General features: G+C 68.9%; 114 protein-coding genes and 1 tRNA gene (1 of these 115 running past the window's edge). 36 read left to right on the top strand and 79 right to left on the bottom strand.

Annotated elements, in window-relative coordinates; genetic code table 11:
• The 4 genes in view from AC3EF3_RS00575 to AC3EF3_RS00560 are tightly spaced (at most 21 nt apart) and all read right to left on the bottom strand, a layout consistent with a single transcriptional unit that may run on beyond the window.
• On the bottom strand, nt 1-182 hold the beginning of the coding sequence (locus AC3EF3_RS00575; RefSeq protein WP_488530219.1) for a Bug family tripartite tricarboxylate transporter substrate binding protein. 787 nt of this gene lie to the left of the window's left edge; only the first 182 of its 969 coding nucleotides appear in the window; the start codon lies at nt 180-182; the stop codon falls past the left edge of the window.
• Between the two features lie 21 nt (nt 183-203).
• Nucleotides 204-995, bottom strand: a complete 792-nt coding sequence (locus tag AC3EF3_RS00570) for an amidohydrolase family protein (protein ID WP_488530218.1) — start codon at nt 993-995, stop codon at nt 204-206.
• A complete protein-coding gene (locus tag AC3EF3_RS00565) occupies nt 976-1,962 on the bottom strand; it encodes a tripartite tricarboxylate transporter substrate binding protein (protein WP_488530217.1) in 987 nt (328 codons plus the stop codon). The genes AC3EF3_RS00570 and AC3EF3_RS00565 overlap by 20 nt, the downstream gene beginning before the upstream one ends.
• Before the next feature lie 8 nt (nt 1,963-1,970).
• Nucleotides 1,971-2,711, bottom strand: a complete 741-nt coding sequence (locus tag AC3EF3_RS00560; protein WP_488530216.1) for a GntR family transcriptional regulator — start codon at nt 2,709-2,711, stop codon at nt 1,971-1,973.
• A 119-nt stretch (nt 2,712-2,830) separates the two neighbouring features.
• On the opposite strand from AC3EF3_RS00560, the gene AC3EF3_RS00555 reads away from it, so the two are divergent.
• The 7 genes from AC3EF3_RS00555 (at nt 2,831) to AC3EF3_RS00525 (ending at nt 10,293) form a co-directional block, all read left to right on the top strand.
• Nucleotides 2,831-3,853, top strand: a complete 1,023-nt coding sequence (locus tag AC3EF3_RS00555) for an NAD-dependent epimerase/dehydratase family protein (protein ID WP_488530215.1) — start codon at nt 2,831-2,833, stop codon at nt 3,851-3,853.
• On the top strand, nt 3,840-4,907 hold the full coding sequence (locus AC3EF3_RS00550) for a dihydrodipicolinate synthase family protein (protein ID WP_488530214.1): 1,068 nt from the start codon (nt 3,840-3,842) through the stop codon (nt 4,905-4,907). The genes AC3EF3_RS00555 and AC3EF3_RS00550 overlap by 14 nt, the downstream gene beginning before the upstream one ends.
• An 84-nt stretch (nt 4,908-4,991) precedes the next feature.
• Nucleotides 4,992-5,999 (top strand): Bug family tripartite tricarboxylate transporter substrate binding protein, encoded by a 1,008-nt coding sequence (locus AC3EF3_RS00545; RefSeq protein ID WP_488530213.1) that lies wholly within the window; start codon nt 4,992-4,994, stop codon nt 5,997-5,999.
• Entirely contained in the window at nt 5,999-6,535 is a 537-nt protein-coding gene (locus AC3EF3_RS00540; RefSeq protein ID WP_488530212.1) for a tripartite tricarboxylate transporter TctB family protein, read from the top strand. Before AC3EF3_RS00545 ends, AC3EF3_RS00540 begins: the two co-directional genes overlap by 1 nt.
• Before the next feature lie 19 nt (nt 6,536-6,554).
• Complete coding sequence (locus AC3EF3_RS00535; RefSeq protein ID WP_488530211.1) at nt 6,555-8,090, top strand: tripartite tricarboxylate transporter permease; 1,536 nt, start codon at nt 6,555-6,557, stop codon at nt 8,088-8,090.
• The gene (locus tag AC3EF3_RS00530; RefSeq protein WP_488530210.1) at nt 8,087-8,929 is read left to right on the top strand and encodes a sugar phosphate isomerase/epimerase family protein; all 843 of its coding nucleotides are present in this window, start codon (nt 8,087-8,089) and stop codon (nt 8,927-8,929) included. Before AC3EF3_RS00535 ends, AC3EF3_RS00530 begins: the two co-directional genes overlap by 4 nt.
• Nucleotides 8,926-10,293, top strand: a complete 1,368-nt coding sequence (locus AC3EF3_RS00525; protein WP_488530209.1) for an enolase C-terminal domain-like protein — start codon at nt 8,926-8,928, stop codon at nt 10,291-10,293. The genes AC3EF3_RS00530 and AC3EF3_RS00525 overlap by 4 nt, the downstream gene beginning before the upstream one ends.
• Nucleotides 10,294-10,302: 9 nt before the next feature.
• Here AC3EF3_RS00525 and AC3EF3_RS00520 read toward each other — a convergent pair whose 3' ends face one another.
• On the bottom strand, nt 10,303-10,986 hold the full coding sequence (locus tag AC3EF3_RS00520; RefSeq protein WP_488530208.1) for a dienelactone hydrolase family protein: 684 nt from the start codon (nt 10,984-10,986) through the stop codon (nt 10,303-10,305).
• Between the two features lie 68 nt (nt 10,987-11,054).
• Between AC3EF3_RS00520 and AC3EF3_RS00515 the strand changes: the two genes are divergently transcribed.
• Genes AC3EF3_RS00515 through AC3EF3_RS00505 form a run of 3 tightly spaced genes read left to right on the top strand, consistent with a single transcriptional unit; the run spans nt 11,055 to nt 12,937 of the window.
• A complete protein-coding gene (locus tag AC3EF3_RS00515) occupies nt 11,055-11,801 on the top strand; it encodes an SDR family oxidoreductase (RefSeq protein ID WP_488530207.1) in 747 nt (248 codons plus the stop codon).
• 1 nt (nt 11,802) lies between these two features.
• On the top strand, nt 11,803-12,297 hold the full coding sequence (locus AC3EF3_RS00510; RefSeq protein WP_488530206.1) for a MaoC family dehydratase: 495 nt from the start codon (nt 11,803-11,805) through the stop codon (nt 12,295-12,297).
• Nucleotides 12,298-12,301: 4 nt separating this feature from the next.
• Nucleotides 12,302-12,937 (top strand): MarC family protein, encoded by a 636-nt coding sequence (locus AC3EF3_RS00505; RefSeq protein ID WP_488530205.1) that lies wholly within the window; start codon nt 12,302-12,304, stop codon nt 12,935-12,937.
• Here the strand turns inward: AC3EF3_RS00505 and AC3EF3_RS00500 are convergent.
• From AC3EF3_RS00500 to AC3EF3_RS00480, 5 genes are read right to left on the bottom strand one after another with little or no spacing between them, the layout of a single operon-like run.
• Nucleotides 12,909-13,490 (bottom strand): Crp/Fnr family transcriptional regulator, encoded by a 582-nt coding sequence (locus tag AC3EF3_RS00500; RefSeq protein WP_488530204.1) that lies wholly within the window; start codon nt 13,488-13,490, stop codon nt 12,909-12,911. The two genes, AC3EF3_RS00505 and AC3EF3_RS00500, sit on opposite strands and share 29 nt — an antisense overlap.
• A gap of 6 nt (nt 13,491-13,496) precedes the next feature.
• Nucleotides 13,497-14,132 (bottom strand): ABC-type transport auxiliary lipoprotein family protein, encoded by a 636-nt coding sequence (locus tag AC3EF3_RS00495; RefSeq protein ID WP_488530203.1) that lies wholly within the window; start codon nt 14,130-14,132, stop codon nt 13,497-13,499.
• Entirely contained in the window at nt 14,129-15,064 is a 936-nt protein-coding gene (locus AC3EF3_RS00490) for an MlaD family protein (protein ID WP_488530202.1), read from the bottom strand. The genes AC3EF3_RS00495 and AC3EF3_RS00490 overlap by 4 nt, the downstream gene beginning before the upstream one ends.
• 22 nt (nt 15,065-15,086) lie before the next feature.
• A complete protein-coding gene (locus AC3EF3_RS00485; protein ID WP_488530201.1) occupies nt 15,087-15,878 on the bottom strand; it encodes an ABC transporter ATP-binding protein in 792 nt (263 codons plus the stop codon).
• The gene (locus AC3EF3_RS00480; protein WP_488530200.1) at nt 15,878-16,990 is read right to left on the bottom strand and encodes an MlaE family ABC transporter permease; all 1,113 of its coding nucleotides are present in this window, start codon (nt 16,988-16,990) and stop codon (nt 15,878-15,880) included. The genes AC3EF3_RS00485 and AC3EF3_RS00480 overlap by 1 nt, the downstream gene beginning before the upstream one ends.
• 71 nt (nt 16,991-17,061) lie before the next feature.
• On the opposite strand from AC3EF3_RS00480, the gene AC3EF3_RS00475 reads away from it, so the two are divergent.
• Both AC3EF3_RS00475 and AC3EF3_RS00470 read left to right on the top strand, forming a co-directional pair.
• A complete protein-coding gene (locus AC3EF3_RS00475) occupies nt 17,062-17,838 on the top strand; it encodes an enoyl-CoA hydratase/isomerase family protein (protein WP_488530199.1) in 777 nt (258 codons plus the stop codon).
• A complete protein-coding gene (locus tag AC3EF3_RS00470) occupies nt 17,835-19,589 on the top strand; it encodes an acyclic terpene utilization AtuA family protein (protein WP_488530198.1) in 1,755 nt (584 codons plus the stop codon). The genes AC3EF3_RS00475 and AC3EF3_RS00470 overlap by 4 nt, the downstream gene beginning before the upstream one ends.
• Here the strand turns inward: AC3EF3_RS00470 and pstS are convergent.
• Complete coding sequence (gene pstS / locus AC3EF3_RS00465; RefSeq protein ID WP_488530197.1) at nt 19,586-20,635, bottom strand: phosphate ABC transporter substrate-binding protein PstS; 1,050 nt, start codon at nt 20,633-20,635, stop codon at nt 19,586-19,588. The genes AC3EF3_RS00470 and pstS overlap by 4 nt on opposite strands.
• A gap of 183 nt (nt 20,636-20,818) precedes the next feature.
• Here pstS and AC3EF3_RS00460 point away from each other — a divergent pair, with 183 nt between their 5' ends.
• The 3 genes from AC3EF3_RS00460 to AC3EF3_RS00450 are packed head-to-tail and all read left to right on the top strand — an operon-like array spanning nt 20,819 to nt 25,412.
• A complete protein-coding gene (locus tag AC3EF3_RS00460; protein ID WP_488530196.1) occupies nt 20,819-22,360 on the top strand; it encodes a CoA-acylating methylmalonate-semialdehyde dehydrogenase in 1,542 nt (513 codons plus the stop codon).
• Nucleotides 22,357-23,787 carry a M20/M25/M40 family metallo-hydrolase gene (locus AC3EF3_RS00455; protein ID WP_488530195.1) on the top strand — a complete coding sequence of 477 codons (1,431 nt, stop codon included), beginning with the start codon at nt 22,357-22,359 and terminating at the stop codon, nt 23,785-23,787. The genes AC3EF3_RS00460 and AC3EF3_RS00455 overlap by 4 nt, the downstream gene beginning before the upstream one ends.
• Nucleotides 23,784-25,412 carry a GMC family oxidoreductase gene (locus tag AC3EF3_RS00450; protein WP_488530194.1) on the top strand — a complete coding sequence of 543 codons (1,629 nt, stop codon included), beginning with the start codon at nt 23,784-23,786 and terminating at the stop codon, nt 25,410-25,412. Before AC3EF3_RS00455 ends, AC3EF3_RS00450 begins: the two co-directional genes overlap by 4 nt.
• Here AC3EF3_RS00450 and AC3EF3_RS00445 read toward each other — a convergent pair.
• The 4 genes from AC3EF3_RS00445 to AC3EF3_RS00430 form a co-directional block, all read right to left on the bottom strand.
• Nucleotides 25,409-26,149, bottom strand: coding sequence for a hypothetical protein (locus AC3EF3_RS00445; RefSeq protein ID WP_488530193.1), 741 nt, complete (start codon nt 26,147-26,149; stop codon nt 25,409-25,411). The genes AC3EF3_RS00450 and AC3EF3_RS00445 overlap by 4 nt on opposite strands.
• Before the next feature lie 2 nt (nt 26,150-26,151).
• The gene (locus tag AC3EF3_RS00440; protein WP_488530192.1) at nt 26,152-27,174 is read right to left on the bottom strand and encodes a hypothetical protein; all 1,023 of its coding nucleotides are present in this window, start codon (nt 27,172-27,174) and stop codon (nt 26,152-26,154) included.
• A gap of 79 nt (nt 27,175-27,253) precedes the next feature.
• The gene (locus tag AC3EF3_RS00435) at nt 27,254-27,562 is read right to left on the bottom strand and encodes a hypothetical protein (protein ID WP_488530191.1); all 309 of its coding nucleotides are present in this window, start codon (nt 27,560-27,562) and stop codon (nt 27,254-27,256) included.
• A 15-nt stretch (nt 27,563-27,577) separates the two neighbouring features.
• Nucleotides 27,578-28,849, bottom strand: coding sequence for an ammonium transporter (locus tag AC3EF3_RS00430; RefSeq protein WP_488533706.1), 1,272 nt, complete (start codon nt 28,847-28,849; stop codon nt 27,578-27,580).
• 360 nt (nt 28,850-29,209) lie between these two features.
• Between AC3EF3_RS00430 and AC3EF3_RS00425 the strand changes: the two genes are divergently transcribed.
• Complete coding sequence (locus AC3EF3_RS00425) at nt 29,210-29,743, top strand: DUF2946 family protein (protein WP_488530190.1); 534 nt, start codon at nt 29,210-29,212, stop codon at nt 29,741-29,743.
• A 28-nt stretch (nt 29,744-29,771) separates the two neighbouring features.
• Here AC3EF3_RS00425 and AC3EF3_RS00420 read toward each other — a convergent pair whose 3' ends face one another.
• The 24 genes from AC3EF3_RS00420 to AC3EF3_RS00305 all read right to left on the bottom strand — a co-directional run bounded on the left by AC3EF3_RS00420 (nt 29,772) and on the right by AC3EF3_RS00305 (nt 43,093).
• Nucleotides 29,772-30,683, bottom strand: a complete 912-nt coding sequence (locus tag AC3EF3_RS00420; RefSeq protein WP_488530189.1) for a c-type cytochrome — start codon at nt 30,681-30,683, stop codon at nt 29,772-29,774.
• Between the two features lie 65 nt (nt 30,684-30,748).
• Nucleotides 30,749-31,249, bottom strand: a complete 501-nt coding sequence (locus AC3EF3_RS00415) for a Mut7-C RNAse domain-containing protein (RefSeq protein ID WP_488530188.1) — start codon at nt 31,247-31,249, stop codon at nt 30,749-30,751.
• A gap of 25 nt (nt 31,250-31,274) precedes the next feature.
• Complete coding sequence (locus AC3EF3_RS00410; protein ID WP_488530187.1) at nt 31,275-31,610, bottom strand: hypothetical protein; 336 nt, start codon at nt 31,608-31,610, stop codon at nt 31,275-31,277.
• Nucleotides 31,607-32,071 (bottom strand): hypothetical protein, encoded by a 465-nt coding sequence (locus AC3EF3_RS00405; protein WP_488530186.1) that lies wholly within the window; start codon nt 32,069-32,071, stop codon nt 31,607-31,609. Before AC3EF3_RS00405 ends, AC3EF3_RS00410 begins: the two co-directional genes overlap by 4 nt.
• A gap of 288 nt (nt 32,072-32,359) precedes the next feature.
• A tRNA-Met gene (locus AC3EF3_RS00400) sits at nt 32,360-32,436 on the bottom strand.
• A gap of 23 nt (nt 32,437-32,459) precedes the next feature.
• A complete protein-coding gene (gene rplQ / locus AC3EF3_RS00395; protein WP_488530185.1) occupies nt 32,460-32,858 on the bottom strand; it encodes a 50S ribosomal protein L17 in 399 nt (132 codons plus the stop codon).
• 64 nt (nt 32,859-32,922) lie between these two features.
• A complete protein-coding gene (locus AC3EF3_RS00390) occupies nt 32,923-33,912 on the bottom strand; it encodes a DNA-directed RNA polymerase subunit alpha (protein ID WP_488530184.1) in 990 nt (329 codons plus the stop codon).
• 133 nt (nt 33,913-34,045) lie between these two features.
• Nucleotides 34,046-34,669, bottom strand: coding sequence for a 30S ribosomal protein S4 (gene rpsD, locus AC3EF3_RS00385; RefSeq protein ID WP_488530183.1), 624 nt, complete (start codon nt 34,667-34,669; stop codon nt 34,046-34,048).
• Nucleotides 34,670-34,766: 97 nt separating this feature from the next.
• Nucleotides 34,767-35,171: a 30S ribosomal protein S11 gene (gene rpsK / locus AC3EF3_RS00380; RefSeq protein ID WP_488530182.1), complete on the bottom strand. Its 405-nt coding sequence runs from the start codon at nt 35,169-35,171 to the stop codon at nt 34,767-34,769.
• 21 nt (nt 35,172-35,192) lie between these two features.
• Nucleotides 35,193-35,558: a 30S ribosomal protein S13 gene (gene rpsM, locus AC3EF3_RS00375; RefSeq protein ID WP_488530181.1), complete on the bottom strand. Its 366-nt coding sequence runs from the start codon at nt 35,556-35,558 to the stop codon at nt 35,193-35,195.
• Nucleotides 35,559-35,583: 25 nt separating this feature from the next.
• On the bottom strand, nt 35,584-35,697 hold the full coding sequence (gene rpmJ / locus AC3EF3_RS00370) for a 50S ribosomal protein L36 (protein ID WP_011481465.1): 114 nt from the start codon (nt 35,695-35,697) through the stop codon (nt 35,584-35,586).
• A 26-nt stretch (nt 35,698-35,723) separates the two neighbouring features.
• Nucleotides 35,724-35,942 carry a translation initiation factor IF-1 gene (infA, locus tag AC3EF3_RS00365; protein WP_332750218.1) on the bottom strand — a complete coding sequence of 73 codons (219 nt, stop codon included), beginning with the start codon at nt 35,940-35,942 and terminating at the stop codon, nt 35,724-35,726.
• 14 nt (nt 35,943-35,956) lie between these two features.
• Nucleotides 35,957-37,276 (bottom strand): preprotein translocase subunit SecY, encoded by a 1,320-nt coding sequence (secY, locus tag AC3EF3_RS00360; RefSeq protein ID WP_488530180.1) that lies wholly within the window; start codon nt 37,274-37,276, stop codon nt 35,957-35,959.
• A gap of 23 nt (nt 37,277-37,299) precedes the next feature.
• Nucleotides 37,300-37,731 (bottom strand): 50S ribosomal protein L15, encoded by a 432-nt coding sequence (gene rplO, locus AC3EF3_RS00355; protein WP_488530179.1) that lies wholly within the window; start codon nt 37,729-37,731, stop codon nt 37,300-37,302.
• Nucleotides 37,732-37,733: 2 nt separating this feature from the next.
• On the bottom strand, nt 37,734-37,922 hold the full coding sequence (rpmD, locus tag AC3EF3_RS00350) for a 50S ribosomal protein L30 (RefSeq protein WP_488530178.1): 189 nt from the start codon (nt 37,920-37,922) through the stop codon (nt 37,734-37,736).
• 14 nt (nt 37,923-37,936) lie between these two features.
• Nucleotides 37,937-38,458: a 30S ribosomal protein S5 gene (gene rpsE / locus AC3EF3_RS00345; protein ID WP_488530177.1), complete on the bottom strand. Its 522-nt coding sequence runs from the start codon at nt 38,456-38,458 to the stop codon at nt 37,937-37,939.
• 12 nt (nt 38,459-38,470) lie between these two features.
• Nucleotides 38,471-38,836 (bottom strand): 50S ribosomal protein L18, encoded by a 366-nt coding sequence (gene rplR / locus AC3EF3_RS00340; RefSeq protein WP_488530176.1) that lies wholly within the window; start codon nt 38,834-38,836, stop codon nt 38,471-38,473.
• An 11-nt stretch (nt 38,837-38,847) separates the two neighbouring features.
• On the bottom strand, nt 38,848-39,381 hold the full coding sequence (gene rplF / locus AC3EF3_RS00335) for a 50S ribosomal protein L6 (protein ID WP_488530175.1): 534 nt from the start codon (nt 39,379-39,381) through the stop codon (nt 38,848-38,850).
• A gap of 14 nt (nt 39,382-39,395) precedes the next feature.
• Nucleotides 39,396-39,791, bottom strand: coding sequence for a 30S ribosomal protein S8 (rpsH, locus tag AC3EF3_RS00330; RefSeq protein ID WP_488530174.1), 396 nt, complete (start codon nt 39,789-39,791; stop codon nt 39,396-39,398).
• A gap of 18 nt (nt 39,792-39,809) precedes the next feature.
• The gene (rpsN, locus tag AC3EF3_RS00325; protein WP_488530173.1) at nt 39,810-40,115 is read right to left on the bottom strand and encodes a 30S ribosomal protein S14; all 306 of its coding nucleotides are present in this window, start codon (nt 40,113-40,115) and stop codon (nt 39,810-39,812) included.
• Nucleotides 40,116-40,124: 9 nt separating this feature from the next.
• Nucleotides 40,125-40,664, bottom strand: coding sequence for a 50S ribosomal protein L5 (rplE, locus tag AC3EF3_RS00320; protein WP_488530172.1), 540 nt, complete (start codon nt 40,662-40,664; stop codon nt 40,125-40,127).
• A 3-nt stretch (nt 40,665-40,667) separates the two neighbouring features.
• On the bottom strand, nt 40,668-40,988 hold the full coding sequence (gene rplX / locus AC3EF3_RS00315; RefSeq protein WP_488530171.1) for a 50S ribosomal protein L24: 321 nt from the start codon (nt 40,986-40,988) through the stop codon (nt 40,668-40,670).
• Between the two features lie 15 nt (nt 40,989-41,003).
• Nucleotides 41,004-41,372 carry a 50S ribosomal protein L14 gene (gene rplN / locus AC3EF3_RS00310; RefSeq protein WP_187075638.1) on the bottom strand — a complete coding sequence of 123 codons (369 nt, stop codon included), beginning with the start codon at nt 41,370-41,372 and terminating at the stop codon, nt 41,004-41,006.
• Nucleotides 41,373-41,524: 152 nt separating this feature from the next.
• Nucleotides 41,525-43,093: a glycerol-3-phosphate dehydrogenase/oxidase gene (locus AC3EF3_RS00305; protein ID WP_488530170.1), complete on the bottom strand. Its 1,569-nt coding sequence runs from the start codon at nt 43,091-43,093 to the stop codon at nt 41,525-41,527.
• 39 nt (nt 43,094-43,132) lie between these two features.
• Between AC3EF3_RS00305 and proC the strand changes: the two genes are divergently transcribed.
• A complete protein-coding gene (gene proC, locus AC3EF3_RS00300; RefSeq protein ID WP_488530169.1) occupies nt 43,133-43,957 on the top strand; it encodes a pyrroline-5-carboxylate reductase in 825 nt (274 codons plus the stop codon).
• Here proC and ubiA read toward each other — a convergent pair whose 3' ends face one another.
• From ubiA to recG, 4 genes are read right to left on the bottom strand one after another with little or no spacing between them, the layout of a single operon-like run.
• On the bottom strand, nt 43,958-44,815 hold the full coding sequence (gene ubiA / locus AC3EF3_RS00295) for a 4-hydroxybenzoate octaprenyltransferase (protein WP_488530168.1): 858 nt from the start codon (nt 44,813-44,815) through the stop codon (nt 43,958-43,960).
• Between the two features lie 4 nt (nt 44,816-44,819).
• Nucleotides 44,820-45,701, bottom strand: coding sequence for a Dyp-type peroxidase (locus AC3EF3_RS00290; protein WP_488530167.1), 882 nt, complete (start codon nt 45,699-45,701; stop codon nt 44,820-44,822).
• Complete coding sequence (locus AC3EF3_RS00285) at nt 45,701-46,654, bottom strand: LysR substrate-binding domain-containing protein (protein ID WP_488530166.1); 954 nt, start codon at nt 46,652-46,654, stop codon at nt 45,701-45,703. The genes AC3EF3_RS00290 and AC3EF3_RS00285 overlap by 1 nt, the downstream gene beginning before the upstream one ends.
• 6 nt (nt 46,655-46,660) lie before the next feature.
• Nucleotides 46,661-48,724, bottom strand: a complete 2,064-nt coding sequence (recG, locus tag AC3EF3_RS00280; RefSeq protein ID WP_488530165.1) for an ATP-dependent DNA helicase RecG — start codon at nt 48,722-48,724, stop codon at nt 46,661-46,663.
• 50 nt (nt 48,725-48,774) lie between these two features.
• Here recG and queA point away from each other — a divergent pair, with 50 nt between their 5' ends.
• Both queA and tgt read left to right on the top strand, forming a co-directional pair.
• A complete protein-coding gene (gene queA / locus AC3EF3_RS00275) occupies nt 48,775-49,806 on the top strand; it encodes a tRNA preQ1(34) S-adenosylmethionine ribosyltransferase-isomerase QueA (RefSeq protein WP_488530164.1) in 1,032 nt (343 codons plus the stop codon).
• Between the two features lies 1 nt (nt 49,807).
• Nucleotides 49,808-50,968 (top strand): tRNA guanosine(34) transglycosylase Tgt, encoded by a 1,161-nt coding sequence (tgt, locus tag AC3EF3_RS00270; RefSeq protein ID WP_488530163.1) that lies wholly within the window; start codon nt 49,808-49,810, stop codon nt 50,966-50,968.
• Here tgt and AC3EF3_RS00265 read toward each other — a convergent pair.
• The 5 genes from AC3EF3_RS00265 to AC3EF3_RS00245 all read right to left on the bottom strand — a co-directional run bounded on the left by AC3EF3_RS00265 (nt 50,928) and on the right by AC3EF3_RS00245 (nt 56,128).
• Nucleotides 50,928-52,007: a serine endopeptidase gene (locus tag AC3EF3_RS00265; protein WP_488530162.1), complete on the bottom strand. Its 1,080-nt coding sequence runs from the start codon at nt 52,005-52,007 to the stop codon at nt 50,928-50,930. The two genes, tgt and AC3EF3_RS00265, sit on opposite strands and share 41 nt — an antisense overlap.
• 12 nt (nt 52,008-52,019) lie before the next feature.
• Nucleotides 52,020-52,820 (bottom strand): DUF2145 domain-containing protein, encoded by an 801-nt coding sequence (locus AC3EF3_RS00260; protein WP_488530161.1) that lies wholly within the window; start codon nt 52,818-52,820, stop codon nt 52,020-52,022.
• A complete protein-coding gene (locus AC3EF3_RS00255; RefSeq protein ID WP_488530160.1) occupies nt 52,817-53,257 on the bottom strand; it encodes a hypothetical protein in 441 nt (146 codons plus the stop codon). The genes AC3EF3_RS00260 and AC3EF3_RS00255 overlap by 4 nt, the downstream gene beginning before the upstream one ends.
• Nucleotides 53,258-53,391: 134 nt before the next feature.
• Nucleotides 53,392-55,317: an MFS transporter gene (locus AC3EF3_RS00250; protein ID WP_488530159.1), complete on the bottom strand. Its 1,926-nt coding sequence runs from the start codon at nt 55,315-55,317 to the stop codon at nt 53,392-53,394.
• 10 nt (nt 55,318-55,327) lie between these two features.
• On the bottom strand, nt 55,328-56,128 hold the full coding sequence (locus AC3EF3_RS00245; RefSeq protein ID WP_488530158.1) for a hypothetical protein: 801 nt from the start codon (nt 56,126-56,128) through the stop codon (nt 55,328-55,330).
• Nucleotides 56,129-56,249: 121 nt separating this feature from the next.
• Here AC3EF3_RS00245 and AC3EF3_RS00240 point away from each other — a divergent pair, with 121 nt between their 5' ends.
• The gene (locus tag AC3EF3_RS00240; RefSeq protein ID WP_488530157.1) at nt 56,250-56,981 is read left to right on the top strand and encodes a helix-turn-helix domain-containing protein; all 732 of its coding nucleotides are present in this window, start codon (nt 56,250-56,252) and stop codon (nt 56,979-56,981) included.
• A 6-nt stretch (nt 56,982-56,987) separates the two neighbouring features.
• Here the strand turns inward: AC3EF3_RS00240 and AC3EF3_RS00235 are convergent, their stop codons facing one another.
• From AC3EF3_RS00235 to AC3EF3_RS00205, 7 genes are all read right to left on the bottom strand, one after another.
• The gene (locus AC3EF3_RS00235; RefSeq protein WP_488530156.1) at nt 56,988-57,995 is read right to left on the bottom strand and encodes a DUF535 family protein; all 1,008 of its coding nucleotides are present in this window, start codon (nt 57,993-57,995) and stop codon (nt 56,988-56,990) included.
• A 94-nt stretch (nt 57,996-58,089) separates the two neighbouring features.
• Nucleotides 58,090-59,349, bottom strand: coding sequence for an FIST signal transduction protein (locus AC3EF3_RS00230; RefSeq protein WP_488530155.1), 1,260 nt, complete (start codon nt 59,347-59,349; stop codon nt 58,090-58,092).
• Nucleotides 59,350-59,362: 13 nt separating this feature from the next.
• A complete protein-coding gene (locus AC3EF3_RS00225; protein WP_488530154.1) occupies nt 59,363-60,025 on the bottom strand; it encodes a PhaM family polyhydroxyalkanoate granule multifunctional regulatory protein in 663 nt (220 codons plus the stop codon).
• 66 nt (nt 60,026-60,091) lie between these two features.
• Nucleotides 60,092-60,895 carry a copper chaperone PCu(A)C domain-containing protein gene (locus AC3EF3_RS00220; RefSeq protein WP_488530153.1) on the bottom strand — a complete coding sequence of 268 codons (804 nt, stop codon included), beginning with the start codon at nt 60,893-60,895 and terminating at the stop codon, nt 60,092-60,094.
• The gene (locus tag AC3EF3_RS00215; RefSeq protein ID WP_488533705.1) at nt 60,892-63,051 is read right to left on the bottom strand and encodes a TonB-dependent receptor; all 2,160 of its coding nucleotides are present in this window, start codon (nt 63,049-63,051) and stop codon (nt 60,892-60,894) included. The genes AC3EF3_RS00220 and AC3EF3_RS00215 overlap by 4 nt, the downstream gene beginning before the upstream one ends.
• A gap of 84 nt (nt 63,052-63,135) precedes the next feature.
• Nucleotides 63,136-63,498: a DUF2946 family protein gene (locus AC3EF3_RS00210; RefSeq protein WP_488530152.1), complete on the bottom strand. Its 363-nt coding sequence runs from the start codon at nt 63,496-63,498 to the stop codon at nt 63,136-63,138.
• Between the two features lie 19 nt (nt 63,499-63,517).
• On the bottom strand, nt 63,518-64,312 hold the full coding sequence (locus AC3EF3_RS00205) for an enoyl-CoA hydratase/isomerase family protein (RefSeq protein ID WP_488530151.1): 795 nt from the start codon (nt 64,310-64,312) through the stop codon (nt 63,518-63,520).
• 153 nt (nt 64,313-64,465) lie between these two features.
• On the opposite strand from AC3EF3_RS00205, the gene otsB reads away from it, so the two are divergent.
• From otsB to otsA, 3 genes are all read left to right on the top strand, one after another.
• Nucleotides 64,466-65,209: a trehalose-phosphatase gene (gene otsB, locus AC3EF3_RS00200; protein ID WP_488530150.1), complete on the top strand. Its 744-nt coding sequence runs from the start codon at nt 64,466-64,468 to the stop codon at nt 65,207-65,209.
• A gap of 70 nt (nt 65,210-65,279) precedes the next feature.
• Nucleotides 65,280-67,085, top strand: a complete 1,806-nt coding sequence (locus AC3EF3_RS00195) for a glycoside hydrolase family 15 protein (RefSeq protein ID WP_488530149.1) — start codon at nt 65,280-65,282, stop codon at nt 67,083-67,085.
• A gap of 12 nt (nt 67,086-67,097) precedes the next feature.
• A complete protein-coding gene (gene otsA / locus AC3EF3_RS00190) occupies nt 67,098-68,516 on the top strand; it encodes an alpha,alpha-trehalose-phosphate synthase (UDP-forming) (protein ID WP_488530148.1) in 1,419 nt (472 codons plus the stop codon).
• Here the strand turns inward: otsA and AC3EF3_RS00185 are convergent, their stop codons facing one another.
• Genes AC3EF3_RS00185 through AC3EF3_RS00175 form a run of 3 tightly spaced genes read right to left on the bottom strand, consistent with a single transcriptional unit; the run spans nt 68,517 to nt 71,208 of the window.
• Nucleotides 68,517-69,230 (bottom strand): arylmalonate decarboxylase, encoded by a 714-nt coding sequence (locus AC3EF3_RS00185; protein WP_488530147.1) that lies wholly within the window; start codon nt 69,228-69,230, stop codon nt 68,517-68,519.
• Nucleotides 69,227-70,195 carry a Bug family tripartite tricarboxylate transporter substrate binding protein gene (locus AC3EF3_RS00180; RefSeq protein WP_488530146.1) on the bottom strand — a complete coding sequence of 323 codons (969 nt, stop codon included), beginning with the start codon at nt 70,193-70,195 and terminating at the stop codon, nt 69,227-69,229. The genes AC3EF3_RS00185 and AC3EF3_RS00180 overlap by 4 nt, the downstream gene beginning before the upstream one ends.
• Before the next feature lie 2 nt (nt 70,196-70,197).
• Nucleotides 70,198-71,208, bottom strand: coding sequence for a fumarylacetoacetate hydrolase family protein (locus tag AC3EF3_RS00175; protein ID WP_488530145.1), 1,011 nt, complete (start codon nt 71,206-71,208; stop codon nt 70,198-70,200).
• A gap of 85 nt (nt 71,209-71,293) precedes the next feature.
• On the opposite strand from AC3EF3_RS00175, the gene AC3EF3_RS00170 reads away from it, so the two are divergent.
• The 3 genes from AC3EF3_RS00170 (at nt 71,294) to AC3EF3_RS00160 (ending at nt 73,458) form a co-directional block, all read left to right on the top strand.
• Entirely contained in the window at nt 71,294-72,085 is a 792-nt protein-coding gene (locus AC3EF3_RS00170) for an IclR family transcriptional regulator (RefSeq protein WP_488530144.1), read from the top strand.
• The gene (locus AC3EF3_RS00165; RefSeq protein WP_488530143.1) at nt 72,078-73,085 is read left to right on the top strand and encodes a DUF3108 domain-containing protein; all 1,008 of its coding nucleotides are present in this window, start codon (nt 72,078-72,080) and stop codon (nt 73,083-73,085) included. The genes AC3EF3_RS00170 and AC3EF3_RS00165 overlap by 8 nt, the downstream gene beginning before the upstream one ends.
• A 100-nt stretch (nt 73,086-73,185) precedes the next feature.
• A complete protein-coding gene (locus AC3EF3_RS00160; protein WP_488530142.1) occupies nt 73,186-73,458 on the top strand; it encodes a BTH_I0359 family protein in 273 nt (90 codons plus the stop codon).
• A 17-nt stretch (nt 73,459-73,475) separates the two neighbouring features.
• Here AC3EF3_RS00160 and AC3EF3_RS00155 read toward each other — a convergent pair whose 3' ends face one another.
• From AC3EF3_RS00155 to AC3EF3_RS00145, 3 genes are read right to left on the bottom strand one after another with little or no spacing between them, the layout of a single operon-like run.
• Nucleotides 73,476-74,534, bottom strand: coding sequence for an AbrB family transcriptional regulator (locus AC3EF3_RS00155; RefSeq protein ID WP_488530141.1), 1,059 nt, complete (start codon nt 74,532-74,534; stop codon nt 73,476-73,478).
• A complete protein-coding gene (gene aptA / locus AC3EF3_RS00150; RefSeq protein WP_488530140.1) occupies nt 74,531-75,865 on the bottom strand; it encodes an omega-aminotransferase AptA in 1,335 nt (444 codons plus the stop codon). Before aptA ends, AC3EF3_RS00155 begins: the two co-directional genes overlap by 4 nt.
• A gap of 38 nt (nt 75,866-75,903) precedes the next feature.
• Complete coding sequence (locus AC3EF3_RS00145) at nt 75,904-76,602, bottom strand: DUF4197 domain-containing protein (RefSeq protein ID WP_488530139.1); 699 nt, start codon at nt 76,600-76,602, stop codon at nt 75,904-75,906.
• Between the two features lie 30 nt (nt 76,603-76,632).
• On the opposite strand from AC3EF3_RS00145, the gene purU reads away from it, so the two are divergent.
• The 3 genes from purU (at nt 76,633) to AC3EF3_RS00130 (ending at nt 79,919) form a co-directional block, all read left to right on the top strand.
• Nucleotides 76,633-77,484 carry a formyltetrahydrofolate deformylase gene (gene purU, locus AC3EF3_RS00140; protein ID WP_488530138.1) on the top strand — a complete coding sequence of 284 codons (852 nt, stop codon included), beginning with the start codon at nt 76,633-76,635 and terminating at the stop codon, nt 77,482-77,484.
• A 2-nt stretch (nt 77,485-77,486) separates the two neighbouring features.
• Nucleotides 77,487-78,356, top strand: a complete 870-nt coding sequence (locus AC3EF3_RS00135) for a LysR substrate-binding domain-containing protein (protein ID WP_488530137.1) — start codon at nt 77,487-77,489, stop codon at nt 78,354-78,356.
• Between the two features lie 69 nt (nt 78,357-78,425).
• The gene (locus tag AC3EF3_RS00130) at nt 78,426-79,919 is read left to right on the top strand and encodes an FAD-linked oxidase C-terminal domain-containing protein (RefSeq protein ID WP_488530136.1); all 1,494 of its coding nucleotides are present in this window, start codon (nt 78,426-78,428) and stop codon (nt 79,917-79,919) included.
• A gap of 10 nt (nt 79,920-79,929) precedes the next feature.
• On the opposite strand, the gene AC3EF3_RS00125 is transcribed toward AC3EF3_RS00130, so the two are convergent.
• A complete protein-coding gene (locus AC3EF3_RS00125; protein ID WP_488530135.1) occupies nt 79,930-86,388 on the bottom strand; it encodes a YDG domain-containing protein in 6,459 nt (2,152 codons plus the stop codon).
• 317 nt (nt 86,389-86,705) lie between these two features.
• Between AC3EF3_RS00125 and AC3EF3_RS00120 the strand changes: the two genes are divergently transcribed.
• Nucleotides 86,706-87,659 carry a GlcNAc-transferase family protein gene (locus AC3EF3_RS00120; protein WP_488530134.1) on the top strand — a complete coding sequence of 318 codons (954 nt, stop codon included), beginning with the start codon at nt 86,706-86,708 and terminating at the stop codon, nt 87,657-87,659.
• Here the strand turns inward: AC3EF3_RS00120 and AC3EF3_RS00115 are convergent.
• From AC3EF3_RS00115 to tsaB, 3 genes are read right to left on the bottom strand one after another with little or no spacing between them, the layout of a single operon-like run.
• Nucleotides 87,656-88,387 (bottom strand): uracil-DNA glycosylase, encoded by a 732-nt coding sequence (locus AC3EF3_RS00115; RefSeq protein ID WP_488530133.1) that lies wholly within the window; start codon nt 88,385-88,387, stop codon nt 87,656-87,658. The genes AC3EF3_RS00120 and AC3EF3_RS00115 overlap by 4 nt on opposite strands.
• On the bottom strand, nt 88,384-88,851 hold the full coding sequence (gene rimI / locus AC3EF3_RS00110; protein WP_488530132.1) for a ribosomal protein S18-alanine N-acetyltransferase: 468 nt from the start codon (nt 88,849-88,851) through the stop codon (nt 88,384-88,386). The genes AC3EF3_RS00115 and rimI overlap by 4 nt, the downstream gene beginning before the upstream one ends.
• Nucleotides 88,848-89,510, bottom strand: coding sequence for a tRNA (adenosine(37)-N6)-threonylcarbamoyltransferase complex dimerization subunit type 1 TsaB (gene tsaB / locus AC3EF3_RS00105; RefSeq protein WP_488533704.1), 663 nt, complete (start codon nt 89,508-89,510; stop codon nt 88,848-88,850). Before tsaB ends, rimI begins: the two co-directional genes overlap by 4 nt.
• A 48-nt stretch (nt 89,511-89,558) precedes the next feature.
• Between tsaB and dacB the strand changes: the two genes are divergently transcribed.
• Nucleotides 89,559-90,944, top strand: a complete 1,386-nt coding sequence (gene dacB / locus AC3EF3_RS00100) for a D-alanyl-D-alanine carboxypeptidase/D-alanyl-D-alanine endopeptidase (RefSeq protein ID WP_488530131.1) — start codon at nt 89,559-89,561, stop codon at nt 90,942-90,944.
• The gene (locus AC3EF3_RS00095; protein ID WP_488530130.1) at nt 90,941-91,204 is read left to right on the top strand and encodes a SemiSWEET transporter; all 264 of its coding nucleotides are present in this window, start codon (nt 90,941-90,943) and stop codon (nt 91,202-91,204) included. Before dacB ends, AC3EF3_RS00095 begins: the two co-directional genes overlap by 4 nt.
• 6 nt (nt 91,205-91,210) lie before the next feature.
• Here AC3EF3_RS00095 and AC3EF3_RS00090 read toward each other — a convergent pair whose 3' ends face one another.
• From AC3EF3_RS00090 to purE, 4 genes are read right to left on the bottom strand one after another with little or no spacing between them, the layout of a single operon-like run.
• Nucleotides 91,211-92,185, bottom strand: a complete 975-nt coding sequence (locus AC3EF3_RS00090; RefSeq protein WP_488530129.1) for an SGNH/GDSL hydrolase family protein — start codon at nt 92,183-92,185, stop codon at nt 91,211-91,213.
• A gap of 50 nt (nt 92,186-92,235) precedes the next feature.
• Entirely contained in the window at nt 92,236-93,225 is a 990-nt protein-coding gene (locus tag AC3EF3_RS00085) for an L-threonylcarbamoyladenylate synthase (RefSeq protein WP_488530128.1), read from the bottom strand.
• An 11-nt stretch (nt 93,226-93,236) separates the two neighbouring features.
• Nucleotides 93,237-94,397, bottom strand: coding sequence for a 5-(carboxyamino)imidazole ribonucleotide synthase (locus tag AC3EF3_RS00080; protein WP_488530127.1), 1,161 nt, complete (start codon nt 94,395-94,397; stop codon nt 93,237-93,239).
• Nucleotides 94,394-94,891 carry a 5-(carboxyamino)imidazole ribonucleotide mutase gene (purE, locus tag AC3EF3_RS00075; RefSeq protein WP_488530126.1) on the bottom strand — a complete coding sequence of 166 codons (498 nt, stop codon included), beginning with the start codon at nt 94,889-94,891 and terminating at the stop codon, nt 94,394-94,396. Before purE ends, AC3EF3_RS00080 begins: the two co-directional genes overlap by 4 nt.
• Before the next feature lie 49 nt (nt 94,892-94,940).
• Here purE and trxA point away from each other — a divergent pair, with 49 nt between their 5' ends.
• On the top strand, nt 94,941-95,822 hold the full coding sequence (gene trxA, locus AC3EF3_RS00070; protein ID WP_488530125.1) for a thioredoxin: 882 nt from the start codon (nt 94,941-94,943) through the stop codon (nt 95,820-95,822).
• A 16-nt stretch (nt 95,823-95,838) separates the two neighbouring features.
• On the opposite strand, the gene AC3EF3_RS00065 is transcribed toward trxA, so the two are convergent.
• Genes AC3EF3_RS00065 through def form a run of 9 tightly spaced genes read right to left on the bottom strand, consistent with a single transcriptional unit; the run spans nt 95,839 to nt 103,628 of the window.
• Entirely contained in the window at nt 95,839-96,747 is a 909-nt protein-coding gene (locus AC3EF3_RS00065; RefSeq protein WP_488530124.1) for a phosphoribosylaminoimidazolesuccinocarboxamide synthase, read from the bottom strand.
• Nucleotides 96,747-97,811, bottom strand: coding sequence for a class II fructose-bisphosphate aldolase (gene fba / locus AC3EF3_RS00060; RefSeq protein ID WP_488530123.1), 1,065 nt, complete (start codon nt 97,809-97,811; stop codon nt 96,747-96,749). The genes AC3EF3_RS00065 and fba overlap by 1 nt, the downstream gene beginning before the upstream one ends.
• 51 nt (nt 97,812-97,862) lie before the next feature.
• Nucleotides 97,863-99,296 (bottom strand): pyruvate kinase, encoded by a 1,434-nt coding sequence (gene pyk / locus AC3EF3_RS00055; protein WP_488530122.1) that lies wholly within the window; start codon nt 99,294-99,296, stop codon nt 97,863-97,865.
• Between the two features lie 44 nt (nt 99,297-99,340).
• Nucleotides 99,341-100,534, bottom strand: coding sequence for a phosphoglycerate kinase (locus tag AC3EF3_RS00050; RefSeq protein ID WP_488530121.1), 1,194 nt, complete (start codon nt 100,532-100,534; stop codon nt 99,341-99,343).
• A 17-nt stretch (nt 100,535-100,551) separates the two neighbouring features.
• The gene (locus AC3EF3_RS00045) at nt 100,552-100,893 is read right to left on the bottom strand and encodes an AzlD domain-containing protein (protein ID WP_488530120.1); all 342 of its coding nucleotides are present in this window, start codon (nt 100,891-100,893) and stop codon (nt 100,552-100,554) included.
• A complete protein-coding gene (locus AC3EF3_RS00040) occupies nt 100,890-101,624 on the bottom strand; it encodes an AzlC family ABC transporter permease (RefSeq protein WP_488530119.1) in 735 nt (244 codons plus the stop codon). Before AC3EF3_RS00040 ends, AC3EF3_RS00045 begins: the two co-directional genes overlap by 4 nt.
• Nucleotides 101,624-102,589 (bottom strand): methionyl-tRNA formyltransferase, encoded by a 966-nt coding sequence (fmt, locus tag AC3EF3_RS00035; protein ID WP_488533703.1) that lies wholly within the window; start codon nt 102,587-102,589, stop codon nt 101,624-101,626. The genes AC3EF3_RS00040 and fmt overlap by 1 nt, the downstream gene beginning before the upstream one ends.
• Nucleotides 102,590-102,600: 11 nt before the next feature.
• Nucleotides 102,601-103,101 (bottom strand): hypothetical protein, encoded by a 501-nt coding sequence (locus tag AC3EF3_RS00030; protein ID WP_488530118.1) that lies wholly within the window; start codon nt 103,099-103,101, stop codon nt 102,601-102,603.
• Nucleotides 103,102-103,115: 14 nt separating this feature from the next.
• Nucleotides 103,116-103,628, bottom strand: a complete 513-nt coding sequence (gene def, locus AC3EF3_RS00025; RefSeq protein ID WP_488530117.1) for a peptide deformylase — start codon at nt 103,626-103,628, stop codon at nt 103,116-103,118.
• A gap of 158 nt (nt 103,629-103,786) precedes the next feature.
• On the opposite strand from def, the gene AC3EF3_RS00020 reads away from it, so the two are divergent.
• The 3 genes from AC3EF3_RS00020 (at nt 103,787) to AC3EF3_RS00010 (ending at nt 106,691) form a co-directional block, all read left to right on the top strand.
• Nucleotides 103,787-105,001: a LysM peptidoglycan-binding domain-containing protein gene (locus AC3EF3_RS00020; RefSeq protein ID WP_488530116.1), complete on the top strand. Its 1,215-nt coding sequence runs from the start codon at nt 103,787-103,789 to the stop codon at nt 104,999-105,001.
• A 10-nt stretch (nt 105,002-105,011) separates the two neighbouring features.
• On the top strand, nt 105,012-106,133 hold the full coding sequence (gene dprA, locus AC3EF3_RS00015) for a DNA-processing protein DprA (protein ID WP_488530115.1): 1,122 nt from the start codon (nt 105,012-105,014) through the stop codon (nt 106,131-106,133).
• A 75-nt stretch (nt 106,134-106,208) separates the two neighbouring features.
• On the top strand, nt 106,209-106,691 hold the full coding sequence (locus tag AC3EF3_RS00010) for a Smg family protein (RefSeq protein WP_488530114.1): 483 nt from the start codon (nt 106,209-106,211) through the stop codon (nt 106,689-106,691).
• Between the two features lie 19 nt (nt 106,692-106,710).
• Here AC3EF3_RS00010 and AC3EF3_RS00005 read toward each other — a convergent pair.
• Nucleotides 106,711-108,497 (bottom strand): DUF1631 domain-containing protein (locus AC3EF3_RS00005; RefSeq protein ID WP_488530113.1); only part of this gene is annotated, 1,787 nt, incomplete at its 5' end.

Here is a 108,497-nt window from a genome sequence, read left to right as displayed (position 1 = left end):
TTCTGGCCCAGGGTCTTCGACAGCTCGCCCGCGCAGGAGCGCGCGATGATCTCCGAGCTGCCGCCGGGCGCAAAGGGCACGACGAAGCGGATCGGGCGCGCCGGCCACCTGTCCTGCGCGAAGGCCTCGAAGGCCCAGGGTGCGCCGGCAGCGGCGGCGATGAGGTGGCGGCGATTCAGCATGGGAGGGTCTCCTGGAGTTGTTCAGTAAAGCCGCGCGGGGAAATCGCGCAGCACGGATTCGGTGAAGGCGTCGCCGAAAGCGGCACACACCGGGTCCAGCAGGCTTGCGTACGAGGGCTGCTGCGCGAGCGAAGTGTGCGGCCAGTCGGAGCCCCACACCATGCGCTCGCCGAATGCTTCGGCCGCGCGCCGCAGCAGCGGCACGAGTTCGGCATAGGGCTCGCGCGCTTCGAGCCGGTACCAGCCCGAGAGCTTGATCCAGGCGCCGCTGCGCGCGAGTTCGGACGCGGCTTGCCACTCCTCGCGCGTGCTCTGCAGCGTGAGCCCCGCGAGATGGTCGAGCACGAACGTGAGGCCCGTGACACGCTGCTGGGCGACCAGGCGCGGCAACTCGCGCGATGGCACGTACCACTGCGCATGCCAGCCGCGAGCGGCCAGGCGCGGCGCAAGGGACGCGAGCGCGGCGATGCCGTTGCCCACCGGCGAGACGAGGTTGAAGCGCGCGCCTCGTACGCCGAGCGCGTGCATCGCATCGAGCTCGTCATCGCCGATCGCCGCATCGAGCACGACGACGCCGCGGTGCCGCCCCGGTTCACTGTGCAAGGCACGCAGCAACAGGCCGTTGTCCGTGCCGTAGACGCTCGGCTGCACGAGCACCAGGCGGCCGACGCCATGCGGCGCGGCGACCGCCTGCACCTGCGCGAGCGAGCGTGTCGCCGGGACGTAATGGCCGCCGCGCACGGGCGCCGCAGCGTCGAACACGTGCACATGGGTGTCCCAGCCGACGGACCGGTCAGCCGACGACGATGCCATGTTCCCGCACCACGCGACCCCACAAGGCCTGCTGTTCGCGCAGGAACTTCGCCGCGTCGTTCTCGTTGCCCGCGAAGACCTCGCCGCCGAGCGAGCGCACCCGGCCGAGCACCTCGGGATCGCCCATGGCCTGGCGCAGCCCGGCCGCGATTTGCGTCCGCACGTTGGCGGCCAGGCCGGCGGGCCCGAGCACCGGGTTCCACTCGAGCACCTCGTGGCCCTTCACGCCGGCCTCGGCCATGGTCGGCACGTCGGGCAATGCGCGGCAGCGCAATTTCGCGGTGACCGCGAGCGGGCGCAGGCGCCCCGACTGGATGTGCCCGAGCGAGGACGCCACGTTGGCGAAGAACAGCGGCACCTGGCCGCCCATCACGTCGTTCAGCGCGGGACCGCCGCCGCGATAGGGCACATGCACGAGCTCGACTTTCGCGAGCTCCTCGAACAGCGCGCCGGCCAGATGCTGCGCCGAGCCATTGCCCGAGCTCGCATAAGCGACCGAGCGCGGCCTGGCGCGTGCCAGGCGGATCACATCGGCCACCGACCTGGCCTCGAAGCGTGGCGTGCACACCAGCACGTTCGGGTACTGCGCCAGGATGGCCAGCGGCGTGAACGCCTTGCCGGTGTCGTAGGGCAGCCTGGGGAACAGCGACGGGTTCACCGCGAACGACGATGCATCGACCAGCAGCGTGCCGCCGTCCGGCGCGGCGCGCGCAACCTCCGCGGCAGCGAGCGTGCCGCTCGCGCCCGGCTTGTTCTCGACGACGACGGTCTGCCCCAGGGCCTCGGAGAAATGCGGCGCGACCAGCCGCGCCATCAGGTCCGCGCCGCCGCCGGGCGGATAGCTCACGACCAGGCGGACCGGCTTGCCGCCGAGGACGCTGGCCGCGGCCTCGAAGGCCGGACCGCAGGTCGCGGTGGCAGCGGCGGCGGCCTGCAGCAGCGCGCGACGGGTGAAGGCGTGGGGCATGTGGACCCTCAGGTGATCGAAACGGTGTAGTGGAAGGCGTGCGCGTCGCCGCGCGAGACGCGGTACTCGATGCAGCGGCCGGCGACGTCGAAAGCATGGCGCACGACCCGCGCGCAGGGATGGCCGGCGGGCAGGCCGAGCGCGCGCGCTTCGGCCGCGCCGAGCGCGTCGAAGCCGATGTCGTCGACCGCGCGATGCACATGGACGCCGCAGCGCTCGGCGTAGAGCGGGTACAGCAGGTCGCCCCAGTCGCGCGGATCGGCTTCGGCGAGCGCCTCGAACCCGGGCAGCGGCAGCCAGATGTCCTCGACCAGGCACGGCTCGCCCCCGAGCGAGCGCAGCCGGCGCAGCTTCAGCGCGGGCTCGCCTCTGGCAACGCCCAGTGCGCGGGCCGCCTCCGCGGGCAGGTTCACCGGCTGGCGCGAGAGGATGCGGGAGACGGGGACCTCGCCGGCGGCGTGGCCGAAACGGAAGAAGCGCATCATGGTCGCGCCGGTGAGGCCCGCGCGCACGAAGGTGCCGCGGCCGTGCACGCGCTCGACGAGGCCTTCGTGCGCGAGCAGCTCGAGCGCGCGGCGCATGGTGCCGAGCGCGACGCCATGCTCGGCGGCGAGCGTCTGCTCGGCCGGGATCGCGCTGCCCGGGGGCCATTCGCCGGACACGACGCGGGCGCGCAGCGAGGCCGCCAGCGCGCCATAGCGGCTCTGGCCGGGTTCGCGCGAGGCGAGGGGGACGATCTGGGCAGGCACGGGGACAACTCCTCTAGAGGACTCTAGTTGAGCCGGACAGGCTCGGCATCCGTAATGCCACGTATTTCTTACGGAATGACCGCATCCCCGCTAATTCACCGGATGGTTAAAGTGAGTCCATGAACCTTCCGAGCCGATTCGACGATGTGTCCCAGCTCGAGGATGCGATGAGCACGCCGTCGCGCGAACTCGTCGCCGCACTCGAAGGCGTGCCCGGCGACATCCTGGTGCTGGGCGTGGGCGGCAAGATGGGGCCGACGCTCGCGCGCATGGCCCGGCGTGCCGCGCCGGCCAAGCGCGTCATCGGCGTGGCGCGGTTTTCCGAACCCGGCCTGCGCGGGCAGCTGCAGCGTCACGGCATCGAGTGCGTCCAGGCCGACCTGCTGTCGCGCGAGGCGCTCACGGCGCTGCCGAGCGTGGAGAACGTCGTCTACATGGCGGGGCGCAAGTTCGGCTCGACCGGCAGCGAGTGGCTGACCTGGGCCATGAACGCGCATGTGCCGGCGCTGGTCGCCGAGCGCTTCGCGCGCTCGCGCATCGTCGCGTTCTCCACGGCCTGCGTGTATCCCTTCGTCGACGTGGCGAGCAATGGCGCGAAGGAGGAAGTGCCGCCCACCGCGCCGCCGGGGGAATATGCGAACTCCTGCGTCGCGCGCGAGCGCATGTTCGAGCACTTCTCGCACCAGTATTCGACGCCGGGACGCTTGATCCGCCTGTCGTACGCGATCGACATGCGCTACGGCGTGCTGCACGACGTCGCGCAGAAGGTCATTCATCGCGAGCCGATCGACCTGTCGATGGGCTATGCGAACGTGATCTGGCAGGGCGAGGCGAACGACTGGACGCTGCGGTCGCTCGCGCATTGCACCACGCCGACCTCCGCGCTCAACCTGAGCGGCCCGAAGATCCGCATCCGCGATGTGGCGCTCGCTCTCGGCCGGAAGCTGGGCGTGGAGCCGATCCTCACGGGCAGCGAAGCCCCGACCGCATGGCTGGTCGACTCGGGCGAGGCATACCGCCTGTTCGGGCCGCCGCAGGTGTCGCTCGAGACGATGCTCGACTGGACCGCCGACTGGGTCCGGCGCGGCGGCAAGAGCCTGGGCAAGCCGACCCATTACGAGGCACGCGATGGAAAGTACTGAGATCCCCCAGGAAAACCTCGCGGTGCTGCGCCGGGGCGCGGTGATTCCCGCGCACCTGCTCGCGCTCGATGCGCGCGGCCGGCTCGACGCGCGGCGCCAGCGTGCGATGACGCGCTACTACCTGGATGCCGGCGCGGGCGGCATCGCGATCGGCGTGCACGCGACGCAGTTCGCGATCCGCGACGTCGGCCTGTACGAGCCGGTGCTCGAACTGGCGATGCAGGAAGCGCGCGACTGGGTGCCCATCGGCGGAAAACGCCCTCTGTTCATGATCGCGGGCCTGGCCGGCAGGACGCCACAGGCCGTGCGCGAGGCGCGCACGGCGCGGCAGCTCGGCTATCACGCGGGCCTGTTGAGCCTGGTCGCGATGCAAGGCGCGAACGAGGACGAACTGGTCGCGCATTGCCGCGCGGTTGCCGAGGTGATGCCGGTGGTGGGCTTCTACCTGCAGCGCGCGGTCGGCGGCATCGAGCTGCCCTGCTCCTTCTGGCGGCGCTTCGCCGAAATCGAGAACGTCGTCGCGATCAAGATGGCGCCCTTCAACCGCTATCGCACGCTGGACGTGATCCGCGGCGTCGTCGCCGCGCAGGCGGAAGAGCGCGTGACGCTCTACACCGGCAACGACGACCACATCGTGCTGGACCTGCTGGCGCCCTTCACCGTGATGCGCGACGGCCGGCCCGTGACCGTGCGCATCAAGGGCGGCCTGCTCGGTCACTGGAGCGTGTGGACCCGGCGCGCCGTGCAGTTGCTGGACCGCATCCACGAGGCCGTGGAGAAGCGCGAAGCCACGCCGGAGCTGCTCGCGCTCGACGCGCAGGTCACCGACTGCAACAGCGCCGTGTTCGACGTCGCGCACGATTTCCACGGCTGCATCGCCGGCTGCCACGAGGTGCTGCGCCGCCAGGGCATCCTGCAAGGCATCTGGTGCCTGGACCCGAAAGAGGGCCTGAGTCCCGGCCAGGCCGGCGAGCTCAGTCGCGTGCAACGCGACTATCCGCACCTGGTGGACGACGAGTTCGTCCAGGCCAACCTCGAACGCTGGCTGGCCTAGGGTGGCCCGCGTTGACAGCCCCGCGCCGGCGACGGTAAAGTGCCCCAATTAACCAGTTAGTGAATTAACCCCGGAGACAAGAACATGCAGAAACGCCACTTCATCCAGGCCGTCGGCGCGGCGATCGCCGCTTTCGCGGTCGCGACGCCCGCCATGGCGCAATGGAAGCCGACGCGGCCGATCAACCTGATCGTGCCGTGGGCCGCGGGCGGCTCGACCGATCAGGTAACGCGCGTGGCGGCGGCCGAGATGGAGAAGCAGCTGGGCCAGACCATCGTGATCGTGAACCAGCCGGGCGCCTCCGGCGCGATCGGCACGAAGAGCGCGCTCGATGCGCCCAAGGACGGCTACACCTGGACCGCCGGCGCCGCGCAGGACCTAGGCGCCTACCAGGCGCTCGGCTCGGTGAACACGAACATCAAGGACTGGCACCTGTTCCTGTCGGTGGCCAACATCCAGGTGATCGGCGTGAACCCGCAGCGGCCGTGGAAGGACGCCAAGCAGTTCATCGACGACATGAAGGCCAGGCCCGGCCAGATCAGCGTCGCGACCGCGGGCGTCACCTCCGCCGGCCACAACGCGATGGACTTCATCGTGAAGGCCACCGGCGTGAAGTACAAGGAAGTCTCCTACGACGGCGGCAACCCGGCGGTGGTCGCCACCGTCGCCGGCGAAGCCGATGCGACGACGCAGCTCGCCGTCGAGCAGGCCGACATGATCCGCGGCAAGCGCCTGCGCCCGCTCGCCACGGTGAGCGACAAGGCGGTCGAGCTCGAGGGCTACGGCAAGATCCCGCCGCTGTCGGACACGATCCCCGGCTTCACCGCACCGGCCAACTACTTCGGCATCTTCATTCCCAAGGGCGTGCCCGACGAGGTCGTGAAGACGGTCGAGAAGATCTGGGCCGACACCATCAGCAAGAGCGACGCGCTCAAGAAGTACGCTGCCAGCCGCGGTGCCCTGTTCAACCCGCTGTCCGGCGACGCCGCGCAGAAGGCCGTGTTCCCTGCGGTGCAGGCCAACGCCTGGAACCTGCACGCCGCCGGCAAGACCAAGGTGTCGCCCGACACGGTCGGCATTCCCAAGCCCTGATGCAAGTCCACGAGCAAGACGACGGCGAAGACATCACCCCACGTTCCGACCTGTGGCAGGGGCTGGGGTGGGTCGCGCTGGGCGTGGCCGTGCTGGTCGGGTCCGTGACCATGGACCGGCTCGAATCGCAGAACATCAACCCGTACACGGTGCCGGGCCTGCTGCCCGGCCTGCTCGGCCTCGCGATGATGTTGCTGGGCGGGGTGCTCGCGGTGCGCAGCTGGCAGCGCGGCGCGCTGGCCCAGCCGCGCGCGCCGTTCACCGGACACCAGCGCGAAATGCGCAAGCGCGTGTGGATCGTCATCGCCCTGTGCTCCGTCTATTCCGTGGTGCTGATCGGCCACGGCCTGCCGTTCTGGCTGGCCTCGGCGCTCTTCGTGACCGGCTCCATCCTGATCCTGCAGCGCATGAACCGTGACCCCGAGGAGCGTCGCCTCACGCCCAGGCTGTGGCTCAAGGCCGTCGTGATCGGCGTGCTCGCCGCCGTGATCACCCAGGTGGTCTTCCAGGACCTGTTCCTGGTGCGCCTGCCCTAACGTTCTCTTTCGCTCTCCCATGCTCCAGGGACTCCAAGACCTAGGCAACGCCTATCTCAGTTTCATGAACCCGATGACGCTGCTCTACGGGCTGGGCGGCGCCTTCGTCGGGATCGTGATGGGCATCCTGCCGGGCCTGTCGGCCACGCTCGCGATCGCGCTGCTCACGACGCTGACGATCAAGCTCGAGGCGAACCAGGCGATCCTCGTGCTGATCTGCTCGTACGTCGGCGCGCTCTACGGCGGCTCGCGCACCGCGATCCTGCTGAACATCCCGGGCACCGCCGCCAACGCCGCCTCGTGCGCCGACGGCTACGCGCTCGCCAAGCAGGGCCAGGCCGGCCGCGCGATCGGCATCGCCACCTCGGGCGCGTTCGTCTCCACCTTGATCGGCGTGCTGTGCCTCGCGCTCTTCACGCCGCTGCTGGCGGAAGTCGCGCTGTCGTTCGGCGCCTTCGAGTTCTTCTGGCTCGCCCTCTTCGGCGTGACCATGTCGGGCTCGATCGTCGGCGGCGACCCGCTCAAGGGCTGGCTGATGGGGCTGCTCGGCCTGTTCATCGCCCAGATCGGCCAGGAAAGCCTGTACGCGTACAACCGCTTCACCTTCGGCTGGGATGAACTGGCGGGCGGCATCGCGCTGATCCCGGCGCTGGTCGGCGCCTTCGGCCTGGCGGAAGTGCTCACCACGCTGGCGGACCCGGTCGAGCGCAAGATCATGGATCTGAAGGATTCGGTCCTGCCGCGCTGGCGCGAGATCATGCAGTACAAGTGGACCGTGCTGCGCTCAGGCGTCATCGGCGTCCTCACGGGCCTGCTGCCCGGCGTCGGCGAGGACGCCGGCGCGTGGATGTCGTACGCGGCAGCCAAGGCCGTGAGCAAGGAGCCGGAGAAATTCGGCAAGGGCTCGATCGACGGCCTGATGGCCGCCGAGACCGGCGACATGTCGTCGATCCCCGGCCACATCATCCCGTCGCTCGCGCTGGGCATCCCCGGCTCGGCGCCGTCGGCCGTGCTGATGGCCGCGATGATCATCCACGGCGTGCAGCCCGGCCCGATGCTGCCGATCACGCATCCGCAGTTCATCTACCACGTGGTCGCGATGACCACGCTGGCGTCGATCACCATCCTGCTGTTCGGCCTGTTCGGCGTGCGCCCGCTGCTGCACGTGCTGAAGGTGCGCCGCAACATCCTCATGCCGATCGTGTACCTGCTGTGCGTGGTCGGGGCCTTCGCCACCGCCTCGCGCATGTTCGACGTCTACGCGATGCTCGCGATCGGCGTCGTCGCCTTCTTCCTGCGCCGCCGCGGCTACGAGATGGCGCCCCTGGTGCTCGGCCTGGTCCTCGGCCCGCTGCTGGACAAGAGCCTGCGGCGCGGCCTCGTGCTGTCGGACGGCAACCTGGGCCCGTTCTTCACGCGCCCGATCGCGCTCGTCTTCGCGGCGGTGACGATCTTCACGATCCTGCTGTACGTGCCGCCGTTCAAGCGCGCAGTCATGCGCGCGCGCGGCGCCATCGGGACCGGGATCAGGTCGGTGTTCGTGCGTTCCTCATGAAGTTCGCGCTGTGCAACGAGGTCCTGCAGCCGCTGCCGTTCGAGCGGCAATGCACTGTCGCGGCGCAGCTCGGGTACGACGGCCTCGAGGTCGCGCCGTTCACGCTGGCGGATGATCCGATGGCGATCAGCGATGCCCGGGCGCGCGAGTTCCGGCGCATCGCCGAAGGCGCGGGGCTGGAGATCTTCGGCCTGCACTGGCTCCTGGTCGCGCCCGCCGGGCTGTCGATCGTCAGTGAAGATCGTGCATTGCGCGAGCGCACCGTCGGCGTGATGCAGCGGCTGGTCGAGCTCTGCGCGCTGATGGGCGGCAACTACCTGGTGCACGGCTCGCCCAAGCAGCGCGCCGTGCCGGCGGGCTCCACGCAAGAGCAGGCGCTGGCACGCGCCACCGAGTGCTTCGCGCAGGTCGCGAAGGCCGCGCAGGCGCACGGCGTGGTGTACTGCGTGGAGCCGCTGTCCACGCGCGAGACCGATCTGGTCAACACGGTGGCCGAGGCGGCGCGCATCGTCGATGCGGTGAACTCGCCGGGCCTGAAGACCATGATCGATTGCAGCGCCGCCGGGCAGGTCGAGCGGGAGCCGGTTCCGGTGCTGATGGAACGCTGGATGCGCTCGGGCCACGTCGCGCACGTGCAGGTGAACGACCCCAACCGGCGCGGGCCGGGCCAGGGCGAGATGCGCTTCGGGCCCATCCTCGAGACGATCGCGCGCATGCAGGCCGAGGGCCATTACAAGGGCATCGTCGCCGTCGAGCCGTTCGATTACGTCCCCGACGGTCCGGGCTGCGCGGCGCGCGCGATCGGCTACCTGCAGGGCGTCGCCCAGGCCCTGGAATGAAACTGCGCATCCGCGAGATCGAGCTGTGCGAGCGGCCGGTGAATTTGCGGCTGCCCTTCCGCTTCGGCGTCGTCACGCTGCGCGAGTGTCCGCAGGCGTTCGTGCGCGTGCGCATCGAGACGGAAGACGACCGGTCCGGATGGGGTGCCGCTGCCGAGATGATGGCGCCCAAGTGGTTCGACAAGAACCTGGCACTCACCAACGAGCAGAACTTCGACCAGTTGCGGGACGTGCTGCGCATCGCGCGCGAAGCGTACCTGTCGGACGACGGCGCGGCGACCGCGTTCGGCCACTTCGCGCGGCATTACGACGCCCAACTGCGGACCGGCGCGGCGAAGGGCCACAACCCGCTGCTCGCGAGCTACGGCCCGGCGCTGATCGACCGCGGGGTTCTCGACGCGCTGTGCCGCCTGCAGGGCGTGTCGTTCTACGACGCCATGCGTGCGAACCTGCCGGGCATCGGCTTCCAGGGCTTCGACATCGACACCTTCCTGGCATCGCTCCAGCCGGCGGACTCCATCGAAGCGCGGCATACGGTCGGCATGGTCGATGCGATCACGGCCGCCGACCTGAAGGAACGCGTGGACGACGGCCTGCCCGAAACGCTGGAGGAAGCGATCGCCGCCTGGGGTCACCGCTACTTCAAGTTGAAGGTGGGTGGCAACCTACCGGCCGACGTGGCGCGCCTCGAAGCCATTGCGTCGGTGCTCGATCGACTGCCCCATCGCTACTTCGTCTCGCTCGACGGCAACGAGCAGTACGTCGATGCGCAAGGCGTGGCCGAACTCGTCGCGGCGATCCGCACGCGCCCGGCACTGAAGCGCCTGTGGGATGCCATCCTGTTCATCGAGCAGCCGATCGCGCGCAAGGTGGCGCTCGACGTCGACCTGCGCGCGGCCGGCCTCGGCAAGCCGGTCATCGTCGACGAGAGCGACGGCGAGCTGGACACCTTCGTGCAGGCCAAGGCCCGCGGTTACCGCGGCGTGTCTTCCAAGACCTGCAAGGGCTTCTACAAGTCGGTGCTCAACGCGGCGCGCTGCGCGGCCTGGGGCGACGGCTACTTCATGTCCGCCGAGGACCTGACGACGCAAGCGGGCCTGTCGGTGCAGCAGGACCTGGCGCTCGTCAACCTGCTCGGCATCACGCATGTCGAGCGCAACGGGCACTATTACGTCAACGGCATGGCCGCGCAGTCGCCCGGCGAGCAGCAGGCGTTCCTCACGGCCCACCCGGACGTCTACGAGCGCAGCCACGGCGCCGTGCGATTGCGGATCCGCGAGGGGCGCATCGCGCTGACTTCACTCGCGTGCCCCGGTTTCGCGAGCGCCGCGATGCCCAACCCGCAAGGCCTGCGCCCGATCTGAGGGCTTTTCTCAGCCCACGTGCTTCGCGAAGAACGCCAGCGTACGTTCGCGCGCAAGCTTCGCCGCATCGGCGTCGTACGAGCCGCGCTGGTCGCAATTGAAGCCGTGCCCCGCGGCGTACACGTGCACTTCGACCTCGGGGTGCGCCCGGCGGAATGCTTCCACGGTATCCATCGGGATGATGTGGTCCTTCTCGCCGAAGTGGACCATCACCGGGCACTTCGGCCGGCGGGCGATCTCCTGGGGCTGCGTCATGCCGCCGCCGTAGTAGGGCACCGCGGCCGCCAGGCCCTCGAGCAGGCAGGCCGCGCGCCACGTGAGCAGCCCGCCCCAGCAGTAGCCGACGATGCCGACCTTGCCCGCTTGCCCGGCATGCGCGATCGCCGCCTGGATATCCGGCAGCACGCCCGGGGCGGGCAGGCCCTCGACTGCGGCCTTGAGCGCGGCGCCCTCCTTCACGTCCTGTTCGGCGTACCCGAGCTCGACGCCGGGCCTGATGCGATGGAAGGTGGACGGCGCCACCGCGAGGTAACCCTCCTTCGCATAGCCGTCGGCGACGCTGCGGATGTGCGAGTTCACGCCGAAGATCTCCTGCAGCACGACGATGCCGCCCTTCGGCTTGCCGGCGGGCTGTGCCACATACGCCGGAAAGGTGAATCCGCCGGAGGAACGCAGGTCGGTGAATGGGCCCATGAAAGCGACTCCTTGTTGCCGTGAGCTTTTGCAGTGTAATAAAGGCCGAAGTCAACAGGAGGTGAGCCTTGGAGCAAGTCCTGCTGGTCACCGGCGCGAGCCGCGGCATCGGCGCGGCGACGGCGCAACTCGCGGCCCGCCGCGGCTACGCGGTGGCCGTCAATTACGCGAGCAACGGCGCGGCGGCCGACGCCGTCGTGCAGTCCATTCGCCAGAACGGCGGTCGGGCACTGGCGATCCAGGCCGACGTCGCGCACGAGGAACAGGTCCTGGCCATGTTCGAGCGCATCGACCGCGAACTCGGGCGGCTCACGGCGCTGGTCAACAACGCCGGCGTGGTCGACATGACCGCGCGCGTCGACGAGATGAGCCTCGCGCGCCTCAAGCGCATGTTCGACATCAACGTGCTCGGCACCATCCTGTGCGCGCGCGAGGCGATCAAGCGGATGAGCACGAAGCACGGCGGTCCGGGCGGCGCGATCGTCAATGTGTCGAGCGCGGCGTCGCGCCTCGGCTCGCCCGGCCAGTACGTCGATTACGCGGCGGCCAAGGGCGCGGTCGACGCCTTCACGCTGGGCCTCGCGAAGGAAGTGGCCGCCGAGGGCATCCGCGTCAACGCGGTGCGCCCGGGCCTGATCGAAACCGACATCCACGCGTCGGGCGGCATCCCCGACCGCGTGCAGCAGCTCGCGCATCTGGTGCCCATGCAGCGCGGCGGCAGCGCCGAGGAAGTCGCCGAAGCGATCGTGTGGCTGCTCTCGCCCGAAGCCAGCTACGTGACGATGTCTTTGCTCGACGTTTCCGGAGGACGATGAGATGGCAACCCGCTACTACTGGGAAGACCTGCAGCCGGGCAGCACGCGCGAGCTGGGCAGCGTCACGGTGACGGCCGAGGAGATCAAGGAGTTCGCCGAGCAGTTCGACCCGCAACCCTTCCACGTCGACGAGCTGGCCGGGCGGCGCTCGATCTTCGGCAACCTGTGCGCGAGCGGCTGGCACACCTGCGCGCTCGCGATGAAACTGACGGTGGAGAATTTCCTCAACGAATCGTCCAGCATGGGATCGCCGGGGCTGGAGAACCTGCGCTGGCTCAAGCCCGTGTACCCGGGCGACACGCTCAGCCTCAAGCACAGCATCACCGAGTCACGGCCGCTGCGCAAACGCACCGACACCGGCCTGGTGCGCGCGCTGTGGGAGATGTACAACCAGAACGGCGAGAAGGTGATGCAGATGGAAGGCTACGGCATGTTCCGCCGGCGCCACCCCGCCACGCCCGAGGAGATCGCGCGCATGGCAGCGTCGAAAGACTGACGCGGTGGATTTCATCAAGCCGCTCGTCACGCTGCTGGCGGTCGTCAACCCCCTGGCGATCGTCCCTTTCTTCATCCACTACACGCAGGGGTTCGCACCCAGCCAGCGCCGCCGCACGGTGGTGATCGCCTCGTTCACCGCCTTCGTCGTGATCGCCGCGAGCGCCCTCCTGGGCCTGCAGATCCTCGAGTTCTTCGGCATCTCGCTCGCGAGCTTTCAGGTGGGCGGTGGCATGCTGCTGCTCATCAGCTCGATGAACATGCTCAACGCGCAGCCGGCCGAAGCCAAGCCGCAGACGCGCGAATTCGAGGAAGGCGCGCAGAAGGCGGCGATGGGCGCCAGCATCGCCGTGGTGCCGCTCACGATCCCGCTGCTCACCGGGCCGGCGACCATGTCCACCGTCGTGATCTACGCCGAGCGCGCCCACACCTTCTGGCAACTGATGGTGCTGGTCGGTTACGGCGTGGTGATCGGCCTCGCGACGGCCTTGTGCTTCGCGCTGGCGGACCCGATCGCGCGCGTGCTGGGCAACACCGGCATCAAGGTGATGACGCGCCTCATGGGCCTCATCCTCGCTGCGCTGGCCGTGGAAGTCATGGCCTCGGGGCTGGTCAAACTGTTCCCGGGCCTCGGGCACTAGTCCGCTGCTGCTGCAGCTCCTTCACGAGCTGGTTGCTCGTGTTGCGCAGGCGTTGTGCGAGCAGCTGCGTCAGCTTGACCAGCAGCTTGGCCGCGACGGCCGGCTCCGAGACGATCACCCGGCTCACGGCGGCGCGGCTGAGCACGGCCGCCTCAACCTCCGACAGCGCCCGGCAGCTCGCGTAGCGCGGCTCGCCATCGAGCATCGACATCTCGCCGATCACCGCGCCCTCCCTGATCACCGCCAGCCGCGTGGTGTCGGTGCGGTCCTCGTCGTCCGAGGCGGCGCCGACCTTGCGCTTGCCCACGTCCACCGTACCCGAGATCAGCACCATCATCCAGTCGCTGACCTCGCCTTCCTCGATCAGGAGCTGGCCGGGCCGGGCGCGCACGCGCAACATGTTCGCGCCCAGCAGGTCGGCTTCAGCCGGGGAAAAATCGCGCAGCAGCGGTGACACGGCCAGCAGGTCGCCGCAGCGGGAGAGGTCCGTGCAGGACCCGACCACCTGCAGCCCGCGCGACTGCAGCTGTTGCTCGAGCGGCTGGTCGGGCATGGTGGGCTAGCGCTGGTCCGCGAGCCAGCCCGCGAGTTCCTGCGCGGCGGCATCGGTCGCGGCGGTGAGGGCGCGCACGCCGCCCGAGGCGTCGGCCGTCGGCGCGGGCTGCCGTTGCACGAGCAGGCGTTGCGCGACCAGGCGCTCGCCGGCCGGCGTGTTCTCCATCAGCGTCGCGCGCAGGCGCAGCACGCCCCAGCTTTGCGTCGGCGAATCGAACACATGCGACAGCTCCTCGAGTTCGACATGCAGCACGCGCGGCAGCGTGCCGGCCACGCGCGCGAGGGAGGCGCTCTCCGCCGGGTCGAGCACCGCACGATTGCGCCCGAGCTGCTCGCGCAGGCGCTGGTGCACCAGACGCGCGGGCTGTGCCGACCAGCGTGCCTGGGCGTAGGGATGCAGCTGGTGCGCGTCGGCATAGGCGAGGCGATACAGCAGCGCCGTGCTCTCGAGGGCACTGGCGGCCTCGACCTCCTCCAGCACGATCGGTGGCTGCGCGGGAGCGGCCACCGTCGCACTCACGTCCCCCGAGCCGAAGTCGTACAGCGTCGCGCGCACGGGCCTTTCGGGGGCGAGCGAACTGCAGGCCGTGGCGAGCAGCGCCAGCACCCACGCGAATGCGCGCAGGGTCGCCGCCTTCATTTCGCACCTCCGGGCGGCACGAAGCCGGGCTCGCCCGGCCCGGGCGCGACCGGGCCGTTGCCGTAGATCAGGGACTGCGGGTTGTCGTTGATGCTGCTCATCGTGCGGCTCAGGGCGCGGACGGCGCGCGAGGCGTCGTCGGCGGTGCGGTTGATCCGCGGCAGCGTCGCCGCGCCGAGCGAGTCGGCCGCATGCGAGAAGGACTGGCTGCCCTGTGCGAGCCGGTCCACCGGCCCATCGGGCGCGTTGAGGCGCTGCGCCGTCCGGCCGAATTCGTCGGAGCTGCTCCGCACCGATTGCAGCGTGGTCTTCGCTTCGGCCAGCGCCGGATCGACGCGCTGCTTGAGCGTGCGGTCCAGGCTTTGCGCGAGCTCGCCGGTGCGCGTCGCCGCCTGATTCAAGTTGTCGAGCGTCGTGGCCACGCGCTTCTGGTTCGGCTCGCCCAGCAGCTGGTTGATGCGGGTCATCGCCTGGTCGGCCTGGTCGATCAGCGCGTCGGCGCGGTCGGTGAGTTTCTGGATCAACCCCGGCTTGAGCGGGATGCGCGGCGGATGCCCGTCCTCGGGTGCCAGCCGCGGCGCGGGCTGGCCGTTGTCGTCGAGTTCGACGTAGGCGAGGCCGGTCACGCCCTGGAAATTCAGCGTCGCGAAGGTGTTCTTCGTGACGGGCGCGGCGCGATCCACTTCCAGGCGGATCAGCACGTTGCCCTGCGCCTTCGGGTCGAAGCCGAGGAAAGCGACCTTGCCGACATCGACGCCGCGGTAGCGCACGGCCGCCTGCGCCTGCAGGCCCGATACCGATTCGCGCGTGGAGATCTCGTAGGGGTCGCGCACGCCCGTGTCCCGCGTGAGCCAGGCCGCGAGCAGCACCAGCAACGCCGCGGCCACCACCACGAAGAGGCCGGCCGCCATCGCATGCGCCTTGTTTTCCATGAGGGTTTCCTTTTTACACGCTTCACACGGCGAACGGGTACTCCCGCAGCAGCTCCATCGCCCGCTGGCCGCGCTCGCCCAGGAAGAAATCGTGGATGAACGGGTGCTGGAACGCGATCACCTCCTTGGGCGGGGCCGCGATGATCACGCGCTTGTCCGCCAGCACCGCGATGCGGCTCGACAGCTCGAACAGCGTGTCGAGATCGTGCGTCACCATCACCACCGTGAGCGCCATGTCCCGATGCAAGGTGCGCAACAAGGTGACGAAGCCGTCCGAGCTCTCGGGGTCCAGCCCCGCCGTCGGCTCGTCCAGCAGCAGCAGCGGCGGGTCCATCACCAGCGCACGCGCCAGTGCCGCCCGCTTGATCATGCCGCCGGAGAGGTCGGCCGGCATCTTGTCGGCGTCCTCGGGTTTCAGGCCCACCATCTGCAGCTTGACCATCGCGGCCTCGCGCACCAGGGCGGGCGGCAGCGACTTCAGCTCCCGCAGCGGAAAGGCGATGTTCTCCAGCACCGTGAAGGCCGAGAACAGCGCGCCGTGCTGGAACAGCATGCCGATGCGGCTCGCCGCGCGCGGGCCGATCTGCTCCATGGGCCGGCCCTTGATCAGGATCTCGCCGCTGGCCGGCGTCTCCAGCCCCAGGATCTGGCGCAGCAGCACCGTCTTGCCCGAGCCCGAGCCGCCCACGATGGCCAGCACCTCGCCGCGATGGACCGTCAGGTCCAGGTTCTCGTGCACGACGAAGCGGCGCTCGGGCGTGTCGAACGCGCTGGTGAGGCCGCGGATCTCGATGATCGGTTCGGGCGTCGCCATCAGAACCCCACGTCCTTGAACAGGACCGCGAACAGCGCGTCGACCAGGATCACCACGGTGATCGCCGTCACCACGGAGGCCGTGGTGCCTTCGCCCAGGCTTTGGGTGTTGGGCTTCACCCGCAGGCCGAAATGGCAGCCGACGATCGCGATCAGGATGCCGAACACCACCGACTTGGACACCGCGAGCACCAGGTTGCCGATCTCGACGGCCTGCGGCAGTGCGTTGAGGAAGAAGCGGGGCGTGATCCCGAGCGACACGTCGGCCGCGACCATGCCGCCGGCCAGCCCGCACAGCGTCGTCCACACGCTGATCAGCGGCATCGCGATCGCCAGCGCCAGCGCGCGCGGCATGACCAGGCGGTAGCTGTGCGAGATGCCCATCACGCTCATCGCATCCAGCTCGTCGGTGACGCGCATCGCGCCGATCTGCGCCGTGATCGACGAGCCCGAACGGCCGGCGATCAGGATGGCCGCCAGCATCGGCCCCAGCTCGCGGATCAGGCCGATGCCCATGATGTTGACGATGTACGAGTTCGCGCCGAACTGGCGCAGCTGCACCGCCGTGAGGTAGGCGAGCACGATGCCGATGAGCGAGCCCACCAGTGCCGTGATGGGCAGCGCGGTGGCGCCGATGCGGTACAGGTGGCCCGAGAAGTCGCGCCAGGGCCCCCGGTGGGGCGCGCGGACGAGCTGGCCGAGGTTGAGCGCGACCATGCCCACGAGCCGGACGAAGCCCTTGAGGTGGTCGCCCGCACGCAGCACTCTCGCGCCGAACGCCAGCCAGTAATCCCTCGGAGTGGCCCGCCGGCGCGGCAGCGGCTGCACGGTGAACTTCGCGACCCGGTCGAGCACGGCGCGCTGCGCCGGCGAGGCCTCGAGCTGCTCGGGCCAGCGCTGGCCCCAGTGGTCCCACAGCACCTGCGCGCCCACATGGTCGAGCTGCGCGCCGGTGAGGTCCCAGGCGCGGTGCGGCGCGGCACCGAGTGCCGCCTGCAACTCGTGCAACAGCCGCCGCCGCGCGAGCTGCACCGCCGTCCACTGCCCCAGCACGCGCATGCGCGCTCCATCCGGAGCGGCCTGCGGCTCGATGCGGGGGATGGCGTCGGGCATGGCGCGCATCCTAACTGCTGTAGCGGTATAAAGGGTCGCTGCCCAGCAATGAAGGAGCGACGGCCGTGAGCATGGACCCCGGAACCCAGGAACTCGGCGTGCAGGTGCGCACCGGCGTGTTGTGGCTCACCATCCAGCGCGAGGAACGGCGCAACGCCCTCAGCCACGCCGTGCTTGCCGCGATGACGCGGGCCATCGAGGCGGCCGGCTCCGACCGCTCGCTGCGCGCGATCGTGGTCACGGGCGCCGGCCCGAAGGCGTTCTGCGCGGGCGCCGACCTGCAATCGGCCAAGGCCTTCACGCTCGATCACTCCGAGCCCTACGGGCACCTGGCGCAGCTGTTGCGCGCGACCCGGGCCTGCAACCTGCCGCTGATCGCGCGCGTGAACGGCGCCTGCATGGCGGGTGGCATGGGGCTGCTGGCCATGTGCGACCTGGCCGTCGCGGCGACGCACGCGGTGTTCGGGCTGCCGGAGGTCAAGGTCGGCGTGTTCCCGGCGCAGGTGCTGTCGGTGCTGCAGCACCTCATTCCCCCGCGACGCCTGGCGGAGCTGTGCATCACGGGCGAGCCGGTCACCTCGCACCAGGCGCTCGAGTGGGGGCTGGTGAACTACGTGGACGACGACGTGGATGCGCGCATGGACTGGCTGCTCGCGCGCATCGTCGACAAGTCGCCCGCCGCGATCCGGCGCGGCCTGTACACCATGAAGCGCATCGAGGCGATGTCGTTCGAGGAATCCATGTCCTTCACCGAGAGCCAGATCGCGCTCTTCGCGCTGACGGACGACGCGAAGGAAGGCCAGCAGGCCTTCCAGCAGAAGCGACCGCCGAAGTGGAGCGGCCGATGACGGCCAGGACGATCCGCATCGGGGGTGCCTCGGGGTTCTGGGGCGACAGCAGCGTGGGCGCGCCGCAGCTGGTCGCGCGCGGCCGGGTCGACTATCTCGTGTTCGACTACCTCGCTGAATTGACGATGTCGATCCTCGCCGCTGCCAAGGGCAAGGACCCGTCCCTCGGCTACGCGACCGATTTCGTCACGGTGACCCTGAAGGCGATCCTGAAGGGCGTCGTCGCCCGAGGCATCCGGGTGATCAGCAACGCCGGCGGCACGAACCCGCGCGCCTGCGCCGACGCGATCCGCGCGCTGGCCCGCGAGCAGGGGCTCGAGGTGCGGATCGCGGTGGTCGAAGGCGACGACGCGATGCCGCAGCTCGAGTCGCTGCGCTCGAAGATGCCCGACCTTCCGGCGAAGCTGCTCACGGCCAACGCTTACCTCGGCGCATTGCCGATCAGGCAGGCGCTGGATGCCGGCGTGCAGGTCGTCGTCACCGGGCGCTGCGTGGACAGTGCGGTGACGCTGGGCGCGCTGATGCACGAGTTCGGCTGGCGCGAGGACGACTGGGACCGCCTCGCGCAAGGCAGCCTCGCGGGCCACATCATCGAATGCGGCTGCCAGGCCACGGGCGGCCTGCACACCGACTGGGAAGACGTGCCGGACTGGGCGCACATCGGCTACCCGGTGGTCGAATGCAGCGAGGACGGCAGCTTCGTCGTGACCAAGCCCGAGGGCACCGGCGGGCTCGTGAGCTTCGCCACCGTGGCCGAGCAGATGCTCTACGAGATCGGCGATCCGCGCCGCTACCTGTTGCCCGACGTGACCTGCGACTTCAGCGCAGTCACGATGACCGACCTGGGCAGCCATCGCGTGCGCGTGCAAGGCGCGCGCGGCCTGGCGCCCGGGCCCCAGTACAAGGTGAGTGCGACCTACATGGACGGCTTTCGCTGCAGCGGCCAGCTCACCATCGTCGGCATCGACGCGGCGCGCAAGGCGAGGCGCACCGGCGAAGCGGTCCTCGAGCGCACGCGCGAGCTGTTCGCGCAGCAGGGCCTGGCGGACTACACGCGCACCCACATCGAGGCGATCGGCCCGGAACTGGGCAACTTCGGCCCGCACGCGCGCCATGCCGCCGTGCGCGAGGCGGTGCTTCGCATCGCCGTGATGCATCCCCAGAAGGCGGCGCTGGAGATCTTCGCGCGAGAGATCGCGCCCGCAGGTACGTCCTGGTCGCCTGGCACGACCGGCGCCGACGGCCGGCCCAAGCCCGCCCCGGCGATCAAGCAGTACGCGTTCCTCGTCGACAAGGCGCGCATGCAGCCGCGGGTGGTGATCGACGAAAAGGCGATCGAGGTGCAAGTGGCAACCGGACAGCCGGCGGTGCCGGCGCCTTCGGGTGCCGCAGCTCCCGCCAGCGCGGATGAGCCGCAAGACACGATCGAGGTCCCGCTGGTGCGCGTGGCCTGGGCCCGCAGCGGCGACAAGGGCGACATCTCCAACATCGGGGTGATCGCGCGCCGGCCCGAGTGGCTGCCGCAGTTGCGCGCGCAACTGACGGAAGGGCGCGTGCGCGACTGGCTCGCGCATCTCGTGAAGGGCAGCGTGACACGCTACGACCTGCCCGGCATCCACGCGCTGAACTTCGTCTGCACGCAGGCGCTGGACGGCGGCGGCATGGCCTCGCTGCGCAACGACCCGCTGGGCAAGGGCATGGCGCAGATCCTGTTGACCATGCCGGTGCGCGTGCCGGCCGCCTGGTTCTAGAAGAGCGCCATCCCGAGCGGCTTGCCGGCCTTGTCCTTCACCGAGGTGATCGCCTTGAAGGCACTGGCCTGGACGCGATCGGGCAGGCGCACGAAACTCGCCTCCTGCACCAGCGCGTCGCCGTGGTTGAAGGACCAGACGAAGAACTTCAGCGCCGCCTGTGTCTGCTCGGGCTTGTCGCTCACGCGCGGCACGAGCACGAAGGTGCCCATCGTGATCGGCCAGCTCGCCTTGCCACGCTGCGCCGTGAGCGTGCCGGTGAACACGCCCCTGGCCGACCAGTCGCTGTTGGCGAGCGCCGCCTGGAAGCCCGGCACCGCAGGCCGCACGAACTCGCCCTCCGCGTTGCGCAGGGCGACGGCCGCGAGCTTGTTGTCCACGACATAGCCGTAGTCCACGTAGCCGATCGCGCCGGCCGTTTCCTTCACCGCCTTGACCACGCCCTCGCTGCCCTTCACCGCGGTCACCCCCGCGCCCCAGGCGAGCAGCGTCTTCACGCCCATCTTCTCCTTCCACGGCGCGTGCACCTTGGCCAGGTAGTCGGCGAAGTTGTAGGTGGTGCCCGAGCCGTCGGCGCGCGCGACCACCTTGATCGGCACATCCGGCAGCGCGACGCCGGGGTTGAGCTGGCGGATCTCCGGCGCCGACCACTTGTCGATCTCGCCCATGAAGATGCGCGCGAGCACCTCGCCGCTCAGGCGCAACTGGCCGTCGGCGATGCGCGGCAGGTTCACCACCGGCGCGATGCCGGTGATCGCCACCGGGAACAGCACGAGCCCGTCGGCCGCCAGTTCGGACTCCGAGGGCGCGACGTCGGAAGCTCCGAAGCCGGTCTCGCCGGCCTTGATCTTCTTGAGGCCCGCCGAGGAGCCCACGGCGTCGTAGGCCAGCGCGGCGCCGGTCGCCTTCTGGAATTCGCGCGCCCAGATGCGGTAGATCGGCGCCGCGGCCGACGAGCCCGCGCCGGTGATCGTCTGTGCTTGCGCGAACGGGCCGCACGCGAGCGCGGCGAGGGCGACCGCCGCCCAGGAGGTCCAGGGTTTCATGAGGGAAAACTCCGTCGAAAAAGATTCTCGTCCCGATCCGATGCAGGAACTTTCGGGTGGCTGGAGTGTGACTGTTTCGTGAAGGATTCATGGCCGCCGTCGCCGGAGACCCCACGCGCCGCTCGGGAGCCGACCGGCCGGTCGGGGCTAACATAGGTGCCCCGATTCGATGCAGGACCCGCCATGAACGCCCCCGACAAGACCGCCAGCGCCGCTTCCGTCGCTTCCATCGACCACTGGATTTCGGGCCAGCTCGTGCCCGGCCGCAGCGGGCGCGCCGGCGACGTTTTCAATCCCGCGACCGGGCGAGTGAGCGGTCGCGTCTCGCTGGCCAGCGCCTCGGAGGTCGATGCTGCGGTCGCCAGCGCGCGCGCGGCCTTCCCGGCCTGGGCCGACGTGCCGCCGATCCGCCGCGCGCGCGTGATGTTCAAGTTCCTCGAGCTCTTGAACAAGCGCCGTGACGAGCTCGCGCGCGCGATCACCGCCGAACATGGCAAGGTGTTCACCGACGCGCAGGGCGAGGTCACGCGCGGCATCGAGATCGTGGAGTTCGCCTGCGGCATCCCGCAGCTGCTCAAGGGCGATTACACCGAGCAGGTCTCCACCGGCATCGACAACTGGACGGTGCGCCAGCCGCTGGGCGTGGTCGCCGGCATCACGCCCTTCAACTTTCCGGTGATGGTGCCGATGTGGATGTACCCGGTCGCGATCGCGGCCGGCAACTGCTTCATCCTCAAGCCCAGTCCGCTCGACCCGACGCCCTCGCTCATGATGGCCGAGCTCCTGAAGGAAGCGGGCCTGCCGGACGGCGTGTTCAACGTCGTGCAGGGCGACAAGGACGCGGTCGACGCGCTGCTCGAGCACCCGGAGGTGAAGGCGATCTCCTTCGTCGGCTCCACGGCGATCGCGCAGAAGATCTACGAGACCGGCGCGAGGCACGGCAAGCGCGTGCAGGCGCTGGGCGGCGCGAAGAACCACATGGTCGTGATGCCCGACGCCGACATGGACCAGGCCGTCGATGCGCTGATCGGCTCGGCCTTCGGCTCCGCCGGCGAGCGCTGCATGGCGATCTCGGTGGGCGTGCTGGTCGGCGAGGCCGCCGACAGGATCATGGCCAAGCTGGCCGAGCGCACGCGCGAGCTGAAAGTGAAGGACGGCAACGAGCTCGACGCCGAGATGGGCCCGATCGTCACGAACGTCGCGCACCAGCGCATCACCGGCTACATCGCGCAGGGCGAGAGCGAAGGGGCGAAGCTGGTGGTGGACGGCCGCAAGTTCCAGGCGGCCAAGGCGGGTGCGGATTGCGACAAGGGCTTCTGGATCGGCGGCACGCTGTTCGACAACGTCAAGCCCGACATGAAGATCTACCAGGAAGAGATCTTCGGCCCGGTGCTCGGCTGCGTGCGCGTGAAGGACCTGGCCGAGGCCGTCGGGCTGATCAACGCGCACGAGTACGGCAACGGCGTGTCGCTGTTCACGCGCGACGGCAACACCGCACGCGAGTTCTCGCGGCGCGTGCAGGTGGGCATGGTGGGCGTCAACGTGCCGATCCCGGTGCCGATGGCGTGGCACGGCTTCGGCGGCTGGAAGAAGAGCCTGTTCGGCGACATGCACGCCTACGGCGAGGAAGGCGTGCGCTTCTACACCAAGCAGAAGTCGATCATGCAGCGCTGGCCCGAGAGCATCGGCAAGGGCGCCGAGTTCGTCATGCCGACGTCGAAATGAGCGGCGCGTCCTGCCTCCCCCGGCGCGGCCTGGTGCTGGGTGCACTGGCCGCACCATTGCTCGGCGCGCACCGGTGGCTCCACGCCCAGGCGATCCCGCCCTTCAGCGAGGCCGACCTGCGGCTGGCCCAGCGCCTGCGCGAGCGGGCGCTGAAGGACACGCAGGCCTACGCGCTCGTCGAATCACTGGTGACGCAGGTCGGCCCGCGCCCGGCCGGCTCGCCCGCGTACGACCGCGCGGTGCAGTGGGCGATCGCGCAGTTCGGCCGGCTCGGACTGGCGAATGTGCGGGCCGAACCCGTCCCGATGCAGATGTGGCGACGGGGCGAGACATCGGTCGAACTGGTCGAGCCCGAGGCGCTATCGCTGGTGGCCGTCGCGCTCGGCAACAGCGTCGGCACGCAGGGCCGGCCGATCGAGGCCGAGATCGCCTACTACCCGGACTTCGACGCGCTCAAGGCCGACACGAGCGACCGCGCGCGCGGCCGCATCGTGTTCATCGACCAGCGCATGCAGCGCACCGGCGACGAGAGCGGCTACGGCCACGCGGTGCGCGCACGCACGGCGGGCGCCGTGGAAGCCGCCCGGCGGGGCGCGATCGCGCACGTGATCCGCTCGATCGGCACCGACCACGACGACATCGCGCACACCGGGCTGATGCGCTACGACCCGCAGGTGCCGGCGATCCCGTCGCTGGCGGTGTCGATTCCGGATGCCGGGCGCATCGCCGCCTTCCACGCCGCGGGACGCGGCGTGCGGCTGCGCATCCGGATGCAGGACACCTCCCGCGTGCCCGCCACGGCACACAACGTGGTCGCCGACATCCCGGGGACCGACCTCGCGCACGAGGTCGTGCTGCTGGGCGCGCACCTGGACTCGTGGGACATCGCGCCCGGTGCGCTCGACGACGGCGCCGGCGTGGGCATCGTGATGGCCGCCGCGCGCACCCTGGTCGAGGCGGGCGTGCGGCCGCGCCGCACGGTGCGTGTCGTGCTGTTCGCCAACGAGGAGAACGGGGTCGACGGCGCGAAGGCGTATGCGGCGAAGTACAGGGACGTCACGCACCAGCTGGTCGGCGAGAGCGACCTGGGCGCCGACCGCATCCTGCACGTGCGCACGCAAGCCGGCCCGCAGGCGCGCGAGGCGGTCCAGGCCATCGCGCAGCAGCTGCAGCCGCTCGGGATCGGGGCCAGGGAGGGCGAGGCCTCGCCTTCGCCGGACGCCAGCGTGGTCGCGGGCATCCTGAAGTGCCCGGCCATCGAGCTCGCGCAGGATGCGAGCCGCTACTTCGACGTCCACCACACGGTGAACGACACGATGGCGCGCATCGATCCCGCCACGTTGCCGCAGAACGTGGCCGCGTGGGCCGTGGTCGCCTGGCTGGCGGCGCAGAGCGGCATCCCGTTCGGCCTTCAGACCGCGTCATGAGCGACACCGATTTCGACTACGTCATCATCGGGGCGGGCACGGCCGGGTGCCTGCTGGCCAATCGCCTGTCGGCCGACCCGGCCAAACGCGTGTTGCTGGTCGAGGCCGGCCGCAAGGACGACTACCACTGGATCCACATCCCGGTCGGCTACCTCTATTGCATCGGCAACCCGCGCACGGACTGGCTGTACAAGACCGAGGCCGACCCGGGCCTGAACGGCCGCAGCCTGCGCTATCCGCGCGGCAAGGCGCTGGGCGGGTGCTCGAGCATCAACGGCATGATCTACATGCGCGGCCAGTCGCGCGACTACGACCAGTGGGCGCAGCTCACGGGCGACATGAACTGGCGCTGGGATCAGGTGTTGCCCTACTTCAGGAAGCACGAGGACTACTACCGGGGGGCCGACGAGGTGCACGGCGCCGGCGGCGAATGGCGCGTGGAGAAGCAGCGCCTGCGCTGGGACATCCTCGATGCGTTCGCGCAGGCGGCGCAGCAGGCCGGCATCCCGCACAGCACCGATTTCAACCGCGGCAACAACGAAGGGGTCGGCTACTTCCAGGTGAACCAGAAGAACGGCTGGCGCTGGAACACGGCCAAGGCCTTCCTGCGCCCGACCTGCTACGGCCGGCCCAACTTCGAGATGTGGACCGGTGCGCAGGTCGTGCGGCTGGTGATCGACAAGGGCGATGACGGATCGCTGCGCTGCACCGGCGCGCTGGTGTGGGACGGCACGCAGCTCGTGACCGCGTACGCGAGGCAGGAAGTGATCCTGGCGGCCGGCAGCATCGGCTCGCCGCAAATCCTGCAGCTCTCGGGCGTCGGGCCGGCCGACCTGCTCGAGAGGCACGGCATCCCCGTGGTGGCGAATCTGCCCGGCGTCGGCGAGAACCTGCAGGACCATCTGCAGATCCGCGCCGTGTTCAAGGTCAAGGGCGTGACCACGCTCAACACGCTCGCGAACTCCTGGTGGGGCAAGGCGAAGATCGGCCTCGAATATGCGCTGTCGAGAAGCGGCCCGATGAGCATGGCGCCGTCGCAGCTCGGCGCCTTCACGCGCAGCTCGCCCGAGTTCGCCTGGCCCAACATCGAATACCACGTGCAGCCGCTGTCGCTCGATGCGTTCGGCGAGCCGCTGCATCCTTTCCCCGCGTTCACGGCGAGCGTGTGCAACCTGAACCCGACCAGCCGCGGCAGCGTGCGCATCCGCAGCAACCGCTTCGAGGATGCGCCGCTGATCGCGCCGAACTACCTGTCCACGCCCGAGGACCGCAAGGTCGCGGCCGATTCGCTGCGCGTGACGCGCCGCATCTGCGCGCAGCCGGCGCTGGCGAAGTACGAGCCGCAGGAATGGAAACCGGGCCTGCAGTACCAAAGCGATGAAGAACTGGCGACACTCGCCGGCGACATCGCGACCACCATCTTCCATCCGGTGGGCACGACGAAGATGGGCCGCGACGACGACCCGATGGCGGTGCTCGATTCGCGCATGCGCGTGCGCGGCATCGAGCGGCTGCGCGTGGTCGATGCCGGCGCGATGCCGACGATCACCAGCGGCAACACCAACTCGCCGACGCTGATGATGGCCGAGATGGCGGCCGACTGGATCGCGCGCGAAGCGCGCTAGAACTGCTTCGAGAGCGTCAGGCCGACGTCGTCGATGGCGATATGCGGCTGCAGGACGGTGCCGGCCGGGCTGCCTTGCCGGAAGATGACGGTCGACCCACTCCGCGCCTGGCGCGCCCGGCGCCATTCGAGGGCGAGCGACCAGCCGGCGGGCGTGGACAAGGACGCCGCGAGCGCGGCTTCGTCGCGCCGGCCACCGGGCAACGACGAGGCATCGAAGAGGCCCGCGTAATCGACGTGGACATGATGACGCAGGCTCGTGCGCCAGCGCGCTTGCAGCGTGAGCTTCGCACCGGCCGGATCGATGGGCCATGCCGGGCCGGCCCACGCGACGCCCGGCATCCACAGTGTCGAGGTTTCCGTCAGGCCGCTGACGCCGCCCGTGCCGGCGATCGCACGCCGCAAAAACAAGCCATCGAAGGTGATCGACGGCTCGCCCCATGCGAAAACCGGCAGCGGCCGCCAGCGCGCGCCGGCTTCGATCTCGTCATGTCGCGAATGCGTCGCGAGCGGCGCACCGCCCTGCGTGCGTCCGTCGTAGTGAAGCCGTGCATGGGCCAGCGCGGCGCTGAACTCGATGCGTCCCGCGGGCGCCCACGCCGGCCGCGCGGTGATGCGCAAGCGCGCAAGCGGCCCGCTTTCCCTCAGCAGGCGCGCACCGCCCGCGTCGCGCTCGATCAGGGCGCGCTGCGCAACCGTGGCTTCCCACTGCCACGCGTCGGCGGCGTCCGCGATCACGGTCAGCGCAGGGATGCGAGTTCCGCCGTCGTGGACGTGATCGTCTTCTCGAACACGCCGTCGCCGTTCGCATCGACCTGCAGGGTCACGCTGGTATCGGCGTTGACGGTCACGAGCAGTTGCGAGTTGTTCGCGCCGACCACCTTGACGACGCCGGCCGTGACGGTACCCGTCGACTCGTTCCAGACGACCGGGGTGGGCGTCGAGACCGTGTAGGTCACGGCCGTGCCGCCCAGGCGCGAACTGTCGGTCTCGACGGTGGCCGACAAGCTGGCGCCCACGCTGGTGCCGTTGATCGACACCGTCTGGCTGAAGTTGCGCAGCGTGGTCGTGTGGGTCGTGCCGGAGACCGTTTCACGGCTCGACATGGTGCTGCCGCTGACGGTGATCGTCTGGATGGTTTCGCTGCTCGCCGTCCAGTCCAGCGTGAAGGAGCCGTTGCTGACCGCGGTCGTGCCATTGGAGGTCACCGTCAGGTTCGTCGCGGTCGTGGCGATCACGACATGGAACGGCAGCGCGGTGAGCGAGCCGCTCTGGAGCTTGACCGTCAGCTGCCCGTTCATCGTGGTGCCGGCGGTCTCGGTGCAGTTGTTGAAGGTGATGCTGAGCGAATCGCCCGCGGTCAGGCCGTTGGTGCCGGCCACCTGGCCGCTGATGGCCACCGTGCCGCCGAGCGAGCAGTTGCTCGTCTGGCTGACCGTGGTGCCCACGGGCAGGGGCGCCGCGGAAAAAGTGTTCGCGGCGAACCGCACGGATTCGGCGATCAGCCGGAAGTTCACGGGCGGCGAGCCACCCGCATCGACCTGCACGCCCAGAACGCCGGCGCCTTCCGTCGCCGAAGTGTCCTGGGTCGCATCCAGTGCGCTGGCAGCGACCGGCTTGGCGTTGGTTTCCGTGATCGCCACGGGTTGCGGCCCCGAAGGTGCAGGGCCTGTGCCGGTGGCTCCGCCTCCACCGCCGCCACCCCCGCAGGAAGCGAGCACGAACGTGGAGACGAGCGCGAGCGCCCGGAAGCTGGAGATCATGGGTGTCCCTCCTGGTGTTGAACTCTTCTGCGAGCCGTTCAGCCTGGGAAAATGGTAGCACCCTGTCCGTAGCTTGCCGTTAGCGTATCCCCCCGACATAGCGTGGCGCCTTCTCGTCCGCGGCTTCGCCGAGCGCCTGAGCCGCTGCCTTCAGCAGGGGCGCCTTGGCCGGTGACTCGGGCGCCAGAACCGCCTCCTCGAGCTTGCCGGCCCACTCGGCCAGTTCGGCATGTCCGTCCTCGAGCGCCTTCGCACGCGCGAAGCGCACGATCTCCGCCGCGTAGTCGAGGTTGCTCGCCATCCATTCGGTGTCGGTGACGCGGCCGGTCTTGCGCCGCAGGAGCACATGCAGATGGGCGGCGATCGCGACTTTCTGGCTGGCGAGCATGCTGTCCTCCTGGGGCTAGGTGATGATGCGTTCGCGATGCTGCGAGACGTCCAGGCCCGCCTTCTCGGACGCGTCGTCCACGCGCAGGCCGACGATGAACTTCGTGACCAGGAGCAGCACCGCGGTCATGATCCCGCTGTAGGCCAGCACGGCCAGCGCGTCGATGGCCTGCACCATCAGGTTGCCTTGCGCGCCCGAGACGCTCTTGCTCGCGAGCAGGCCGGTCATGAGGCAGCCGACGATGCCACCGACCCCGTGCACGCCGAACACGTCGAGCGAGTCGTCGGCGCGCAGCAGCTTCTTGAGAGCCGTCGCGCCCCAGTAGCAGGCGACGCCCGCGACGGATCCGATCAGCAGTGCCGACTGCGCGGTGACGAAGCCCGAGGCGGGCGTGATCGCCACCAGGCCCGCGACCAGGCCGGAGCACAGGCCGAGCAGCGAAGGACGGCGGCGCACGATCCACTCGGCGAACATCCACGCGAGCGCGCCGGCCGCGGCCGCGATGTGCGTGACAGCCATCGCCAGTCCCGCACGCCCGTCGGCGGCAACGGCGGAGCCCGCGTTGAAGCCGAACCAGCCCACCCACAACATGCCCGCGCCCGCCATCGTGAGCCCCAGGTTGAAGGGCTCGAAGGCCTCCCGCCCATAGCCGCGCCGCGGCCCGAGGAAATACGCGCACACGAGGCCCGACACGCCGGCGTTGATGTGCACCACCGAGCCGCCCGCGAAATCGAGCGCACCCATCCGCGCGAGCCAGCCGCCCGGCTCCCAGACCCAGTGCGCGACCGGCGCGTACACGAACAGCGACCACAGGCCGATGAACCACAGCATCGCCGAGAACTTCATGCGCTCGACGAACGAGCCGACGACCAGCGCCGCCGTGATGATCGCGAAGGTGAGCTGGAACATCGCGTACACCGATTCGGGCACGTTGGGCGCGACGTGGCTCACCATCACCTTGCCGTCCTTGACGTACTCCAGCCCCTGGAACCACAGGCGCGAATTGCCGCCGATCCAGGGCGCGCCCGGCGTGAAGGCCCACGAGTAGGCGACGGCGAACCACAGGACGCTCACCAGCGAAGCGATCGCCACGACGCTCGCCATCGTGTTGATCACGCTCTTCTTGCGCACCATCCCCGCATAGAAGAACGCGATGCCGGGCAGGGTCATCAGCAGCACAAGGGCGGTGGAGGTGAGCATCCATGCGGTGTCCGCGCCATTCAGCGACTCCGGCGGCATGAAGCCGGGCTTGGCGAGCCCTTGCGCGTGTGCAGGAGACAGGAGCATCGCGGCGACGAGCGCGATCGCGAGGGCGATTCGGGGGAGGAGCTGCACTGGTGTTCCTTGTCGTTGATCCCAACGAAGGTGCCTGTGCATCAACCATGCCACAATGTAAGCATGCGTACGTTTGCACCACTTTCGGACGCTCGCGCCGCAGCACAGGGCGGGAAAATCCCGATGCACTGGCCGGGTGCACGCCTGTAGAGTGGCGGGACTCGCACGCGGGCGCCCGTCGCCCGCCTGGTCGAGGGACCGAGGAGACAAGCACAGAACACCCACAATCATGCAAAGGCATCCCGTGAGATGCCCCTCCACAAGGCGCCGCGATGCGGCGCCTTTTTATTGGCGGCGTCCCATAATCGCGCGATGGACGACATCGTTCGCCAGGCCATCGCCAAGTGGCCCAACGTGCCCCACTGCTGGGCCTGGCTGGGGCTCGATGCGCGCGGCAACTGGTACATGCGCGACGACCGCACGCAGGCCGCGGGCCCCTTCCCGCAGGCGAAGGGCTCGCTGCTCAGGCATGAGAAGCTCATCGACTTCATCCACCGCAACTACGAGCGCGACGACGAGGGCCGCTGGTTCTTCCAGAACGGCCCGCAGCGGGTGTACGTGGAGCTGGAGGCGACGCCTTATATCTGGCGCATCGGCAGCGACCGCAGCGTGAGATCGCACACCGGCCGCCGCGCGTGCGTGGAGGGTGCGGTGGTCGACGAGCTCGGTCGCGTGTACCTGGAGGCCGATATCGGTTTCGGCCTCGTGCACACGCAGGATGTGGAAGCCGCCGCGGATGCGATCGAATCCGGCGAATGGCGGGTCGAGGAAATCGCCGCCGCCGAACTGCCTCGTCGCTTCGGCTTCGTGCGCAGCCCGGACGCCACAAGAAAAAAGCCGGCCTGACGGCCGGCTTTTTTTGGAGCGGGGAGGCTTATTTCGCCGCGTTCACCATGTACTGCACAGCGGCGCGCACGTCCGCATCGCTGGCGCTCGAGCCACCCTTCGGCGGCATCGCGCCCTTGCCCTTGATCGCGTTCTGCACGAGCGTATCGAGGCCCTGCTTGATGCGCGGCGCCCAGGCGGCCTTGTCGCCGAACTTCGGGGCACCGGCCACGCCCGCGCCGTGGCACGCAACGCAGGTCTGGTTGAAGAGGGCTTCGCCGGCGTTGCCGGCCGCAGCGGTGGCTGGCTGCGCGGCCGGTGCGGCAGCGGCGACGGGGGTTGCGGCCGCAGGGGTGGCGGCTGCCGTCGTGGGCGCCGCAGCGGGCGCGGCGCTCGCCGCCGCCTGTGCGCCCGCGGCGCGTTGCGGGACCGGGAACTTCGCGCCGGCCGCGTTCGCCATGTAGGCCACGCCGCGCGCGACTTCCACGTCATCGAAATCACCGCCGCCCTGCGCGGGCATCGCGCCCTTGCCGTGCAGCGCCGATTGCACCAGCGCATCGAACCCTTGCTTGATGCGCGGGGCCCAGGCGGCGGCATCACCGAACTTGGGCGCACCCGCCGCGCCGGTGGAGTGGCAGGTCGTGCACTGCGCCTTGAAGACGTCCTCGCCGGACTTGAGCGGCCGGTTGGCGTCGCGGATTTCCACCGTGCCCACCTTGCGGATACGTTCGGCGGTCGCGCGGTCCACATCCTGCGCCGTGAGCCCGCCCAGCGCCTGCCGCTCCGCCTGCGTGCTGCCCGACGGCTTGTTCTCGGAGACCACGAAAGCGACCAGGCCGATGATGACGAAGACCGGCAGCACGAAGGCGAAGATCACTGTGACCAGCAACTGCTTGGGTGTCTTGATCGGTCCGGAGTGGCCCTCCGGGGCATGTTCTTCGTCGTGCGCGTGATCGGTCATGGCGTCCTCGTGGGCGGGCTTTTTCTAGAACAACCTTTGATTATATCGGTCGCTCTTGCGCCGCCTCAGTCGGCGGTCGGCGGCAGCCAGCCGGGCAGCGTCCGCTCGATCGCCGCGCGCATGCGCCGCGTGTGCGAGCCGTGCCAGTAAACGCGCCCGCACGTGGGGCATTGCCGAACCGGGCCGGGAATGCCGCGCACGCCTTCGGGAACGAGCGCGTCGGCTTCGGGTTTCGGCAGTGGCCGCGTGAGGATCGTGTTGCACACCATGCAGCGGGTGAACAGCTCGGTGGGCGGCGCGAGCGACAAGGTCGTGATCACCTGGCGCAGCTGCTCGAGCGGCGCGTCGTGTCCTATCTCGATCGCGTGCAGCGGCCGCAGTTCGCGCAGGAGGTGGCGGTCGCGTGTGAGCAGCGTGCGCACATCGTCGTTGGCAATGCGCACAAGCTCGCGGTCATGCACCGTCGGGTCGTACAGCGTGTCGAACCCGAGCACGCGCAGCCATCGCGCCAGGCGAGCGAGCATCGCATCCACAGCGAAGCGGTGGACGGGCGCGGTTGCGTTCACGCTCGGACCGCGTGCCGCTTCAGGTTCAGCGTGCGCTCGGGCCGGCAAGCGGCCTCAGGGGCATGGTCCACACCGACGGTTCGCGCACCGGCTGCGCGAGGGCGCCCGAATAGCTGAACTGCGCAGGCGCCGCTGATGCGGCGGGTGCGCCCAAGACCTGCGTGGCGGGCGCCGTGCCTGCTGTCCCCGCGACGACCGCCGGGATGCCGGGCGTCCGCGGGACGGGGTACGCGGCCACTCGCGCCGGCATGGTGGCAGGCGCTGCGGCGCTCTCGCTTGCCGTCAGGCCATACCACTGGCTCAGCGGGCCCGACACCGGCATGCCGGCCGCAACACTCGTGAAGTCGTAGTCGAAGATCATTCGCGGGCGAAGCGCTTCGACCGTGCCGCCTGCGTTGGCAGTGCCGCCCGAAGCGGGGGCCGCCCCGGCGGAGCCCGCTGTTGCCGAACCGCCGCCCGTCGCGCCCGCAGTGCCTGCGCTGGTGCCCCCACTCGAAGCTGCTGCGCCAGTGGCAGCGCCTGCCGTGCCGGTGCCACCACCCGATGCCGCCGCGGAACCGCCAGGCCCCCCGGAGCCGCCCGCACCAGCGCTTGCGCCTGCACCACCGCCAGCGGATGCGCCACCTGCACCGGCGCCGCCGCCACCTGCACCGCCGCCACCTGCGCCGCCACCTGCGCCGCCACCTGCGCCGCCACCTGCGCCGCCACCTGCGCCGCCGCCTGCACCGCCGCCGCCTGCGCCACCGCCGCCTGCACCGCCACCGCCCGCGCCGCCACCGCCACCGCCACCGCCACCGCCTGCGCCGCCACCTCCTCCGCCACCGCCGCCTCCTTTGGCGAAGCTCGCATCAGTCCAGGCGATGCCGAAGCCGCCGGCGAGTGCGACAGCCACGAGGCCCACGGTGAAGTTGCGCGGGAGCGGCTTCATCTCTTTCTCCTTGGATGAGAGAAGGAAAATGGTGTCGATAGACGCCGGCTCCGGATGTAGGACGCGATAGCGTCACTTCATCGGTTTCCATCGCTTGCGGGCTCCGTGCCGCTGGAGAGCGCGCCAAACAAAAACGCCCACTGCAAAGTGGGCGTTTGTTGCGAGCGAAAACTGCTCTTGATTGGTTGCGCGGGCAAGATTTGAACTTGCGACCTTTGGGTTATGAGCCCAACGAGCTACCAGACTGCTCCACCGCGCGTCAGAAGGGAAGATTATAAATGATCAGGAGGCTTCCTGCTCGCCGGCCGCGCCCTCCTGCGGCTCGGGACGATCGACCAGTTCGACGAGCGCCATCGGCGCGTTGTCGCCGACACGGAAGCCCATCTTCAGGATGCGCGTGTAGCCGCCCGGACGCGCCTTGTAGCGCGGGCCGAGCTCGTTGAACAGCTTGGTGACGTTGTCGCGGTTGCGCAGGCGATCGAACGCGAGGCGCTTGTTGGCGACCGTCGGCTCCTTGCCGAGCGTGAGCATCGGCTCGACGACGCGGCGCAGTTCCTTCGCCTTCGGCACGGTGGTCTTGATCACCTCGTGCTCGATGAGCGAGTTCATCATGTTGCGCAGCATCGCGAGGCGGTGCTCGCTGGTGCGGTTCAGTTTACGGAGACCGTGTCCGTGGCGCATGGTGTGTTCCTTTCCTTATCTCAAACGCAGCCGTATCAGGTACTGCGAGTTCACCATCGGTTGATTAACGCTTGTCCAGGCCGGCGGGCGGCCAGCTCTCGAGCTTCATGCCCAGAGTGAGGCCACGCGAGGCCAGGACTTCCTTGATTTCGTTGAGCGACTTGCGGCCCAGGTTCGGCGTCTTGAGCAGCTCGTTTTCCGTGCGCTGGATCAGGTCGCCGATGTAATAGATGTTCTCGGCCTTCAGGCAGTTGGCCGAACGCACCGTGAGCTCGAGCTCGTCGACCGGGCGCAGCAGGATCGGGTCGAATTGCTGCGACGTGCGCTGCACCGGCTGGTCGAAGGCGGCCAGTTCGCTGCCCTCGAGCTGCGCGAACACCGCGAGCTGCTCCACGAGGATCTTGGCGGAAGCGCGCACGGCGTCTTCGGCGGTGATCGCGCCATTGGTCTCGATCTCGACGACGAGCTTGTCCAGGTCGGTGCGCTGTTCGACGCGGGCGCTTTCGACCGTGTAGCTCACGCGCTTGACCGGCGAGAACGACGCGTCCAGCACGATCCGGCCGATCGACTTGGTCGGCTCGTCGGCGTAGCGGCGCATCGTGCCGGGCACGTAGCCGCGGCCCTTCTCGACCTTGATCTGCATGTCGATCTTGCCGCCTTGCGACAGGTGGGCGATGACATGGTCGGGGTTGATGATCTCGACGTCGTGCGGCGTCTGGATGTCGGCGGCCGTGACGACGCCCTCGCCATCCTTGCGCAGCGACAGCGTCACTTCATCGCGGTTGTGGAGCTTGAACACCACGCCTTTGAGGTTCAGCAGGATGGACACGACGTCTTCCTGGACGCCGTCGATCGACGAGTACTCGTGCAGCACGCCGGCGATCGTCACCTCGGTGGCTGCGTAACCCACCATCGACGAGAGCAGGACACGGCGCAGGGCGTTGCCCAGCGTGTGCCCGTAGCCGCGCTCGAACGGCTCGAGCGTGACCTTCGCCCGGTTCACACCGAGTTGTTCCACGTTGATGGCTTTGGGTTTCAGCAGGTTGGTTTGCATGCAGGACTTCCTCTCAATACCCCCGGCTCGTTACACCGGTAAGGCTGGTGAAGCGCCCGGCGCGCGGTGCCCCGCGGCAGGGAACGAAAAATCACAACTTGAGGCCGCACGACGCGACCTCAAGGGCTCGCGCTTAGCGCGAATAAAGTTCGACGATCAGCGACTCGTTGATGTCGGCGCCGAATTCGTCGCGGTCCGGCACCTTCTTGAACGTGCCTTCGGCCTTGTCGGCATTGACCTCGACCCAGCCCGGGATGCCGACTTGCTGCGCCAGCTGCAGCGCTTCGACGACGCGGTTCTGCTTCTTGGACTTGTCGCGCACGGCGATCACGTCGCCGGCCTTGACCTGATATGAGGGGATGTTGACGGTCGCGCCGTTCACCGTGATCGCCTTGTGCGACACCAGCTGGCGGGCTTCCGCGCGCGTGGAGCCGAAGCCCATGCGGTACACGACATTGTCCAGGCGCGTCTCGAGCAGGAACAGCAGGTTCGCGCCCGAGTTGCCCTTGCGGCGGGAGGCTTCCTCGAAGTAGCGGCGGAACTGGCGCTCCAGCACGCCGTACATGCGCTTGACCTTCTGCTTCTCGCGCAGCTGCAGGCCGAAGTCGGACGTGCGCTGGCCGGAGGTGCGGCCGTGCTGGCCGGGCTTGGAGTCGAACTTCGCCTTGTCGCTGATCGAGCGGCGCGCGCTCTTCAGGAACAGGTCGGTGCCTTCACGGCGGGAGAGCTTGGCCTTGGGGCCGAGGTAACGTGCCACTTGTCTTTCCTTCTCTGTCTACTGCCCCGGCCAGTCGCCGGGGGAGCCGCCTCGCGCATGCACGACGGCGGCGGTGGGCTTGGTTGAAAACTTGTCGTTAGATGCGACGGCGCTTTTGCGGGCGGCAGCCGTTGTGCGGGACCGGCGTCACGTCGGAGATCGACGTGATGCGGATGCCCAGCGCGGCGAGCGCACGCACCGACGACTCGCGACCCGGGCCGGGGCCCTTGATCTCGACGTCGAGGTTCTTGATGCCCTGCTCCATGGCGGCGCGGCCGGCCTGCTCCGACGCGACCTGCGCGGCGAACGGCGTGGACTTGCGCGAGCCCTTGAAGCCCTGGCCGCCCGAGGAGGCCCAGGAGAGCGCGTTGCCCTGGCGGTCGGTGATCGTGATGATCGTGTTGTTGAAGGACGCGTGCACGTGGCAGACGCCATCAGACACGTTCTTGCGGACCTTCTTGCGCACACGCTGCGCGGCGTTGTTGACGGGAGCCTTAGCCATGTCTTTTCACTCTTTCCCGGTTTATTTCTTGAGCGCGGCGGCAGCCTTGCGCGGACCCTTGCGCGTGCGCGCGTTGGTACGCGTGCGCTGGCCGCGCATCGGCAGGCCGCGGCGGTGGCGGAAGCCGCGGTAGCAGCCGATGTCCATCAGGCGCTTGATGTTCATCGTCGTCTCGCGGCGCAGGTCGCCCTCGATCGTGAAACGGCCGATCTGGTCGCGGATCTTCTCGAGCTCGGCGTCCGTGAGGTCCTTGACCTTCTTCGAATACGGAATGCCGGTGGCCTCGCAGATCTCGCGGGCGCGCGAGCGGCCAATGCCGAAGATCGCCGTCAGGCCGATTTCGGCGTGCTGGTGCGGCGGGATGTTGATGCCGGCGATACGTGCCATGTCTTTTCCTCTAAATCTCTTGCAATCAGCCCTGGCGCTGCTTGTGGCGCGGATCCGTGCAGATCACGCGGACGACGCCCTTGCGGCGGATGATCTTGCAGTTGCGGCAGATCTTCTTGACGGAAGCCGAAACTCTCATGTTCGTTTCTCCTAACTCTCTCTCGCCTACTTGGCGCGGAAAACAATACGTGCCCGCGACAAGTCGTAGGGCGTCAACTCCACGGTGACCTTGTCACCTGGGAGGATGCGGATGTAGTGCATCCGCATCTTTCCCGAAATATGTCCGAGCACCAGGTGCCCGTTGTCCAACTTCACCCTGAATGTGGCGTTGGGCAGGTTCTCCACCACTTCGCCCTGCATCTGAATGACGTCGTCTTTCGACATGGTTCAAACAGGCATCAACCACCCAGGGAAGTCTTGAAATTCGCTTTCTTCAGCAGTGACTCGTATTGCTGGCTCATCAGGTAGTTCTGCACCTGGGCCATGAAGTCCATCGTCACCACGACGATGATCAGCAGCGAGGTTCCGCCGAAATAGAACGGCACGTTGTACTTCAGGATCAGGAACTCCGGCAGCAGGCAGACGAACGTGATGTACACGGCGCCGGCCAGCGTCAGGCGGACCAGGATCTTGTCGATGTAGCGCGCGGTCTGCTCGCCCGGACGGATGCCCGGGATGAACGCACCGCTCTTCTTCAGGTTGTCGGCGGTCTCGCGGCTGTTGAACACGAGCGCCGTATAGAAGAAGCAGAAGAACACGATCGCGCTGGCGTACAGGATCACGTAGATCGGCTGGCCCGGCGTCAGCGAAGAAGCGATGTCCTTCAGCCAGCGCAGGCTGTCGCCCGTCGCGAACCAGCTCACCACCGTTGTGGGCAGCAGGATGATCGACGACGCGAAGATCGGCGGGATCACGCCGGCCATGTTCAGCTTCAGCGGCAGGTGCGACGACTGGCCGCCATACACCTTGTTGCCCACTTGCCGGCGCGCGTAGTTCACGAGGATCTTGCGCTGGCCGCGCTCGATGAACACGACGAACCAGGTCACGAAGCCGACCACCGCGACGATGAAGATCGCCACGATCACGTTCATCGCGCCGGTGCGCACCAGCTCCAGCAAACCGCCGATCGCGTTGGGCAGCCCCGCCGCGATGCCCGCGAAGATCAGGATCGAGATCCCGTTGCCCAGGCCGCGCTCGGTGATCTGTTCGCCCAGCCACATCAGGAACATCGTGCCGGCCGTCAGGCTGACCATGGCCGTGATGCGGAAGCCGAAGCCCGGGTTGATCACCAGGCCGGCGGAGCCTTCCAGCGCGAGCGCGATGCCCATCGACTGGAACAGGGCCAGGCCCAGCGTGCCGTAGCGCGTGTACTGGGTGATCTTGCGGCGGCCCGCCTCGCCTTCTTTCTTCAGCTGCTCGAACGTCGGGATGACGTACGTGAGCAGCTGCATGATGATCGATGCCGAGATGTACGGCATGATCCCGAGGGCGAACACGGTGAAGCGCGACAGCGCCCCGCCCGAGAACATGTTGAACAGCGACAGGATCCCGCCCTGCTGCCCCTTGAACAGCTGCGCGAGCTGGTCGGGGTTGATGCCGGGCACGGGAATGTGCGCGCCGATGCGGTAGACAATCAGCGCGAGCAGCAGGAAGACCAGCCGGCGACGCAGGTCGCCGTACTTGCCGGTCTTCGCGATTTGTGCAGCGCTAGTTGCCACGAGGGTCCTTCGTCACGTCTTCTTTAAGCGAGGCTGCCGCCCGCCGCTTCGATCGCGGCCTTGGCCCCAGCGGTCGCGGCGATGCCGGTCAGCTTCACGGCCTTCTTCAGCTCGCCCGACTTGATCACCTTCACGTTGCGCACGAGCTCGCCCACGAGGCCCGCTTGCTTCAGCGTGAGGAGGTCGACCTCCGCCGCGCCCAGGCGCTCGAGCGCCGCCAGCGAAACCTCGCCATTGAACTTGGCCGATTGCGACTTGAAGCCGCGCTTGGGCAGGCGGCGCTGCAGCGGCATCTGGCCGCCTTCGAAGCCGACCTTGTGGAAGCCGCCGGCGCGGGACTTCTGGCCCTTGTGGCCGCGGCCCGCCGTCTTGCCCAGGCCCGAACCGATGCCGCGGCCGACGCGGCGCTTGGCGTGCTTGGCACCCGCTGCGGGTTGGATGTCGTTGAGTTGCATGATCAGAGCACCCTCACCAGGTAATCGATCTTGTTGATCATCCCGCGCACGGCGGGGGTGTCCTGCAGCTCGCTCACCGAATTGAGCTTGCGCAGGCCGAGGCCGCGCACGGTGGCGCGGTGGTCCGCCTTGCAGCCGATCGGGCTGCGCACCAGCTGGACCTTCACCGTCTTTGCTTGTTGGTTCGCCATGTCAAATGCTCCGGTCAGGCGGCGAAGATCTCTTCGACCGACTTGCCGCGCTTGGCCGCCACTTCCGAAGGGGTCGTGGACTTGCGCAGCGCGTCGAACGTGGCACGGACCATGTTGTAGGGGTTGGTCGAGCCGTGGCTCTTCGCGACGACGTCGGTGATGCCCATGACTTCGAACACCGCGCGCATCGGGCCGCCGGCGATGATGCCGGTGCCCTTGGGGGCGGGCGACATCATGACGCGGGCCGCGCCGTGCTGGCCGTACACCGTGTGGTGCAGCGAGCCGTTCTTGAGCGACACCTTGGTCATGTTGCGGCGGGCTTCTTCCATCGCCTTCTGCACGGCAGCGGGCACTTCCTTGGACTTGCCCTTGCCCATGCCGACGCGGCCGTCGTTGTCGCCGACCACGGTGAGCGCGGCGAAGCCGAGGATACGGCCGCCCTTCACCACCTTGGTCACGCGGTTGACCGCGATCATCTTTTCCTTCAGGCCGTCTTCCGGACCGTCACCCTGCGTCTTGGCTTGAACTCGTGCCATGTTGCGAATCCTTTAGAACTGGAGGCCCGCGGCGCGCGCGGCATCGGCCAGCGCCTTCACGCGGCCGTGGTAGGCGAAACCCGCGCGGTCGAACGCGACCTTCTCGACGCCGGCGGCCTTGGCACGCTCGGCGATCAGCTTGCCGACCTGTTCGGCCGCCGCCTTGTTGCCGCCCTTGCCGGGCGCACCCAGCGACTTGCGCAGGTCGGCCTGCGCGGTGGATGCCGCAGCCAGCACCTTCGTGCCGTCGCCGGAGATCACCTGCGCATAGATGTGGAGGTTCGTGCGGTTCACCGTCAGGCGCGCCGTGCCTTGCGTGGCAATGCGGATGCGCGTTTGACGGGCCCGGCGCTGACGCTGCTCTTTCTTGTTCAACATCGTCATGCTCCTTATTTCTTCTTCGTTTCCTTGAGCGTGATCTTCTCGTCCGCATAGCGGATGCCCTTGCCCTTGTAGGGCTCGGGCGGGCGGACGGCGCGGATTTCCGCGGCGATCTGGCCGACGCGCTGGCGGTCGGCGCCCTTGATCACGATCTCGGTCGGGGCGGGGGTCGCCACCGTGATGCCCTGCGGCATGTCGATGTTGACCGGGTGCGAGAAGCCCACGGTGAGGTTCAGCTTGGCGCCTTGCGCCTGGGCCTTGTAGCCGACGCCGACCAGGTTCAGCTTCTTCTCGAAGCCCTTGGTCACGCCCAGCACCATGTTGTTCACCAGCTGGCGCATCGTGCCGCTCATCGCGTTGGCTTCACGCGACTCGTTGGCCGGCTCGAACGACAGCTTGCCGTCCTTGCTCGACACCTTGACGAGCGTGTTCTGGGCGAGCGACAACTGGCCGCCCGCGCCCTTCACGCTGATCTGGTCTTCCTTGATCTGCACGTCCACGCCCTGCGGGACGGCGATCGGCATTTTTCCGACTCGGGACATTTTCTCTTCCCTCCTTAGGCGACGTAGCAGAGGACTTCGCCGCCGACGCCGCTCGCGCGCGCCTTGCGGTCGGTCATCACGCCGCGGGGGGTGGTGACGATCGCGACGCCCAGGCCGTTCTGCACCTGGGGAATGTCGTTGCGACCCTTGTAGATGCGCAGGCCGGGGCGGCTCACGCGCTCGATGCGCTCGATCACCGGACGCCCGGCGTAGTACTTCAGCGCGATCTCGAGCTCGCTCTTGTTGCCGTCCTTCTTGACCTGGAAGCCGTCGATGTAGCCCTCGTCCTTCAGGACCTGGGCGATCGCGACCTTGATGTTGGAGGCCGGCACGCTCACCGTCGCCTTCGCCACCATCTGCGCGTTGCGGATGCGGGTCAGCAGATCGGCAATGGGATCACTCATGCTCATGTCTGTCTCTCCTGCCGGTTACCAGCTGGCCTTGATGATCCCGGGGATGTCGCCGGTGAAGGCCATCTCGCGGATCTTGTTGCGGGCCAGACCGAACTGGCGGAACGTGCCGCGCGGGCGGCCCGTGATGCCGCAGCGGTTGCGCTGGCGGGTCGGGTTGGCATTGCGCGGGAGCTTCTGCAGCGCCAGGCGCGCGGCGGCGCGCTCCTCGTCGCTTCGCTTGGCATCGTTGGCGATCGCCTTGAGTTCGTCGTGTTTCTTGGCGAACTTCGCAACCAGTTTGTCGCGCTTGAGTTCGCGCTGGATCAGAGCTGTCTTAGCCACGATGCACCCTTATTGCTTGAACGGGAAACGGAAGCCCGCGAGCAGCGCCTTGGCTTCCTCGTCGGTCTTGGCCGTGGTGGTGATCGAGATGTTCAGGCCGCGCAGGGCGTCGACCTTGTCGTACTCGATCTCCGGGAAAATGATCTGTTCCTTGACGCCGATGTTGTAGTTGCCACGGCCGTCGAACGCGCGGGCGGAGATGCCGCGGAAGTCGCGCACGCGCGGCAGCGCGATCGTCACAAAACGGTCCAGGAATTCCCACATGCGGGCGCCGCGCAGCGTCACCATCGTGCCGATGGCCTGGCCTTCGCGGATCTTGAAGCCGGCGATGGCCTTCTTGGCCTTGGTCACCACGGGCTTCTGGCCGGCGATCTTGGTCAGGTCGCCGACGGCGTTCTCCATCACCTTCTTGTCCGCCACCGCCTCGCTCACGCCCATGTTCAGCGTGATCTTGGTGATGCGCGGCACCTGCATCGGCGACTTGTAGCCGAACTTCTTGGTGAGCTCGGGAGCGACCTTCTCGAGGTAGTGTTGTTGCAGTCGTGCCATGGTTTACGCCGCCTTGATTTCGTCGCCGCTGGACTTGAACACGCGAGTGCGCGTGCCGTCCTGCTGCAGCTTGATGCCCACACGGTCGGCCTTGCCGGTCGCCGGGTTGAAGATCGCCACGTTCGACTGGTGGATGGGCATGGCCTTGTCCACGATGCCGCCGGTGGTGCCCTTCATGGGGTTCGGCTTGGTGTGCTTCTTGACCTGGTTGATGCCTTCGACCACCAGGTGATCGTCGTCCTTGCGCAGGACCACCTTGCCGCGCTTGCCCTTGTCGCGGCCCGCGATCACGATGACCTCGTCGCCCTTGCGGATCTTGTTCATGACGCGTTCCTCGCTTTAGAGAACTTCGGGCGCCAGCGACACGATCTTCATGAACTTCTCGGTACGCAGCTCGCGCGTGACCGGTCCGAAGATGCGGGTGCCGATGGGCTCCAGCTTGTTGTTGAGCAGCACGGCGGCGTTGCCGTCGAACTTGATGAGGGAGCCGTCGCCGCGACGGATGCCCTTGGCGGTGCGGACCACCACGGCGCTGTAGACCTCGCCCTTCTTGACGCGGCCGCGCGGCGCAGCTTCCTTGATGCTGACCTTGATGATGTCGCCCACGCTCGCGTAGCGACGCTTGGAACCGCCGAGCACCTTGATGCAAAGAACGGACTTCGCACCCGTGTTGTCGGCGACTTCGAGCCGAGATTCAGTCTGGATCATTTCAAATTTTTCCCAACTTGCACCCGAAACGCCCTTGCAGGCAGGTCAGGTCAGTCTTGGGCCCGTGTGGGGGCAGAAAGCGCCCTGCCGTGTGTGACAGGAGCGCAGAGCCCACAATTATTGCAGAACGTGGAAGGGCTGTCAAACGCCCGCTAGGACGGCAGCTGAAGGTACTCGCGGGCGAGGTCCTCGAACGCGGCGACCTGGGCCTCGATCCCCGTCTCCTCATGAAGGATCGCGCCCACCACCTGGGCGGCGGCGGCGGCCAACCTGGCGTCCAGGAACAGCAGCCGCGACCGCCGCGCCAGCACGTCTTCCACCGTGCGCGCGAACTCGCGGCGGGCGGCGAAGCGCACCATCCCTTCCGTGAGGCCGGGAGCTATCTCGTGACGCGCGCCGCGCATGGCGAGCACTTCGCCCGCCTCGCTGCCGTACGAATGCAGGCCCTGGGGTTCGCTGACGGGCAGCACTTGGGCGCCCGGATCGGGGGAGCCCACGAGCTTCAGGTGTGCGGTCACGCCCGCGGGAGTCCGCTTGATCAGATCATGTTGCATGCAGCGGGCCAGGACGTCTTCGGCCATCGCGCGATAGGTGGTCCACTTGCCGCCGGTCACGGTAACGAGGCCCGCGCGACTCACGAGCACCGTGTGTTCGCGGCTGAGGGCCTTGGTGTCCTCGCCGTCATCGCGCTGCGGCTTGACCAGCGGGCGCAGGCCGACCCAGCAGCTGCGGACGTCCTCGCGCCGCGGCGCGCGCGCCAGGTAGCGCCCCGCCTCCCTCAAGATGAATTCGACCTCTTCGCGAAACGGCCGGGGCTCGCGCGGCAGGTCCTGGCGCGGGGTATCCGTTGTCCCGAGGATCACCTTGCCGAGCCAGGGCACCCCGAACAGGACGCGCCCATCGGCGGTCCTGGGCACCATCAGCGCGTGCCGGCCGGGCAGGAACTCGCGATCGACCACGAGATGCACGCCCTGGCTGGGCGCGACCATGGGCTGGACGGGGTGGTGGATGGCTTCGCCGTCCTGCTGGCGGAAGTGATCGACCCACACGCCGGCGGCATTGACCACGCAGCGGGCCTCGATCTCGTACGTTGCCCCGGTCTCCTGGTCCCGGCACTGCAGCCCGCTCACCCGGCCGTCGCGATGCCGCAAGGCGGTGGCCGCGCAGTAATTGACCAGCACGGCGCCTTTACTCGCGGCGGTGCGCGCCAGCGCCAGCGCGAGTCGCGCGTCGTCGAACTGGCCGTCCCAGTACTTGATGCCGCCCTTGAGCCCTTGCGCGCGTGCCGTCGGCAGGAAGCGGAGCACCTCCGTGCGGCCCAGGATTTCGGTGGCGCCCAGGCCGGCGCGGCCGGCCAGGACGTCGTAGGCCTTGAGGCCTGCGCCATAGAACGCGGTTTCGAAATAGCTGTACGCCGGGACCACGAAAGGCAGCGGCTGCGCCAGGTGAGGCGCGTTGGCCAGCAGCGTGGTGCGCTCGTGCAGCGCTTCGCGCACCAGGCCGATGTTGCCTTGGGCGAGGTAACGGACCCCGCCGTGGACCAGCTTGGTCGCGCGCGAGGAGGTGCCCTTGGCGAAGTCGTGCGATTCGACCAGCAGGACGGTGTAGCCGCGCGCAGCCGCGTCGAGCGCGACTCCCAGCCCCGTCGCGCCGCCGCCGATGATCGCGATGTCCCAGGTCCGCGGCGTGGCGAGTTGCTTGAGCAAATGCTGTCGGTCCATTGCACCCAATTCTGCTTGAGCCGGGGCTAGACTCGCGTCATGGGTTCCAGCAATAGCGAAGTCGTTGCCTTCATCGGCGGCGGCAACATGGCGAGCGCCATCATCGGCGGCCTGGTGCGCCAGGGGCTGCCCGCGGGCAACATCGAAGTGGTCGAGCCGTTCGCGGATGCGCGCGACAAGCTGCGGGCGCAATTCGGCATCGAGGCGCGCGAGACGGCCGGCGAAGCGCTCGAGCGCGCGGGCCTGGTGCTCTGGGCGGTCAAGCCGCAGACATTCCGTGAGGCGGCCGCGCAGGCCTCGCCGTTCACGCGCGACGCCCTGCACCTGAGCGTGGCCGCCGGCATCCGCTCCGACAGCATCGCGGGCTGGCTGGGTACGCAACGCGTCGTGCGCTCCATGCCCAACACGCCGGCGCTGGTGGGCAAGGGCATGACGGCCCTGTTCGCACGCGCCGGCGTGTCCGACGCCGACAAGCGCTGGGTGGAACGGGTCATCGCCACCACCGGCGACTTCCTCTGGGTCGGTGCCGAAGCGGACCTCGATGCCGTCACCGCGATTTCGGGCTCGGGGCCGGCTTATGTCTTCTTCTTTCTCGAAGCCATGACGCAGGCCGGCATCGAGATGGGCCTCGCGCGCGAACAGGCCTACCAGCTCGCCGTCGGAACCTTCGTCGGCGCCTCCGAACTCGCGCGCGCCTCGCAGGACCCGCCCGAGGTGCTGCGCCAGCGCGTGACCTCCAAGGGCGGCACGACCTACGCCGCGATCACCTCGATGGAGCAGGACCGGGTGAAGGCGCTGTTCGTGAAGGCGCTGCACGCGGCCCGCGAACGCGCGAAGGAACTGGGCGACGAGTTCGGCCGCTGATCAGGCGAGCGCATAGCCGAGCGCCACGCCCGCGAACAGCGTGAAGCCCAGCCAGTGGTTCAGGCGGAAGGCCTTGAAGCAGCCTTCGCGCGTTCGGTCGCGGATCAGGGTGTAGTGCCACGCGGCCTGCGCGGCGGCGGCGGCGAGCGCGATCGCGAGCACGGCGGCCGGGATGCGCCCCGCCAGCACCACGCCCCAGATCACCAGGTAGGCGGCGTAGCAGGCCATGATCACCGGCACGTCGGCGCGGCCGAGCGTGATGGCCGAGGTCTTCATGCCGATCTTCAGGTCGTCGTCGCGGTCGACCATCGCGTATTCGGTGTCGTAGGCCAGCACCCAGAACAGGTTGCCGAGCAAGAGCACCCAGCCGGTCAACGGGATGCGCGACTGCACGGCCGCGAACGCCATGGGGATGCCGAAGCTGAAGGCGACGCCTAGCACGGCCTGCGGCATCGAGACGAAGCGCTTGGCGTACGGGTAGGCGAGCGAGATCGCCAGCGCGACGAAGGACCAGGCGATCGCCGCTGCATTGGTCGTGAGCACCAGCGCGAAGGCGGCGAGCGCCAGTACGGCGCCAACCATCAAAGCCTCCTTCACGGGCAACGCGCCGCTGGTCACCGGACGCTGGGCCGTTCGCTTCACATGCCGGTCGAAATCGCGATCGGCCACGTCGTTCACGCAGCAGCCGGCGCTGCGCATGAGGACCGTGCCGAGCGTGAACACCGCGAGCAAATGCCAGCCCGGAAAGCCGTGTGCGGCCACCCACAATGCCGACAGCGTGGGCCACAGCAGCAGCAGCCAGCCCGCCGGACGATTCCAGCGGATCAGGTCGAGGTACAGGCGCAGCCGCTCGCGCATCGCTTCACAGACCGAGCTGGCGCAGGTCCAGCTTGCCCTCGCGCATTGGCGGGCACCAGTAATACGAGCCGTTCACGGGCCTGGAGATCTTGAACAGCGCGTCGATGATGCCGTCATCGAACCCGGCCATGCGGCGCATCTGCGCCTCGAACGCGTAGAACGACTTGCCGAACGCGACGAACATCAGGCCGGCCTGCATGCTCATCATCCACGGCATCGAGCGGCGCAGCACGAAGGCTTCGGGATCGAAACTTTCCTGGGCCGTGCGCTTCACGTGCGCCTCCTCGGGCGAATCCTCGAGCTCCTCGTTCGTCAGGCGATCACGGCCGATCGAGTGATTGGCCAATTCGTCGGTGAGCTGCTCGAACGCATCGAGGTCATGCAGCCACTGCTGCACGGCCACGAAGCTCGAGCCGTCTGCGGCGATCGCGGCCTTTACCGCCGCCTCGCCCTCGGGATTCTCGGTGCCGTCCTCGAAACCCGTGATGTCCTTGCCGTGCGTGCCGGTCCACGCGTGACGGAACGCATCGACCACGTGACGCACGACGAAAGCCGGCGCCAGCGCTTTCTGCACCTTGCGCGTCAGGTGCAGCAGGTCGCCCAGGTCGTCGCCGCGGATCCAGCACCACAGCGTGCCGGGCGTGGCGGGCACTTTCGCGCCATGGCCGGAAAAATCCGGGAATTCGTGCAGGCCCGGCACCTGTGCGCCGAGCGCATGCACGAGCGAGGGGCCGACGCCCAGGACCACGTCGCTGCCGTTGGCCAGCGGCGACAGCCGGGTGAGCGCCTGGCGAATGCCTTCGGCGTCGGCACCTTGTTCGGAGATGACGAAATTGACGTAGCGCGCGACGGCGGGAACGGGGTCGAGGATGCCGGGCTGGTACATCAGGACAGTCTCTTCACGCCGGGCAGTTCGCAGGCGTAGATGGCGTTGCGCAACGCGGCGATCGCCTCGTAGCGCGTGAAGCTGCGCCGCCACGCGAGCACGACGCGGCGGCTGGGTGGATCGCCGTCGAACGGGATGTACTTCACGAACGCCTGGTCGTCCTTGCGCCGCTTGGGCTTGGCGTCGAGCGCATCCTTGGGCACCGACAGGCGCGGCACCAAAGTCACGCCCATGCCGGCCGCCACCATGTGCTTGATCGTTTCGAGCGACGAGCCTTCGAAGCTCTTGCGGATGCCTTCGGCATCGCTGGAGAAGCGCGCAAATTCGGGACACACCTCCAGGACATGGTCGCGGAAGCAATGCCCCGTACCCAGCAGCAGCATCGTTTCCGCCTTGAGCTCTTCGGACGTGACCGTGGGCCGGGCGGCCAGCCGGTGGTTGCTCGGCACCGCGGCCATGAAGGGCTCGTCGTACAGCTGCGCGATCGCCAGGCCCGTGTCGGGAAACGGCTCGGCCATCACGGCGCAGTCGATCTCGCCGGTACGCAGCATCTCCAGCAGCTTGACGGTGAAGTTCTCCTGCAGCATCAGCGGCATCTGCGGCGTGCGCGCGATGGCTTGCCGAACGAGGTCGGGCAAGAGATAAGGCCCGATGGTGTAGATCACGCCCAGGCGCAGCGGCCCGGCGAGCGGGTCCTTGCCGCGCTTGGCGATCTCCTTGATGCTGGCGGCCTGCTCGAGCACGCTTTGCGCCTGGCGCACGATCTCTTCGCCCAGCGGCGTGACCGTCACCTCGTTGGCGCTGCGCTCGAACAGCTTGACCTCGAGCTCTTCCTCCAGCTTCTTGATCGCCACCGACAACGTCGGCTGCGAGACGTAGCAGGCTTCGGCGGCCTTGCCGAAGTGCTTTTCGCGCGCAACGGCGACGATGTATTTGAGCTCGGTCAGCGTCATGAAGGCTCAGGCTTTGAGGAATTCGGATTTTCCACCCAACCAGCGCGCCATGTGCTTGTCGGCCAATTGCGGATGCCGGTCGAGCATGATCGGCGCGAGTTGGCGTGCCCAGTGCAGCAGGGCCGTGTCCACCTGCAGGTCCGCAAAACGCAGCAGCGGTGCGCCCGACTGGCGCGCGCCCAGGAACTCGCCGGGCCCGCGGATCTCGAGATCGCGCCGCGCGATCTCGAAGCCATCGGCGGTCTCCACCATCGCTTTCAATCGCGCCCGGGCCGCCTCGCCGACTTTCCCGTTCTCGCCCGGCGCGTAGAGCAGCACGCAGGCCGACGCCGCGGCGCCGCGCCCCACGCGGCCGCGCAGCTGGTGCAACTGCGACAGGCCGAAGCGCTCGGCGTGCTCGATCACCATCAGCGAGGCGTTCGGCACGTCGACGCCCACTTCGATCACCGTGGTCGACACCAGCACACCCATCTGGCCGCCGACGAACAGCTGCATCACGGCCTTCTTCTCTGCGACCGGCATGCGCGAATGCAGCAGGCCGACCATGACGCCGGGGAGCGCCTCGCTCAAGGCCTGGTGCGTCGCGGTCGCGTTGGTGAGGTCCAGCGCCTCGCTCTCCTCGATCAGCGGGCAGACCCAGTACACCTGCCGGCCCTGCGCGAGCTGCCTGCGGATGCGCTCGATCACCTCGTCGCGGCGGTTGTCGGCGATCAGCTTGGTCACGACGGGCGTGCGGCCCGGCGGCAGTTCGTCGATGGTGGAGACGTCGAGGTCGGCGTAGTAGCTCATCGCCAGCGTGCGGGGGATCGGCGTGGCGGACATCATGAGCAGGTGAGGCTCCTGGTGACCCTCGCTCATCTTCGCGCGCAAGGCCAGGCGCTGCGCCACGCCGAAGCGGTGCTGCTCGTCGATGATCGCCAGCGCGAGCTTCTTGAACTGCACCTGGTCCTGGATCACGGCGTGGGTGCCGACCACCAGCGCGGCCTCGCCGCTCGCGATCAGCGCCAGCATTTCCGTGCGTTCCTTCTTGCGCTGGCTGCCGGTGAGCCACGCGACGCGCAGGCCCTTGGGCGCGAGCAGGGGCTCGAGCCAGCCGATCAATTTGCGGAAGTGCTGTTCGGCAAGGATCTCGGTCGGCGCCATCAGCGCGCATTGCCAGCCTGCGTCGATGGCGATCGCCGCCGCGAGCGCCGCGACGATCGTTTTGCCCGAGCCGACGTCGCCTTGCAGCAGCCGGTGCATCGGCACGTCGCGCGCCAGGTCCTGCGCGATCTCTTCGCTCACGCGATGCTGGGCGCCCGTGAGCTGGAACGGCAACACCGCGAGCAATTGCTCGTGCAGGCCGCCGGCCTTCGTCGCCAGCGAGGGCGAGCGCAAGGTGTCGCGCTCGCGCTTGCTTTGCAGCTGCGACAACTGCTGCGCGAGCAGCTCCTCGGCCTTCAGCCGCTGCCACGCGGGATGCGAATGGTCTTCGAGCGTCGCGAGCGACACGTCGGGCGTGGGATGGTGCAGGAACTGCAGCGACTCGCGCAGGTTCCACACCAGGGTTTGAAGTTGCTCGGTGACGCCGGGCGGAAAGGTGTCGCCGAGGTCGGCGCGCACGAGCGCACCCTCGATCGCCTTGCGCAGGTAGGCCTGCGGCAGGCCGGCGACGGTGGGATAGACCGGCGTCAGCGCCTTCGGCAGCTCGCCCCCCGCGGGCTTGAAGCCGGGGTGCACCATCTGCCAGCCGAGGAAACCGCCCTTCACCTCGCCGCGCAGACGCACGCGCGTCCCGACGGCCAGCGCCTTCTGCTGGGACGGGTAGAACGTGAAGAAGCGCAGCACGCAGGTGTCGCTGCCGTCATCCACCGTCACCATCAATTGCCGGCGGGGGCGATAGACGATCTCGCAAGCGGTGACCTGGGCTTCGATCTGGATTGTGTCGCCGTCACGCGCATCGCGCAGCTTCACGATGCGCGTTTCGTCCTCGTAGCGCAGGGGCAAATGCAGCGCCAGGTCGATGTCGCGCGTGAGCCCGAGTTTCGCGAGGGCTTTCTGGGGGCCGGTCGATGCGGTGGCCGCGGGCATGGGACAATTCTGCCTTCATCACTTCGCACGGGTCCGTCCGGCCCTGAAGCATGCGTCAATTCACCTTGGGCGATTTCGATTTCGCCCTGCCCCCCGACCTCATCGCCCAGCATCCCGCGCCCGAGCGCAGCGGCTCGCGCCTGCTCGATGGCACGGGCGACGCACCGGTCGATCGCGTCTTCCGCGACCTGCCTGCGCTGCTCGCGCCCGGCGACCTGCTGGTGTTCAACGACACGCAGGTCGTGAAGGCGCGCCTGTTCGGCGAGAAGCCCACGGGCGGCAGGCTCGAACTGCTGGTCGAGCGCGTGACCGGCCCGCGCGAGGTCGTGGCGCACATGAAGGTGAGCAAGAAGCCGCCCGCGGGCACCGTGCTGCGCATGGACGGCGGCTTCACCGCGACGCTGCAAGGCCGCTGGCCCGATGAAGACGGCGCATTGTTCCGCTTCACCTTCAGCGACGATCCGTACGCGCTGATGGAGCGCCATGGCCACGTGCCGTTGCCGCCTTACATCGAGCATGCCGACACGGCCAACGACGTGGCGCGCTACCAGACCGTGTTCGCGAAGAACCCCGGCGCGGTGGCCGCCCCGACGGCGGCCTTGCACTTCGACGAGGCCGTGCTCGCGGCGCTGGGTGCGCGCGGGGTCGAGCGCGCGAGCGTGACGCTGCACGTCGGCGCCGGCACCTTCCAGCCGGTGAAGACCCAGGACATCGCGCAGCACCGCATGCACAGTGAGTGGTACGGGATACCCGACGTCACGATCGCTGCCATAGAGGCGACCCGCGCGCGCGGCGGCCGCATCGTCGCCGTCGGCACGACGACCGTGCGCACGCTCGAGTCCTGGGCCTGCAGCGGGCAGGTCAGCGGCGACACTTCGATCTTCATCACCCCGGGCTTCGACTTCCGCGTGGTGGACCTGCTGGTCACGAATTTCCATCTGCCCAAGTCCACACTCCTGATGCTCGTGAGCGCGTTCGCCGGTTACGACCGCATGATGGCCCTCTATGCGCACGCCGTGCGCGAGCGTTATCGTTTCTTCAGCTACGGGGACGCGATGCTGCTGCGCCGCCCGGCTTCCTGACATGCTCCAGTTCGAACTCCTCCAGACCGAAGGCCTCGCGCGGCGCGGGCGCCTGACGCTCAATCACGGCGTGGTGGAAACGCCCATCTTCATGCCGGTGGGCACTTACGGCACGGTGAAGGGCATCACGCCGCGTTCGCTCGACGAGATGGGCGCGCAGATCATCCTGGGCAACACCTTCCACCTGTGGATGCGCCCGGGCCTGGACGTCGTGCGCCAGTTCGGCGGCCTGCATCGCTTCGAGGCCTGGAACAAGCCGATCCTCACGGATTCCGGCGGCTTCCAGGTGTGGTCGCTCGGCGAGATGCGCAAGATCAGCGAGGAGGGCGTGAGGTTCGCCTCGCCCGTCAATGGCGACAAGCTGTTCCTCACGCCCGAGATCTCGATGGAGATCCAGACGATGCTCAATAGCGACATCGTCATGCAGTTCGACGAGTGCACGCCGTACGAGACCAAGGGGCACGTCACGACCGAAGCCGAGGCGCGCTTCTCGATGGAGCTGAGCCTGCGCTGGGCCAGGCGCTGCCAGGCCGAATTCGCGCGCCTTCAGAACCCCAACGCGCTCTTCGGCATCGTGCAGGGCGGCATGTTCGAGCACCTGCGCGAGGAGTCGCTGGCGCAGCTCGTCGAGATGGACTTTCCCGGCTACGCGGTCGGCGGCGTCAGCGTCGGCGAGCCGAAGGACGAGATGCTGCGCATCATGGCGCACACGCCGCACCGCCTGCCGGCCGACAAGCCACGCTACCTGATGGGCGTGGGCACGCCCGAAGACCTGGTCGAAGGCGTCGCGCAGGGCGTGGACATGTTCGACTGCGTGATGCCCACGCGCAATGCGCGCAACGGCCACCTGTTCACGCGCTTCGGCGACCTGAAGATCCGCAACGCGCGCCACCGCAGCGACGAGCGGCCGCTGGACGAGTCGTGCGGCTGTTATGCCTGCAAGGGCTACACGCGACCGGATGGCACGGTATCGGGCGGCTTCTCGCGCGCCTACCTGCACCACCTCGAGCGCTGCGGCGAGATGCTGGCGCCCATGCTTGCCACCATCCACAACCTGCATTACTACCTGAACCTGATGCGGGAGATCCGGGAAGCGCTGGACGCGGGCCGGTTTGCGCAGTTCAGGCAGCAGTTCCGGCAGGACCGGGCACGAGGCGTGTGAGACCCGGCCCCGCGGCGGTGCCGCACGCCGGGCAGAAGCGCGCGAAGGCGCTCTTGCGCGTCGAGCAATTCCCGCACCGGTCGAACAGGCCGATGCCGCAGTGCGGGCAGAAGTCGATCCGCTCGTTCTTGAAGTCGACAGAGCGCTCGCAGCCCGGGCACACGCCTTTGGCCAGGCGCGCCAACGCCGTGTCGTAGCTCAGTTCCTCGCGCCGCTTGGCATCGGGCAGTTGCTCCGCGGCCCGCTGGCGCTCCAGATAGCGGTTCAGCGCCAGGATCGCGTAGCGCCCGACCAGCACCGTGATCACGATGCCCACGATGTAGCGCACATAGCCGCCGTAGCTCGGAAGGTAAGGCACGAGCTCGACGAAGAACGTGAACAGGGCGAAGAAGATGAAGCCCCACACGAAAGGCCAGTACGTGCTCTTGCGCTTCGTCTTGAACAGCCAGCCGGCGACGACGAGCAAGGGCAATGTGAGCGCGAGTCGATACAGGAACACGCGCAGTTCGACGCGCCGCATCTCGGCGGCGAGCTTGTCGCCCGCAGCCCTTTCCATGTCGTCGAGCTGACGCCGGGCCGACGCCTGGCCTTGCCGCGCATCGAGCACGGCCTTCTCCTGCTGCTCCACCTGCCCCTGCGCCTCGCGCTCCTTCTGCCGCAAGGTGTCGAGCGCCTTGGTGCGTGCGACGAGTTCCGGGTCCTGGTCGGAGAGCTGTGTCGCGTGGCGCGTCGCCAGCCAGTTGCGGAAGGTCTCCTGCGCGCTTTGCGTGTCGGCGCGGGCCACGCCTTGTTTCAGCCGCGCCTGGTCGAGCGCCGCCTGGGCGTCGTCGGCGCGGCGCTGCATCGCCTTGATCTCGCCACGCAGGCGATCGGCCGCGGGCCGGTCGAGGAAATCTTCGACCGTCCACGCGTGCTCCACCTTCGGCAGGTCGCCGACCACGGTGCCGCCGAGGCCGACCAGGAAACCCGCGAACACGACGGCCACCAGCCAGAGGCCGCGGCGGAACCACTTTTCGGACAGACGCAAGGCGTTGCTCATGAAATCCCCTCCTCATTCCAGGCGCAGCACCGACGGCGCGGATGCCAGGCCGCTGCGCGGCAGCCATTCGAACACGGAATCGACCGTCACCGTCTCGATGCGATCACTGAAGCGCTTCTCGGGTGGATGATCGTCGAAAGCGACGTTGGCCTTCGTCAGCCGCCCGCCCAGCCGCGTCAGCGGCTCGATCCGCAAGGTGGTCGGCCGGTACTCGTGCGCGGCGAGCCAGGACTGCGCGTTCGCACGCGTGATCGGCGTGTCGGGCTGCATCGCCGCCGCCAGCGTTTCGATCGCCCACTGGTTCGACTGCTGGTAGCGGTTGCCCCAGGCGTAGCTCACGAGGCTGTAGGGCCTGACGTGCAAGGCCGCGACGCGCGCGTTGTCGCGCAGTACCGGCAGCAGTTGCTGCTGGACCTCACGCGACGGAACGACCCACGCCGCTTCGTAGCGCCAGGGGTCGTCCAGGAAGAACTCGCCCAAGCCTTGGCGATAAAGGTCCGAATCAGCCGTGCCGCAGCGATTGAGCTTGTGCACGACGCGCCAGGCCGCACCGCCCGGCGCGTCGCGGTCGAGGTAGGCAAAACCCAGGTGGGAGTAGCGCAGGTTCCATGGCGTCAGGTCCTGCCCGGCCCGCGCGAGCACGGCGACTTCGGCGCCGCTCGCGTCCAGCGCGTCCCGGGTTCCTTGCGCCAGCTCCAGGCCGCGGATCATCGCCGCGGCGGTCGGCTGCTTCTCCTCGCACGAGCGGCCCGCGTGCGCGCCGGCGGCCAGCAGCAGCGCGAACGCCGCGACGAGGATGCGCCAGGGCTTCACGACGTGATCCGCTCGTTATGCAGCAGTGCGCGGCCGAGGGCGTTCGGCACGAAGGCGATCGCCTCGCTGCCGGCCACGAGCACGATGCCCGTGCTCAGCACCGTGGCCGTGACCATGGCCCCGGCAACGACGGAAGCCTGCTTGACGCCCCGGCCGGCGACTTGCACGCTGATGCGCACGCCATCGGACACGCGTTCGAGCGTGTACACGGTGGCATAGGCGCTGGCTTCCACGCTCTTGACGACGAACACGCCGCCCGCCACGGACAGCATGGCGGATGCACCCACCGAGGCGCCGCCCGCCTGGGAGCCCAGCGCGACCGACGCGATCGGCAGCGTGGAAACGTCGCTCAGGGTCGACGCCTCGGATTGCGCGCGGGCCGCACCCGTGACGAACGCCAAGGAAAACGCGGCGGCGAAGAATTGGTTCCTGCTCATGATGTCCCTCCGAGGTGTGGGTGCCGCGACGGGGTGCCGCGGTCGGAGCGCAGTCTCGTGCTGCACGGGCCGCGAGGCCCGTGGGTTTCGACTTTTATGCGTCTGGCGGTGCCGGCGGTATCGCGAGGCGATACTCAGTCCGCTGCGAGGAGCTGGGCCACGCGTTCCTGCAGCAGCAACGGCTGGACCTGCGCGGGCGCCACCGGCTCGCCGACGTTCAAGCCGACGCGGTTGAACATGCCGCGCCGGAACGGCCGCACCATCGCGCCGCCTTCTTCCACCCGGCTGAAGAACGAGCCCCACAGGTTCGTGAGCGCCATCGGGATCACGGGCACCGGTTCGCGCTCGAGGATCTTCATGATCCCGCCCTTGAACTCCTGTAGCTGGCCGTCGCGCGTGATCGCGCCCTCGGGGAAGATCGCGAGCAGGTCGCCTTCGCGCAGCACCTTGGCCGCGGCGTCGAACGCGGCTTCGTAGGCCTGCGGGTCCTCCTTGCGCGGCGCGATCGGGATCGCCTTGGCCAGGCGGAACAGCCAGCCCAGCACCGGCACCTGGAAGATGCGGTGGTCCATCACGAAATAGATCGGGCGCGGGCTCGCCGCCATCAGCAGCATGGCGTCGACGAAGCTCACGTGGTTGCACACGAGAACGGCCGCACCGGCGGTGGGAATGTGCTCGTCGCCGCGGACCTTGAAGCGGTACACGACGTGCGACACGAACCACGCGACGAAGCGCAGCAGGTACTCGGGCACCAGCATGAAGATGTAGCCGGCGACAACGGCGTTGGCGATGCCGACCGCGAGAAAGATCTCGGGAATGGTGAAGCCGGTCTTCAGCATCGCCCCGGCGATGATCGCGCTCGCGATCATGAAGAGCGCGTTCAGGATGTTGTTCGCCGCGATGATGCGGGCGCGGTGCGTCGGCTGGCTGCGCAACTGGATCAGCGCGTACATCGGCACGCTGTACAGGCCGGCGAACAGCGACAGCAGCGCGAGGTCCGCCATCACGCGCCAGTGCATGGACGCACCGAGGAACTGCGCGAGCGCGAGGTTGTCCGCCGGCGGGAGCGCGCGCGAGGCGAAGTACAGGTCGATCGCGAACACGCTCATGCCGATCGCGCCGAGCGGAACCAGGCCGATCTCGACGTGGCGGCGCGACAGTACCTCGCACAGGAGCGAGCCGACCCCGATGCCGACCGAGAACACCACGAGCAGGAGCGAGGCGACCTGCTCGTTGCCGTGCAGCACCTCCTTCGCGAACGAGGGGAACTGCGACAGGAACACCGCGCCGAAGAACCACATCCAGCTGATGCCCAGCAGCGAGCGGAACACGACGATGTTGCCGTGCGCGAGCTTCAGGTTGCGCCAGGTCTCGCTGACCGGGTTCCAGTTGATCCTCAGGCCGGGATCGGTCGCGGCCACCGTCGGCACGAACTGCGCGAAGCCGCGCCCGACCAGCGCGAGCAGCACGCAGGCGATCGCGACGTGGTGGCGCCCCACCTCGGGCGTCGCGACCAGCAGCCCGCCGGCGACGTTACCCAGCAGGATCGCGACGAAGGTGCCCATCTCCACCATGCCGTTGCCGCCGGTGAGCTCGCGTTCGTCGAGCACCTGCGGCAGGTAGGCGTACTTCACCGGGCCGAACAGCGTCGAGTGCAGTCCCATGAGGAACACGCAGGCCAGCAGCACCGGCGCGTTCGATGTCCAGAAGCCGAAAGCCGCGAGTGCCATGATCGCGATCTCCAGGTTCTTGACGAAGCGGATCATCGAGCGCTTGTCGAACTTGTCGGTGAGCTGCCCGCTGGTGGCCGAGAACAGCAGGAAGGGCAGGATGAACAGGGCGCCGATCACCAGGCCCGCCAGCGACGGCGGCATCCACTCGAGCTGGAGCTGGTAGGTCACCATCACGGTGAACGCGAACTTGAACAGGTTGTCGTTCGCGGCGCCGCAGAACTGGGTCCAGAAGAAGGGGGCGAAGCGCCGCTGGCCGAGAAGCGCGAACTGGTTGGGATGTTCGTGCGCGGGCGCAGTCGCCGCGGGTTCGCTCAAGACGGTGCTCATGGATCCCTCCTCATTCGTGGACAGCCAGCGCGGCGCGCCAGGCCGACGCGCGCTCGCAATTCTGCACGTATCGGAGATCTTTCAAAGCGGCAATCAGCGGCCACGCGGCCATCGCGGCCACGAGGTGCTTGATCGAGTGGCCGGACACGACGTGGCGCGTCAGCTCGAAGATCCAGGCGTCGCCGGCTTCGGCCAGCTTGGCGAGCGCGTAGATCGCGACGACCGCGAGCCAGTGGACGCCCACCGCGTCGGGCAAGGGGCGCAACCAGGCCACGATGCACAAGGCCGCCATGCCGCCGAACTGCAGCACGGCCCAGGGCAGCAATTCGCCCGATGCCGCGGCGCGGATCGCCCAGGGCGAAATCAGCAACAGGCCCAGCCCGACCCAGGCGCCGGCACGCTCGCTCACGTGCGCGGCCGCGGCAAGGCCCAGCAGCCCCGCGAACGCGATCGCCATGCCGCTGCGGTCCACCACCAGCCGGGCGTCATCGGGCTGCAAGTGGTACCAACTGGAGCAGGCCGCGGTCACGACGAGGCCGCCGAAGAAGAGAGCGGCCATCGCCCGCTGCATGTTCGACAGCGAGCGCCGGGGCAGCCGCCAGAGCGACCACGCGCCGGCGAGGCCGGCGCCGAGGAACGCGAGGTTGGAGAGCACGTCGCCCGCATGCGGCACGCCGTGCCAGCCGCGTTCATCGACAAATGCGTGGTAGCCGGCCAGGTTGCCGACATGCGGTCCCAGCACCGCGACCACGCCCATCACCATCACGCCGATGGCCAGGCCCCGTTCGCGCCGATTCATCCTGGTTGCCATTGCTTTTCCTCCTTTGGAGCAACGGCGCGAGTCTCTCGAGACGTCGGCGGTAGGGCGCGGCATTTGCGCTACATTGCGCTCCAGTACACCTGCGGTATCACGCCGCGATACTTTCCCGTCCATGAGCACCACCGCCGACCTCGTCACCGCCCTGAAGAAGGAGCTGAAGGCCGCGCAGATGACGTACGCCGACCTCGCGAAATCGCTGGGCATGGCGGAATCGAGCATCAAGCGGATGCTGGCCAAGGGCGACATGCCGCTGTCGCGCATCGACGCGATCTGCCGTGCGCTGAAGCTGGATTTCGCGGAGCTCGCGCGGCGCATCGCCGATGCGCAGCCGCTGCTGAAGGAGCTCACGCCCGAGCAGGAGCGCGCCGTGGTCGCCGACAAGAAGCTGCTGCTGTGCGCGATCTGCGCGCTGTCGCAATGGACGGTGGAACAGATCACGGCGGCCTACCGCCTGACGGAAGCCGAGTGCATCAGGCATTTCGTGCAACTCGATCGCATCGGCATCATCGAGCTGCGGCCGCTGAACCGCTACCGGCTCAAGCTCGCGAAGACCTTCCGCTGGCGGCCGCACGGCGCGGTGATGAACTACTTCCGCGAACAGGTGGTGCTCGATTACTACAAGGGCGGCTTCGACAAGCCGGGCGAAGGCTTGCTGCTGGTGCACGGCTCCGTGAGCCGCTCCACGGCACCGATGTTCTTCGAACGCATCCAGCGCGTCGCCCAGGACTTCGCGCAGCAGCACCAGACCGACCAGCGGCTGCCGCAACAGGACCTGGAGGGCTACACCCTGCTGCTGGCCATGCGCAGCTGGGAATTCGAGGCGTTCACGCGCCTGCGGCGCTGACGGAACCTAACCGTCCAGCGCGGCGGGCCCGGTTTCGAGCACGCGCAACGGGACCCGCCCCGGATCGAATATATCGAGCAAGGCACGACCCGGGGGCGCGAGCTGTTCGGTGGCCGGCCCTTGCGGCGCTTCCGGTTCGCGCCCCTGCAGCAGCTTGCGCATTTCCAGGCGCAGCAGGCCGCGCGTGCGCAGCCAGAAATCGGCACGGCGCGCCTGCCGCGCGCGCTTCTCGGGCGACAAGGCCGTGGCCGCCAGGTTCTCGTTCGACTGCAACGGCAGGATCACCCAGCCACGCGGGCCGTTGCTGGCGCCGAAGTGTTCCCACAGCGCGCGGTAACTGGCGAAGACCTTCTCGCCGGCTTCGCGATAGCGCGCGCGCAGGCGATACGACCAGCCGTGCAGGCGATGGGCGGCAGGGTCGAGCCCGACGAGCCGCAGGTGCCAGTGGCCCGCCAGCTCCTGCGCGACACGCACCAGCAGCACGGCGGGCTTCCAGCCGTGAAGGGCGGCGGCGATCTCGGGCGCGCTCACGCGGTGCACCGGATGGCGCTGGCCGCGCACGCCGCCGATCACGAGGCAGGGCGTGCCATCGATGTGGAAACGGCTGAAGGCGAGCACGGCCGCATCGATGGCCTGCGCGTCGCGCTGCAGCTCGGCCGAGCGCCTGAGGGTCAGCGTGAGGAACATCTCGCCCTCGACGCTGGTGGCCGGCGACCGCTGCAGTTGCAGCCGCATGAACTCGCAGCCGCTCGGGGGCGTGAGTTCGACCAGGACCACCGGCTGGCCGAACGCGACCTGCGCGAAGGCGGACGGCTGGAACGCCGTCTCGAGCCAGTCCATGTGGTCGATGAGCCGCACCACGCGTTCGGAAAAGCCGGTACCGCGGTGCACATAGGGCCGCAGGGCGCGCAGGTACTCGCCCCGCAGGTCGTGCAGCACCTCGCGCGAGTGCAGCTCGAACACCATCGCCATCCAGCGGCGCAGCGCCTTGCCTTCGCCCAGCGTTCCGCGCAACGCGCGCCAGGCCAGTCGCGCACGCGAGGTGCCGCCGCCGGCGTTGCGCGGATCGAGCGCCCAGCGCAGGCCCTGCCAGACGCCCGGCGCCCGGTCAGCGGAAGACAGTGAGCACCCCGGTGTAGCCGTACAGGTGATGGCGCGCGATCTCGCCGCCGGCGAAGAAGCCCACCAGCGGCACGTCGCCCAGCGCGCGCCGCACGATCTGCATCTCCGCGCTGGGCCCGCCGAAGTGCGGGCCACCGCGCCCCGCGCAGCTGACGTAGACCGCACCCGCGATGCGTCGCTCCGGGCTCGGCGAGGCGTCCGGCGCGGGCGAGGCCAGCGCGGCCGCCGTCGTGTGGCTCATTTCCTCGGGCTCGAGCTCCTCGCGGATTTCCGCGCAGATGCGCACGAGGTCGGCCCGCGCGGCCTGCGCGTTGCGCGTGCAGAAGGCCATGCGCATGCCGGGCGAGACGCGCTCGGCGATGGCGACGCCGCGCCGCCCCGGATCGATCCCGATGATGTGGCGCACGAGCACGTCGGCGCCGAAGCTTCCGGTGCGACCGACCGCGTCCGCGCCTTCCTCGGTCAGGCCCACCAGCGTCGCGCGCAGTTGCGCCATCGCCTCCTGCGGCTGATCGAGCGAGATGCCGGTGTCCGCGAGCAGGCGGTCGAGCGCGGGCTCGCCGTCGATCCCGGTGATCACGTTGCCGCTCGCCCCGGTGATCACGCGCTGGGGCGCGATCGGCTGGCAGCCCTGCGTCACGCGCGAGACCAGCGCCACCTCTTCGCCGAACGCCACACCCGACAGGCCGCCGGAGAACACGCCGCGCGCCGCGCCCTGGCCGCGCATGTTGCCGTTGCCGCCGATCGCGAACTGCACGTTGTCGGCGCGGCTGGACGACAGCCCGCCGAACAGGTAGCCCGTCGACGTGCGGGCGGCCAGGTCGTCGATGAGTTCCGCAAGGTCGGGCGTGCGCGCGTCCGCATGCACGAGGGCGGTGAACGGTTCGAACCCCATGCCTTCACCCGTGGCCAGCGGCGCGACGCCGGAGAACACGCGGTACTGGTGCGAAGGCAGGTCGCACAACATCACGGCGAGCGCCGGCTCGTCGAAATATTCGACGTTCGATGCGGCGATGCCGACGCCCACGGTCCCCGCCCAATCGGTGACCTCGGGCAGTTCCGCGCCGAGGTGGTCCAGGATCTCCTGCGCCGCGTCGGCGTAATGGTCGGTGATGTAGAGCAGGGCCAGCGTGGGCGACGACGCGTACTCGGGCAGGGCCATCTGCGCCCGCAACTGCGCGAGCACCAGCCCCGCCGCCATCTGCCACTGCGGGTGGGTCGCGTGGCCGAAGGGAAACAACTTCACTCCATTCGCTCCTTCAAGGCGATGCCTTCTTCTTCGCGGGCCGCCCGGCGGCCCCTTTGCGCGCGACCGGCGAGGCGGACTTCATCGCCTGCCGGGCCATGCCGCCGGCCATGTTCTTCGCCGTGTCCATCGCGGTCTGCGATGCCGCATCCTTCATGGCGTTGGTGGCGATCTGCTGGAACTGCTGCGTGAGCGCGCCCCACCACTGCAGCGGATCGACGATGTTCGCCGGTGCCTTGCCATCGCCCTTGTCCTCGGCCGCCCTGGGCTTGGCCTTCCGGGGTGCCGCCGGGGCTGCGGCTGGGGCCGGGGCCGCGGCCTCGCTCGGCTTCTGCAGGCCGCCGGTCGCGCCGCTCCCCGCTTTGAGCTTGAGTGCGTTCGCCACTTCGGCCATGTTGAAGTTCATGCCCTGGAGCGTAGCCACCGTCATCTTCTGCACCTCCAGCGCCTGGATGGTGGCGCCCAGCGCCTTGGCGTTCTGGTCGAGCCAGAAATGCACGGCCTTGAGGTCGCTGATGCGCTTTTCCAGCTCCTCGACATTGAGCGTCGGCGCGATCCAGTTCGACAGGTTGGGGATCTGGGGCAGCGTCTGCGTCGCGCCCTTGGCCAGGTTCTGCAGGAAATCGAAGCCGGGGACGAACTTGCCGAAGCCGAGGTTGTCGTTGTCGCTGCTCATGGCCGAAGCCCCCGAAGTTCCGTTCGCCACAGCTTACGTGAACTCCGGCCATTCGCCAACGGCGACTCAGTGCTTGTGCTCCACGGCGGGGCCGCCCGCCGCGCCGGGCGCCTGCAGCGCCACGGGCAGGCGCAGGTCCATGCGCGACTCCACGCCCCTGGCATCGCGGAACACCAGCGTGACCGGCACCGTGCCGCCCTTCTCCAGCGGCTGCTTCAGGTCCTGCAGCATGAGGTGGTAGCCGCCCGGCTTGAGCTCGAAGGCGCGCCCGACCGGAAGCTCGATCGCGCCGGCGGGCCGCATGCGCATCACGTCGCCTTCCATCTTCATCTCGTGCACGCCGGCGCTGCCCGCGACGGGCGACGACGCGCCCACGAGCTGCGTGGGTGCCTTGGCGGTGATGCGCATGAAGGCGCCGGTCGCCTGCTGGCCCGGCACCGACGCGCGAACCCAGGCGCCGTCGATCGCGGGCTGCGCCGCGATCGCGGCCGCCTCCTGGGCACTCACGACCTGCAGCAGCACGGCCGGCGTTTTCATGCCTTCGGTGGACGTGCCTTGCGCCGGCACGTCCTTCCAGTCGATGCTGGCGCCTGCGCAGCGCTGCAGCACCTTGATCCACACGGGGCCGGTCTGCTTCGGCACCTGGAACTCGATCGGGATCTCGCGCTTGTCCTTCGCGTCCAACACGCGGGGGCCGCCCGGAAGCTGGGCCTCGACGGCGGTGGTGGGCGCACCGTCGCAGCCGTGGCCCACGCGCAGCACACCGCGATAGGTGGTGCCCGCTTCGACGCGCGCCGGGTCCAGGCTCACGTGGGCCAACGCGACGGATGCGCACAACGACAGGCCGGTGAGGGCAAGGATGTTTTTCATAGGTCGACTTTCAGTTCAACGCTGTAGGTGCGTTGCGGGTAAGGGTGGAAATTCCAGTAGTGCTGGTTGTTCAGGTTGTCGATGCCGCCGGCGGCGCTCCAGTGCGCATCGATGCGATACACGGTGCGCCAGTCGGCGGTGAGGTAGCGGCTCGCCCCCTGGTAGGCAAAGCCGTTGGGGTCGGAGTTGTCGAGCGTGCTGTACTGCCGGCCGCTGTACCGCACGCCCAGGGTGTGCGTCCAGCGCGGCGACGCATGCCAGGTGGCCACCGCCGCCGCGCGCCACTGCGGCACGCGCGGCTGCCAGTGGCCCACGGCCGCGGGGAACTTCAGGTCGCGGGTGATGCGCGAGTCGGTCCAGGTCGCGCTCGCGCCGAGGTCCAGCCCCTTCACGACCACGTCGCTCGCGCGATACGCCGTCTCGATGCCCTGTGTGCGGACCGCGTCGACGTTCTGGATGTTGGTGACGTTGGGCGTGACGGTGACGTTGGTCTGCGAGTACAGCGCATCGCGCGTGCGTTCGAAGAATGCGGTCACGCGCCACAAGCGCCCGTCGGTTTCGCGCTCGGCACTGATCTCGCTGGTCCACGAGCGCTCGGGCTTCAATTGCGGGTCGTTGTTGGCGAGCGTGCCGTTGGCCGCGATGCCGCCCTGGAACAGCTCCGCCACGGTGGGCACCCGCACCGCGCGCCCGAGCGAGGCCTTGAGCACCCACAGCTCGCTGGCCTGGTAGGCCAGGGCAGCCTTGGGCGAGGCGAAGGATTGCGAGCGGCGCGCGAAGTCGACCGCCGTGGCTGTGTTCGCGGTCTGGCCGTTGAACGCCTCCCAGCGCTCCACGCGCGCGCCCAGCATCGCCTTCCATTTCTGCGCGAACCGCCAGGTGTCCTGCGCATAGGCGCTCGTCAAGCGAGTCCCGCCATGGAACGACTGGTTCAGCGCAGCGGGCTCGCCGGCAACCCAGTCGCTGGTCGCGTTTTCGACGCTGCGCCAGCGGTAGCTGTCCCGCTGCAGGCCCGCGTCGATCACGTGCGCCTCTCGCGGCCGCCAGGTGAATTTCAGCGCGAGCGTGTCCCAGCCCGTGCCATGTCCGTCGACGAGGCGGCCGGCGCTCCCCGTCGTCGACGTCCGCGCACGCAGGATGTCCCGGGCGTAGTCGTAACGGCTCGCGGCGATCTCCCAATCGAACACGCCATGTGTGTGGCTCTTGATCGACAGGCCTTGCATCAGGTGCGCGAGGGCCTCGTTCGAGGACGGGAAATCCGCGACGGACGTGTAGAGCGGATTGCCGGCGGCGTCGCGCAAATAGGATTCGGGCCGCGCGCGCGAATCGTTGCGCCACCATCCCAGCGTATAGCTCGCGCGCACGGTGGGATCGAAGTCGTACGCCAGGCGCAGCTTCGCGTGGTCCTGCACGGCGTGGTACTGCGTCGCCGCGCCGATGATCCACCAGGGCCTGCCGCTGCGGTCCAGCGCGGCAACCGCGCCGGCCGCCGGCGCGCGCCGTGTCGCGAACGTCAGCGGCTGGCCATCGCTCATCGTGCGGTCGACGTTGAACCACCAGGCCCATGGGCCCGCACGGTTGCCCGCCGACACGCTCGCCTGCCGGGCCCCGAAGGTGCCGTGCGACGAATACAGGTCGAACGGCTCGCGCGTGACCGACACCTTGCCGTGCGCCTCGAATTGCGTGGGCATCCGCGTGACGAAGTCCACCACGGCGCCGACGGAGTTGCCCGGGTAGGCCGCGGAGAACGGGCCGTACAGCACGTCCACGCGTTCGATCTCCTCCGGCGTGACCATCATCCAGCGCGGCGCGAAAGTGGCGCTGTTGCCGAGCAGGTTCGACAGCAGGATGCCGTCGGCGTACACCAGCGAACGGGCGCTGTTGCCGGTGCCCGAAGCGCGCGTGGACAGCACGGCGTGGTTGTAGTCGCCCACGTAGCGCTTGCGCACCAGGAGGCTCGGCAGGTATTTGAGCGCGTCCTCGCTGTCGCTCGCGTTGACGGACTCCTCGATCTGCGCGCGCGTGACACCCTCGATCGTGGTGGGAATCTGCGTTGGCAATGACGTGGGCTGGCCGCCGGTGATGGTCACGGTGCCGAGGTCGCGCACCGGCGCCGTCGGCGGATCGTGCGCCGCCGCGATGGACGGAAACGCCATGGCCAGGACCACGGCAAGACGGGTGGGATTCAAGCTTGCTCCCGAACGATTGAACACAGCCTGCGACTCAACGCAGGCGCGCTTTCAAGCGATCGGCTGAAGCGGGGGTCCACGCGCCGGCAACGGCGCGGCCGTGAGCAGCGCGATGCGCGCGGCAGGAATCGGCTGGACGGCATGGCCCAGCACCGGGACGAACACCAGATCGTTGCGCACGACCGGCGGCGGCGCCGCCATCGAGGCGCACAGCGGGCAATCCAGCGTGTGACCGGTGGGCTGGCCCCCTTCGCTGTCGCCCTTGACGAGGAGCTTGATCGTGCCGCTGCCCGAGCAGATCACCTCGATGCCGGTCGGCTTGACCAGCGGCGAGGCGATCGCCACGCCCAGCGACAACGCGAACCACGCCAGCACGAGGCGGGCGAGGAAGCGGGCGCGGCGCAGGGCTTGCATGGCGCGATTATGGCGCTCGCTAGAACCTCGGCGGCCGCCGCTCGCGCAGGGACGCGATGCCTTCCTTCACGTCCGGCCCGCCGAAGCCCATGAACTCCAGTGCGAGGGACGTGTCGAAGGCCGGGCCCGCCTGGCGCAGCCAGTTGTTCAGCGAGTACTTGGTCCAGCGGATCGCGGACTGCGAACCGGCCGCGAGGCGGTCGGCGATTTCGTAGGCCCTGGGCAGCAGCTGCTCGTCGTCCACGGCGAGCGAGACCAGCCCCATGCGCTCGGCCTCCTCGCCGCTCACCGGGTCGCACAGCAGCAGGTAGTACTTGGCCTTGGCCAGCCCGCACAGCAGCGGCCACACGATCGCCGCATGATCACCGGCCGCGACGCCCAGGCGCGTGTGGCCGTCGACGATCTTCGCGGATTTCGCGGCGACGGAGATGTCCGCGAGCAGGCCCGCCACCAGCCCCGCGCCCACGGCCGGGCCGTGCAAGGCGCTCACGATCGGCTTGTCGCAATTGATCACGTTGTAGACGAGATCGCGCGCCTCCTTCCACACGCGCGAGCGCACGGCGAAGTCGGTCGACATGTCGGCCACGAGGTCGAGGTCGCCGCCGCCCGAGAAGCCGAGCCCCTCGCCGCGCAGCACGGCGCATTTGACGCTGTCGTCCGCGCTCACGTCCCGCCAGATCTCGGTCAGTTCGCGATGGCCGTCGTGCCCGGCGGTGGGCAGCTTGCCGTTCTTCGCGCGCATCTGGATGTCGAGCACCGCGCCGCCCTCGCCGCGGCGCGTGATCGCCAAGGTGCCATAGCGTGAATAGTCCATGCTTCTACTTTCCTGGTTTGCGCTAGTCTTCGCGACTCGCAAGCTTACGCCGCCCCTTTCGGCAAATTCCGATCCGCCCGTAGGTGCAGTCCTACACGTTCCGGCGTTCGCGTGAACTGACGCCCGCCTCACCTTCTGCTACGGTCGAACTCCATGAATTTTGTGGACATCCTGTACCCATCCTGCGCGCTGTTCCTCGATTTCGACGGCACGCTGGTGGACATCGCTCCGCAACCCGAAGCGGTCATCGTGCCGCCCGCACTCATCCGCACGCTCGATGCCCTGCAGCAATACCTCGGCGGCGCACTCGCGCTGATTTCCGGCCGTCCGCTCGAGCAGATCGACCAGTTCCTGCGGCCCCTGGTCCTGCCCGCGGCGGGCGTGCACGGGGCCGAGCGGCGCAACGCCAAGGGCGACATCGCCTTGATGCCCGCCTTTCCGCTCGAGGTGGTCGAGCAGATCGCGCTGCAGCTGGCCGAGCGCCATCCCAAGCTGCGCGTGGAGATCAAGCGCGGCTCGATCGCCTTGCACTATCGGCAAGCGCCGGAACTCGAGACGCTGTGCCTCGAAGCCATGCAGCGTGCGGTGGAGCAATCGCCGGGCCTCACGCTGCTGCGCGGCAAGATGGTGGTCGAAGCCAAGCCCGGCGGGGCCAGCAAGGGCGCGGCCATCGAAGCCTTCCTGGCCGAGCCGCCCTTCGCGGGCCGCACGCCCGTGTTCGTCGGTGACGACATCACGGACGAGGTCGGCTTCGCCACCGTGCAGCGGCTGCGCGGCCTGGGCGTGAAGGTGGGCGAGGGCTCCTCGGTGGCGTGGCAGCGCATCGCCACGCCCGCGGCATTCCGCAAACAACTCCAATCCGCCGTGGCCGCGAAGGCCGGAAAGGTGCATGCATGATCGACGCCCGTCCGCTTCGGAGACGACCATTCCCCCTTGGGGGGACCGCGCATCGCGCCAAGGGGGCGCCATGAACCCGCCGCTCCTCAAGGCCCTGGAGCCGTCGCTGCGGCTGGGCGTGATCGGCAATTGCGCGTACAACGCCCTCGTCGACGAACGCGGTGCGATCGTGTGGTGCTGCCTGCCCCGCTTCGACGCCGATCCGGTGTTCGATGCACTGCTCGACCCGAGCCCGAACGGCAGCCTGTGGACGTTCGACCTGGAGAGCCTCGCGCGTTCCGAGCAGGAGTACGAGCCGAATACCGCCGTCCTGCGCACGCGCCTGTACGACGAGCAGGGCCAGGGCATCGAGATCACCGACCTCGCGCCGCGCTTCTGGAGTCGCGGCCGCATGTTCCGCCCGCTCTCGCTGATCCGCCGCGTCAAGGTGCTGTCCGGCTCGCCGCGCATGCGCGTGGTGATCCGCCCGCGCTTCGACTGGGGACGCTTCGCTCCCGAGATCACGCGCGGCAGCACGCACGTGCGTTACGTCGGGCCCGGCATGTCGCTGCGGCTGAACACCGACGTGCCGATCAATTACGTGCTGGCCGAGTCGTATTTCGTGGTCGATCGGCCGATGAACTTCGTCCTGGGCCCCGATGAGACGCTGATGTCGGGCATCGAGGACACCGCCCGCCACTTCGAGCAGGAGACGGTGGCCTACTGGCGCAGCTGGTCGCGCGCGCTGTCGATCCCGCTCGAGTGGCAGGAGGCGGTGATCCGCTCGGCGATCACGCTGAAGATGTCCTTGTACGAGGACACCGGCGCGATCATCGCCGCGATGACCACCAGCATCCCCGAACACGCCAACAGCGGGCGCAACTGGGACTACCGATTCTGCTGGCTGCGTGACGCCTTCTTCGTCGTGCGCGCGCTCAACAGCATCTCCGAAGTCGCGACGATGGAGGAATACCTGCGCTGGTTGAACAACATCGTCGTGAAGACCGCGGGCAACCACATCCAGCCGCTGTACGGCATCGGGCGGGAAGAGCGATTGCCGGAGATGGTGATGGAGCACCTGCCCGGCTACCGCGGCATGGGGCCGGTGCGCGTGGGCAACCAGGCGCAGGAACATTTCCAGCACGACGTCTACGGCAACATCATCCTGGCGGCCGCGCAATCGTTCCATGACCAGCGCCTGTTCCGCCGCGCCGGCAAGGCGGAGTTCGGCTATCTGGAGGCGGTGGGTGAACAGGCCTTCCGCATCTACGACAAGCCCGATGCCGGCATGTGGGAGCTGCGCACGCGCGCGCGCATCCACACGTCGTCCGCGCTCATGAGCTGGGTGGCCTGCGACCGGCTCGCCAAGATCGCGCACACGCTCAAGCTGCCCGACCGGATGGTGTACTGGCGCGAGCGCGCCGAGGTGATCAAGGAGCGCATCCTGCGCGAGTCGTGGAACGAGCAGCGGCAGGCTTTCGCCGAGAGCTTCGGCGGGCGCGACCTCGATGCGAGCGTGCTGCTGATGGCCGAAGTCAATTTCATCGAGCCGAAGGACCCGCGCTTCATCTCCACCGTCGCCGCGCTCGAGCAGTACCTGTGCGACGGGCCCTACATGCGGCGCTACGAAGCCGCCGACGATTTCGGCAAGCCGGAGGTCTCTTTCAACGTCTGCACCTTCTGGCGCATCGACGCGCTGGCGCGCATCGGCCGCAAGCAGGAAGCGCGCGAGATCTTCGAGGTGATGCTGGGCAACCGCAACCCGCTCGGCCTGCTGTCGGAAGACACGCACCCGGTCACGCGCGAGATGTGGGGCAACTTCCCGCAGACCTATTCGATGGTCGGCGTGATCAACGCCGCGGTGCGCCTGTCCGAGCGCTGGGACACCGTGATCTAGGAAAGAACAGCGATGCCAAGGCTGGTGGTCGTCTCCAACCGCTTGGCGGACCCGCGCAAGACGGCCGCCGGGGGCCTGGCCGTGGCGCTCGCGGAGGTGTTGAACAACACCGGCGGCCTGTGGTTCGGCTGGAGCGGCCGCATCGTGGAACCGTCGGAAGGCGCTCGCCCCGGCGAAGGCCGCCTGCACACGCAGCACGCCGGGCCCGTGACGCTCGCCACCGTGGACCTGAGCCGCGAGGACCACGATTCGTTCTACGCCGGCTATTCGAACGGCGTGCTGTGGCCGGTGTTCCATTACCGGCTCGATCTCGCGGACTTCGACGCCGGCTACATCACCGGCTACCGGCGAGTGAACCAGATGTTCGCGCGCAAGCTCAAGCCCCTCTTGCACGACGACGACATCATCTGGGTGCACGACTACCACCTGATCCCGCTGGCCGCGGAGCTGCGCGCGCTCGGCTGCCAGCAACGCATCGGCTTCTTCCTGCACATCCCGCTGCCGCCCTCGCTGATCCTCGCGGCGATCCCGGGGCACGATTGGCTGATCCGGGCGCTGTTCGCCTATGACCTGGTCGGCTTCCAGAGCCAGGGCGACCTGCTGCACTTCGCGCGCTACGTGGAGGCCGAAGCGCATGGCCAGCAGCTCGAAGGCGGGCGCTGGCGCGCGTTCAACCGCACCGTGCAGGCCGGCGCGTTCCCGATCGGCATCGATGTCGACGAGTTCGTCGCGCTCACCAACGCGCCCGAAGGCCGCGAGATGTTCGAGCGCATGCGGCGCGAATACTCGCGCCGCAAGTTGCTCGTCGGCGTGGACCGGCTCGACTACTCCAAGGGCCTGCCGCACCGCATGAAGGCGTTCCGCGAACTGCTGGAGCGCTATCCCGAGCATCGCAGCAGCGCGACGCTGATCCAGATCGCCTCGCCCAGCCGCGAGGACGTGGTCGCCTACAACGACATCCTGCACGAACTGGAGTCGCTGTGCGGATCGATCAACGGCAACTTCGGCGAGCTGGACTGGATGCCGGTGCGCTACATCCACCGCACCGTCGCCCGAACGCGCCTGCCGGGCCTGTACCGCGCGAGCCGGGTGGCGCTGGTCACGCCGCTGCGCGACGGCATGAACCTGGTCGCCAAGGAGTTCCTCGCCGCGCAGGATCCGCACGACCCGGGCGTGCTGGTGCTGTCGCGATTCGCCGGCGCCGCGGAGCAACTGCGCGATGCGCTGCTCGTGAACCCCTACGACATCGAGGGCACCGCGAACGCGATCCACCTGGCGCTGCAGATGCCGATCGAGGAGCGCCGCAACCGCCACCAGGCCCTGATGTCGGTGCTCCGCGAGTACGACGTGCACTGGTGGTGCGACAGCTTCCTCGACGCGCTGGTGCAGGCGCAGCCGGAGGAGACCGGCACGCCGTGGCTGCGCTTGTGATCAGGCCTCGAACAGGCGCCCGTAGCCCGGCGACGAAGGATCGAGTCCCGCGAGCTTGACCACATCCCAGAAGCCGGCGGGCGAGCTCGCCGTCGCCGGCACGCCGAGCCTGTCGTCCAGGGGCTTGAGCACGTCCAGTGTCAGCAGCCCGCCGCAGGAGATGAAGATGCCGTCGGCGCTGGTGTCGCTGCGGTACACGCGCTCGGCGAGATCGAACAGCGTTTGCGGCGGCACCTCGCCCATCGCCTTCACGCCCGTGATGGCCAGGCCTTCGATGGCGGTGACGGTGAACCCCGCGTGCGTCAGGTACTGGACCAGCCGCTCGTTCAGTTCGTCGATGTAGGAGGTGGCGACGGCCACCCGCTTCACCTTCAGCTCGCGCAGCGCCGCGACGATGGCGTGGCTCATCGTCGTGCAGGGCAGGCCGGTGGCCTTCGCCATCGCTTCGCGCAGTTCCTCGGTGAACGCCGCGCCGCGATAGAAGCTGATCGAGGTGCCCATCAGGGAGATCGCCTGCGCGCCCGCGTCGCGCAGCGATGTCGCTTGCTCGATCACCGTGTCGATGACGGTATCGAAGCCGCCCGGCGACACCGCGGGCAGGCCCAGGCCCCGCGCGATGAAACGGATGCGGTCCCCGTAGAGCAGCGAACCGTCGACCGGCACCTCGCCGGCGGCGGGCGGCACGATCAGGCCCAGCGTCGCGACCTCGCTCATTGCGCCGTGATCTTCTGCGACCGGATGATTTCGCCCCACTGGGCCGATTCGCGCGCGAGTTCGCCCGCGAGCTGCGCACCCGAGGAGAACGCCGGTGCCGCGCCCTGCTGCGCCGCCGCCTGCACCATGTCCGGACTGGCGAGCGCGGTGCGCACGGCGTCCGTGAGTTTCTCGACGACCGCGGACGGCGTGCCCGCCGGCGCCATCAGGAACAGTCGCGGGGTCGCGTTGAAGCCGGGCAGCGCCTCGGACAGCAGCGGCACGTTCTCCGCGCCGGGCAGCTTGGTCGCACTCATCAGCGCGATCGCCTTGAGCTTGCCGGCGCGCGCCTGCGGCATGCCGGAGGTGGTGCTCACGACGGCGAGCGGGACCTGGCCACCGACCACATCGGGCACGACCTGCGCGGCGCCGCGGTAGGGGATGTGCACCACGAACGCGCCGATGCGCGCCTTGAGCATCTCGAATCCCAGCTGCTGCACCGTGCCGACACCGGGCGTCGCGTACGAATACCGGCCGGGGCTCGCCTTCAAGGCCGCGATCAGCTCCTTCGGCGTGCGTGCGGGGAACGCGTTGTTCGCGACGATCATCACCGGCACCGAGAACAGGCCGGCAACCGGCGTGAAGCTCTTGATCGGGTCGAACGTCATCTTCGCCTGCAGGTGCGGGGCCACCAGCATCGAGCTTTCGCCCACGAGCAGTGTGTAGCCGTCGGGCGCGGATTTCGCCACTACGTCGCCCGCGATCAGGCCCGAGGCGCCGGCGCGGTTTTCGACCACGACCTGCTGGCCCAGCTGCGTCGACAGGCGCTGCGCCAGCAGGCGCGCCATCGCGTCCACGCCGCCACCGGCAGAGAAGCCGACGACGAAGCGGATGGGGTGGGTGGGGTAGCCTTGCGCGGCAGCGAAAGCCGGCGCGGCGGCGAGTACGGCGGCGAAGAGCGCGCGGCGCGAGAGGAGGGCAGCCATCTTCATTTCCCGTACTTCACGACCTTCTGCTCGATCGCGCCGAACACCGATTGCCCGTCGCGGCCTTTCATCTCGATCCTGATCGTGTCGCCGAACTTCATGAAGTCGGTGCCCGGCTTGCCGTCGAGGATGGTCTCGATCGCGCGCTTCTCGGCGATGCAGGAATAGCCCTTGACCCATTCCTTCTTGCCGTCCTTCTCGACGGCGCGGTTGCTCACAGTGCCGCTGCCGACGATGGAGCCGGCGCGCACGTTGCGCGTCTTGCAGATGTGCGCGATCAGCTGGCCGAAGTGGAAGGTCATCTCCTGGCCGGCGTCGCACATGCCCACCGTGCGGCCGTTCCATTGCGATTGCAGCGTGAGGTTCAACTTGCCATCGGCCCAGGCGTCGCCCAGTTCGTCGAGCGTCACGGCCACGGGACTGAACGCGGTGGCCGGCTTGCTCTGGAAAAAGCCGAAGCTCTTGGCGAGTTCGTCCGGGATCAGGTGGCGCAGCGACCAGTCGTTGGCCAGCATCACCAGCCGGATGCCGTCCAGCGCCTGTTCCGGCGTGGTCGTCATCGGCACATCGGCGGTGACCACGGCGACCTCGGCCTCGAAGTCGATGCCCCAGTCCTCGCTGACGAAGGGCGCATCGTCGCGCGGGCCCAGGAAGTCGTCGCTGCCGCCCTGGTACATCAGCGGCTCGGTGTAGTAGTTGTCCGGCACCTTCGCGTTGCGCGCGAGGCGCACCAGCTCGACGTGGTTGATGTACGCCGAGCCGTCGGCCCACTGGTAGGCGCGCGGCAGCGGGGCCATGCATTGCGCCGGATCGAACGGGAAGGCGTGGCGCGCCTTGCCGCCATTGAGCGTTTCGTACAGGTCCTGCAGCTGTGGCGACAGGAAGTTCCAGTCGTCCAGCACCTGCTGCAGGCGGTCCGCGATGCCGGTCGCATAATGGGCCGTGCTCAGGTCGCGCGAGACCACGACGAGCTGGCCGTCGCGCGAGTCGTCCTTGTACGTTGCGAGTTTCATGGGATTTGCCGCCTTGCCGCGCCTGCGGTAGAGTCCGCGCAGTTACGCATTGTGAAATGGATTTACCTAAACGTAATTCTAGCGGATGGCCGGCCCGATGAAGGAGCGCGCGGGCATCCAGTCCGTCGAAGTCGGCTTCCAGCTGCTCGACGTGCTCTCGAAGGCGCCGGGGCCGCTGATGCTGCGCGACCTCGCGGCCGCCGCGGGCATGAGCGCCGCCAAGGCGCACCGCTATCTCGTGAGCTTCCAGCGGCTGCAGCTGGTGGTGCAGGACGACGCCAGCACGCGCTACGACCTCGGGCCCGCCGCGCTGAAACTGGGGCTGGCGTCGCTCTCGCGCCTGGACGCGGTGAAGCTCGCGCGCCAGCGTGCGAGCGCCTTGCTCGATCAGGTCGGCCACACGATCGCGCTCGCCGTGTGGGGCAACCACGGACCGACGATCGTGCACTGGGAAGAGTCGGCGCAGGCCGTCACGGTGAACCTGCGCCTGGGCGACGTGATGCCGCTGCTGTCGTCGGCGACGGGCCGCTGTTTCGCCGCCTTCGTGCGCAAGGAAGCGATCGCGCCGATGCTGAAAGAGGAGATCGCGCGCGCGCAGCGCCAGGGACGCAAGGACATCCCGACCTCGTTGGCGGAAGCGCGCGCCCTGCTGGACGACGTGCGCCAGCGCGGCGTCGCACGCGTGGTGGACACGCTGCTGCCCGGCATCGTCGGCTTCTGCGCGCCGGTGTTCGATGCCGATGGCCACATCGCACTCGGCATCGTCGCGCTGGGGCCCACCGGCACCTTCGATCCCTCCTGGGGCGGCGCGGTGGACCGGCCCTTGCGCGCCGCCGCGAAACAGCTGTCGAGCGACCTGGGGTGGCGCGGTGACTGAACGCGCGCGCCTGCGACTGCGACTTGCGGTGCTCGCGATCGTCGTGCTGGCGATCCATGTCTGGCTGCTCGGCGGGATGCCGCGTGTGATCGCGCCGTTCAAGCGCGCCACGCCCCTGGTGGCGCGCACGGTGACGCCGGCGCAGGAGCCGCCCGCGGCGCCGGCAGCTGCGCCGCCCGCCACGACCAGCGCGGCCCCGCGGGTCGCGCCGCCGCCCGCTGCCAGGAAGCAGGCCGCAGCGCCTCGCGCACCCGCGGCGTCTTCCCCGGCCTCGCATGCCGCCAGCCCGCCACCAGCGGCGTCCGCACCGGCTCACGAGACCACGCATGCAGTCGGCGCGGCCGCTGCCAGCCACTTCGCCGTCGCGCCGTCGGCGCGCTACCACTACGACGTCGTGGCGCAATTGAAGGGGATCATGCTGAAAGGCCAGGCCGAACTCGATTGGCGCAATGAGAACGGCGAGTACCAGGCGCAGCTGCAGATGAGCTCGCCCCTGCCCTTCCTCAGGCCGCGCGTCCAGCGTTCGTCCGGGCTCGTGACGCCCGCCGGCCTCGCGCCCTTGCGCTTTTCCGACAAGGTGCGCAGCGAGGAAGCGGCGCATTTCGACCGTGACCAGGGCAAGGTCATTTTTTCGACCAACAAGCCCGAAGCGCCGCTGGAGGCGGGTGCCCAGGACCGCCTGAGCATCGTGATGCAGCTGGGGGCCATGCTGGCGGGCAATCCTTCCAGGTTCCCGGAAGGCAGCCAGATCACCGTGCAAACGGCGTCGACGAAGGAAGCCGAACCATGGACCTTCACCGTGGAAGGCAGCGAATCGCTGGACCTGCCGGGCGGCCGCACGGCCGCCGTGCGGCTCACGCGCAACCCCCGCAAGGAGTACGACGTCAAGGTCGAACTGTGGCTGGCTCCCGGGGCCGCTTACGCCCCTGTGCGCCTGCGTCTTACACAGCCCAACGGCGATTGGGTCGACCAGCAGTGGTCCTGGACCGACAGGGGCTGAGCCGCGCCAGAGCCTACTCTTGCTGCGAAGGCCTCTCGTTCGTGCGGTCCACCTTGAATGCCGCTCAAACGTTGCTATCTACAGCGGCAAGGAATACACCATGCAGATGCTTTATGACTCCGACTCGTTCGTCGTCGTGCACATGCAGGCGAACGAACCCGCCGAGGGCGAGGCCCCACCGCACGTGGCGAGGCACGGCTTCGAAATCGTCGACAAGCGCACGAACAAGGAGGTCTACCTGGACGGCTCCTGGGCCGACGCATTCCAGCGGCAGATCAACGCCTGGCAGCTGAACACGCCCACGCAGGAAGAAGTCGAGGAAAAACTCGAGGGCTACGCCGAACTGGCGCAGAACCCCCTTGTGCTTCATTGATTTGATTCACTGACGAGCTAGCGCAACCACCCTCGCCGGAACAGCGGTTCGACCAGCACCAGCACGGCCACCAGCCGACAGACCTGGAAGGCGGTCACCACCGGCACGCCCAGCTGCAGCACCTTGGCGGTGATCGCCATCTCCGCGATGCCGCCGGGCGAAGTCCCCAGGATCAGCGTGGCCCAGGGCAGGCCGGTGGCCCAGGCGACCGCCAGCGCCGCCGCCGCACACAGGACGATCATGAACACCGTGCCGGCGGCCACCGAGGCGAGCCAGCGCGGGGCCGTGCGCACGAACTCGGCGGAAAAGCGCACCCCCAGGCTCACGCCGATGAAGACCTGGGCCGTGTTGGTCATCCACTGCGGGATGGCCGACAGCTCGATGCCGGCCATCGACAGCCCCATCGCGGCCAGCAGCGCCCCCATGAACCAGGGATTCGCCCGGCCCGTGCGCGTCATCAGGTAAGCGCCGGCGCCCGATGCCGCGAGCAGGACGGCCAGCCCCGGCCAGTGCACGATGCGGGCCCCCGGCACCGTCGGATCGAGCCCGTGCATGCCGCTGAAGGTGAGTGCGAACGGGACCGTCAACGTGACCAGCAACAGGCGCAGGCTGTGCGCCGCGGCCACCAGCTCGGTCCGCCCGCCGAGTCGTTCCGCCAGCAGCGTCATTTCCGACGCGCCGCCGATCGCGCCGGCGAAATAGGTCGTGGCGCGCTGCGTCTCGCGCGCGCCCCCGATCTCGCCCGCGTGGCGCTCGTCGAGCCAGCGGCCGAACAGCCAGCCAAGCGCCAGCGCCCAGGCGATCGCCAGCGCGATGGCCCACCACAGGCTCACCACCAGGGCCGTGACCTGCGGGGTGAAGTACAGGCCCAGCGCGGTCCCGATCAGCCACTGCCCGGCGTTGCGCAGCGGCACGAAGCTGCGCGTCGGGTAACCGAGCACCGAGGCCACCGCCGTCGCCAAGAGCGGGCCGATGGTCCACGGAATCGGCGTGCGCAGCTCCACGCAGGTCAATGCGCCGGCCAGGGCCAGCAGCAACGTGAGGACGACGCGAGCGGGAAGACCGCTCGCGCTCACGCGTTGCGCTTGATCGCGTCGGCCAGCGTGTTCACCAGCGTGTCGATGTGCGAGCGCTCCACGATGTAGGGCGGCGCGATCACCAGCACGTCACCCGCGGGCCGCACCAGCGCGCCGTGCTTGAAGCAATCGAGGAACACGTTGTACGCGCGCTTGCCGGGGCTGCCCGCGATCGGCGCGAGTTCCACCGCCGCGGCCAGGCCCAGGCTGCGGATGCCGACCACGTTGGGCAGGCCCTTGAACGTCGCGTGGAACGCGTCGCCCAGCACCTTGCCCATCTCGCCGGCGCGCGCGAACAGGTTCTCCTGTTCGTAGAGTTTCAGCGTCGCGATCGCCGCGGCGCACGCGACCGGGTGGCCCGAGTAGGTGTAGCCGTGGAAGAACTCGACCACGTGCTCGGGCGCGTCGGTCTTCATCATCGCGTCGTACAGCTTGTCGCTGCAGATCACGCCGCCCAGCGGGATCACGCCGTTGGTCACGCACTTGGCGAAATTCAGCATGTCGGGCACGACGCCGTAGTAGTCCGCCGCGAAGTTGGTGCCCATGCGCCCGAAGCCGGTGATCACCTCGTCGAAGATCAGCAGGATGCCATGCCTGTCGCAGATCTCGCGCAGGCGCTTGAGGTAGCCCTGGGGCGGCAGGTACCAGCCGGCGCTGCCGGCCACCGGCTCGACGATGATCGCCGCGACGTTGCTCGGGTCGTGCAGGGGCAGGATGCGGTTCTCCAGCTCCAGCAGGATGTCCTCCTGCCACACTGGTTCCTGGTTGTGGATGTAGGCGTGGTTGACCGGGTCGTGGATGAAACGCAGGTGATCCACGCGCGGCAGCATCGCCGCGCCGAACACCTTGCGGTTCGCGGGAATGCCGCCCACGCTCATGCCGCCGAAACCGACGCCGTGATAGCCCTTCTCGCGGCCGATGAAGATGTTGCGATGGCCCTCGCCGCGGGCGCGGTGGCAGGCCAGCGCGACCTTCAGCGAGGTGTCCGCCGCCTCCGAGCCCGAGTTGCAGAACAGCACCTTGTTCAGGTCGCCGGGCGCCATCGCGGCGATCATGCGCGCGGCTTCGAAGGCCTGGTCGTTGGAGACCTGGAAGGCCGTCGCGTAATCCAGCGTGTCGACCTGCTTCTTGATCGCTTCGTTGATGGGCGCGCGCTTGTGGCCGGCGCCGACACACCACAGGCTGGAGATGCCGTCGATGACCTTGCGGCCATCGTGCGTCGTGAATTCCATGCCGTCGGCAGCGACGAACACGCGCGGGTCCTTGCGGAAGTGGCGGTTCGGGGTGAAGGGCAACCAGTGGTTGTCCATGTTGAAATCGTTGTAGGCCATCGTGTCTCTCCTGGGGCGAACTTCCATTCTGGCGCGGGTCAGCGCAGCGCGCCGAACACCTTGCCCAGCAATGCGCTGCCGGTGCCCACCGGGTCCTGGCGAATCTTCTTTTCTTCCTCGCCGATCATCAGGTACAGGCCGTCCAGCGCCTTGCGCGTGACGTAATGGTCGATGCTGGCGTCCTCCTGCTTCACCAGGCCCATCGAGGCGCCCTGGGCCGCGATGCGGTCGTACTTCTGCGCCAGGCCGACCTTGGCCGTGGCCTGCTTGACCACCGGCAGGAACTGCCCGCCCAGCGGCTCGCGCGTCTTTTCCGCGAAGAACTGCGTGACGGAGGTCTCGCCGCCGGTGAGGATGTTCTTGGCGTCGCTCACGGTCATCGCGTGCACGGCGTCGATGAGCAGCTTCCTGGCCAGGGGCACGGCGTTCTCGGCGGCACGGTTCATCGCGACCTCGAGCTCCTCGACCTGCCTGTTCTGGCCGATGGCCTTGAGCAGCCTGGCGGCGTCGCGCAGGTAGCCGGGCAACTCGATGTGCACCTTGGGATTGGCCAGGAAACCGTCGGGCGCGCCAAGCAGGCGCACCGCGCTGCTGGCGCCGGTTTCGAGGGCGGCCTTCAGGCCCTTGCTCGCTTCCGCGTTGGTGATGCCCGCGAGCAGTCCTTGCGCACCGGCGGGCGTGAACGGCGAGAGCGCGGCGGCGCCCACGAGGGCGGCGCTGAACTGGCGACGGTCCATGAATCCTCCTGCGACAATTGGCCCCATAGTATGAACCACGCTTACGTCCTGACGCTCTCCTGCCCCGATCGGCCCGGCATCGTGCATGCCGTGTCCGGCTTCCTGCTGGAACGCGGCGGCAACATCGAGGAAGCGGCGCAGTACAACGACCACGACACGGGCCTGTTCTTCATGCGGGTGCAGTTCGCCTGCGACCAGCTCACGTTCGACGACCTGAAGGCGCAGCTGCGCTTTTTCGCCGAGCCGTTCAAGATGAAGTGGGAGCTGCACGCGACGCACCATCCGATGCCGGCCGTGATCTTCGTCAGCCGCGAAGGGCATTGCCTGAACGACCTGCTGTTCCGCTGGAAAAGCGGCCTGCTGCCACGCGTCGACGTGCGCGCCGTGGTTTCGAACCACCGCGACTTCTACCAGCTGGCCGCGAGCTACAACGTGCCCTTCCACCACATCCCGGTGACGGCCGCGACCAAGGCGCAGGCCGAGGCGAGGCAGCACGAGATCGTCGAAGCCGAAGGCGCGGAGCTGGTCGTGCTCGCGCGCTACATGCAGGTGCTGTCCAACGACCTGTGCGAGAAGCTCGCCGGCCGCGCGATCAACATCCACCACAGTTTTCTGCCGAGCTTCAAGGGCGCGAAGCCCTATTACCAGGCGCACGACCGCGGCGTGAAGCTCATCGGCGCGACGGCGCATTACGTCACGGCCGACCTCGACGAAGGGCCGATCATCGAGCAGGATGTCGCGCGGGTGGACCACAGCTTCACCGTCGATGACCTCACGGCGCAAGGCCGCGACACCGAGAGCCAGGTGCTCGCGCGGGCCGTGAAATGGCACAGCGAACACCGCGTCTTGCTCAACGGCCACAAGACGGTGATATTCCGCTAGTCATGACCGCGCGCATCCCGCCGATCCAGTGCCTCGTCACCTTCGAGGCCTTGGCGCGGTTGCGCTCGGTGACGCAAGCGGCCGACGAGTTGTGCGTCACGCCCAGCGCCGTGAGCCATCGCGTGCGGCAACTCGAACAGGTCCTCGGCACGAAATTGTTCGGCCGCGCCGATTTCTCGCTCACCACCGAAGGCAGCGAGTACCTGGCGCATGTGCGCGAAGGCCTGGCGATCCTGGAGCGCTTTCCCGGCCGGGACGGCGCGCAGGGCAAGCGCAAGTTGCGCGTCGCCGTCACGCCGACCTTCGCGCGCTCCATGCTGATGCCGCGCCTGCGCGCCTTCATCGAGGCCTACCCGGAGATCGACCTCACGCTGCAGGTCTCGATCCCGCTGCTGGACGTGGTCGCCGAGGACGCCGACCTGATGATCCGCTACGGCACCGGCCGTTATGCCGACGTGGAGCACGTGTGCCTGATGACCGACGAGGTCACGCCGCTCGCCGCGCCGAGCTACCTTCGCGAGAACGGCCCCTTCGACACGATCGAGGACCTGCTCGGCGCCAAGCTCCTCAAGAGCCCGCTCGAGCCCTGGCGCACCTGGTTCCTCGCGCATGGCGTGGATGCGCCCGAACCGGCCGAAGGCTCGTCCTTCAACGACGTCGGGCTGATGTGCGATGCCGCCGCGCAGGGTCTGGGCATCGCGCTGGTGCGCCTCAAGCTCGGCGCCCCGTGGCTGGAGAACGGCACCCTGGAGCGCCTGTCGCCGCGCAACGTGCCCAGCCCGCACGCCCATTACCTGTGCTGGCGCACCGGCACGATGGACCGCTGGGAATGCCAGGCGTTCGCCGAGTGGCTGCAGAAAAGCCTGGCCTGAGGCGCGCTTCACGCCGGCCTGCAAATTTATTCAGGGGCGACGCGAGGCGTTTATGCAAAGATTCACCGCATGAACGCACCCGCGAACCCGGACGCCCTGCGGCGCGCCGAGCGCCAGGCGCAAGTCGTGCGCGCCCTGCAGCCGCTGCTGGCGGCCGATGCGCTGCTGTGGCACGACGAATCCACCACGCCTTACGAGTGCGACGGCCTGACGGCCTATCGCCAGCGGCCGCTCGTGGTCGCACTGCCGGAAACCGAAGCGCAGGTGCAGGCCGTGCTGCGCGCCTGCCATGAACTCGATGTGCCGGTCGTCGCACGCGGCGCCGGCACCGGGCTGTCGGGCGGCGCGATGCCGCACGCCGAGGGCGTGACGCTGTCGCTCGCGAAGTTCAACCGCATTCTCTCGGTCGATCCGCTCTCGCGCACGGCGCGCGTGCAATGCGGCGTGCGCAATCTCGCGATCAGCGAAGCGGCCGGGCCCCACGGCCTGTACTACGCGCCGGACCCATCGAGCCAGATCGCCTGCACGATCGGCGGCAACGTCGCCGAGAACTCGGGCGGTGTGCATTGCCTGAAATACGGGATGACCCTGCACAACGTGCAGCGCGTTCGCGGGTTCACCGCGGCCGGCGAGCCGGTGGAGTTCGGCAGCGAGGCGCTCGACGCGCCGGGTTACGACCTGCTGTCGGTCGTGATCGGCAGCGAGGGCATGCTGGCCGTCGCAGTCGAAGTCACGGTGAAGCTCGTGCCCAGGCCGCAGCTCGCGCGCTGCATCATGGCCAGCTTCGGCGACGTGCGCCGAGCCGGCGACGCCGTGGCGGCCGTGATCGCCGCGGGCATCATCCCCGCCGGCCTGGAGATGATGGACAGGCCGATGACGGCAGCCGTCGAGGATTTCGTGCATGCCGGTTACGACCTGGAGTGCGAAGCCATCCTGCTGTGCGAGAGCGACGGCACGCCCGAGGAAGTCGAGGAAGAAATCGGCCGCATGTGCGAGGTGCTGCGCGCCGCCGGCGCGACGGCGATCGCCGTCAGCCGGGACGAAGCCGAGCGCCTGAAGTTCTGGAGCGGGCGCAAGAACGCCTTCCCCGCCTCGGGCCGCATCAGCCCCGACTACATGTGCATGGATTCGACCATCCCGCGCAAGCGCCTCGCGGACATCCTGCTGGCGATCCAGGAGATGGAGAAGAAGTACGGCCTGCGTTGCGCCAACGTGTTCCACGCGGGCGACGGCAACCTGCACCCGCTGATCCTGTTCGACGCCAACGACGCCGACCAGCTGCACCGGGCCGAACGCTTCGGCGCCGACATCCTGGAGACCAGCGTCGCGATGGGCGGCACCATCACCGGCGAGCACGGCGTGGGCATCGAGAAGGTGAACTCGATGTGCGTGCAGTTCAGTCCCGAGGAGCGCGAGCAGATGGTCGCGCTCAAGCGTGCGTTCGACCCGAAGGCGCTGCTCAATCCGGGCAAGGTGATCCCGACACTGCACCGCTGCGCCGAGTACGGCAAGATGCTCGTGCGCGGCGGCCGCCTCGCGCACCCCGATTTGCCGCGGTTCTAGCGTCCTGCCGTCAGGACGGCTTGCACAAGGTGCCGGTCACGACGATGTCCGGATCGCCCTTGGGCTTGTCCTTGGGCGGCGGCAGCGCCTCCTGCACGAACAGCTGCAGGAAGGTGATCATCGTGTTGTTCACCTGCTGGGTCGCCGGCGTGTTGAACGGCGACACGACGAGCGTGCCGGGCTGGTACGTCACGAGGTAATTCGAGGCAGCGAAGCCGCTCGCGCCGGCCACCGGTCCACCGACGATGATCGGGTAATTGCCGAACTGCACGTCCGCCGCGGCGCCCGTGCTGGAGAGCGCGGCCGAGGTAAGCTGCTCGCCGCCCTTCAGGCCGGTCGCCGCGATCTCCGAGCCCGTGAAGGTGAACGTGGTGCCTTGCGGCTTGTTCTGGTCGACGGCGGTCACGGTGAGCGGCGCCGGTGTGATGCTGGCGAACAGGCCCGCCGGCGCGACGAGCTGGTAGTTCCCGGCGTCGGTGCCGCCCAGGGCGCCGGTCGTGCCCACCGTGACGGCCTTGTGGGTGCCCACGTTCTTGTCGGAGAACGAACCCATGGGCGTGCCGGTGAAGCTCACGCTGTCACCCGCGAACAGGCCCGCCAGCGTCGCCGTGCCACTCAGCGTCGCGGCGGTGGTCGCGTCGTACACCTTGTCGTTGGCCGTGAGCCCGCCCAGCGTCAATGTCGCGGGCGTGATGCTGGCGGCGTAGCTTACCGCCGCGGAAATCAGGTAGTTGCCCGCGTCGGCGCCCGTGAGCGTCAGCGACGCCGGATTCAGCGTCACGGGCTTGTTGGTGCCCACGTTCTTGTCGGCGAAGGAGCCGATGGCGCCACCCGAGATGCCGACCGTATCGCCGGCGAACACGCCCGAAGCGGTGGGCGCGCCCGAGAAAGTGGCCGCCGTCGTGCTGTCGTAGACCCTGTCGCTGGCCGTGAGGCCGGCGACGGTGAGCGTCGCGGGCGTGATGTCGGCCGTCGCGGTGGTGTTGCTGGTGAGCGTGTAGTTGCCCGCGTCCGCGCCGCCGAGGGCGCCCGTGACCGCCACGGTCTTGCCCGTGCCCACGTTCTTGTCGGTGAAGCTGCCACTGCTGGCCAGGCTGACGATGTCGCCCAGGACCGTGCCGGACAGCGAACCGCTGGTGCTGGCCAGCGTCGTGCCGTCGTACACCTTGTTCGCCGCGCTGATCGTGCCCGTGATGGCCAGCGGAGTGATCGTGCCGGTCGCCGAGCCCAAGCTCACCGCGTAGCTGCCGTACCCTGCGGGCTGCACCACCGAATCCACCGCGAAGGAATAGGTGCCCACGTTCTTGGAGGCCGTCGAAAGCGTGACGGTGACGGCGTCCTGGTTGAACACCCCGCCCGACGCGCTGGCATCGGGAATGCCGGCCACGGTCGCCGCACCGGTGAACAGGTTGCTGCCGTCGTAAACCTTGCTTGCCGGGCTTGCCGTGATCGTCACTTGCGGCTGGTACGCGAATACGTAGCGGTTGCCGGTTTCGGGCAAGTCAGTGGCCAGGTTGCCGGTGAACGGACGGTTCCAGACGGCGCTGTTACCCGACACCGGTGAGCCCGCGAGACCGGCGCCAGGCGCCTGCAGGAACACCGCCCAGCGGTCATTCGGCGCCTGCAAGGCGCCGCCGCCGGACGTTGCCAGGCTGTCAGCCACCAGTGTGATCGCGTTGCTGCCCGCGGCTGCGTCCGAAGCGACGGGCTGCGTCAGCTGCAGCAGGCCCGGCGTCGTCACCTGGATGGTGCCGCCCATGGCTTGGATGCCGGACATGCCGTCCACGGTTCCGATCTGCAGCCCGTTCGCGGCGTTGTTGAACCGGAAGCCTCCCGCGTTCGCGCTGCCGCTCAGCACCTGGACGGAGTTGGCTTCCGTCAGCGTGACACCGCCTCCGGACACCTGCAGGCTGGGCACGCTCAGGATCGCGCCGGGTGCCTGGTCGATGGTGCCGTTCGCGTCGCCGTACTGGATCAGGCTCAAGGTCGGCGCATTCGTGAGCGTGAGCGGAGCCAGCACACTGAGGCCGCCGTCATTGGCCGTGCTGCCGATCACCAGCGCGCTGGCCGTGATGCCCTGCAGCGCCGTCGTGTCGAGCGTGAGGTGCGAACCGTCATCGGTGCCGCCGATCCAGATGCCGCGGCTGCTCGAGGTCGGTGCGATCACCGTGCGTCCCGCCCCGGAACCGATGCTGCCGGCCAGCGTCATGGCGTCGGCAGACAGTGTGAGGTCCGCGCCACCGGATTGCTGCACCGAGGAGGAAGCATCGATGGTGATGCGGCTCGCGGGGCCGGGGCCGCTGAGCGCATACAGCGACATGCCGCCGGGGCCCGTGTTCTGGATTTGCGAGCTCCCGATCAACAGGTCGCCGTTGATGGATCCCAAAGTCAGGAAGTTATTGGCGTCGAGCGCAACTTGCGAAAGGTACACGCCCGGTGCGCCGCTTCCCGCGGCGGTGGTGCCGACGATCGCGAGACCGCCCGGCGCGCCGATCGTGGTGCCGATTCCTTCGAGGTCGACCCCGTAATAGCCGCCCGTGCCCGTGATGCTCACGCTGGAATCGCTGGTCAGCGTCATCCAGTTCGCGACCACGCCCGTGCCCGCGGCATCCGTCGCCGTGCCGGTGACCGAAAGCGGGCCGCGGACGTCCAGGGGACCATCCCCCGAGAGCCGCACGCCGCCCGCGCCGGCGTACAGGCTGGTGCCCGTGTTGGTGCCGACGACGGTAGTGCCCGCGCCGGCCGCCAGGGAGCTTCCGCCATAGACGAAATCCACGCCCCAGTTCGACGCAGACACCGTCGTTCCCTTGAGCAGGATCGTGCCGTTCCCCGCATCGATGGTGCTGACGTTGACCTCGACGCCACTTCCGGTGGAGTCGGTAGCCGCGCCGTCGACGGATATGCTGCCGGCGCGGACCGACGAGGTGTCGATGACCACGCCAGCGGCGTACCTCGCCTGTCCGTTGAGCGTCAGTGCACCGGCACCGGCGTCCAGGGTCGAGCCGTAGACGTACACCCCGTTGCTCTCGATCGCGAGACCGCCGCGCAGCGCGATGTCGCCGCCGGCCGTCCCAATCGACGATGTGCTGATGTGGACGCCGCCGTCGGTCGCGGTGAGCGACACGGCGCCTGGCCCCGTGGAAATGGCGCTGGAATCGACCGAAATACTCGTCCCGTCAACCTGCGCCGATCCGCCGGCCGAGCTCAAGGTGGAACTCGTGAGGTACACGCCTCCCACCGGCGCCGACAGGGCCAGGCCACTGTCGCCGCTGATCACCGATGCGTTGGCACTCAGCCCGCCGTTCACGGCATTGAGCTGGACCATCCCCGTGCCGGCGATCTGCTCGGTGTCGATGAAGATGCCTCCCCAGCCGCTCCACAACGACGAATTCTTGCCGGTGACCGTGATGTTGCGGCCGCTGATCGCGCCCGCAGGGCCCAAGCTGGAGTAGAAGCCGTACTCGTTGACGCTCTCGCCGGCGATCGTCACGTCGCCGGTGCCGGCGTGCACCTCCGAGCCGACGATACTCACGCCGTGGCCGTTCAGGAGCGACGGGCCGCCGCCGGCGATCGAGATGTTGCCGCCGAACGTGCCGAGCGAGCTTGCGTTGATCTGCACGCCCTGGGAATTGCTGGCGACCTTCAGCGCGCCGCCGCCCGTCGTGAGCGTCGAGTAGCCGAGCCAGACGCCGGAGGTGCCCTGGCTGGCCGCGCCCAGCAGCGTCACGTCCCCGCCGCTGCGGTCGACGGTCGCATTCGACACATACAGGCCGTAGCCATCGTTGGCCGTGTAGCCCTGTATCGTCAGCGGACCGCTGCCCGTCAGGTAGGCCGGCGCGGCACTGCCGGCCAGGTACAGGCCGCCGCCCCAGCCCGACAGCGACGAGCTGTAGTTCTCGCCATAAACGGACGAACCTCCGCCGGCGCTGAGCGTGACATTGCCCTGCAGGACCACGCCGAAGCTGTAGGAATCGACCAGGCCCGTGATCCAGATCGAACTTGGCGCGCCCGCATCGATGCGGCTGTCGGTGATCGTCACGCCGTCGGCGCCCGTCACCGGCGTGCCCTGGCCGGCGTTGATGTAGACGTCGCCGCTGGACAGGATGGTCGAATTCGAGATCGCGACCGGCCCCTGGTCCGAGTCGATGTGGACCTGGCCGCCGCCCGCGGCATCCAGCGACGTGCCCGACAGCTGCACGCTCGAGCCCAGCCCGGCGCTGTTGATCGAGATCCCGCCGCCCGAGGTGCCGATCGTGGACAGCGAGATGGCCACGTCCCCACTGGAGCTGGCGCTGAAGGAGTTGCCGGTGATCGCGCTGTTGCCGATGTCGATGCGCTGGCCAGTGGCCTGGACCGCGCCGGCACTCCCGGCATTGATCACCACGCCGCTGACATAGACGCTGTTGCCGCCGACGTCCGACAGGCCCGACTTCAGCGTGATGTTCGCTCCGCCAGGCGCCGTGCCGCCACCCGTCGTGTCGAGGTTGCCGTAGACGTTGAGAGAGCCCTCGCTCTGCGAACCCGCTGCCGCGTCACCCGCGCTCAACGCGATCGCACCGCCCTGCGTGGTGATCAGCGAGCTGCTGCTGACGTTGAGGTAGCCGCCTGCCGAGAGGTCGACCGAGCCGGTGCCCCCCTTCACGCCATAAACCGTGTCATCGACCGACAGGTCGCCCGTGGTCTTGATCGTGATGTTGCCGGCATTCGCGTGGACGCCGTAGCTCGCGCCGGCCGCGGTCGATACGTACCCGATCGACAGGTTGCCGTTGTTGGTGAAGCTGAACCCCGCCGGACCATATCCGGCCAGCGTGCCGACGCTGTTCGCCGCGTTGGTGAGCGTGACGGAGCCGGCGTCGGCGTAGGCGAACAGCGAGGCCACGCTGATCGGCGCCCCCTGGGTGATGTTGCCGCCGAACGCGCGCAGGCCCAGCGTCGCGCCGCCCGGATACGTGTTCGAGATCGACCCGTTGACGATGATGCTGGAGTCCGCCAACAGGGAGAGCTGGTTGCCGCTGCTCCAGGCAATCGGGTCGACGACCTTGATGAAACCCGTGCCGGCGCCGCTGCTGGTGGTGGTCACCGTCACGCTCGTGCTGGCCAGCGCGGTGGTCAGCGATCCCGTGGACAGGAACGAGTCGATCACCGTACCGCTGGCCTGGAACGTCGTCGGCCCGCTGGTGTCCGCGCTGATGTCGGTGCCGCCCATGCCGGCGGAGGTCGCGTTGCTCTGCGAATTGGCGATGTAGATGTTCGTCGGGTCGAGCAGCAGGCTGCCGATGGCGCCCTTAGGCGCCCGCGTATCGACCGCGCCGCTGAAATCGAGCACGTGCCCCGAAGTCTCGACATTGCCGCCGTCGCCCCCGTTCGCACCGCCGCGCGCGCTGATCGCGCCGCTGAACTGAGTGTGCTCGTCGGACCAGACGGAAACCGTGCCGCCGTGGCCACTCTCGATGGCGTCCGCGCGGATCAGAGCGCCTGGCTCGATCACGGTCTGCTTGGCGTTCGCGAGGCTCGCGTCGTGGCCCTGCCATCCGCCGCCGATCTCGGCCACGCCGCCGCCAGCAGCTCCGCTCACGTCGACCGTGGCGCCGCTGCGCAGCATCACCTTGTTCGCAGTGGCCTGGACAAGGCCGCCGAGATCGCCCTTCGCCGCCTGCACGGTGCCGGAGATGTCCGCGGTGTCCTGCGCCTTGAGCACGACCTTGCCGCCCTCGGCGGTGACCGCGTTGGCCTGCACCAGGCCGCTGTGCTTCAGCGTGCCGGCGAAGATGCCCACCGCGTTGCCCTGCAAGGTGCCCAGGTTCACCGCGCTGTTCTCCGGCGCCTGCACCTGCATCACGATGCCTTCGAGGCCGCGGCCCGTGAGTTCGACCTTCTGGCCGGCGGCCAGGATCGCCGCGCCATTGGGCGCCTGCATGACGGCCTGGCTGCCCACCTGCACGTTGGGCGCGATCAGCACCACATCGCCGCTGCGCGCGACGATGCTGCCGTCCACCTTGAGGGCCCCGGCGCCGGCGAGGCCGTCGCCGAAAGTCAGTCGTCCCGCGAGCGCATCCGCATCGCTCATCTTCAGCGTCGAGGCGGTGAAGCCCGCCGTGTCCACCACCGCGCCCGCACCTACCGCGATACCCGCCGGGTTGACCAGCACCAGCCGGCCGTTGGAGCTCAAGGTGCCGTAGATCGCGGACGGGTCATTGCCCACCACCCGGTTGATCGACAGGCTTTGCGCCGTCGGCTGGTCGAAGCGCGTGGTGCTGCCCGCCGGCACCGAGAAGCTTTGCCAGTTGATCACCGAACGGTTGGTGCCCGCCGCGTTCTGGGTGGTCACCACCAGCGAATTGCCCTGCTGCTTGAGCTGGGCCTGGCCGGCGATCACCTGCGCGCCGGTGGGCTGGCCCAAGGCATGGCCCATGCCCAGGAAAGCCGCGGCTACCGCCAGCGCCATGCCGGCCGGCCGGAAGCCCGCCACGGCCGGACTGGGAGCGGCGCAGTGACGCGAACCGCGCGTTGACAATGGCCCCGCGCCGCGCGATGCGGGAACCGGACCCACGCCGACAGGTTTGGCTGGCTTGTTCAACTGTTGTTCTCCAGCGGCGCGAGCCTGCGGGCTCCGCCGCATCCGGCCTCTGGCCGGCCCTCTGGTCCTCGGATGAGATCGACGGTAGCACAGCGTTACAGCATGTGCAACAAAGGTTTCGGTGAGAAGAAACCATGTGCGCCGCCACGTCGTGCACGGGTCCAGGGTGAAGCGGATGGGCCCGCGGCGAGTAGGATCAGCCGGCGCCCATGAGCATCTTCGTCAGCATCGCTTCCTATTGCGACCCGGTCCTGGGCTTCACGCTGGCCCGGGCTGCGGCCACGGCGCGTTGGCCCGAGGAACTGCATTTCGGGGTGATCGACCAGAGCCCGGCCGCGCTTCCGGTGCCCGACCCCCGCGCCTTCGGTCCGGCACGGCTGTCCTGCGTTCGCATCGAGCCGGTCTATGCCCGCGGCCCCTGCTGGGCCCGGGCCATCGCGATGTCGCTCTACGACGGCGAAGAGTGGTTCCTGCAGATCGATTCGCACATGGACTTCGACCGGCACTGGGACCAGCGCCTGATCGGCCAGGCGCAGGCCCTGATGCCCGGCCGGCGCGGCCTGGTGATCAGCGCCTACCCCAACCCGTTCGTATTCGAAGGCGACAAGCCGGTGCACAAGCCCGCGACCGACAAGGTGCTGGCGCATGTGGTGAAGACCGGCACCGGGTTCGAAGCCGACCATCCGGTGTTGTCCTTCGAGGCGCATCCGGTCGGGCGCGACGAACCGTTGCCCGGCTTCCACCTCGCGGCCGGCTGCCTGTTCGCGCCGGGTGACCTGGCGCAGGACTTCCCCTACGACCCCTGGTTCTACTTCCATGGCGAGGAGCAGGCGTACGCGGTGCGCCTGTACACGCACGGCTGGGACATCTTCCACGTGCCGGGCCTGCCGCTTTACCACCTGTACAACAGCCCGGAATCGGGTGCTCCCGCGCGGCCGATGCACTGGGACGAGCAGCACGACCGGGAGCGCGCACGCACCTGGTGGGACTTCGAACAGCGCTCGCGCGGGCGGCTCGACGCCTTGCTCGACGACGCCCCGATGGGCGTGTACGGCCTGGGGCGGGTGCGATCGCTCGAGGATTACGCCGCTTTCAGCGGGATCGACTTCAAGCGCCGCACGATCGCGTCACGCGCGTACCGGCCCCTCGAGCGCCTCGGCTAGTTCCCGGCGATCTCGCGCGCCAGGCACAGGTCGGCCCAGGCCTTCGCCTTGTCCGGCAGGCTGCGCAGCAGGTAGGCCGGGTGGTAGGTGACGACCACCGGCACACCCGCGTACGAATGACGCTGGCCGCGCAACTTGCCGATCGCCTCGGTCGTGCCGAGCAGCGATTGCACGGCAAAGCGCCCCATGGCCACGATGATCTTCGGCCGCAGCAGTTCCACCTGGCGGCGCAGGAAGGGCTCGCACTGCGCGACTTCCTCCGGCTCGGGATTGCGGTTGCCGGGCGGACGGCACTTGAGCACGTTGGCGATGAAAACCTTCTCGCGACGCGACAGGCCCAGCGCGCGCAACATGTTGTCCAGCAGTTTGCCCGCCTGGCCGACGAAGGGCTCGCCCTGGATGTCCTCGTTCTCGCCCGGCGCCTCGCCGACGATCAGCCAGTCGGCCTGGCGGTCGCCGACGCCGAACACGGTGTTGCGCCGCGTCGCGCACAGCTTGCACGCACCGCAAGCCGCCACAGCCGCTTCGAGCGCATCCCATTCCATCAGCTCGATGCCGCTCGCGCGTGGGGCGAGTTCGACCGGCACACGCGCCGGTGCGGATTCGCGCGCCGCACCCGCCGGCCGCGGCTCCGGCGGCGCGTCCTGCACTGCCAGCCGCGGCGGCGGCAGGCGGATGCCGAACTGCTCCAGCATCGCGACGCGACGTTCGTCCAACTGGAGCGTCATAGCTTCAGGCTCATGACGATCGCGTCCTCGCGCCGGCCGCTCGCCGCCGGGTAGTACCCCTTGCGCTCGCCGACGCGCCGGTAACCGTGCTGCTCGTAAATGCGCTGCGCCCGCCGGTTGCTCACACGCACTTCCAGCCACAGCCATTGCGCGCCCTGCCCGCGGGCCCAGAGGGCGAGCGCATCCAGCATCACGCGGCCCCAGCCCTGCGACTGGTGTTCGGGTGCGACCGTGATGTTGAGCAGATGCACTTCGTCCACGCCCATCATCGCCACGAAGTAGCCGAGCAGCGTGTCGTCGGCCACGAGCACCTGCGCCTGATAACCCGAACGCAGCGAATCGGCGAAGTTGCCGCGCGTCCACGGGTGCTCGTACGCCAGCGACTCGATGGCGACGACCTCGTCGAGCCAGTCGTCGGTCATCGGCTCGAACTGCGCTTCGGCGGACTTCAGGACGGCACTCATGGCGGGGACTGCAGCTGGCGCGCCTGCGCGCGCTCCTCGGTGGTCTGCGCCACTTTATCGCGAATGTAGACCGGCAGGGCGTGATCCGCGTCCTGCGCCTCGCCGCAAGCGATGAGCCGCGGCGCAAGGCGCAGCAGCGCCGGGGCGGACGGCACGGCATCGACACGCGGCGTGAGGATGTTCCCGGCCAGTGTCCAGCCGGAGGGGACCTCGACCGCCTCGGGACGTGCCAGCACCATGTCGCCCTCGCGTCGCCAGACACCGGCGTCGTGCACATAGCGCGCCGCGTACACCTCGCCCATGCGCGCATCGAGCACGGCGACGACGCGATCGGCGCCGCAGCGCGCCCGGGCGTCCTCGGCGACGGCCAGCAGCGTCTCGACCCCGAGCACCGGCACGCGTGCGCCGAAACCCAGGCCCTGGGCGACCGAGCAGGCCGTGCGCAGGCCCGTGAACGAGCCCGGCCCGCGCCCGAACACGATGGCGTCGAGCGCCCGCAGGTCCAGGCCCGCGCGCGCGAGCAGTTGCTGCAGCAAGGGAATGAGCGCCGCCGACGAGTGCGCGCCGCCGGCCGCTTCCTCCTCGAGCACGGGCGCGCCCGCGCGCTGCACGGCGGCGCGCAGGATCTCGGTGCTGGTGTCGAAGGCGAGGAGGTTCAAGGACGGGGGCGGGAACAACCCGCCATTATCGAACGACATAATCCGCGCATGCCGCTGCAACGATGGATGGCCCCGGCCGCGTACGTGTTCGCGTTCGCATGTCACGCCCAGGCGCTGCCGCCCGCCGTCGATGCCGCGCTGGCCCGCGCCAGACTGCCGCGCGAGGCGTTCGTGGCGGTGGTCGTCGATGCCGAAGGCAAGGCCCCGCCACGGCTGAGCCATCGGGCGGATGTCGGCGTCAATCCCGCGTCGGTTGCCAAGCTAACGACCACCTTCGCCGCACTCGATCTGCTCGGCCCCGCCTACACCTGGCGCACGCCGGTGTTCATCGACGGCCCGATCGCGGACGGTGTGCTGCAGGGCAACCTCTACATCAAGGGCCAGGGCGACCCGAAGCTGGTCGCCGAGCGCCTGTGGCTGCTGCTGCGCCGGGTGCAGGGGCTGGGCATCCACACCATTGCCGGCGACATCATCCTCGACCACAGTGCCTTCGACGTGCCGCCGCAGGATCCGGGGGCGTTCGACGGCGAGCCGCTGCGGCCCTACAACGCCTCGCCCGATGCGTTGCTGGTGAACTTCAAGTCGGTGCTCATGACCTTCACGCCCGCGGGCTCGCGCGCGATGCTGCAGGTGGAGCCGCCGCTGGCGGGCGTGCAGTTCCCCCCCGACGTGCCGATCGCCCGCAACGGTTGCGGCGACTGGCGCAGCGCCTTGCAGGCCGATTTCGCGCAGCCCGCGCGCGTGCGCTTCGCCGGCGGGTACGGCGCGGGGTGCGGCGAGCGTCAGTGGCCGCTGGCGTATGCCGATCCGGCGAGTTACGCGGTGCGCGCCATCGGCGGCATGTGGCAGCACCTGGGCGGCGGGCTGAAGGGCCAGGTGCGCGACGGGCTCGTGCCTGCCGGCCTGCTGCCCGCGTTCGAGCTCGGCTCGCCGCCGCTGGCCGAAGTGATCCGCGACGTCAACAAGTACAGCAACAACGTGATGGCGCAGCAGGTGTTCCTCACGATCGCGCTGCAGCGTTCCAGCCCGGCGACGTTCGAGACCGCGCGCGAGTCCGTGCGCGCCTGGTGGCGCGAGCGCATCGGCGGCGAGCCGCCCGCGATCCAGAATGGCTCGGGCCTGGCACGCGACGAGCGCGTCAGCGCGGCGCAGCTCGCGCGCCTGTTGCAGGCCGCCTGGGCGTCTCCGTTCATGCCGGAATTCGTGTCCTCGCTGCCGCTGGCCGGCATCGACGGGACGTTGCGCGGCTCCGCCGCGCGCGTCAACGCGCACCTGAAGACCGGCAGCCTGCGCGACGTGCACGGCGTGGCCGGCTACGTCGAGGGCGCCGGCGGCAAGCGCTGGGTGCTGGTGGCGATCGCCAACCATCCCAATGCCGCCGCGGTGCAGGACGCGATCGACGCGCTCGTCACCTGGACGGCGCAGGGCGAATGATGTCGGTGCTGGCCGAATTCGTGGGATCCGCCGCCGCCGTGCTCACCACGGCGAGCTTCGTGCCGCAGGTGTGGCACACCTGGCGCACGCGCGACGTGCGCGGCATCTCGCTGGGCATGTACGTGGCGTTCGCCACCGGCGTGGCCTTGTGGCTGCTCTACGGCCTGTTGCTGGACGCGTGGCCGATCGTGGTGGCCAATGCGATCACGCTCGCACTGGCCATCGCCATCCTCGCGATGAAGCTGCGCTGGTCGCGCTAGGCGCCGTCACCAGCGGTTGTGGACCCGGGTGTAGACGTGGTTGCCGAGCGGCACGTGGACCGAGGGCGTCGGATAGACCGGATCGGCCCACATGTAGCTGGTATAGGAAATGCCCGGCACGATGGTGGCGGTCGTGCACAGCGCCGAGTTCACCTGGCCCGTGCCGATCCCGATGCCCGGCCCGGCATCGACGGACGTGCAGACCACCGTGGTGCTGTCGGTGAAGCCGTAGCCCGTCGGGGCATTCGACATCAGGTTGAACAGGCCTCCCGTCACGTCGACGTACAGCATGTCCTTCAGCTGGTTGACCAGCGCCACTTCCGCGGCGTTGTTGAAGGCGGTGCTCGCCGTCGACAGCACGGCCTTCTGGCCGATCGAGGTCGCCCAGGGCGTCGTGCCCAGGTCGTAGGTGCTCAGCACGACGACGTGCTTCGCGCCGGCGGCGACCAGCCGCTGGGCCTGCGCGGCGAGGTCCTGCCCGGCCTGCCGCAAGTTGGCATTCATCTGGTCGGCGGTGATCGTGCCCGCGCGGTACGCCGCCATCTGCACGATGATGTCCGCAATGCCCCCCTGGATCACGACCAGGTCGCCGTCCGTGAACGAGCGCGTCGCCAGGAAGGCATCGATCTGCTCCTTGATCGTGGGCGTGGCACTGTTGCCGGCCGCGTCGGGCTTGAGCACGACGCGCGCATTGCCGGTGGCGTAATTGGTCCCGCCGTCGACGGACTTCGCCACCCGCAGGCCGTAGTCGCCGGCGAGCTGCTGCACCCACATCGGGTACGTGCCGTCGTTGACGGTGTAGCGCGCCGCCGCATTCACGGCGTTGGACGTGTTGCCCATGTCCGACAGCGAGTCGCCGAAGGCAACCACGCGTGTCGGCGTGAACTGCGATTCGATCGAGCCCGAGCCGCAAGCGGTGAGGGCGAGCAGGGCCGCGGGCGCGAGCGCCAGCAGCGCGCGGCGCATCCACTGAAATGCCATTGAATTCTCCAATCTGACTGGCGGGTAGTGTAACGAGGGGGCCGGCGCGGTCAGCCGGCGGCGGCCCGCTGCAGCCGGTCGCGCACGCCCGCCCAGTCCGGCGTATCGGGCGGGGTCTCGACCCAGATCAGGCGCACCCCTTGCGCGTCGAAATCGCGCAGCACGGCAAAGAGCTGCCGCGCGGTTTCGGCCGCGTCGTCGGGCATGCGCCGGCGCAGCACGCGCGAGGAAGGCGTTTTCAGGATCACCCGGGAATAGATCGCAATGCCCTGCGCTTCGTTCCCCAGCACGTCGAGCGCGGTCTGCAGCGCCTTCGCGTCCATCAGCCGCACCTTGGCCTGCGGCGCGTAGTGCGACTCCAGCGTGCCCGAAGCGCGCGGCGCAGCGCCCTCCAGCTCACCGGGCAGGCGCAGGCGCTCGCCGCAGGCCTGCTCGATGTGCGCGGTCGTGATCATGCCGGGGCGCAGCAGCACCGGCACGCCGCGCGTGCAGTCGACGATGGTCGATTCGATGCCGACCCGGCACGGGCCGCCGTCAAGCACCAGCAGCGCGTCGCCGAACTCGCCGTGCACGTGCTGCGCGGTGGTCGGGCTCACGCGGCCGAAGCGGTTCGCGCTGGGCCCTGCGAGCCCGTGCACACCGGCCTGCGCGCAGGCGACCAGCAACGCGTGCGCGACGGGATGGGACGGGCAACGGATGCCGATCGATCCCTGGCCGCCTGCCGCGGCCGTCGCCACGCCTTCGCGGCGCGGCAGGATCAGCGTGAGCGGGCCGGGCCAGAAGGCCTGCATCAGCTTGCGCGCGAAGGCCGGGACGGAGGCGGCGAACGCATCGGCCGCCGCCGCGTCGGGGACGTGCACGATCAACGGGTGGTCGGCGGGCCGGCCCTTGGTGGCGAAGATCTTCGCGACGGCCGCATCGCTGCCGGCATCGGCCCCCAGCCCATAGACGGTCTCGGTGGGGAACGCGACCAGGTCCCCGCGCGCCAAAGCCTGCACGGCTTGCGCGATCGAGGCCGGGACTGCGCCATCGAGGATCACGGCAATCCCCCCTAGAACGGTTCGATGCCGAGGATGGCCGCGGCCTGCAGCGCGACGCCGCGCACGTCCTCGACGCTCGCGCCGGTCACGTTCAGGTGGCCCATCTTGCGCCCGCGCCGCGCGCCTTGCTTGCCGTACAGGTGCAGGTGCGCGCCGGGCAGGGCGAGCACGTCGTGCCAGGCCGGCTCGCGCTCCTCGTCACCCTCGGAAAACCACAGGTCGCCCAGCAGGTTCAGCATGATGGCCGGGCTGTGCTGGCGCGGCGGCGTGAGCGGCAGGCCGGCCAGCGTGCGCACCTGCAGCTCGAACTGCGAGACGTCGCTGGCGTCCATGCTCCAGTGGCCGCTGTTGTGCGGGCGCGGTGCGATCTCGTTGACCACGAGGCTGCCGTCTTCGAGCACGAAGAATTCGACGCACAGCACGCCGGTGTATTGCAGGCCGTCGGCCACGGTTCGCGCGGCCTCGATCGCCTGCCTCGCCTGCTCGGGGGGCACCGCGCCTTCGTGCACTTCGGTGACGGCGAGGATGCCGCCGCGGTGCAGGTTGCGCTGCACGGGCAGGTGCACCATCGCGCCGCCGCCGCGCGCGACGATCACGGAGCATTCGAAGGCGAGCGGCAGCAGCTTCTCGAGCACGCAGGGCACCCGCTTCAGGTCTTCCCACGCGGCCGCCAGCTCTTCGCGCGTACCCACGCGCACCTGGCCCTTGCCGTCGTAACCCAGGCGCGAAGTCTTGAGCACGCCCGGCAGCAGGCCGTCGGGCACGGCCGCAAGATGACGCGCCGTTTCGATCACGGCATGCGGCGCGCAGGGCACGCGGCAGCGCGTGAAGTGCGCCTTCTCGCGCGCGCGGTCCTGCGCGATCGACAGGGCGTAAGCCCCCGGCGACACCGGGCGCGACTGCGCGAGCTTGGCCATCGCCGCGGCCGGGACGTTCTCGAACTCGGTCGTGATCGCGGCGCTGACGCGGGCCAGTTCGGCCAGGCCCTGTTCATCCAGGTATTCGCTGCGGATGTGGTGCTGGCTCACCAGTCCCGCCGGGCTGGCTTCCTCGGGATCGAGCACGGCTGTCGCATACCCCATGCGCTGGGCCGCGTGCACGAACATGCGGCCCAGCTGGCCGCCGCCCATGACACCCAGCGTGGCGCCCGGCAGGATTTCCGGTGAGCTCATGCGGCCGGCGGCAGGCTCATCCGGCGCGCCTCGTCGGTCTGGCGCAGGCGGAAGTCTTCGAGCTTCTGGCGCAGCGCCTGGTCCTCGCTCGCCAGCAGCGCCACCGCGAACAGCGCCGCGTTGGCGGCGCCGGCGGCGCCGATGGCGAAGGTGGCCACGGGAATGCCCCTGGGCATCTGCACGATGCTGTGGAGCGAATCGACGCCCTGCAGGTGGCGGCTGGCCACCGGCACGCCCAGCACGGGCACCACGGTCTTGGCGGCGAGCATGCCCGGCAGGTGCGCGGCGCCACCGGCGCCGGCAATGATGGCCTTCAGCCCGCGCGCGGCCGCGCCCTGCGCGTACGCGAACATGTCGTCGGGCATGCGGTGCGCCGAAACGACCCTGGCTTCGTGGGCGATGCCGAATTCCTGGAGAATCGCCACTGCATGCTGCATGGTGTCCCAGTCGCTGCTGGAACCCATCACCACGCCGACCTGTACCGAGCTGCCCATTGATGCTCCCAAAGGTTGAATTTTAAAGGCCTCACCCGAGCTAGCCCAGATGATCGACGTCACCATTGAAAACTTCGAAGCGGAGGTCATCGCGGCCTCGATGGAGCAGCCCGTGCTCGTGGACTTCTGGGCCACCTGGTGCGGGCCCTGCAAGGTGATCGGCCCGATCCTCGAGAAGCTCGAACTCGATTACGCGGGCCGCTTCAAGCTCGCCAAGATCGACTCGGACCAGGAGCAGCAGCTGGCCGCCGCCTTCGGCATCCGCAGCATCCCCACCGTGATCCTGATGATGAACGGCCAGCCGGTGGACGGCTTCATGGGGGCGCTGCCCGAGGGCCAGGTGCGCCAGTTCCTCGACAAGCACCTGCCGCCGGCCGAAGAGGCTCCCGAGGAAGAGGTCGTGCAGGAAGAGCCGCCGGCCGACGCGGCGTCGCAGCTGGAACGCCTGCAGCACGCGGTCGCGACGGACCCGTCCAACGACGATGCACGCTACGACTACGTCAAGGCGCTGCTGCAGGCCGGCCGCACCGACGATGCGAAGGTCGCGTTCGCGCCGGTGATCGCCAAGGCGCAACTGGTGCGCAAGCTCGATGCGCTGCAGCGCTGGATGAACGCGATCGACGCGTCGGAGAAAACGAAACTCGGCGAGCTCGACGCCCGCATCGCCGCCAACAAGCGCGACTTCGACGCGCGCTTCGCCCGCGCGCAGGCGCTGATGGCCGGCCAGCGCTGGACCGACGCGATGGACGAACTGCTGGAAATCCTGATGCGCGACAAGGCGTGGAGCGACGAACTCGCGCGCAAGACCTACATCGCCATCCTCGAGATCATCGAGCCGCCCAAGCCCAAGGTCGCCGACGGCCAGATCCCGCCGGACGACCCGACCGTGGCGACCTACCGCCGGCGCCTGTCGAGCGTGGTCCTGAGCTGAAGTTCGGGCGCGGGGTTCAGGCGCGCAGGCGGTCGAGCGCCTCGCGGTATTTCGCCGCCGTCTTCTCGACCACCTCGCGCGGCAGCGCCGGCGCGGGCGGCGTCTTCGGCCAGGGCTGGCCGTTGATGCGCACGGCTTCCAGCCAGTCGCGCACGAACTGCTTGTCGAAGCTGGGCGGGTTCTGCCCCGCCGCGAAGGCCGCCTCGTAACCTTCGACCGGCCAGTAGCGCGACGAATCGGGCGTGAGCACCTCGTCCATCAGCACCACGTTGCCGTTCTCGTCCAGGCCGAATTCGAACTTGGTGTCCGCGATGATCATGCCCTTGGTGAGCGCGAAATCCGCCGCTTCCCTGTAGATGCGGATGCTCAGGTCGCGGATCCTGGCGGCGACCTCGGGCCCGGTGATCTTCACGACCTGCTCGAACGAGATGTTCTCGTCGTGCTGGCCCATCTCCGCCTTCGCGGCGGGCGTGAAGATCGGCTCGGGCAATTTGCTCGCGTTCTTCAGGCCGGCAGGCAGCTTCACGCCGCACACCGATTGCGACTGCTGGTACTCGACCCAGCCGCTGCCCGCCAGGTAGCCGCGCACGACGGCCTCGACCGGGATCGGCCTCAGCCGCTTCACCAGCATGGCCCGGCCGCGCACTTGCGGCACTTCCTCGGGCCGCACCACCGATTCGGGCGCATCGCCCGTGAGGTGGTTCGGGCACACGTGCCCCAGGCGCGCGAACCAGAACAGCGCCATCTGCGTGAGGATCTCGCCCTTGCCGGGGATCGGCTCGCCCATGATCACGTCGAACGCCGAGAGGCGATCGCTCGCGACCATCAGGATGCGGTCGTTGCCGACGGCGTAGTTGTCGCGCACCTTGCCGCGCGCGAGCAGCGGCAGCGAGCCGATGCTCGAGGTATGCAGGGCCGCGGCCATCAGGCCACGACCTGCGCGAGTTCGCCCTTCTCGTACTTCTGCGCGATGACCGGCAGCGGCTGCGGCTTGATCTTGGCCGCCTGGCCCTGGCAGCCGAACTCGACGTAGCGCTGCTTGCAGATCTGCTTGGCCGCTTCGCGCGCGGGCTTGAGCCACTCGCGCGCGTCGAATTTCTCCGGGTTCTCGGCGAGGAACTTGCGCACGGCAGCCGTCATCGCGAGGCGGATGTCGGTGTCGATGTTGATCTTGCGCACGCCGTGCTTGATCGCTTCCTGGATCTCCTCCACCGGCACGCCGTAGGTTTCCTTGATCCTGCCGCCGTACTGGTTGATGACGGCCAGCAGGTCCTGCGGCACCGAGGACGAACCGTGCATCACCAGGTGCGTGTTGGGGATGCGGCGGTGGATTTCCTTGATGCGGTCGATCGCCAGGATGTCGCCGGTGGGCTTGCGCGAGAACTTGTACGCGCCGTGGCTGGTGCCGATCGCGATGGCGAGTGCGTCCAGCTGCGTCTTCTTCACGAAGTCCGCCGCCTGCTCGGGGTCGGTCAGCAGCTGTTCGCGCGTCATCGTGCCTTCGGCGCCGTGGCCGTCCTCCTTGTCGCCCTTCATGGTTTCGAGCGAGCCGAGGCAGCCCAGCTCGCCTTCGACGGTGACGCCGGTCTTGTGCGCCATGTCGACGACCTTCTTGGTCACGTCGACGTTGTAGTCGTAGCTGGCGATCGACTTGCCATCGGCCTGCAGCGAGCCGTCCATCATCACCGACGAGAAACCGAGCTTGATCGCACCGGCGCACACATCCGGGCTCTGGCCGTGGTCCTGGTGCATCACCAGCGGAATCTCGGGATAGGCCTCCAGCGCCGCGAGGATCAGGTGCTTGATGAAGGGCTCACCCGCGTACTTGCGGGCGCCGGCGCTCGCCTGCAGGATGACCGGCGCGCCGGTCTCGCGCGCCGCTTCCATCACGGCCTGGACCTGCTCGAGGTTGTTGACGTTGAAGGCCGGGATGCCATAGCCGTTTTCGGCGGCATGGTCCAGCAGCTGGCGCATGGAAACGAGGGGCATGGTGCGATCCTGCAGGTGAAGGTGTTGCCCCGATTTTACGAGCGGTGGGGCTCAGGCGACCCGGCAGATCTTGAGCATGTTGGTGCCGCCGGGCGCGCCCATCGGTTCCCCGCAGGTGATCGCGTAGATGTCGCCGCTGGCCATGATGCCGCGCTTCTTCAGGTGCGCCTCGGCTTCGCGCAGCGCCTCGTCGCGCTCGGCGCTCTGGTCCATCAGCAGCGGCCGCACGTTACGGTAGAGCGCCATCCTGCGCTGCGTCTCGAGCTTGGGCGTGAGAGCGTAGATCGGGATGTGGATGCGATGGCGGCTCATCCAGAGCGGCGTCGAGCCCGAGTCGGTCAGCGCGACGATGGCCTTGCAGCCGAGGTGGTGCGCCGTGAACAGCGCGCCCATCGCGATCGACTGGTCGATGCGCGAGAAGCTCATGCCGGTGAAGTCCGCGTCGAGCTTCACTTCCTCGGCCTTCTCCGCCTCCGAGCAGATGTTGGCGATCTCGATGATGGTCTCCAGCGGAAACTTGCCGGCCGCGGTTTCGGCGCTGGTCATCACGGCGTCGGTCCCGTCGAGCACTGCGTTGGCGACGTCGCTCACCTCGGCGCGCGTGGGCACCGGGTTGCCGATCATCGATTCCATCATCTGCGTCGCCGTGATCACGACCTTGTCGTGCTCGCGGGCGAGCCGGATCATGCGCTTCTGCAGGGCGGGCACGGCCGCGTTGCCGACTTCCACCGCCAGGTCGCCGCGCGCGACCATGATGCCGTCGCTGGCTTCGAGAATCGCTTCCAGGTTGGGAATCGCCTCGGCCCGCTCGATCTTGGCGATCAGGCCCGGCTTGTGGCGGTAGTCGGCGCCGGCCACGTTGCACAGCTGGCGCGCCATCTCCATGTCGGTCGCCGTCTTCGGGAAGCTCACCGCCACGTAATCGGCCTGGAAGCTCATCGCCGTGCGGATGTCCTCCATGTCCTTGGCGGTGAGCGCGGGCGCCGTCAGGCCCCCGCCCATCTTGTTGATGCCCTTGTTGTTGGACAAGTCGCCGCCGAGCTTGACGGTGGTCATCACCTTCTCGCCGCGCACCCCGTCCACCGTGAGAACGATCAGCCCGTCGTTGAGCAGCAGCAGGTCGCCCGGCTTCACATCGCGCGGCAGCTCCTTGTAGTCCAGGCCGACGCCGTGGATGTCGCCCGGCTCGGTGCGCGAGGCGTCCAGCACGAACTTCTCGCCGGGCTTCAGGGCCACCTTGCCTTCGGCGAACTTGCCGACGCGGATCTTCGGGCCCTGCAGGTCGGCCATGATGGCCACCTCGCGGCCCGCGCGTTGCGCGGCGTCGCGCACCAGCTTCGCGCGGTCGATGTGGTCTTGCGCCTTGCCGTGGCTGAAATTCAGCCGCACGACATTCACGCCGGCGCGGATCAACTGTTCGAGCATCGCGGGGTCGCTCGAAGCCGGTCCGAGGGTGGCGACGATCTTGGTGGCGCGTCGGGCCATAGGGGGCATCTCCTTGTTGGCGGCCATTCTCGCCGATGCGTGCGTCAACCGTTCGCGCGCTTCTCCAGGATCTCGAACGCGGGCAGTTGCTTGCCCTCGAGCACCTCCAGGAACGCCCCACCGCCGGTGGAGATATAGCCGATGTCCTTCTCGATGCCGTACTTGGCGATCGCGGCCAGCGTGTCGCCGCCACCGGCAATGCTGAAGGCGCTGGAATCGGCGATGGCTCGCGCGATGGTCTCGGTGCCGTGAGAGAACGCGTCGAACTCGAACACGCCCACGGGCCCGTTCCAGACGATGGTGCCGGCGGACTTGAGTTGCTGCGCCAGGCGCAGCGCCGTTTGCGGACCGATATCCAGGATCATGTCGTCGCCCGCCACGTCCTGCGCCGCCTTCACCGTGGCGGGTGCGTCGGCCGCAAAAGTCTTGGCGACGACCACATCGGTCGGGATCGGCACTTCGGCCCCGCGCGCCTTCATCGCCGCCATCACGGCCCTGGCTTCCCCGATGAGGTCGGCTTCGACCAGCGATTTGCCGATGGGCAGGCCGGCCGCGTACATGAAGGTGTTGGCGATGCCGCCGCCCACGATCAGCTGGTCGACGTTCTTCGCCAGCGACTGCAGGATGGTGAGCTTGGTCGACACCTTCGAGCCGGCGACGATCGCCGCCAGCGGGCGCTTGGGTTGCGCCAGCGCCTTGGTGATCGCGTCGATCTCGGCGGCGAGCAGCGGGCCGGCGCAGGCGACCTTCGCGTACTGCGCGATACCGTAGGTCGTCGCCTCGGCCCGGTGCGCGGTGCCGAACGCGTCGTTGACGTAGATGTCGCACAGCTTCGCCATCTTCTGCGCGAGCTCGGGATTGTTCTTCTTCTCGCCCTTGTTGAGGCGGCAGTTCTCCAGCAGCACGACCTCGCCCGGCTTCACGTCGACGCCGTCCACCCAGTTCCGCTTGAGCGGCACCTCGCGCCCCAGCAGCTGCGAGAGGCGCTGGGCCACCGGTGCCAGCGAATCCTCGGGCTTGAACTCGCCTTCGGTCGGCCGGCCCAGGTGGGACGTGACCATCACGGCCGCCCCGGCGTCGAGCGCCATGCGGATGCACGGCACCGAGGCGCGGATACGCGTGTCCTCGGTGATGTGGCCGGCGTCGTCCTGCGGCACGTTGAGGTCGGCGCGGATGAACACGCGTTGGCCGCGGGCGCGGCCCTGGGCGCAAAGGTCGGAGAAGCGAAGGATGTTCATCCCCCGATTCTAGAAAGCTACCAACCCAGCCCGAGGTGCAGGGGCAGATAGACCGCCATGCCGCCCGCGATGGTGAGCAGCACGCTGCGCCGCCAGTAGAAGAGCAGGGCACCGACCGGCGCGGCGAACAGGCGCGCGTCGCGCAGGCTGCCGACCAGGTGACCGGACTGCATCACGATCTCCGGCGCGATGACGCCGGCGAGCGCGGCCACCGGCGCGTACTGCAGCGCGCGTTCGGCCCAGGACGGCAACGCCCACGGCCGGTCGAGGATGAAGAAGAAGCAGCGCGTGAGGACGGTGACCCCGGCGAGCCCGACGATCACGGCGATCGTCCACAGGTCCGTTTCCGGTGCGTTCACGTCGCTTCCTGCCATGCGGGGGGCCCGCGCCGCTCGAGCCAGAAACTCACACCGACGGCAACGAGGATGGCCGCCACGATGTTGAGCTTCAGCGGCAGCGCGTACGCCGCGACAGCCGCCGCGCCCGCGACCAGCGCCGACAGCTTGCGCAATGGCGTGTTCGCCAGCGAACAGAGGATGCCGACCAGGCACAGCACGCCGGCGAAGCCCAGGCCCCACGACGTCGGGATCAGGTTGCCGAGCACGATGCCGGCGACGCTCGTCGCCATCCAGCTGGTCCAGGTCACGAAGTAGTTGCCGCAGAGGTACGCCTCTTCCTCGCGCCATTGCGCGGGCGTGGTGCCGGGCTGCGGGAACCGGCGCGTGAACATCGCGTAGCTCATGTCGGCAGTGAGGTAGCCGTTGAGCATCCGCCGCCAGCGCGGCATGTGCATCATGTACGGCCGCAGGTGCAGGCTGAACACGACGAAGCGCAGGTTCACGCAGAAGCCGGTGGCGAGGATCACCCACAGCGGCGCGCCGGCCACGATCAGCGGGATCGCCGCCAGTTGCGAGCTGCCGGCGTACACGAGGAAGGTCATGGCCAGCGCCTCGACCGCGCTCATGCCGGACTTGACCATCGCCACGCCGGTCATCAGGCCCCAGGCGCTGATCCCGGTGGCCAGCGGCAACATGTCGCGCGCGGCTTCCTTGAACGCGGGATGCGTGTGGTTCTCGCGCAGGAAGAACATCAGGCGGCCGGATCGAAGCGCAGGCCCGGCTCGAGCGCCGCGCCGCGCAGGAAATCCGCCGCGGCCAGCCGTTTGCCGCCGGCGCGCTGCAGCTCGGTGATCTCGAGCCGCCCGCCATCGCCGCAGGCCACGCCGATGCAGCGCTCGTCCGCCGCGACGATGGTGCCCGGCGCCACGCTGCCGCGGCCCGCGAGCGCCTGCGCGCGCCAGACCTTGATGGTCTCGCCCCGCAGCACCGCGGTCGCGCCGGGCGCCGGGTTGAAGGCGCGCACGCGGCGCGCGATCACCGCGGCCGGCTGGGCCCAGTCGATGGGGCTTTCGGCCTTCTCGATCTTCGCGGCATAGGTCACGCCCTCGGCGGGCTGCGGCGTGCGCTGGAGGCCGCCGCAGGCCGCGAGTTCGAGGGCTTCGACGATGAGCCGGCCGCCCAGCACGGCCAGCTTGTCGTGCAGGCTGCCCGTCGTGTCGTCGCCCGCGATCGGCAGCCGCTCGGCCAGCAGCATGTCGCCCGTGTCCAGGCCCTCGTCCATCTGCATGATGGTCACGCCGGTGTCGGCATCGCCCGCCTCGATGGCCCGGTGGATCGGTGCGGCGCCGCGCCAGCGCGGCAGCAGGGACGCATGGATATTCAGGCAACCCAGGCGCGGGGTGCCCAGCACCCAGCGCGGCAGGATCAGGCCGTAAGCCGCGACGACCATCACGTCCGCGCGTGCGGCCTCGATCGCGCGCCTGGCCGCCTCGGCATCCTCCGGGTACTTGCCATCGAGCCGCAGGCTGCGCGGCTGCGCGAGGGAAATTCCGTGCTCGAGCGCGAACTGCTTGACCGGCGAAGGCTGCACCTTCATGCCGCGCCCCGCCGGTCGATCGGGCTGCGTGAGCACCAGCGGCACCGCGAAACCGGCCGCGTGCAGGCGCTCGAGCGCGGTGCGTGCGAAGGCCGGCGTGCCGGCGAAGATGACGTGCAGGGCGGCGATGGTCAGTTCTTGGAGGGGATGTCGGGCCGGTCACCCCCCGGCAGGGGATATTCCACGCCGGGGTGCGCCCGGCGCACGATGCCGGCCTGATCGAGGTACACCCAGTACCACATGTCGATGTAGGCGCGGTCGCGCCAGCGGTAATTCATGATGGGGCCGTTCCAGCTCGCCACATGGTCGATCCACGCGGGCGGGCCGAATTCGCGCTCCACGTCCTCGCGCGTCCAGCCGGACTGGATGCGCATGAAGTTCGCCTCGGTCAGGGCCTGGTCGACGCGCACCACCTTGCCGGCAGGATCGAGATCCACCATCCAGGCCTCGCGGCCGACCGGCTGCAGCGAATACTGCAGGCGCTGGCCGCCGCCGGGCAGGGCCACGACGCGCGTGGGCTGGCCGGCGCGCGCGATCACCGCATCGCGCGGCGTGCCCGGCGCGATGCCCGTCGGCCCCAGGCCCGCGCAGGCGGTGAGCAAGGCGCAAGCGGCGGCAACGAGGTACTTCATGCTGCGGTCCCGGGTCAGGCGCGAGCGGATTCGCGCTGCGCCTTGAGCATCTTCGTCTTGATCCGGTTGCGCTTGAGCGGCGACAGGTACTCGACGAACACCTTGCCGCGCAGGTGGTCCATCTCGTGCTGGATGCACACGGCCAGGATGCCTTCGGCCTCGATGGTCCGCGCGTGGCCGTGCTCGTCCTGCGCCGTCACCTTCACGTGCGAGGAACGCTCCACGCCGTCGTAGATGCCCGGCACCGACAGGCACCCTTCGTCGTTGACCTGCGTTTCCTCGCTGGCCCAGACGATCTCGGGGTTGACCAGCACCAGCGGCTGGTTCCGCTCCTCGGAAATGTCGATCACGATCACCCGCTCGTGCACGTCCACCTGCGTCGCCGCCAGGCCGATGCCATTGGCTTCGTACATAGTTTCGGTCATGTCGGCCACGAGCTGCCTGATGCGCGCGTCGACGGCCTGCACGGGCTTGGCCACCGTGTGCAGGCGGGGATCGGGGTACTGGAGGATGGTGAGCAAGGCCATGGCGCAAGGGACAGGTTGTCGCTATTTTCGCAACTTTTGGGTGGAGGGGCCCATGCCAAGCGGCATAAACGTTGCCGGATCAAGGGCTTGGGCACAGAATCAGCAGCACTTTGTCAAGACTTACGACTGCTGGCGCGAGCCGGCAGCCGCAGCCCGCAATGCACAAACAGAGCCATCAGCGCCAGCAAGCAGAGGTCCACCAACCGCGTCGCACCGGGGCCGCCTGGCCCGTCTGGGCGGTGCTCGTGGCCGGCCTCGTCGCCGGCGCCGCGCATGCACAGCGCTATCCCATCACGCCCGGACAGCGCTCCACGGCCGAACAGGTCGCCCAGGCGGGCGTGCCCCTGTCCGAGCTGGCGCCCAACGCGCCGGAGGAATACACCGTCAAGCGCGGGGACACGCTCTGGCGCATTTCCGGCATGTACCTCAAGAGCCCGTGGCGCTGGCCCGAGCTGTGGGGCATGAACATGGAGGAGGTGCGCAACCCGCACCTGATCTACCCGGGCCAGCAACTGGTGCTGGAGAAGCTGGACGGCCGGGCGCGGCTGCGCGTGCGCGACGGCGAGGCGCCGCTCGAGACGGTGCGCGTGTCGCCGCGGGTGCGGGTCGAGCCGCTCGCCGACAACGCGATCCCGACGCTGCAGTCCAACCTGATCGAGCCGTTCCTGGCCGAGCCGCTGATCGTCGACGACGCACAGCTCAATGCCGCGCCGCGCATCGTGGCCGTGCCGGAGAACAAGGTGCTGATCACGCGCGGCGACCGCGCCTATGCGCGCGGGCTGGCCGCCACACCCCTGATGCAGAAGGTCGCCGGACGCAGCGAGGACTTCCGCGTGTTCCGCAATGCCAAGCCGCTGCGCGATCCGGCTTCCAGGCAGATCCTGGGCTACGAGGCGCAGTACGTCGGCCGGGCGCAGCTGGTGCGCAGCGAAAGCCAGCAGGACGGCGCCGTCGTTCCCGCGACGATCGACATCGTCTCGGCCAAGGAGGAAATGCGCATCGGCGACCGGATGCTGCCCGAGCCGCCGCGCCAGTTCGTCACCTATGCGCCGCACGCGCCCGCCCCCGGGATGACCGGAACCATCGTGTCCGTCTACGGCGACGCGGTGTCGCTCGCCGGCCAGAACCAGGTGGTGGTGATCGACAAGGGCACGGCCGACGGCATCGACAACGGCACCGTCATGGCGGTCCTGAAACACGGCGGCACCCGCACCGACCGCACGCAGGACGGCGAGCGCGCGACGATCAAGCTGCCTGACGAACGCAACGGCCTGCTGATGGTGTTCCGCCCGTTCGAGAAGCTGTCGTACGCGCTGGTCCTCGAAATCAACGACGTGGTCCAGGTCGGCGACCGCGTCGCCAGCCCGCGCTGACCCTCGCGCCATGGATCGCGAGGAGCTGGCCGGCTGGCTGCGCCTCGCGCTGACCTATTCCCTCGGCAACGCCGGTGCCCGCAAGCTGCTCGGCGCCTTCGGGCTGCCGGGGGCCGTCTTTACGCAATCGCGCGCGGCACTCGAGCAGGTGGTGGGCGCGGCCGGCGCGAAGGCCGTCCTGGAGGCGCCTGAGGGCTTCGACGAGCAGCTCGAGGCAACGTGGCGCTGGCTGGCCGGTGCCGAAGCGCAAGCGCCGCGCCACGTGCTCACGCTCGCCGATGCACGCTATCCCGCCGGACTCCTGCAACTGGCCGACCCGCCGTTGCTGCTCTATGCCATCGGCGAGTTGCGCACGCCCTGGCCCGACGCCATCGCGATCGTGGGCAGCCGCAACCCCACGGCGCAAGGTCTGGCGAACGCCAGGCAGTTCGGCGCGACCTTCGCGCGCGCCGGACTCACCGTGGTCTCGGGCCTGGCCCTCGGCATCGACGGCGCCGCGCATGAAGGCGCGCTCGAGGGCGCCAGCGCGAGCATGCTCGCCACGGCCGCCGTCGTGGGCACGGGCCTCGACCGCGTCTATCCGAAGCAGCACCTGGAGCTCGCGCACCGCATCGCGCGCCAGGGGGTGATCCTCTCCGAATACCCGATCGGCACGCCGCCGCTGGCGCAGAACTTCCCGAAGCGCAACCGCCTGATCGCCGCGCTGACGCACGGCACGGTGGTGGTCGAGGCGGCGCTGCAATCCGGCTCGCTCATCACCGCGCGCCAGGCTGCCGAGCAGGGCAAGGACGTGTTCGCGATTCCGGGCTCGATCCACTCGCCGCAGGCACGCGGCTGCCACGCGCTCCTGAAACAGGGCGCGAAACTGGTTGAGACGGCGCAGGACGTGCTGGAGGAACTGCCGCAATTCGCGCGGCCTGCCGCGGCGCGCCAGGTGGCAGCGAAGGCAACTCCCGCCAGCGAAGATGCGCTGCTGGATGCACTGGGCTTCGATCCGGTGGGCCTCGACGCACTCGTCGCCCGCACCGGGATGCCGGCATCGCAACTGCAGGCGCGCCTGCTCGAACTGGAGCTCGAAGGCAGCGTCGCGCGCCTGCCCGGCGGCCTGTTCCAACGCGTTGGCACGGCATAGCGCGTTGCGGCTCGCACGCAACATTGACCCAAGTCGCGCGTGCAGCGCGCATGTTCTGGGCTATATTGGCGCTCAATGTTCGATGTGCTCGTTTTCGTCTACGAACACTACTGGCGCGGCGATGCCTGCCCCGAGCTTCCGCAACTGGAACGCAAGCTGAGCGCCCACGGCTTCGAGCCCGAGGAGATCCACCAGGCCCTCGCCTGGCTCGATGGCCTCAACTTCGCGGCGCAGAACGCCGCCGCCGCCGAGGAGTCCCCCGCCTACGCCGAAGTCAGCGCCTCCGCGGTGAGCCTGCGCGTGTACTCGTACGCCGAGCAGGAGCACCTGGGCGCCGAGTGCCTGGGGTTCATCGCGTTCCTGGCCGGCGCGGGCGTGCTGCCTCCCACCATGCGCGAGCTCGTGATCGACCGCGCGATGGCCGCGCCGGGCGACCCGGTCTCGCTCGACGACCTGAAGATCATCGTGCTGATGGTTTACTGGAGCTTCGGCAAGCAGCCCGATGCGCTGGTGCTCGACGAGTTGTGCGATACGCCGGAACACCGGATCCCGCACTGAACGGCACGCGCCCACGCCCTTACTGCAGCAGCCGTTCCGGATTGGCGTCGAGCTTGGCCAGGGCGTCGCGCGTGGCCCGCACGGTGAGCGCTTCCTCCTCCGCCGGCAGCAACAGCCCGGCCTGCAGGTAGGCCGCGAGGCGCTTGGCCTGGACCAGGTAGCTGCGGCCGTCGGTGGCGGCGAACAGGTGCAACTGCTTGCGCTCGCTGCGCCACACGTATTGCACCTGCGTGCTCGCGCCGTTGTGGTCCAGCACGAACCAGTTGCCCAGTTGCAGCTCGCCGGCCCAGGCGATCACGCCGGCGCTCGGGCGCGAGCCGCCGTCGGCGATCACCTCGATCATCGAGGCGTCGATGCCCAGCATCATCTCGATGCTCTCGCGGTCCAGCGGCAGGTCGGTCGCCGGGTCGGAAGAGACGAAATCCTCCAGCTGCTCCAGGCGCTTGGACATCGCGTCGATGCGGTGCTGCGGGATCGCCTCGGTCTTGGACAGGAACGCGTCGGCCAGGATATCGCCGATCGCCTTCACGTGAGACTCCTGCGCTGCGCCGGTGATGCCCACGAGCGCCATGCCCTGGCGCAGCCGCTGCAGCAGGCTGGGGAGTTCCTGGATCACCTTGGCGCGCTCGTTGCGGTTCGGCTTGGCGCTCGCGGCCCACACCAGCTCCGAGGCCGCCGTCTTCAGGGCCAGGGTTTCCGCATGCTTGGGGCCGTGCCGCACGGCCGCCAGCGCGAGCACCTCGGCCCAGACCTTGAACAGGAACTCGCGGATTTCCTCGCGCACCGGCATGTCGGCCAGCAGCTTGCGCAGCTCGATGGTGAACTGGATCGCCATCGCCTCCTTCTGCTCGACCTGCTGGGCGACGCTCACCACCTTTTGCGTGGCCTGCTTCTCGGTCAGGAACTTGGCGAGGAACTTCTGGAATTCGTCGTACACCAGCTGGAAGACGCGCCGCCCCGTTTCGGGGTACTGCTCGATCACCTGCACCACTCGCTTGATCTCGGTTTCGAGCGCGCTGCCGTTGATCGAAGCGGTGTCGAAGCCCATGACGACCGAGCCCATGCGGTCGATCAGCTGGCGGGCCGGGTGCTCGAGCGAGCCGAAGAATTCGGGCTCGGCGATCGCCACACGCAGTACCGGCATCTGCAGGCGCGCGAACCACACCCGGATCGCCGGCGGGATGCGCTCTTCCGACAGGATGCTCTGGAACATGAGCGCCACGATCTCGATCGTCGCCTTCTCGCTCGAGGTTTCGGCCTTCTTCTTCAGCTCGCCGGTGCGGCGTCGCAGGTCGACGGCCACGCGCTCCACGGCCGCGTCGTCGTACACGACGACGCCGTCGGCCGCCACCCCTGACGCGCCGGTCCCTGCGGTCTCGAGCACCGTGTCGTGCAGCTGGCTGGCTTCGCGGGCCAACGCCTCCGCGAGCGCCGGGGAAGGCCGCGTCGGCGGCGCCGCCTCGTAGCCTGCAACCCGCTCGGTGAGCAGGCGCCGCAGCTGCCCCAGTACGCCGGAAGCACGCATGCGCGCACGTGCGAGCGGGGGGGTCGAGGTCATCATCCGCGTCTCATCGGTGATGCCCGTGCCGGCATAACCGGGCTGGCCCGGGGCCGAGCGAGCGGCACTGGCACCGCTGGCGCCGCCGGTGGACGCTCCTCCGCCGCCGCCATGGCTGCCACCGCCACCGCCACCGCCACCGCCACCGCCACCGCCACCGCCACCGCCACCGCCGCCGCCGCCGCCGCCCATGCCGCCGCCGAAGCCTGCGCGTGCCCCGCCACCGGCAACGCCGGCGCCCGCGTCAC

The sequence above is a fragment of the Ramlibacter sp. GS1-15 genome (genome assembly GCF_057785015.1).
The sequence above is the reverse complement of the archived record's forward strand: the minus strand, read 5'-3'. Positions and strand labels throughout refer to the sequence as shown.

What these genes read in the sequence shown, in the direction of transcription:
- AC3EF3_RS00215 (WP_488533705.1), bottom strand. Translation starts at nt 63,051, where the DNA reads ATGGCGTTTCCGTCCATCGCGGCGGCGCACGATCCGCCGACGGCGCCG.
- AC3EF3_RS00490 (WP_488530202.1), bottom strand. Translation starts at nt 15,064, where the DNA reads ATGGAAAACAAGGCGCATGCGATGGCGGCCGGCCTCTTCGTGGTGGTG.
- purU (WP_488530138.1), top strand. Translation starts at nt 76,633, where the DNA reads ATGAACCACGCTTACGTCCTGACGCTCTCCTGCCCCGATCGGCCCGGC.
- rplR (WP_488530176.1), bottom strand. Translation starts at nt 38,836, where the DNA reads ATGTTGAACAAGAAAGAGCAGCGTCAGCGCCGGGCCCGTCAAACGCGC.
- rpsH (WP_488530174.1), bottom strand. Translation starts at nt 39,791, where the DNA reads ATGAGCATGAGTGATCCCATTGCCGATCTGCTGACCCGCATCCGCAAC.
- ubiA (WP_488530168.1), bottom strand. Translation starts at nt 44,815, where the DNA reads ATGCGCGAGCGGCTGCGCCTGTACCTCGACCTGATCCGCTGGAATCGT.
- AC3EF3_RS00470 (WP_488530198.1), top strand. Translation starts at nt 17,835, where the DNA reads ATGACGGCCAGGACGATCCGCATCGGGGGTGCCTCGGGGTTCTGGGGC.
- rpsM (WP_488530181.1), bottom strand. Translation starts at nt 35,558, where the DNA reads ATGGCACGTATCGCCGGCATCAACATCCCGCCGCACCAGCACGCCGAA.
- pyk (WP_488530122.1), bottom strand. Translation starts at nt 99,296, where the DNA reads ATGGCCCGACGCGCCACCAAGATCGTCGCCACCCTCGGACCGGCTTCG.
- infA (WP_332750218.1), bottom strand. Translation starts at nt 35,942, where the DNA reads ATGTCGAAAGACGACGTCATTCAGATGCAGGGCGAAGTGGTGGAGAAC.
- AC3EF3_RS00480 (WP_488530200.1), bottom strand. Translation starts at nt 16,990, where the DNA reads ATGCCCGACGCCATCCCCCGCATCGAGCCGCAGGCCGCTCCGGATGGA.
- AC3EF3_RS00520 (WP_488530208.1), bottom strand. Translation starts at nt 10,986, where the DNA reads ATGGGCCCATTCACCGACCTGCGTTCCTCCGGCGGATTCACCTTTCCG.
- queA (WP_488530164.1), top strand. Translation starts at nt 48,775, where the DNA reads ATGCGTCAATTCACCTTGGGCGATTTCGATTTCGCCCTGCCCCCCGAC.
- AC3EF3_RS00540 (WP_488530212.1), top strand. Translation starts at nt 5,999, where the DNA reads ATGCAAGTCCACGAGCAAGACGACGGCGAAGACATCACCCCACGTTCC.
- tgt (WP_488530163.1), top strand. Translation starts at nt 49,808, where the DNA reads ATGCTCCAGTTCGAACTCCTCCAGACCGAAGGCCTCGCGCGGCGCGGG.
- proC (WP_488530169.1), top strand. Translation starts at nt 43,133, where the DNA reads ATGGGTTCCAGCAATAGCGAAGTCGTTGCCTTCATCGGCGGCGGCAAC.
- rplX (WP_488530171.1), bottom strand. Translation starts at nt 40,988, where the DNA reads ATGAACAAGATCCGCAAGGGCGACGAGGTCATCGTGATCGCGGGCCGC.
- AC3EF3_RS00530 (WP_488530210.1), top strand. Translation starts at nt 8,087, where the DNA reads ATGAAGTTCGCGCTGTGCAACGAGGTCCTGCAGCCGCTGCCGTTCGAG.
- AC3EF3_RS00175 (WP_488530145.1), bottom strand. Translation starts at nt 71,208, where the DNA reads ATGAAACTCGCAACGTACAAGGACGACTCGCGCGACGGCCAGCTCGTC.
- AC3EF3_RS00440 (WP_488530192.1), bottom strand. Translation starts at nt 27,174, where the DNA reads ATGATCTCCAGCTTCCGGGCGCTCGCGCTCGTCTCCACGTTCGTGCTC.
- AC3EF3_RS00170 (WP_488530144.1), top strand. Translation starts at nt 71,294, where the DNA reads ATGGCCGGCCCGATGAAGGAGCGCGCGGGCATCCAGTCCGTCGAAGTC.
- dacB (WP_488530131.1), top strand. Translation starts at nt 89,559, where the DNA reads ATGCCGCTGCAACGATGGATGGCCCCGGCCGCGTACGTGTTCGCGTTC.
- AC3EF3_RS00145 (WP_488530139.1), bottom strand. Translation starts at nt 76,602, where the DNA reads ATGGACCGTCGCCAGTTCAGCGCCGCCCTCGTGGGCGCCGCCGCGCTC.
- AC3EF3_RS00160 (WP_488530142.1), top strand. Translation starts at nt 73,186, where the DNA reads ATGCAGATGCTTTATGACTCCGACTCGTTCGTCGTCGTGCACATGCAG.
- AC3EF3_RS00090 (WP_488530129.1), bottom strand. Translation starts at nt 92,185, where the DNA reads ATGGCATTTCAGTGGATGCGCCGCGCGCTGCTGGCGCTCGCGCCCGCG.
- AC3EF3_RS00255 (WP_488530160.1), bottom strand. Translation starts at nt 53,257, where the DNA reads ATGAGCAGGAACCAATTCTTCGCCGCCGCGTTTTCCTTGGCGTTCGTC.
- AC3EF3_RS00080 (WP_488530127.1), bottom strand. Translation starts at nt 94,397, where the DNA reads ATGAGCTCACCGGAAATCCTGCCGGGCGCCACGCTGGGTGTCATGGGC.
- AC3EF3_RS00460 (WP_488530196.1), top strand. Translation starts at nt 20,819, where the DNA reads ATGAACGCCCCCGACAAGACCGCCAGCGCCGCTTCCGTCGCTTCCATC.
- AC3EF3_RS00220 (WP_488530153.1), bottom strand. Translation starts at nt 60,895, where the DNA reads ATGAAAAACATCCTTGCCCTCACCGGCCTGTCGTTGTGCGCATCCGTC.
- otsB (WP_488530150.1), top strand. Translation starts at nt 64,466, where the DNA reads ATGAATTTTGTGGACATCCTGTACCCATCCTGCGCGCTGTTCCTCGAT.
- AC3EF3_RS00550 (WP_488530214.1), top strand. Translation starts at nt 3,840, where the DNA reads ATGGAAAGTACTGAGATCCCCCAGGAAAACCTCGCGGTGCTGCGCCGG.
- AC3EF3_RS00050 (WP_488530121.1), bottom strand. Translation starts at nt 100,534, where the DNA reads ATGAACATCCTTCGCTTCTCCGACCTTTGCGCCCAGGGCCGCGCCCGC.
- rplO (WP_488530179.1), bottom strand. Translation starts at nt 37,731, where the DNA reads ATGCAACTCAACGACATCCAACCCGCAGCGGGTGCCAAGCACGCCAAG.
- AC3EF3_RS00030 (WP_488530118.1), bottom strand. Translation starts at nt 103,101, where the DNA reads ATGAAGTACCTCGTTGCCGCCGCTTGCGCCTTGCTCACCGCCTGCGCG.
- pstS (WP_488530197.1), bottom strand. Translation starts at nt 20,635, where the DNA reads ATGAAACCCTGGACCTCCTGGGCGGCGGTCGCCCTCGCCGCGCTCGCG.
- dprA (WP_488530115.1), top strand. Translation starts at nt 105,012, where the DNA reads ATGGATCGCGAGGAGCTGGCCGGCTGGCTGCGCCTCGCGCTGACCTAT.
- AC3EF3_RS00425 (WP_488530190.1), top strand. Translation starts at nt 29,210, where the DNA reads ATGGACGACATCGTTCGCCAGGCCATCGCCAAGTGGCCCAACGTGCCC.
- AC3EF3_RS00450 (WP_488530194.1), top strand. Translation starts at nt 23,784, where the DNA reads ATGAGCGACACCGATTTCGACTACGTCATCATCGGGGCGGGCACGGCC.
- rplE (WP_488530172.1), bottom strand. Translation starts at nt 40,664, where the DNA reads ATGGCACGACTGCAACAACACTACCTCGAGAAGGTCGCTCCCGAGCTC.
- AC3EF3_RS00245 (WP_488530158.1), bottom strand. Translation starts at nt 56,128, where the DNA reads ATGGCAACCAGGATGAATCGGCGCGAACGGGGCCTGGCCATCGGCGTG.
- AC3EF3_RS00010 (WP_488530114.1), top strand. Translation starts at nt 106,209, where the DNA reads ATGTTCGATGTGCTCGTTTTCGTCTACGAACACTACTGGCGCGGCGAT.
- AC3EF3_RS00475 (WP_488530199.1), top strand. Translation starts at nt 17,062, where the DNA reads ATGGACCCCGGAACCCAGGAACTCGGCGTGCAGGTGCGCACCGGCGTG.
- purE (WP_488530126.1), bottom strand. Translation starts at nt 94,891, where the DNA reads ATGGGCAGCTCGGTACAGGTCGGCGTGGTGATGGGTTCCAGCAGCGAC.
- AC3EF3_RS00065 (WP_488530124.1), bottom strand. Translation starts at nt 96,747, where the DNA reads ATGGCCGCGGCCCTGCATACCTCGAGCATCGGCTCGCTGCCGCTGCTC.
- AC3EF3_RS00040 (WP_488530119.1), bottom strand. Translation starts at nt 101,624, where the DNA reads ATGTTCTTCCTGCGCGAGAACCACACGCATCCCGCGTTCAAGGAAGCC.
- AC3EF3_RS00290 (WP_488530167.1), bottom strand. Translation starts at nt 45,701, where the DNA reads ATGTACCAGCCCGGCATCCTCGACCCCGTTCCCGCCGTCGCGCGCTAC.
- AC3EF3_RS00185 (WP_488530147.1), bottom strand. Translation starts at nt 69,230, where the DNA reads ATGAGCGAGGTCGCGACGCTGGGCCTGATCGTGCCGCCCGCCGCCGGC.
- AC3EF3_RS00545 (WP_488530213.1), top strand. Translation starts at nt 4,992, where the DNA reads ATGCAGAAACGCCACTTCATCCAGGCCGTCGGCGCGGCGATCGCCGCT.
- AC3EF3_RS00420 (WP_488530189.1), bottom strand. Translation starts at nt 30,683, where the DNA reads ATGACCGATCACGCGCACGACGAAGAACATGCCCCGGAGGGCCACTCC.
- AC3EF3_RS00535 (WP_488530211.1), top strand. Translation starts at nt 6,555, where the DNA reads ATGCTCCAGGGACTCCAAGACCTAGGCAACGCCTATCTCAGTTTCATG.
- AC3EF3_RS00510 (WP_488530206.1), top strand. Translation starts at nt 11,803, where the DNA reads ATGGCAACCCGCTACTACTGGGAAGACCTGCAGCCGGGCAGCACGCGC.
- rpsK (WP_488530182.1), bottom strand. Translation starts at nt 35,171, where the DNA reads ATGGCTAAGGCTCCCGTCAACAACGCCGCGCAGCGTGTGCGCAAGAAG.
- AC3EF3_RS00435 (WP_488530191.1), bottom strand. Translation starts at nt 27,562, where the DNA reads ATGCTCGCCAGCCAGAAAGTCGCGATCGCCGCCCATCTGCATGTGCTC.
- AC3EF3_RS00250 (WP_488530159.1), bottom strand. Translation starts at nt 55,317, where the DNA reads ATGAGCACCGTCTTGAGCGAACCCGCGGCGACTGCGCCCGCGCACGAA.
- AC3EF3_RS00120 (WP_488530134.1), top strand. Translation starts at nt 86,706, where the DNA reads ATGAGCATCTTCGTCAGCATCGCTTCCTATTGCGACCCGGTCCTGGGC.
- fba (WP_488530123.1), bottom strand. Translation starts at nt 97,811, where the DNA reads ATGCCCCTCGTTTCCATGCGCCAGCTGCTGGACCATGCCGCCGAAAAC.
- AC3EF3_RS00430 (WP_488533706.1), bottom strand. Translation starts at nt 28,849, where the DNA reads ATGCTCCTGTCTCCTGCACACGCGCAAGGGCTCGCCAAGCCCGGCTTC.
- rplF (WP_488530175.1), bottom strand. Translation starts at nt 39,381, where the DNA reads ATGTCCCGAGTCGGAAAAATGCCGATCGCCGTCCCGCAGGGCGTGGAC.
- rplQ (WP_488530185.1), bottom strand. Translation starts at nt 32,858, where the DNA reads ATGCGCCACGGACACGGTCTCCGTAAACTGAACCGCACCAGCGAGCAC.
- AC3EF3_RS00410 (WP_488530187.1), bottom strand. Translation starts at nt 31,610, where the DNA reads ATGATCTTCGACTACGACTTCACGAGTGTTGCGGCCGGCATGCCGGTG.
- AC3EF3_RS00225 (WP_488530154.1), bottom strand. Translation starts at nt 60,025, where the DNA reads ATGAGCAGCGACAACGACAACCTCGGCTTCGGCAAGTTCGTCCCCGGC.
- AC3EF3_RS00135 (WP_488530137.1), top strand. Translation starts at nt 77,487, where the DNA reads ATGACCGCGCGCATCCCGCCGATCCAGTGCCTCGTCACCTTCGAGGCC.
- AC3EF3_RS00305 (WP_488530170.1), bottom strand. Translation starts at nt 43,093, where the DNA reads ATGGACCGACAGCATTTGCTCAAGCAACTCGCCACGCCGCGGACCTGG.
- AC3EF3_RS00455 (WP_488530195.1), top strand. Translation starts at nt 22,357, where the DNA reads ATGAGCGGCGCGTCCTGCCTCCCCCGGCGCGGCCTGGTGCTGGGTGCA.
- rpmJ (WP_011481465.1), bottom strand. Translation starts at nt 35,697, where the DNA reads ATGAGAGTTTCGGCTTCCGTCAAGAAGATCTGCCGCAACTGCAAGATC.
- AC3EF3_RS00205 (WP_488530151.1), bottom strand. Translation starts at nt 64,312, where the DNA reads ATGGACTATTCACGCTATGGCACCTTGGCGATCACGCGCCGCGGCGAG.
- rpmD (WP_488530178.1), bottom strand. Translation starts at nt 37,922, where the DNA reads ATGGCGAACCAACAAGCAAAGACGGTGAAGGTCCAGCTGGTGCGCAGC.
- rimI (WP_488530132.1), bottom strand. Translation starts at nt 88,851, where the DNA reads ATGAGTGCCGTCCTGAAGTCCGCCGAAGCGCAGTTCGAGCCGATGACC.
- AC3EF3_RS00115 (WP_488530133.1), bottom strand. Translation starts at nt 88,387, where the DNA reads ATGACGCTCCAGTTGGACGAACGTCGCGTCGCGATGCTGGAGCAGTTC.
- recG (WP_488530165.1), bottom strand. Translation starts at nt 48,724, where the DNA reads ATGCCCGCGGCCACCGCATCGACCGGCCCCCAGAAAGCCCTCGCGAAA.
- AC3EF3_RS00500 (WP_488530204.1), bottom strand. Translation starts at nt 13,490, where the DNA reads ATGCCCGACCAGCCGCTCGAGCAACAGCTGCAGTCGCGCGGGCTGCAG.
- aptA (WP_488530140.1), bottom strand. Translation starts at nt 75,865, where the DNA reads ATGGCCTACAACGATTTCAACATGGACAACCACTGGTTGCCCTTCACC.
- otsA (WP_488530148.1), top strand. Translation starts at nt 67,098, where the DNA reads ATGCCAAGGCTGGTGGTCGTCTCCAACCGCTTGGCGGACCCGCGCAAG.
- AC3EF3_RS00555 (WP_488530215.1), top strand. Translation starts at nt 2,831, where the DNA reads ATGAACCTTCCGAGCCGATTCGACGATGTGTCCCAGCTCGAGGATGCG.
- trxA (WP_488530125.1), top strand. Translation starts at nt 94,941, where the DNA reads ATGATCGACGTCACCATTGAAAACTTCGAAGCGGAGGTCATCGCGGCC.
- AC3EF3_RS00195 (WP_488530149.1), top strand. Translation starts at nt 65,280, where the DNA reads ATGAACCCGCCGCTCCTCAAGGCCCTGGAGCCGTCGCTGCGGCTGGGC.
- AC3EF3_RS00265 (WP_488530162.1), bottom strand. Translation starts at nt 52,007, where the DNA reads ATGAGCAACGCCTTGCGTCTGTCCGAAAAGTGGTTCCGCCGCGGCCTC.
- AC3EF3_RS00570 (WP_488530218.1), bottom strand. Translation starts at nt 995, where the DNA reads ATGGCATCGTCGTCGGCTGACCGGTCCGTCGGCTGGGACACCCATGTG.
- AC3EF3_RS00390 (WP_488530184.1), bottom strand. Translation starts at nt 33,912, where the DNA reads ATGCAAACCAACCTGCTGAAACCCAAAGCCATCAACGTGGAACAACTC.
- rplN (WP_187075638.1), bottom strand. Translation starts at nt 41,372, where the DNA reads ATGATCCAGACTGAATCTCGGCTCGAAGTCGCCGACAACACGGGTGCG.
- rpsE (WP_488530177.1), bottom strand. Translation starts at nt 38,458, where the DNA reads ATGGCACGAGTTCAAGCCAAGACGCAGGGTGACGGTCCGGAAGACGGC.
- AC3EF3_RS00130 (WP_488530136.1), top strand. Translation starts at nt 78,426, where the DNA reads ATGAACGCACCCGCGAACCCGGACGCCCTGCGGCGCGCCGAGCGCCAG.
- AC3EF3_RS00525 (WP_488530209.1), top strand. Translation starts at nt 8,926, where the DNA reads ATGAAACTGCGCATCCGCGAGATCGAGCTGTGCGAGCGGCCGGTGAAT.
- AC3EF3_RS00240 (WP_488530157.1), top strand. Translation starts at nt 56,250, where the DNA reads ATGAGCACCACCGCCGACCTCGTCACCGCCCTGAAGAAGGAGCTGAAG.
- AC3EF3_RS00485 (WP_488530201.1), bottom strand. Translation starts at nt 15,878, where the DNA reads ATGGCGACGCCCGAACCGATCATCGAGATCCGCGGCCTCACCAGCGCG.
- AC3EF3_RS00020 (WP_488530116.1), top strand. Translation starts at nt 103,787, where the DNA reads ATGCACAAACAGAGCCATCAGCGCCAGCAAGCAGAGGTCCACCAACCG.
- AC3EF3_RS00565 (WP_488530217.1), bottom strand. Translation starts at nt 1,962, where the DNA reads ATGCCCCACGCCTTCACCCGTCGCGCGCTGCTGCAGGCCGCCGCCGCT.
- AC3EF3_RS00210 (WP_488530152.1), bottom strand. Translation starts at nt 63,498, where the DNA reads ATGCAAGCCCTGCGCCGCGCCCGCTTCCTCGCCCGCCTCGTGCTGGCG.
- def (WP_488530117.1), bottom strand. Translation starts at nt 103,628, where the DNA reads ATGGCCTTGCTCACCATCCTCCAGTACCCCGATCCCCGCCTGCACACG.
- AC3EF3_RS00095 (WP_488530130.1), top strand. Translation starts at nt 90,941, where the DNA reads ATGATGTCGGTGCTGGCCGAATTCGTGGGATCCGCCGCCGCCGTGCTC.
- AC3EF3_RS00285 (WP_488530166.1), bottom strand. Translation starts at nt 46,654, where the DNA reads ATGACGCTGACCGAGCTCAAATACATCGTCGCCGTTGCGCGCGAAAAG.
- AC3EF3_RS00180 (WP_488530146.1), bottom strand. Translation starts at nt 70,195, where the DNA reads ATGGCTGCCCTCCTCTCGCGCCGCGCGCTCTTCGCCGCCGTACTCGCC.
- AC3EF3_RS00495 (WP_488530203.1), bottom strand. Translation starts at nt 14,132, where the DNA reads ATGAAGGCGGCGACCCTGCGCGCATTCGCGTGGGTGCTGGCGCTGCTC.